This window comes from Silanimonas algicola (genome assembly GCF_054777375.1).
Map to the genome: position 1 here is coordinate 553,669 of NZ_BAAHAS010000002.1, position 112,617 is coordinate 666,285.

Here is a 112,617-nt window from a genome sequence, read left to right on the forward strand (position 1 = left end):
ATCGGCGAAGTCACGCTCGTGGCGGGCCTGCACGCCGGCGACGAAGGCTTCGGGCGTGGTGCCGGCCTTTTCGGCGGCCAGCATGATCGGCGTGCCGTGGGTGTCGTCGGCGCAGACGAAATGGGTGGTGCCGCCGGCCATGCGCCGGGCCCGCACCCAGACGTCGGCCTGGATGTAGCCGACCAGGTGGCCGAGGTGGATCTCGCCGTTGGCGTAGGGCAGGGCGGTGGTGACGAGGGCGGGCGCGGGGGCTGCGGAAATGGTCATCGGCGTCGCGGGGAAGGCAGGTGGTGATTATCGCAGATGGCGCCGGATTCCCGGATCGAGGGCGGCCCGGGAAAGACGAAGCCCGGCGTGAGGCCGGGCTTCGAGGGCTTGCGGGCGTACCGGGGCGTCAGTCCAGCGCGTAGGTGAACTGCACCGACACCTCCCGGCCGATGGGGCTGAACGCCCGCCAGAAGTACGGGTAGCTGTTGAAGCCGTCATCGCGGGGCGCGAACTTGTTGAACAGGTTGTTGACGTAGAAACCGACCGAGGCTTGCTCGGTAAGCCGCTTCGTCGCGTTCACGTTCCACAGGATGTACGGGGCGATGCGCCCGGTTTCCTGCCAGTTCGGGACGCTGCCGTAGCGCGTCACGAAGACGTTGGTCGTCCAGTCGTTCCGCGCCCACGCCACCGAGCCGCGCATTCGGCTGCGGAAGTCGAAGTTGCCGGGGTCATCGCGCCAGTCTTCCTGCACCGGATCGGTGGCGAAGCTCTGCAGCTCGAAGTTCAGTACGTGGGACCAGTCGAGGCTGAAGGCGAAGGTGCCCCAGCGGCCGGTCCCGAGTCGGTAACGCAGGGAGGCGTCGATGCCGTCGATGCGCTGGTAGGCCTGGTTCACTGGCCCGCTGCGGACGCCGGTGATGCGGTCCGTCGGTTCGCCGGGGGCCGGGGCGCGTTGCACGCGGCTGACGATCTCCTGGCAGAAGCCCGAGTTGATGTCGAAGGCGTAGGGTTGGCGGGTGCGCGTCAGGCCCGTGCGGCACCCGCCCTCGGCGTCGAGGATGTAGGTCGACGTGAGGTTGGTCACCGCGCCCTCGAGCTTGATGTCGTAGTAGTCGAGCGATGCCGAGAGGCTATCGGTGATGTCCCAGACGAAGCCGCCGGTGAAGGAGCGGCCGGTTTCCTCTTCGAGCGTCGGCTCGCCGCGGCTGGTGGCGAACACCGAGTAGGTGTACGTGGCCCCCGCGCAGGTCGAGGTGCCCGGCGTTCCCCCGGTCGAGAGGCAGCGGAACGTGTCGAGCGCGTTGCTGAAGCTGCCGCTGCCCTCGTTGTACACGTAGTGCATGTCCGGGGCCTTGAAGCTCGTCGACAGGTTGCCGCGGACCAGCAGCGAGTCGATCGGACGCCATTCCAGGCCGGTGGCCCACGTACGCGCGTCATCGACGTTGGTGATGTCGTCGTAGGTGTCGTAACGGGCCGCGATGGTGGCACGCAGCGATTCCAGCAGGGGCAGGCTGGTCTCGAGGCCGATGGCGTAGCGATCGCGGTCGCCGCCGCCATTGGTGCCGGTCAGGTTGTACGCGAGGCGGTTGGTCGGCAGGATCTGCGGCGGCGAATCGAGGTCATAGCCCTGCTGGGTGACTTCAAGCACCGTGGCGAAGCCGATCGGGCCCGCGGGCAGCGAGAAGAGCTCGCCGCTCAGGACCACGTTGCCCTGGTTGACGTAGGACTCGGACTCGTACTTCAGGTTGCTCGACAGCGACGCGTACTCGGCGGGCGTCAGTGGCCGGTAGAGGCGCTCGAGGTTGAGCAGGTGGCGCGGCGTGCCCGTGGTGTTCAGGCGAGGGCCGAAGAAGAAGTCGGTGACGGCCGAACCGTCGAGGCGCGGGCGCGTGCGCGTCGCCCGGTAGTCGGCCCGGCCGACGGTGGCCTCCCAGTCGAAGCGTTCGCCGAGCGTGCCGCGCAGGCCGAAGGCGAGGTCCAGCGAGGCTTCGCGGAAGCGCTGCAGCGTGCCGTCGATGCCGCCGTATTCCTGCGGCGTGAAGATGCGCTGGATCTGGACGTTGCCGTTGATCTCCGGGTTCGTCGCGAAGAAGGTGCTGGTGACGCCGACGCCATCCGTGTGGGGGCCGTTGATGAATTCGACGCCGCCGGTGAGCTTCGATCGTGACTGGAAGCCCATCACGCTGGCCCAGGCCTCCATGCCGTTGTCGAACTCGACGTTGCCGAAGAGGTAGCCGGACAGGTCGTTGTTGCCGTTGGCGATCGACTGGTAGCCGACGTCATCGAAATACCCGCAGGCGTTGCCTTGGGTGAAGGCCTGCCCCGTCGCGGCATTGACCGCGCGGTAGGTCCAATCGACGTATTCGCCGCCGAAGCGGGCGCAGGTGCCGGCCGGGGGGGCGATGAAGGACAGGGAGCCGGTGGGCAGGCCGATGCGGTTGATGCGCAGGCCCGCGGCCGGCTGGATGCCCACGACGGCCGGCGGCAGCGGGTTGTCGAGGCGCGAATCCATGAAATCGCGCTGGAACCCGTAGACCGGTTCGTCGGCGTAGTACTGCAGCGCATAGGTGAGGCTCCAGCCATCGCCGGTGCGTCCTCCCACCCACTGCAAGTCGGCGAAATCGCCGCCGCCCTCGGTCGAGGTGCCGGTGCGGAGCTTGGCCACGTCGCCGCGGAAGTCCTTGCGCAGCACGACGTTGATGACGCCGGCCACGGCATCCGACCCGTAGATCGCCGAGGCGCCGCCGCTGAGGATCTCGATGCGTTCGACCGCGGCCGTCGGGATGTTGTTGAAGTTCTGGAAGTTGCTCTGTCCGTTGTAGGGGAACGGGTAGTCGGCCGCGCGGCGCCCGTTGATCAGCAGCAGTGTCCGCCCGGTGCCGAGGCCACGGAGGTTCACCGGCGTCCCGTTCGGGGTGAAGCCGCCGGCCGAGTTGAGCTCGTTCTGCACGGAGCCGGCGTTCTGCGTGATCGTCTCCAGCGTTTCGGCCACGGTCACGAAGCCTTCCCGCTGCAGTTGGTCGTTGGTGATGATGGTGACGGGCGACGGCCCTTCGATCGTGGCGCGCTTGATGCGCGACCCGACCACCTGCACGGCCTCGAGCCGCTTGGCGCGTTCTTCCGATGCGGTCTCGTCGTCGCGTGTCTGCGCGAGTGCCGGCGTCACGCCGCCGAGGGCCAGGGCCGCGAGTGTGGCGATGAACAGCGGCGAGCGCGGCGGGTGTTTCCTGATCTGCATGATTCGAATCTCCCCAATTCGATGTGGTGGACAAGGCCCCGGCCGTTCCATGCGGCTCCCCGGACGGCGGGACTCGAGCCAACATTAACAGCAGGTTAATGGTCTGTGTAGGCCGTGTTACGGCCCGGAAACGACGAAGCCCGGCACGAGGCCGGGCTTCGAAGCGAACGATGACGAGGGGATCAGTTCGTCGACGCAGTGCTGGCGATCGCGGACGAGCCGCCTGGCGCCATCTTGCACTCGTTGGCGAGGAAGTCCTCGATGAGCGCGAGGCCGCGGGCGGCGTGGCGCGGATACCACGGGAAGCTGTGCGGCTGGTCGGGGATCAGCTCGAACTTGGCCGGCACCTTGTCCTTCACCGCGTTGTAGAAGTTCTCGGCGTGCCAGGCGGGCGTGCGGACGTCACGGTCGCCGACATACAGCAGGACCGGGATGTTGGCCTTCGCGGTGTTCTGCATCGGGTCCATGCCCGCGACGGTCACGCCCTGGACGATGCGCTGCAGGCGGTTCTCGCTCCAGTTGTTGCCGAGGCGGGCGAGGTCGGTCACCGGGGCGCCGGAGATGGCGCAGGCGTACGGACTGTTCTCGCGGACGACCGCCGCCGCCGCGGCGAAGCCGCCATACGAGTAGCCGAAGATCGCGATCCGCTCCGGGTCGGCGATGCCCTCCTGGACCAGCCAGGCGGCGCCATCGTCCTTGTCGTCCTGCATCTTCTGGCCCCACTCGGCATCGCCCGCGAGCCAGAGCCTGCGGCCCAGGCCCTGCGAGCCACGGTACTGCGGACGAAGCACCGCGTAGCCGCGCGAGGTCAGGAACGGCACCCAGCCCGAGGCGTCCCAGCCGCCGAAGTCACGCGACCAGGGGCCGCCGTGCGGGTGGATGATGGTCGGCAGCGGGCCCTGCTCCGGCGTCCATCCGGCCGGGAGGTCGAGGATGCCGGGGATCGTCATGCCATCGCGGGCCTTCCACGTCACCCAACGCTGTTCGCCGATGTCGTTCGGGTCGATGCCCGAGCGTTCCGCGCCCAGCGGCAGCACCTGCTTGCCGTCGACCAGCAGGTGGTAGCGCGTCGGGTGGCGGTGGCTCTCGGTGCTGAACATGATCTTCTTGCGGTCGTCCGTGTAGTTCAGGACGTTGACCAGCTGGCCCGGGAAGGCCTGCTTCAGGCCCTCGTGGATGGCCGCCAGCTGCGGGTCGACCCAGGTGGTCTCCATGTTCATGGCGGCCACGGTGTAACCGAGCACTTTGTTGAAGTCGCTCGGGCGGGTGCCGAGGATGATGTTGGCGATCGAGAACTCCGGATGGGCGACCAGCGGTTCGTCGTCGAACTGGCGCGTCTTCGGGTCGTACATGCGCGCCTGCACGAGGTCCGAGAACAGGTCTGTCAGCACGTAGAACTTGCCGGTGGCCTCGTCGCGACCGACGAAGTTGAACTGGAAGCGGTCGTTGATGCGCCGGGTGAGGTTGTCATGCACCTCGAACTCGCCGGTCTCGCTGTTCTTGATCAGCACGCGCTGCTCGAACGTGCCGTCCACCGGCTCGAGCTGCGTGCGGGTGAGCAGGTCGCCCGTGCGCGGGTCGAACAGGCCGGGCGAGGTGCGGCCACCGGCGCGGAAGAGGAGCTCGGTCTGCTTGGTCCGGAGGTTGTAGCGGTAGTAGCGGTCCTGGAAGGACGCCATGTCGGTCTGCGAGACGATGACGTTCTCGGGATCGAGCGGCAGGCCGTTCACCAGCTGCGCGCTGCCGGCGATCTCGAGGCAGCGCTGGGTGGCCTCGCCGATGCCCGTCGCGCGGACGTTGGCGGCGAACGCCTCCTCGAACTTCGACTGGTCGGCATTGGTCAGGTAGGCCTTGATGACGAAGGTCTTGGTCGATCCGATCGACTTGCCTTCACCGCATCCGGCCAGCGGCCCGGTGAACTCCTGGCGACCGACGACGAAGATGTGCTCGGCCTTCAGCGCGGATGCCGAAATGAATTTCATGCGGTCGCCAGAGGCGGTCACGGTCGGGCCGGCCTCGAGGTTCTCGAGATCCCACGCGGCGAGGGAGGTATCGAACTCCTCCGCGCCGGCCTTGCCGATCAGGGCCACGATGCGGCGGCCGTCACTGCTCATCGAGATCGATTGGATTTCCTGCATGCGCGAGAGCGCGTCCGCAGGAATGGGGTCGCGTGCAACGGCCGCGCCGCTGCTGGCCAGCGCCGCGAGGGCGAGGCCGGTGAGGAATGTCGAGCGCATAGGGGGGTTCCCGGTAAGGCTGAAGGATTGCTGAAGCGTTCCGCACGCGCGAGTTTGCCGCAGCGCCATGCGGAGGGAATGTGCAGAAAGGCAGGGGGGTGCCCCGGCCCGCACCAAAGAAAACGGCCGGGAAACCCGGCCGTTTTCCCTCACCTTGCGTACCGCTTAGAAGCGGTAGCTGAAGCGGGCGAACAGCGAGCGACCGAACCAGTCGTACTGCGTCGCGAACGCCGGGATGTTGCCGTAACGCGTCGACCCGGCACCGGCCGACATGGTCGGCGGCTCCTTGTCGAGCACGTTGTCGATGCCCAGCACCGCGTCCCAAGTGTCGGCCGAGTAACGGACCGACAGGCTGTGGTAGAGGCGGTCTTCCGCCACGATGTCGTACACCGCGTTCTGGTTGCCGCGGTACGCACCGATCGGGTTGACCGTGAAGTTCTCGGTCTCGTCGACGTAACGCATGCCCCAGGTGTAGGTCCAGTCGCCCTGGTTCAGCGAGGTGCGGATGCTGCCGACCAGCTGCGGGTAGGAGACGAGGCCATTGACGTCATCCGTCTCGAAGCCGCTCTCCTGCTCGCTGCTGAAGAGGAGGAAGAGCTGCTCGGTCGTGTACGTGATCTGGCTTTCCACCTCGATCTTGCCGAAGGTGAAGTCGCCGTCCCAGCGCACGTTCAGGTCGTAGCCGCGGGTGATCTGCTTGTTGATGTTGATGTACGAGTCGCGGACCGTGGTGATGTTGTACGCACCGGTCGCCAGGTTGCCCGGGTTGCGGTCGAACAGGCCGCAGAAGGCGTTCGGGAACACCGGCGAGCCGTAGCAGCCGCCGAGGATCGCGCCGGCGCCGAGCTGCGAGATCTGGTCGTTGACCTGGATCTCGAAGTAGTCGATCGAGGCGCTGATGTTCGCGAACTCCGGCGTGAACACGAGGCCCGTGGTGAACGACTTCGAGGTCTCCGGCCTGACCACGCCGATGCCGCCACCGGTGACGATGGTGGCCGAGGAGCCGGTGCCGTCGTAATCCTCCGGGATGCCCTGCGCGGCGCAGTTGGCGCGGACGTTCACGTTGATCGACTCGCCCCACTGCACGCAGGGGTCGATCTGGATCTGGCCGAGGAAGCCCGTCTGGTCACCGAGGAACAGCTCGTACAGGCCCGGGGCGCGGTACGAGGTGCCGTTGGTGGCGCGCACGCGGATCGACGGGATGATCTGCCAGCCCATGCCGACCTTCCACACGTAGTCCGAGTCCTCGACGGAGTCGTACTTGAACATGCGCGCGGAGCCGTTGAAGGTCAGCTGCTCGACCAGCGGCAGACCCGCGAGGACCGGGACTTCCACTTCGCCGAAGATCTCGGAGATGTAGTCCTTGCCCGCCGTGCCCGTCGCGGAGCTGAAGCCCCAGAGGCCACCGGTGCGCTCGATTTCGGCCGGCGTGTCGTTGATCGAGATGCGGCGGAACTCGGTGCCGAAGGCCGCGGCGGCCATGCCGGCCGGGGTTTCGAACAGATCGCCGTTGATCGTCGCGTTGGCGACCATCTGCGTGTACACCGTGTTGCCCGTGTAGCGGACGCCGACGGCGTCGCGCAGGGCGTCGATGCCCGTGCCGTTGAGCATTTCCGGCGTCAGGTAGTTGATCGGCGGCGGGCCGCCGTTACGGTCCGGGGTGGAGCCCAGATCGCCCGTGAGGTCACGGTCGATGCCGTCCGTCGTGTAGTCGCCGTTCGAGCGCGAATAGGTGGTGTCGACGCGCCAGCCCCAGCTGCTGTCCGGGCCGAAGCCGCCGCTGAAGCCCGAGGCGAGGTACCAGTAGTCGACGTCGACGTCCGAATCCAGGCGGTACGGGATGAGCGGACGCACGTTGCCGCGGAAGCCGGCGGCGCGGCCGTCGATGATCGGGAAGAACTGGCGGAAGCCGCGCGAGGACGACTCGCGGCCGGTGTACAGCAGCTGGCCGGTCCAGTTGATGTCGCCGAAGGTGAAGTCGGCCGACGAGAACAGGCTGGTGCGGTTGGACGCGCCGACGATGTGGCCTTCCAGCAGGAACGGCGCGGCGAACTGCTGTTCGCGGAACGCCGGGGTGCCGGCCGCCGGGTTGGCGGGAACGACGCGGCCCAGCACGTAGCCCGGGATCGGGCCGCCGGTGGCGCCGGTCGGCGACTGCACGTAGCGGCGGTTCGTGGCCGGGAGGCTCAGGTCGTCGACGGCGTTGAAGATGCCGAAGTTGAGGCAGCCCTCGAGCGCCGTGCCGCGGGTGATCGAGCGGTCCTCGTACGGAATGATGTTGCCGCTGGCATCGCGCACGAGGTCGTTGGTGCAGCGGAAGAAGTCGCGGTCGCCGAGCTGCAGCGGCTGCTGTTCCGAGTACTGGAAGGCGGCGACGACGCTGCCGTTGTCGAAGTTCCAGCCGGTCGCGCCGCTGATGTTGAAGCGCGAGCCGCCGTCTTCCATCGGCAGGTTGGTGTCGACCGTCAGGGTCGGGCGATCCACCGTCTTGCGGGTGATCAGGTTGGCCACGCCGGCGACGGCGTCGGAGCCGTAGACCGAGCCGCCGCCGTCCTTCAGCAGCTCGACGCGCTGGAGGATCGCCGACGGAATGACGTTCAGGTCGAACGCGCCGACCTGGCCGCGGGTGCCGGCGGGGCCCGGACGACGGCCGTCAAGGAGGACGAGCGTGCGGTTGGCGCCGAGGCCGCGGAGCGACAGCGTGGAGACGCCGTTGCCGCCTTCGATGACGAAGCCATTGAACTGGTTGTTGATCTGGGTCGAGCCGGAGGCGACGTTGGTCGTCTGCAGGATCGACGCGGTGTCGAGCTGGCCGAGGTTGGCGCTGGTGTCCGCGGTGATGATCTGGACCGGCGACACGCTGTCGAAACCGAGGCGGCTGATCAGCGAGCCGGTGACGGTGACTTTCTCGAGCTGACGGGGCTGCTCGCCGTCCTGCGTCGCTTCTTCGTTGGTGTCTTCGGACTGTTGCTGCTGCTGGGCGAGCAGGTACGGGCCGTACAGGCTGGTCATGACAGCCAGCGCGAGCGGGAGTCGCGCGAGGCTCTTGTGACGCGTCGTGGTCATTCGAGGAGTCTCCGATTGGGAATTCGGCATCTGTTCAGATGCCTGAGCGATTTATTAACACCGGCTCGCGATTAATGCAAATGAAACAAACGGCTGCGTACGCAAATCCTTCATTCACCCGCGACGACGGATGGCAAGATGCCGGCCGATTCCATCGAGGCGGCATTCTGTGATTCCCAACGATCTCCTTGCCGCGGCCTTGGCCGCCATCGCCGATCCGCATACCGGGCAACCCCTTCCGCCCTCGGTGATCCGCTCGATCGGTGAGGATGCCGGCCGCGTGATGGCGGTCCTGCAGTTGCCGTATGCCGCCGCGTCTTGGCACGACGAGCTGGCGGCCCGCGCGGAGGCCGCGCTGCGGGCGGTCCCCGGGGTGGTTTCGGCCCAGGTGGAAGTGGGCAGCCGCGTGCTGGCCCACAAGGTCCAGAAGGACCTCACCCCGCTGCCCGGCGTGAAGAACATCCTCGCCGTGGCCTCGGGAAAGGGAGGCGTGGGCAAGTCGACGACGGCGGTGAACCTGGCGCTCGGCCTGGCGGCCGAAGGGGCACGGGTTGGTGTGCTCGACGCCGACATCCACGGACCCTCCATCCCGATGATGCTCGGCCTGTCGGGCAAGCCGGAAAGTCCGGATGGCCAGCGGATCCTGCCCAAGCGGGCGCATGGCCTCCAGGCGATGTCGATCGGCTTCTTCCTCGACGAGGACCAGCCGGCGATCTGGCGTGGTCCGATGACCACGCAGTATCTCCAGCAGCTGTTGACCGGGACGGCGTGGGAGGACCTCGACTACCTCGTCATCGACCTGCCACCCGGCACGGGGGACATCCAGCTGACGCTCTCGCAGCGCATCCCCGTGTCGGGTGCGATCATCGTCACCACGCCGCAGGACATCGCCCTCCTCGATGCGAAGAAGGCCCTCAGGATGTTCGAGAAGGTCGAAGTGCCGGTGCTCGGCATCGTCGAGAACATGGCCATGCACTGCTGTTCGAAGTGCGGCCATGTCGAGCCCATCTTCGGGTCCGGTGGCGGCCGGGCGATGGCCGATCGCTACGGCGTGCCGCTGCTCGGGTCGCTGCCGCTCGACATCCGCATCCGCGAGCAGGCCGACGGCGGCGCGCCGACCGTGGTGGCCGAACCGGCGGGAGCCATCGCCGCGGCCTACCGCCTGATCGCCCGGCAGGCGGCGGCGCGGCTGTCCTTGCAGGCGAAGAACAAGCAGATCGGGTTCCCCAGCATCGTCATTCAGGACACTTGATATGGTGGCGAAAGGGCTGCTCGGCACCCTACTCCTCGGCGGGTGGCTGACGATCGTTCCGGGTTGGGCGCAGGCCTCGGCGCTGGTGGACGCGGCGAGAAGCCAGATCGGGGTGACCGTGGCTTACGACGCGTCATACGCGCGCCTTGCGTATCCCGGCGGGGATGTGCCCGTCGAGCGCGGTGTCTGCACCGACGTGGTGATCCGCGCGCTGCGTTCCGTGGGCGTCGACCTCCAGCGTGCGGTGCACGAGGACATGCGTGCGAACTTCGCGCGCTATCCACAGGGCTGGGGCCTTGCAGCGCCGGACCGAAACATCGACCACCGCCGCGTGCCGAACCTCGAGACCTATTTCCGTCGACACCGTTGGGTTGTTGCGGCCGGCGAGCCCGTGCGGCCGGGCGACGTGCTGAGCTGGCGCTTGCCCGATGGTCGGCCGCATATCGGCGTCGTGTCCGACCGGCGCGGGGCGAGCGGGGCGTGGACGGTCATCCACAATATCGGGCGCGGCGCCCGCGAGGAGGATGTCGCCGGCCTGTGGTGGCAGACGGGGCACTTCCGCAAGCCGCGGGAAGCCTCAGGAGAGGGCGTCGCGCCCGGGGCTTCACGCTAGACTTTCCGTCTTTGAGAACCTTCAGGCCGCGCATGAGCATCAAGAGCGACAAGTGGATCCGCCGGATGTCCGAGAAGCCGCAGGGCATGATCGAGCCCTTCGAGCCCGGGCAGGTCAAGCACGGCGCCGACGGCCACCGCATCGTCAGCTACGGCACATCGAGCTACGGCTACGACGTGCGCTGCGCCCGCGAGTTCAAGATCTTCACCAACATCAATTCGACGATCGTCGATCCGAAGGCCTTCGACCCGTCGAGCTTCGTCGATGTCGAGTCGGACGTCTGCATCATTCCGCCGAACAGCTTCGCGCTCGCCCGCACGGTCGAGTACTTCCGCATTCCGCGTGACGTCCTGGTGGTCTGTCTCGGCAAGAGCACCTACGCGCGCTGCGGCATCATCGTGAACGTCACGCCGCTGGAGCCGGAGTGGGAGGGCCACGTGACCCTCGAGTTCAGCAACACGACGCCGCTGCCGGCCAAGATCTACGCCGGCGAGGGCGTGGCGCAGATGCTGTTCTTCCAGTCGGACGAAGTCTGTGCCACGAGCTACCGCGATCGGGGGGGCAAGTACCAGGGCCAGACCGGCGTGACGCTGCCGAAGACCTGATCGGACGTCCTCGGCCGCACGTTCAGGTGGGGTGGGGCAGCCCGCTGCCCGGCAAATCGGCCAGTCCCGCCGCGAGCCGCGAGGCCAGATCGGGCGCATCGCCACCGTAGGATCGCCGCGTTCCGGCGCCCCACACCGGGCCGGGCCACGCGGCATCGCCTTCGCGACGACCGACGACGTGCACGTGCAGCTGGCGCACGATGTTGCCGAGCGCGCCGATGTTGAGCTTGTCGATCGGCGCGAAGTGCTGGCGGAGCAGCGTGCCGGCCTGGTTGATCTCGGCCAGCAGCAGGCGTTGCGAGGCGCCGTCGAGGTCGATCCACTCCGTCGCGCCGGGCATGCGCGGCACCAGCACCAGCCACGGGAAGCGGGCGTCGTCCATCAGCCGGAGCTGCGACAGGGGGCCGTCGGCGATGAACACCGAATCGGATTCGAGGCGGGGATCGAGGACGAAGCTCATCGCAGCGTGCGGGTGAAGAAGGCGAGGGTTCGCTGCAGGGCGGCCTGGGCCGACGGCTCATGGTAGTCGGCCCGCTGCTCGCAGTTGAAGCCGTGGCCGGCCGGCCAGACCTCGATGTGGGCGTGGGGCAGGTGCTCACGGTGCAGGGCCACGTGCTCCGGCGGGATCAGCGGGTCGCGCTCGCCGAAATGGCAGAGCAGCGGCGCCTGCGGGTGTTCCAGCCCGAGGTAGGGCACGCTGCGGCCGCCGTAGTAGTCGACGGCGGGGAGGCCCAGTCGGCAATTGGCGAGGAAGGCCGCCGTTCCGCCCCAACAGAAGCCCACCACGCCGACCTTGCCGCTCTCGGACGCACTTTCAACCTCGCGGGCCGCCGCCCCGATGCACGCCACCGCGCGGTCGAAGCCGACCAGCGCGGCCAGTTCGCGGCCCCGCGCCACCCCCGCCTCGTCGTAGGCGAGTTCGACGTGTGGCTCGACCAGGTCGAACAGGGCCGGCGCGATGGCCACCCAGCCATGCGCCGCAAAGCGCTCGACCACCGCACGGATGTGCGCGTTGACCCCGAAGATCTCCTGCACCACCACGAGGGCGCCGTGGGGCGGGATCGGTGGATCGGCGCGCCAGGCGCCGATGCGTCCGGAAGGGGTCAAAAGGGAAACCGGATGGCCCATCTGAACGCGTCCTCAGGGTCGGAGCAGGGTGGCCGGTATACTCGGCGCCCGTTCCCAGCCCGCGCAACCGGCCACCACGCCGGCGCCCCGCCATGTCCGCCAAGAACCCCAAGGTCGGTTTCGTCAGCCTCGGCTGCCCGAAGGCCCTCGTCGACTCCGAACGCATCCTCACGCAGTTGAAGGTCGAGGGCTACGACATCGTCGGCAGCTACGACAAGGCCGACGTCGTCGTGGTCAATACCTGCGGCTTCATCGAGTCGGCGGTCAACGAGTCGCTGGACGCCATCGGCGAGGCCATCGCCGAGAACGGCAAGGTCATCGTCACCGGCTGCCTCGGCAAGCGCCCGGAGGAGATCCGCGCCGCACACCCCGGCGTGCTGTCGATCAGCGGCCCGCAGGACTACACCAGCGTGATGAGCGCGGTGCACGCCGCGCTGCCGCCGAAGCACGACCCGTTCACCGATCTGCTGCCGGCGCCGCGCAAGCGCAAGAAGGACGACGGGTTGATCGAGGGCGTCGGCCTGAAGCTCACGCCCAAGCACTACGCGTACCTGAAGATTTCCGAAGGCTGCAACCACCGCTGCAGCTTCTGCATCATCCCCTCGATGCGCGGCGACCTCGTGTCGCGGCCGGTGGACGAGGTGCTGCGCGAGGCCGAGAAGCTCGCGATGGGGGGCGTCAGGGAGCTGCTGGTGATCTCGCAGGACACCAGTGCCTACGGCGTCGATGTGAAGTACGCCGCGAAGACCTGGCGTGACCGCGAGTACCAGACGCGCATGACCGACCTCGCCCGGGGCCTGGGCGAGCTCGGGCTGTGGACGCGCCTGCATTACGTCTACCCTTACCCGCACGTCGATGACGTGATCCCGCTGATGGCCGAAGGCAAGATCCTTCCCTACCTCGACGTGCCGCTGCAGCACGCCAGCCCACGCATCCTCAAGCTGATGAAGCGTCCGGCCGCGGCCGAGAAGCAGCTCGAGCGCATCCTGCGCTGGCGCGAGATCTGCCCGGAGCTGACGATCCGCAGCACGTTCATCGTCGGCTTCCCGGGCGAAACGGACGACGACTTCGAACAGCTGCTGGATTTCATCGACGCCGCGGAACTCGACCGCGTCGGCGCCTTCCCGTACTCGCCGGTGACCGGCGCCAAGGCCAATGAGCTGCCGGATGCCGTGCCGGAGGAGGTCAAGCAGGAGCGCCTCGCGCGCTTCATGGAGCTGCAGGCGCAGATCAGCGCCGAGAAGCTGGAGCGCAAGGTCGGCACGGTGCAGCAGGTGCTCATCGACGCCATCGACGGCGATCTCGCGATTGGGCGCTCGAAAGGCGATGCGCCCGAAATCGACGGCACGGTGCAGATCCAGGACGGCGCCGCCCATCGGCTGAAGCCGGGCCAGTTCGTCGACGTCCGCATCATGGGCGCAGACGAGCATGACCTGTTCGGCCTCGTGGCCGGCAAGGACTGATCGCCGGCGGGTGTGCGTGGCGGCGAACGACGCTGCGGTATCCTCGGCATCCCGCCCAGGAGCCGCCGTCATGACCGAGTCCACGAGCGCCGCGCCGCTGTTCCGCCAACCCGTCGTCACCGGCATCGTCGGTTTCTGCGCCGGCCTCGTCATCGCGTATGGCATCGGCCTTTGGCAGCGCAGCAGCGCGCTGTCGGCGCAGGCCGAGGCGAACGCCGCCGTTGTCGCCGCCAAGGATGCCGAGATGGCCGCGAACGCGGCGCGCCTCGTCGACGCCCAGCAGGCCACCATCGCCGCCGAGAGCCGCCATGCGATGAGCAAGGCCCGTCTGGCCATCTACCAAGCGCTGAACGATCTCGACCAGCGCAACTTCGGCGTGGCCGGCGACCGCCTGCGCGAGGCCGCGATGCAGTTCGATGCCGTCGATGCCGCCAGCCTCGGCTTGGACCCCGCCCTGCTCTCGACACTCAAGGCGGAGATCGCCGAGACGCAGGTCCTGGTCGCCGCCGATTTCGCGCAGCAGCGCCTGCAGCTCCTCGAACTGGCGGCCCGCATCGAAGCGCAGGCCGCCGCCGTCACGGCCACGCCCTGATCGATGTCGCGCGTCCTCGCCATCGCCGGGCGCGAGCATGACCTCGGCGGCGGTTTCGTCGTCCGTCGTCTCCTGCCCGACGCGAAGCAGCGGGCCGTCGGGCCCTTCGTTTTCCTCGACCACATGGGTCCGCACGTATTCCCGGCGGGGTCGGGCATCGATGTCCGGCCGCACCCCCACATCGGCCTGTGCACGCTGACATGGCTGTGGGAGGGCGCGCTGATGCATCGGGACAGCGTGGGCTCGGCGCAGGTGATCCGCCCGGGCGACGTCAACTGGATGACCGCCGGTCGCGGCATCGTGCATTCGGAGCGCACCCCCGAGGAGGAGCGCGCCTCGGGACATCGGATCGAAGGCCTGCAGACGTGGCTCGCGATGCCGGAGGTCGACGCCGAGTCGCCACCGTCCTTCCAGCACGTGCCCGCCGCGGATGTCCCCAGCTTCCATCGGGGCGGGGTCGATGTCGCGATCGTCGCCGGCCAGGCCTTCGGCGAGCGTTCGCCGGTGCGCACCGCCGTCGAGACCCTCTACGCCAGCCTGCGGTTCGAGGCCGGGGCGAAACTCGCTGTCGACGCCGCCCATGAGGAGCGGGCGGTCTATCCCCTCGACGCCGGCTTGCGGATCGGCGACGAGACCCTGGTCGCCCGCCAGCTCCACGTGCTGCAGGACCGGGAGCCGTTCACGCTGTCCGCCACGACTCCGGTGAGGGCCATGCTGCTGGGGGGCACGTCGGTCGGGCCACGGTTCCTGTGGTGGAACTTCGTCGCCATCACGCGGGAGCGCATCGAGCGCGCGAAGGCGGATTGGGCCGGCCAGCGGTTCGGCCACGTGGCCGGTGAGGCCGATGTCATCCCGCTTCCCGAGCGTTGAGCCGATGGCCGAGTGGTGGACGCAGGTGTCCGGCGTGGTGCCCTGGTGGGCCTGGTTGCTCGTGAGCGGCGCGGCGCTGGTCGGCTTCGCCCTGTCGTGGGCGTCGGCGTTGGCGGTGATCTCGGCTGCCGGTGCGAACCACGGCGTGCTGACGCCGCGCCAGCGGCGCATGGCGCGGTATGCCTCGATGGCGTCACTGGCATCGATACCGCTGACGGCAGCGGTCGGGCTGTTCGCCCTGCTTGCGGCGGCGTGGGCGCTTTTCACCTGAGATCGAGGTGAAAAGCAGTGACGCGGTGCACGGTTCCATTGACCGTTTGGGCCCTCTATGAAAGGCTGCGCGCAATTCGTTAGGCGGTGCGCGCGTTGCGCGCAGGGGCAGCGCGGTCATCCATGGCAAGGATCGGATGGGGTCTACTTTCAAAGCGTCGTCGCCCCTCGGGGCACGTGGCCCTGTCCCTGTCGATGGATCGCCTCGCGCTCGTCGTCCGCCCGTCGGACGGTCCAGTGCGCGCCTACGAGCGTGCGGCCGGTGCCGACGCGGGCGCCACCCTGCAATCCCTCGTGCGTGAAGCCGGTGCCGCCGGCATGGCCTGCGAGTGGGTGCTCGAGCCCGGGGCCTACAGCTTGCAACAGGTCGACAAGCCGTCCGTGCCGCCATCGGAGTGGGTGCAGGCACTGCGCTGGAAGGTCCGCGACCTGATCGGCTTCCCGATCGACGAGGCGGTGATGGACGCGTTCGAGGTGCCCGGCCTCGACAGCCGTGGCCGGCCGCCCACGCTGTACCTCGCCGTCGCGAGGAAGGATGAGCTGCGGCCGCGCATCGCCCAGATCGAGGCCTCGGGCCTGCAGCTCTCGAAGATCGGCATCAGCGACCTGGCTTGGGCCGACGCCGTGCGGACGCTGTCCCCGGGCGAGGACAGCCAGGCCGCCCTGGTCATCGATGCACGCGGCGGCACGATGCTCGCCATGCGCGAGAGCACGCTGTTCGTCGCCCGCCGCTTCGAGTTCGACGGCGACGACCAGCGCGTGCTGCGCGAGCCGGAGCCAGGGCGCATCGAACGCCTGTTCGAGCGCATCGCGCTCGAGCTGCAGCGCACCCTCGATTATTTCGATCGGACCCACCAGCGTCCGCCGCCTCGCCGCCTGCTGCTCCTGGCCGGCCTCGATGGAATGGACGGCCTCGCGGCGTCGATCCGCAGCAATCTCGGACTCGAGGTCCAGGAGGTCGCGCCCGAGTCGGCGTGGCCGGAGCTGATGGACCTTCCGGAATCGTCGCGCGTTCGCGTCGCGGCCTTGGCCGCCTGCGTGGCGGGGGCAGGTCGCGAATGAGCCTCCAGCGCATCGATCTCTATCGCGACGATCTGCGTCCTCGCGAGTCCAGCCACGAGCTGCCGCGGAACCTGGCCCTCGTCGGCATCGCGGTGCTCGCGATGCTCGGCTGGGGCGCGTTCGCGCAGTGGGAAGCGTCCGGGTCGGCCGGACGCCTTGCCGCGCTCACGACCGAGCAGGCGGCGCTGCAGGCGGAGATGGCCGTCGCTTCGGAACAGCTCGCCGCGCGCCGGCCTGACCCGGCGTTGACCGTGGCCCTCGTCGAGGCCCAGTTCGGCGTCGAGGGGCGCCGCTGGTTGATGGAACAATTGGCCGGGGCGGGCGACGAGGTCGTGCCGTTCAGCGCCGTGCTCGAGGGTCTCGGCCGCCAGCGCCCGGCGCCGCTGTGGTTGACGCGTATCGACGTGGCCGAGGCGGGGGGCGAGATCGGCCTCGGCGGTCGCACGCTCGACCCCGACGCGGTGCCGGCGTTCCTGCAGGCGCTGTCGTCCGAAGAAGGCCTCCGGGATCGCGAGTTCAGGCATTTCGCCATCGAGCGGCCGGAGACGCCCGGGGAGCCGCTGCGGTTCGAGATGGCCACCCACTGCGTGGCGCTGGCCGCCGGCTGCGAGGCGGAGCGGAACGCGGAGAGGCTGCCATGAGCCGCTATGCCGCCCTCGAGGCGCGTTTCGACGCGATGCAGCCCCGCGAGCGGACGCTTCTTAGCGTCACGGCCGGCGTGCTTCTCGTCCTCGGCATCTATGTCTTGTGGATCGAGCCGGCCAGCAAGGCGGCGGCGTCGAACACGGCACAGATCGAGGCGCTGGCACCGCAGGTCGACGGCGCCCGTACCGCCCTCGCTCGCGTCAAGGAGGAGCTCGCACGCGATCCGGAAGCGGCGCGGCGGCTGGCCCTGGAGCAGTTGCGGCAGGAAACCGGCGAGCTCGATGCCCGGCTCCGCGCCAACGAGGCTGCGGTGATTCCGCCCGGGCGGATGCCCGGGGTATTGCGTGAACTCCTTGGCCGCCATGCCGGCCTGAAGGTGCTCGGCGTCCGCGCGCTGCCCCCCGAGGTCCTGCGCTGGTCGCCCGCGCCTGCACCGGCGGCGTCGCCGGCGCCGACGCCGGCCGAGGTGGCGGCGGACGCGGGACCGGCGCCCTCCGTCGAGGGCCTCCCGGCGCTTTACCGGCACCGCGTCGTGCTGCGCTTCGACGGCGATTTCGCGTCGGCCCTCGCGTACGTGCGGTCGGTCGAAGCCTTGCCCTTCCGCGTGCGCCTGCAGGAGATCGAGATCAATGCCGAGCATTGGCCCACCCTCACGATCGCCTTGACCGTCGAAACCATGGGCCTCGAGGAGGGTTGGATCGGTGTCTGAGCCACGTCGTTCCCTGCTGCTGCTCGCCGCCCTTGGCGGACTGCTCGGCGCCGCGGCGCCGGTGCCCGACCCGACCCGGCCGGCCATCGCGCCCCTCGCGGCCGCCGGCGAGGCCACGCCCGCGGCGGCGCTCGTCCTGCAGTCCACACTGGTCTCCCCAAGCCAGCGCAGCGCCATCATCAATGGGCAGCGCTACCGCGTCGGCGATCCGGTGGGTGACGCCCGCCTGGAGGCCGTCGGGCCCGGCTGGGCGCGGCTGCGCGGTCCGACGGGCAGCACCGAACTGCGCCTCTCCTTCCCGAAATCCACCCGACCGGTGAACCGCTGATGCTCCGAATCCTGCCGATCCCGCTGGCCCTGCTCCTGGTCGCGCCGCTGGCCGCCCAGACGCCGCCGCCCGCCACGCCCGGGCAGGCCGCGATGCCGCCTCCTGCCGTGACCCGCGCGCTGGTCGCACCGCCACCGAGGCCGGCCGCTGCGCCGCGCTTCAACGTCGATGTCGACGAAGTCCCGGCGCGCGCCTTCTTCATGAGCCTCGTGCAGGACACCGCCATCAACATGGTCGTGCACCCCGACGTGGCCGGGAACATCAGCCTCAGCCTGAAGAGCGTCACGGTGCCGGAGGTGCTCGAGGTGGTCCGCGAGGTGTACGGCTACGAGTACGAGGCCCGCGGCAACGGCTACATCGTTCTGCCCGCCCGACTGCAGTCGCGTGTGTTCGAGGTCGACTATCTGCATCTGCAGCGCATTGGCGAGTCGCGCACGCGGGTGAACGCCGGGGACCTGACCAGCAGCGGCAACGGTGGCGGGACGGGGCAGGGCAACGCCGCTTCCAGCGGTGGCGATGATGGCGAGTCCGGTGCCTCCGGGGGCGGCAACAGCCGCAGCGAGGCCTTCACCAGCCGTGTCCGCACGCGCAGCGAATCCGACTACTGGGCGGAGCTGGATCGCGCCCTGCTCGCCATCGTCGGCGACGGCCCAGGCCGTTCGGTCATCGTCAGCCCACAGTCGAGCACCGTCGTCGTGCGCGCGCTGCCCTCGGAAATGCGTGACGTGCAGCGCTACCTCGATGCGGTGCAGGGCGCGGTGACGCGCCAGGTCATCCTCGAGGCGCGCATCATCGAGGTGACGCTCAACGACCAGTTCCAGGCCGGCATCAATTGGGCGCAGGTCGTCGATAGTGGGGCGGGCCTCATCGGCCAGACCGGTGGCGGCGCCGTCTTCGGCCCCGACGGTCGTTCCGAGATCGGCGGCAACACCGGCAGCCTCAATCCCAACAATCCCTCGCTGCCGGACGGCACGGCCACGTCCGCCTTCGGCGGGGTCTTCAGCATCGGCTGGCAGCGCGGCGACTTCAGTGCCTTCGTCGAGCTGTTGAAGCAGCAGGGCGACGTGCGCGTGATGTCCAGCCCCCGGGTTTCGGCCACCAACAACCAGAAGGCCGTCATCAAGGTCGGCAGCGACGAGTTCTTCGTGACGGGCGTTACCGGGGCGCAGAACCAGAGCGTCGGCAACCAGACCCAGCAGACCGATCCGTCCCTGGAGCTGACGCCGTTCTTCTCCGGCATCTCGCTCGACGTCACGCCGCAGATCTCCGAGGACGGCGAGGTGCTCCTGCACGTGCAGCCCACGATCTCGGAGGTGCAGGACCAGACCAAGCTCATCGTCGTCGGCGATCGCGACTACCGCTTGCCGCTCGCCGTCAGCGCGGTGCGCCAAAGTGATTCCATCGTCCGGGCCAGCAACGGCCAGCTGATCGTGATCGGCGGCCTGATGCAGGACAGCGCCACGAAGCAGAACGCGCGAACGCCCTTCCTCGGGGCGATCCCCGTGGTGGGGAACCTGTTCCGCCAGACGCGAAATTCCGGCCGGAAGACCGAGCTCGTGATCCTGCTCCGTCCGACCGTGGTCGAAGGCGCCGGGACCTGGAACCAGGCCGCGCAGCCGCGCCTCGACGAGACGCGTGCACTGCAGTCGGAAACCCCTTGACCGGTGGCCTGGCCGCGGCGATGTACGAAGACCACTTCGGCCTCCGCCAGGCGCCGTTCTCGCTGACGCCGGATACCGGCTTCTTCTTCCGCAACGACGCGCACGTCGAAGCCCTGCAGGTCCTGCGCATCGCGCTCGATGCCGGCGAAGGGTTCATCAAGGTCACCGGCGAGGTGGGCACCGGCAAGACGCTCTTGTGCCGGCTGCTGCTCAATGGCCTCGACGAGCAATGGGTGACCGCGTGGGTGCCGAACCCCTACCTCGACCCGGATGCGCTGCGGCGGGCGATCGCCGACGAGCTGCGCGTGGCGCTCGGCCCGACGCCACGCCAGCACACCCTCGTCAAGAAGCTGCAGGAGCGCCTGATCGAGCTGGCCTCGAGCGGCAAGCGAGTGGCCGTCGTGATCGACGAGGCGCAGGCGCTTTCGGACGAAAGCCTCGAGGCTCTGCGGCTCCTGTCCAACCTCGAAACCGAGACCCGAAAACTGCTCCACGTGGTCCTGTTCGGCCAACCCGAACTCGACGAGCGGCTGGCGCGGCCGCAACTCCGGCAGCTTCGGCAGCGCATCGGCTTCGGCTACCGCCTCCAGCCCTTGGATGCCGAGGGCGTCTCGCTCTACCTGAACCATCGATTGGCGGTGGCGGGCTACAACGGCCGGCCGCTGTTCGCACCGCGCGCCCTGCGTCGCCTCCATCGTGCCAGCGGCGGCGTGCCGCGCCTCGTCAACGTCCTCGCGCACAAGGCTTTGCTGCTCGCCTACGGTCGCGGCCTGCGGGAGGTGTCGGAGGCCGAGGTGGCACTCGCCGTGCGTGACACCGACGGCGCCGAGGTGCGTCCCACGTCCCGTCGGCGCGGTGCCGCGTGGATCGCCGCCTCCGGTCTGGCACTCGTCGGTGCGGCCTTGGCGTGGCGCGCCGTCGCGGGGGTGCCATGAGCGTCATCAACCAGATGCTTCGCGACCTCGATGCCCGAGGCCAGCGGGACGGCGCCGCGCGCCGCGCGGCGATGGCCTCCGTGGGACGGTCGCCTGCGACGCGTCGTGACGGGCGCCGAGGGCTTCTGCTGCGGTGGTGGGGCGTGGGGTTGTGCTTGGCGCTGGCGTCCGCAGCGCTGCTCGTGGCGGCCGACCGATGGCGGGCCGAGGCGTCCGTCGACGCGCTGATGCCGGACGCGGCGCTGGTGCCGAGGCCGGCGGTCCCAGGCCCCGTCACTCCGCCGCCCGCGCTGCCAACGCCTGCGGTTGCGGAGCCGCCGGCATCGCCCACGTCCACCCCGACGCCCCCGCCAACGCGCCCCATTCCTGCGGCCCCCCCGAACCCTTCGTCACCGATGGCGGACTCGGCGTCATCGATGCAGCGCGCCGCGGAGGCTGCGCCGTCCGCTCCTGATCCGGTCCCGCCCGCGAGGGCGAGCATCGAGCGTCTCGCCCCCGAGGGCGATCCGCTCGACGTGGTCCGCGACGCGTTGGCGGAGGGGCGCGCCGATGAAGCGCTGGCGGCCCTGGCGACCCTGCCCGGGCACGGCGCGGCGCGGGACGCGCTGGAGGCGGCCGCATTGCAGGCCCTTGGCCGCCATGCCGACGCCGAGCCCTTGTACCGGCGGGCCCTGCGGCAGGAGCCGGACGTCGCGGCATGGTGGGCTGGCCTCGGTATTTCGCTCGACGCTGCCGGTCGCGGCCCCGAGGCGCTCGAGGCCTTCCGCGAAGCGCAGCGCCGCGGTCCGCTCGACCCGGCTTTGACAGACTATCTTGGCGAGCGGGTCGAGGCCCTCTCCGCCGGCGAACCATCGAGGTGACCATGTCCACGCTACCCAGTGCCGCCGTGAAGAAAATCCGCATCGGCGACCTGCTGGTCGAGAACGGCCTCATCACCGCGGAACAGCTTCAGCATGCGCTGTCCGAGCAGCGCAAACTCGGTTCCAAGCTCGGCCGCACGCTGATCGACCTCGGCATGGTCAGCGAGAACGACATGCTGCAACTGCTGTCGAGGCAGTTGGCCATCCCATTGGTCGACCTGCGCAGCTACCGCTTCGACCCCGCGCTGGTGCGCCGGCTCCCCGAGACCCTGGCCCGGCGCTTCCGCAGCATCGTCCTGAAGGAGGAGCCGGGCGGGTACGTGGTTGGCATGGCCGATCCCACCGACCTGTTCGCCTACGACGAGCTGGCACGGGTGCTGGGAGGCAAGGAGATCCGCCTCGCGCTGGTGCGCGAAGACGAGGTGCTGCGGACCTTCGACACCGTTTACCGTCGCACCGAGGAAATCAGCTCGCTCGCGCAGGAGCTCTCCGAGGAGGTGAGCAACGACGCGGCGCTCGACGTGTCCCAGCTCGGCCTCGGCGAGGACACGGCCGACGCGCCGGTGGTCAAGCTGCTGCAGTCGCTGTTCGTCGATGCGGTGCAGGCCGGCGCTTCCGACATCCACATCGAGCCGGACACCGACTGCCTGCGCTTGCGCCAGCGCGTCGACGGTGTGCTCAACGAGCAGATCATCCGCGAGCGGCAGATCGCCTCGGCCCTGGTGCTGCGCCTGAAACTGATGGCCGGTTTGAATATTTCCGAGAAGCGCCTGCCCCAGGACGGGCGCTTCCAGATCAGCGTCCGCGGCAAGGCCATCGATGTCCGCGTTTCGACGATGCCGGTCCAGCATGGCGAGTCGGTGGTGATGCGACTGCTCGACCAGAGCGGCGCGATGCTCGACCTCGACCACCTCGGCATGCCGGCGCCGATGCTGGCGCGCTTCCGCAACGTCCTGCATTCGCCGAGCGGCATCATCCTCGTCACCGGCCCCACCGGCTCGGGCAAGACGACTTCGCTGTACGCGGCCTTGAACACCCTCAACCGGCCCGAGAAGAAAATCATCACCGTCGAAGATCCGGTGGAGTACCGGCTGCCGCGCATCAGCCAGGTGCAGGTGAACGCCAAGATCGGCCTCGATTTCGCCGCTGTGCTGCGTTCCGCGCTGCGCCAGGACCCGGACATCATCCTGGTCGGCGAGATGCGCGACCAGGAAACCGCCGAAATCGGCCTGCGCGCCGCGATGACCGGCCACCTCGTCCTGTCGACCCTGCACACCAACGACGCCGTCGGCACCGCCGACCGCCTGCTCGACATGGGGGCTCCGGGCTACCTGCTCGCCGCCTCGCTGCGGGTGATCATCGCGCAGCGCCTCGTCCGCCGCGTCTGCGACAGCTGCGGCGAACGCCACCTGCCGGATGCCAACGACCTGGCATGGCTCGCGGCCATCCGCCCGGGCGCCTCGACCCAAGGCTTGCGCCGTGGGCGTGGCTGCCAGCATTGCAATGGCTCGGGCTACCGGGGGCGTGTCGGCGTGTACGAGTACCTCGAGCCGACGCTCGAAATGCTCAACGCCCTGCGGCTCGGGCGCCAGCATGATTTCGTCGAAGCCGCGACGAAGGCGCCGCTGTACCGCCCGCTCGCCGATGCCGCGTTGGACTATGCGCTCGACGGCGTATCCACGCTCGAGGAAGCCAAACGCGTCGGCGGCGAGATCGCGCCCGACGGAGCGCACTGACGCATGCCCAGCTTCCAGTACAAGGCACGCGACGCCCAGGGCCGGGCCGTCAGCGGCTCGGTCGAGGGGCTTTCGAGCGAGGCCGTGGCCCGCCAACTCGGCAGCGCCGGCCTCGTGCCGCTGGAGATCGTCGAGGCCACCCAGCAGGCGGCGATCGGCGAGCAGTTCATGGCGTCGCTCGGATTCAACGCGCCGGGTCGCGTCGACCTGATCCTGTTCACGCGGCAGATGTACGCGCTGTCGCGCGCGGGCGTGCCCATCACCCAGGCCCTCCGTCGCCTGTCGACGACGTCGCGAAACGCGATGCTGGGAAAGACGCTGCTGGCGATGGTGGAGGAACTCGAGGCCGGCCGTGACATGGCGACCGCCATGTCGCGCCATCCGAAGGTGTTCGGCCCGCTGCTCACGGCGATCGTGCGGGTCGGCGAGGAAAGCGGCCGCATCGACGAGGCCTTCCTCAGGCTCAACCAGCACCTCGAACGCGAGCAGAAGGTGGTGGAGCAGGTGAAGACCGCCGTCCGCTACCCGGTGATCGTGCTGGTGTTCGTGGCGCTCGCGGTGTTCGTGATCATGAGCTTCGTGATCCCGGAGTTCGCGAAACTCTATGGCGCCTTCAACGTCGAGTTGCCGCTGCCCACCCGGATCATCATCGGCACGTCGAATTTCTTCGCCGCCTGGTGGTGGCTGGTGCTCGGCGGCATGCTCGGGAGCGCCTGGTGGCTCCGCCATTACGTCCAGACCGAGCAGGGCCGGTACCGCTGGCATGCGTTGCTCCTGAAGATGCCGATCATCGGCACCATCGTCCAGCGCGCCACGTTGGCCCGCTTCGCGCGCGCCTTCGCGATGGCGACGCGCTCCGGCGTGCCGGTGCTGCAAGCGCTAACTGTCGTGTCGCTGGCCGTGGAGAACGATGTCATCGGCCGGCAACTGCTGGGCATGCGCGGGGCCATCGAGCGCGGCGAGGGCCTGACCCGCGCGGCCTCGACGCAACAGTGCTTCACGCCCCTCGTCCTGCAGATGCTCACCGTGGGCGAGGAGACCGGACAGATCGACGAGATGCTGGTCGAAGTGGCGGATTTCTACGAGCGCGAGGTCGACTACGACGTGCGCAACCTCAACGACCTGCTCCAGCCGATCCTCACCGTGATCGTGGCCGGCATCGTCTTCATCCTCGCCCTGGGCGTGCTGCTGCCGATGTGGGACCTCGTGAAGCTGGCGCGCCAGTGAGGGGGGGGTCGTGACGCCCTCCCGACAGCCCGCCCTCGCCACCACCAACGCGGGCTGGCTGCGGCAGGTGAACCGCGCCGTGACCCTGCTGATCGTGGTGGTGCTCTCGACCCTGCTGTTTCGCGCCGGGCGCGACGTCCTCGCGGAGGGCGAGCGCATGGCCTTGGGTCTCGCGGAGCAGAACCTCGAGAACCTCGTCTGGCTGGAGGGGAAGCGGGTGGTGGTGGAGGAGGGGGTCGCGGGCCTCGAGCGTCGCGCCGGGAGCGACCCGCGCCGCTGGGCGCAGGACCGGCTGTCCGCCCTGCCCGCGGAGGCGGTTCCCGGGGGGGCCTTGCCGTCCTGGGCGGAAGAGCGCTGGACGTTCGATGCCGCGCGCGGCGAGCTGGTGTATCGGGTGACGTGGCTGGAGGGGGGCGACCGGCGGTGGCGCGTCGAACTGCTTCGGGATGGCGTCGATAGTTCGACGCCAGGCTTGGCCCGGGATTTGCTTCTGGTCCCCGTGCCGGGCCCAGCACCGCGCTCCTGAGCCCTTGGCAACGCGATCGGCCATTTACAGCAATTCACGGCGCGCGCGATTCTTCCATGCAAATCAAGGGCGTATACTGAATTTGTGACGAAGCGCCTAAGCCGAGTCCTCCCCCTCCACCACGACAGGTTTCCGTCCATGCGCCGTCAGTCCGGTTTCACCCTCCTCGAGCTCGTCATCGTCATCGTCGTCCTCGGCATCCTCGCCGCGCTGGCGATCCCGCGCTTCATTTCGCTGCAGCGCGAGGCCCGCATCGCCGTGGTCGACTCCCTGTTCAACTCGGTCCGCTCCGGCAGCAACGTGATCTACGCCAAGTCGGCGGCGATCGGCGAGTCGGACCTGCCGGCCGACTCGGTCGATGTCGATGGTCCGGGCCCGGGTGGTCTGGTCCAGACGCGTTTCGGCTACCCGCAGGCGACGAGCGGTGACATCACCCTGCTGTTCGACAACCTCTCGGCGCGCTACAACTTCACGGGCGGCGGTGTCCAGACCGGCGCCACGGGGACCTCGACGCTGACCATCACCTTGGACGGTATCCCGACCTGCGCCGTGACGTATGCTTCGGCCAACGCCGCGGGCACGGCACCGACGATCGCCCGCAACATCACCGGCTGCTGAGGATCGGAGTCAAGACATGAAGAACCAGAGCGGCTTCACCCTGATCGAACTCGTCATCGTCATCGTGCTGCTCGGCGTGCTGGCCGCCATCGCGGTGCCGCGCTTCGTCAACCTCGAGGACGACGCGCAGCGCTCGGCGCGCACGGCGACGGCCTCGGCGATCACGTCGGCGATGAACATCAACTACGCCGAGTGCGCGGTCAACAACCATTCGACGACCGCGGCCGGCTCGCAGTGCCGCCGGGTGGACGATTGCGACGACGCCGCCTCGGTGCTGTCGAACGGCGATGCGACCATCGGCGCCGCGCCGAGGCCCTACTCGGTGACCGCGGCCGCGGTGGGTGCCAACAATGGCGATACCGCGACCTGCACGCTCACCCAGCGGGCGACCAACGAGACGGTCAACTTCACCGCCGTCCGCGCGGGCACCTGACTGCGCTGCGCCCCCGGCTGATCGCGTCCGTGCACGGGGGCGGCAGGGTGACCTGCCGCCCCCTGTCGTTCCGGGGTCATTGAAGGAATGCCTCGCCACGTGCCCCACCTCCGCCGCCATCGTGGGTTCACCCTGCTCGAACTGGTCATCGTCGTCGTGATCCTCGGCGTCCTGGCCGTGGTGGTGCTTCCGCGCATCAGTGAGGGCAGCTTCCGCAGCGTGGCTTTCGCCGAACAGGTCGCCACGGCGCTGCGCTACGCGCAGCGCCTTGCGGTGGCGAGCGGGTGCGAGATCCAGGTCGAGGTGAGCAGCGCCACGCAGGGCTTCGCGGTCCGGCGCCGCGCCGACGGCACCGACACCCGGTGCGGCCGCAGCGGGGCATTCACGCTCGACGTGGCGAGCCCCGGCGGCAGCGGCCCATTCGCCGGCACGGCGACCGCGGGCGTCACGGTCAGCCAAGGGCTCGTCATCACCTTCGACGCGCAGGGCCTCCCGAGCCCGAACGGCGGCACCGCCATCGTCGGAGGCCGGAGCATCGTCGTCGAGGCGGACACCGGCCATGTGCGCTGAGCGCGAACGCGGGTTCACCCTGCTCGAACTGGTGGTCACGCTGGTCATCCTCGGCGTGGCGTTCGCGGCGATCGCGCGCCTGGTGGCGACCCTGGGCGGTGGCAGCGCCGCCCCGATCCTGCAAACGCAGGCCCTCTACATCGCGGAGGGCTACCTCGAGGAAGCGATGCTCAAGGCCTATGCCGATCCCGAGGGCGACCCGGTGAATTGCGCGGCCAGCCGCGACCTCTGGGACGACATCGGCGACTACGCCTGCCTCGACACGGCGGCCTCGCCCACCGATTCCGCCGGTGGCGCCATCGCCGGCCTGTCGCGCTACCGGGTGACCATGGCCATCGGCGACGCGGCGACCGTCGGCGGCGCCACGACCCGGCGCGTCGAGGTCAGCGTGACCCATCTCGACGGGGATTTCGACGTGCGCCTCGCGGCGCTGAAGGCGCAGTACTGACATGCCATCGCGCCATGCCACCGGGTTCAGCCTGATCGAACTGGTCGTCGTGATCGTGTTGGTCGCCATCCTCGCGACGGTTTCCGTGGCCCTGATCCGCCAGCCCATCGACGCCAGTGCCGACGTGCAGCGGCGTGCGCGCCTCGCCGACGCCGCCGACCAGGCGATGGTGAGGATCAGCCGCGACCTCCGCCTCGCCTTGCCGAACAGCATCCGCACCAGCGCGGACGGCCGGGCCATCGAGATGTTGATCGCCCCGATGGCGGGCCGGTATCGCGCGCGGCCGCGGGCCACCCCGACGTCCGAGGGGGCGGGCGACGTCCTTGATTTCACGACCGCCGACGCCTCCTTCGACCTGCTCGCCTCGCTGCCGGCCGTGCCGACGCCGGGGCAGTCGGTGGTGGTCTACAACCTCACCGCCGAGGGAACCCAGGCGAACGCCTGGGCCGGCGACAACCGCGCCGTGCTGGGTGCCGGCAGTACCGCCGACCGGATCGTCCTCTCGGCGCCGTTCCAGTTCCCCTTCCCATCGCCAGCGCAGCGCGTCTACCTGGTCGACGAGGCCGTGCAGTACCGCTGCACGGACGACGGCGAGCTGCGCCGCCATGCCGGTTTCGCGCCTGGGACCGCCATGGTCGTCGCACCGCCCGGCGCCTCCTCGCTGCTGGCGGAGGGCGTCAGCTTTTGCAACTTCCGCTTCGATGCCGGCAATGCCAGCCGCCAGGGGCTCGCCGCGCTCTCGCTGGCGCTCACTCGCGAGGGCGAGTCGGTGAGCCTGCTCAAGTCCGTGCATCTTCCGAACTTGCCATGATGTCGTCCAAGCACCAGCAGGGCTTCAGCCTGGTTGCCGCGGTGTTCGTCATCGCCATCGCATTGCTGGTGCTGCTCGCCGCGGTGCTCACGCTGAACGCGCGCAACCGAAGCACCGTGCAGGCCCTGGACGCCAGCCGCGCGTTGTTCGCGGCCCAGAGCGGGGTCGATGTGGCGGTTGCCCGCGCCTTGGCCGGGGGGTGCGACGCGGTGCCGGCCAGCATCGATTTCGAAGGCTTTGTCGTGACGCTCGCCTGCAGCCCCCAGACCGTCGACGAGGCGCCGGACACGTATCGCATCTACACGCTGACCGCGGTGGCGGAGCGTGGCCGTTTCGCGTCGAACACCTTCATCTCCCGGCGCGTGCGCGCCACGGTGGCCGAATGAACGCTTGCCTTCGTCTCCTCGTCCTGTTGCTCGCCCTGCTGGCCTTGCCGGGCCTTGCGCAGATCTCCACCCGTTCGACCGCCCAAGCCGGGGTGGCCTCGGGCAACCTGGTGATCCCGAAGCCCGCCGGCACCAACACCAATGACGTGCTGGTGGCCGGCATCACGGTGGTTCCGGGAACCCGCACGATCGCCACCCCGGCCGGCTGGACGCTGGTGTCGAGCGAGAACACCGGTTCCAACGCCCGGCTCGCCGTGTTCACGCGCGTCGTCCCCGCGGGTGATGCCACCGTCACCAACTACACGTTCACGTTCGGCGGCGGGGCGCACAGCGGTGCCGCGGGCGGCATCGTCGCCTTCATCGGCGTGGATACCGCCACGCCGGTCGACCGCTCCAACGCCGCGCTGACCCCGGCGTCGTTCGCCCACGCGGCGCCGTCGATCACGACGACGGTGCGCGGCACCGTGCTGGTCGGCGCCTTCGCGATGCCGGGCGCGACCGACGACTGGCAGCCGCCCGCCGGCATGATCGAGGCGATCGACGTCACGTCGACGTCGGTTCGTCCGGCGTCCGCCGGCGTCGCGTTGACCCTCACGGTGGAACCGCGTGGGGCCGCTGGCCCGACGGGAACGCGCACGGCCACCGCGGACGACACGGGCATCGTCGCGGCGGCCGGCCGCACGGTCGCACTGGCGCTGCGCCCGGCACTGGCGCCGGCGAACACCCACTACCGCCTCGATGGCGCGGCGGGCTCCCTGAATGGCACGGCCGGCGAAGTGTTCGACAGCGGTGGCACCGGCCTGCATGGCTTCCGGCGGACGATCGGTACGACGACGACGGCGAATTTCGTGCTGCCGGACCCCACGATCCACGGGCAGGAGCCTGCGGTCAGTGGCCAATTCTGCAACGCGGCGCAGTTCGACGGGCGCGCGGTGCTGCAGGTGCCGGCCAGCGCGCAGTTCGACTACACGCAGGAGTTCTCCGCATCGGCCTGGATCTATCCGACCGCGTTGCCCGCCGCCGGGCAACTGATGTCGGTGCTCTCGAACGACAGGAACTACGAGTTCCACCTGAACTCCGCCGGACGGCTCAACTGGTGGTGGGGCGGCGGGGTGCGCGAGCTAACGTCGAACGCGGTGATCCCGCTGAACCGGTGGACGCATGTCGCGATCACGTTCCGCTCGGTCGCGGGTTCGGCGCGCCAGCGCATCTACATCAACGGTGTTCTGGATACGGCGACCCGCGCGTGGGAGGGCACGCTGGATGCCAATGGCTGCGACTTCTACATCGGGGGCGACGTCGGCACCAGCGCCGCCTGCGCGCTGATCAGCGAGCGCGCGTTCCGCGGTCGCATCGACGAAGTGAAGCTCTACAACTACGAGCTGAACGCGACGCAGGTCAACAACGACCGGACGATCGGCCGCAACTGCGCCAGCGCCGTGTCGCGCTATCGCATCGAGCACGACGGCGAGGCGCACTCGTGCGCGGCCGAAACCATCACCATCCGCGCCTGCGCCAACGCGGACTGCTCGTCGCCATCGAATGCGGGCGCCACCGGCACGCTGTCGGCGGGCGGCAACAGCGTCGGCTTCAGCATCCCGGTGGGACAGACGAGCACGTCGGTGTCTCTGCTCCTGCCCACCACCACGGACGCGGGCGATCCGCAGTCGGTGGCCTTGGCGGTCAGCGCCGTTTCCCCGGTGCCGGCACTCGTCACCAGCTGCCGGAACGGACAGGGGACGATCAACACCACGACGGCCTGCCAGTCCGCGGTCTCGGACGTCGGTTTCGCCATCGATGTCCCGGACCATGTCGCCGACGTCGTGCAGGCCGTCAGCGTGCGGGCGCTTCGACGCTCGACGCCGGGTCCTCCCAATCCCCGCGACACGGCCTGCACGCCACTGTTCGCCAACGTGACCCGCAACGTCGGTTTCTGGGCCAACTACAACGATCCGGCCACCGGCACGCGATCGACGACCCTCGCCGGGGTGACGTTGGGCAGTGCTTCGCCGGGTAGCCCGGTGACCCTGGCCTTCGATGCCAATGGCCGGGCGACGACCACGCTCCGTTACCCCGACGCGGGCGCGGTGCGACTGAGCGCGCGTTACGCCGGTGCCGCCGCCACCGGCGATGCGGGCCTGGTCGTGACGGGGAGTGACCGCTTCGTCGCCAAGCCGGCGCGGTTCCAGCTCAGTATCGCTGGACACGATGCCAATCCGGCCCTCCCGGGCGACGCCACGCGCGGGGTCTTCGGCGTGGCCGGCGTGCCGTTCAACGTCTCCGTGCAGGCCTTGAATGCCTCGGGCGTGGCCACCCCCAATTTCGGTCGCGAGGCCTCGCCGGAGCGGTTGACGCTGCGGTCGACGCTACAGGCGCCACTGGGGGGCCGGAATCCGAGCCCCGTGTCCACGCTGGGCACGGGCTTCGGTGACTTCAGCAATGGGTCGGCCAGCGGGCAATGGCGGTGGGACGAAGTCGGCGTGATCACGCTGACGCCGGAGCTCCGGGATGGGGCGTACCTCGATTTCTCGCCAGCCAGCGCGGCCAACGTGGTGGGGACGGCTGTCGAACGCGTGGGGCGATTCCGGCCGGCGCGCCTGAGCGTGACGTCGAACGTGCCGGCCTTCGCCAACGCCTGCGCGGCGGGGAGCTTCGGTTACGTGGGGCAGGCCTTTGGCTTCGGCACCGACCCGGTGCTGACCGTTCGAGCGCTCAACGCGTTGGGCAACGTCACCGGGAACTACGTCGACGCCGGCGGTGCAGCCAATGCGTTCTGGCGATTCGGCGGGGCGCTGGCCAATCGCAGCTATGCGAGCACGGTGGGCGCAGGCGCCACTCTCGCGACGCTGTCGCGGACGACGGATGGTGGCAATGCCATCGTCAGCGGGCAGACGGCCTCCAGCCTCGCGCAGTTCGATGGCGAGGGCGCCGCCACGGTCAGTGGCGATCGCCTCACCTATGCCAAGCCGGCCGTGCCGGAGGACCCCTTCGAAGCCCGGGCCTCCTTGACCTTCAGTGCCGCCGACCTGACCGACAGCGACGGCGTGTGCTTCGATACCGCGGCGTTGGATGGTTGCGACCCGCTCACGGTGGATGGCATCACCGGCAGCGAGCAGCGCTGGGGCCGCATCGCGGTGACCAACGCGTTCGGCCCGGAGGTGATCGACCTGCGGGTGCCGATGCGCGCGGAGTTCTTCAATGGCACGACATTCGTCGCCAACATCGCCGATGCCTGCAGTGGCGTGAGCCTCGACCCCCTGCTGGATGCCAACGGCGGCGACAGCCTGCTCCCGTCGGAAACCTGCGTCCATGACAGTGGCAGCCCCGGGGCCAGCGGCCAGGGCTGCAGTGTCGCGGGCCCGGTCGACCGCCGCTACACGGTGACGCCGGTGGCTGGCGATTACAGGCTTTGGCTGCGGGCGCCCGGGGTGGGGAATGTCGGCGTCCTCGACCTCACGCCCACGGTGCCGTCGTGGCTGCAGTTCAACTGGCGCGGGTCGGGCGAGACCGCGCCCACGGCGCGCATCGGCTTTGGCGTCTTCCAAGGGGATCGCCGCGCCATCCACGAGCGCGAGGTGTATTGATCAGGGCGCGTAGCGCACGTCGACGACGATGAAGCGTGCGGGGCCCGCTGGCAGCGCGGCCTCGAACTCGTCGTCGATGCGCTTCTTGAGCGCGGCCCGTGCCAGCGGGGAATCGATGCTGATCCAGCCCTTGGCTGCATCGATCTCGTCCGGGCCGACGATGCGATAGGTGCTTTCCGCGCCCGTGTCCTCGCGCTCGACGGTGAGCCAGGCCCCGAAAAACACGGCCTGCGGATCGGCCGGGCGGCCTTCGACGACCTTCAGGACTTCGATCCGCTTCGACAGGTAGCGCACGCGGCGGTCGATCTCGCCGAGCTGCTTCTTGCGGTAGGTGTACTCGGCGTTCTCCGAGCGGTCGCCCTCCGCGGCGGCGGCGGCGAGGGCCTTGACCACCTCCGGCCGCCGGACCCGCCACAGCTCGTCGAGCTCGGCCTTCAGTCGTTCGAAACCCTCGCGCGTGATCAGCGCGGTCGAGGGCCCCTGCGGTGCGCGCCAGCGCGGCATCGGTCGATGCGTGGGGCGGGGCTCAGCCCGCCGGCGTGTAGGTGAGCGCGGCGCCCGGGCCCAGCGGCCAGCCCATGAAGATCCACAGCGCGAACAGGGCCGACCAGCCGATCAGGAAGGTGATCGAGTAGGGGATCATCGTCGCGACCACGGTGCCGATGCCGGCCTTGGGCTCGTAGCGCTGCAGGAAGGCGATGATCAGCGCGAAGTAGCTCATCATCGGCGAGATGATGTTGGTGACCGAATCGCCCACGCGGTAGGCCGTCTGCGTCACCTCGGGCGAGTAGCCGAGCAGCATGAACATCGGCACGAAGACCGGGGCCATCAGGGCCCACTTCGCCGAGGCCGAGCCCATGGCGAGGTTCACCGTGGCGGTGAGCAGGATGAAGCCGATCAGCAGCGGGATCTTCGGCAAGCCCAGTGCCTTGAGCAGCTCCGCGCCCTCGACCGCGAAGATCAGGCCCAGCTGGGTCCAATTGAACAGGGCGACGAACTGGGCGGCGAAGAACACCAGCACGAGGTAGCTCGCCAGCGTGCCCATCGAGGCCGACATGCCCTTGATGACGTCGGCGTCGCTCTTGATGGTGCCGGCGCCGACGCCGTAGGCGATGCCGATGAGGGCGCCGGCCACGAAGATCAGGGCGACGATGCCGTTGAGGAAGGGCGCGAGCGCCTTCAGCAGGTCGGGCTCCCCGGCGAGGCGCAGCGCGCCGTCGGCGGGTACGGTGGCCAGCGCCACGAGGCCGGCCAGAACGACGGTGGCCACGCCGGCATAGGCGAGTCCGCGCTTCTCGTCATCCGACAAGGGCTCGATCGTCTCGTCGCCTTTGCCGTACGCCCCATCGGGGAAGCGCCGCGCCACGATCTTCTCGGTGACGAACCAGCCGAGCAGGGTGATGATCGGCGTGGAGACGGCCATGAACCACCAGTTCGCCAGCACGGACACGTTGTAGTCGGGGTCGACGATGCGCGCGGCTTCCGTGGAGAGGCCGGACAGCAGGGGGTCGATGGTGCCCGGAAGAAGGTTCGCCGAGTACCCGCCGGAGACACCGGCGAAGGCCGCGGCGATGCCGAGGATCGGGTGGCGGCCGGCGGCGATGTAGAGGAGACCGGCGAGCGGCACCAGCAGCACGTAGCCGATCTCGCTGGCCATGTTCGACATCACGCCCGCGAGCACGACGATGGGCGTGAGAAGGAAACGAGGGGCGTTCAGCACCACGATGCGCAGGCAGGCGCCGATGAAGCCGCTGTGCTCGGCCACGCCGATGCCGATCAGGGCCACCAGTACGGTGCCCAAGGGGGCGAAGCCGGTGAAATTGGTGACCAGGCCGCCCATGATCCGCTGCAGGCCCTCGACGCTGAGGAGGTTGACGGGCAGCACCGCCTCGCCGGTCTTCGGATGCGCGACGCTCAGGTCGAACTGCGCGGCGATCGCACTGGCGATCACCACGAGGACGGTGAGCAGGAAGAACAGCGTGGCCGGATGCGGCAACAGGTTGCCGGCACGCTCGACGATGGCGAGGAAGCGGTCGACGGCGGTGCGCGGCGCCGCGGCGGGAAGGGCGTCGGAAGCGGACATCGGGGAAGGTTTCAGGAGGAAGGCCCCGATTGTGCCGGAGGGCGTGACGACTGTGCGCTGCGGGCGGCTTCCGCGAGGCGTTGGAGCCCGGCGCGTTCGGCCGCGTCGATGACGGGGGGCCAGTCGGCGGGGTCGAGCGGCGTGAAGGAGGGGTCAAGGTCCAGGCATTCCTGGACGAGCGAGAGCGCGCCACGGGCATCGCCTTCGACGACCTTCTGGTGCAGCCACTGCCTTCCATGCAGGACGAGCATTGGCGTGTCGCGAGCGTCGCGAAGCAGCTGCCGGTACTGGCGATGCAGCGGCGCCGACACCGCCCGCTCGCGGAGTTCCTCTTCGAGTGCCGTCCGCGCTTCGGCGGCCTGGCCTGCGGCGAGGAACGCGGTGACGCGATCCTCGAGGCGATGGTCGCGGCTGAATCGGAGCTTCTGCGGCTCCTCGGGGCCGGTGGCTGCGAAGCCCAAGGCGTCGCGATACTGGAAAACCAGCCGCCCGCACACGTGTGCGGCCATGAAAAGCACCCACAGGGCGATGGCGGTGGAGACCATGGCACCGAAGAACGGTGGCAGCACGCGGTCCAGCCAGCCGGCGCCGCGGAGGCCGACGCCCAGCCCGAGCCAGACCAGGGCGATGGCGCCGAGGTAGGGCAGGCCGATGCGGGCCAGCACTTCGCCCCAGAAGAGCGGGTTGATGGCGCGGCCGACGTGCTCGTCGATGGCGAGCGACATCGCGATCAGGGGCAGCACGGTCGCCATCAGCAGCCGCCACGCGGCCGGCCAAGCCCCGGGGGCGAAGATCGACAGGGCGAGATGCACCACGGCGAAGAGCAGCAGGAGCGCAAGGAAGGCGAACACGGCGCGGTCGCCGACATCGAGGCCGAACCGCGGCGGTTCGCGATGGCCATGGGCGGACTCCCGCAGCACCTCCATCGCGTGTTTCGGAATCGCGAGGAGCAGGAACAGCGTCGCGAACGCACCGATCACCGGCACGATCTGCACGCTGGCGATCATCGACAGGACGCCGATGACCATGCCGTTGCTGCCCAGCCAAGGGTAGCGGGCGACGTGGACGGCATCGCGCCAGTACGGCGGCTGGTCGGCGATGCCGCGGTCGTGCACCTGCCCGCGGGAGCGCCAGTCGGGGTTCATCGACGTCCGCCCAGGAAGCCCCCGAGCACGCCACGCAGCAGCGATCGCCCGAGCTGGCTGCCGACCGTGCGCGCCGCCGATTTGGCCATCGTTTCGACGGCGCCTTGGCGTCGCCCGGTGCCCCAAAGGAACTCGTTGAGACGGTTCGTTGGCTTCGCTTCGGGCGCTTCGCCGCGCGTGGGCGGCGTCGACGCGCCCGGTGGCGGACTCCCGCGGGGCGCCTCGGCCTGGGCGGCCCGCCGTTCGAGCATTTCCGCCGCCGAATCGCGATCCAGCGGGAGGTCGTATTTGCCGGCGAGGCCACTCTGCGTCCGCAGCGCCGCGCGTTCTTCCGCGCTGATCGCCCCGAGCCGGCAGCCGGGCGGCGCCATCACGGTGCGCTCGACCATCGAGGGCCGGCCGCCACCCTGCAGGGTCGAGACCAGCGCTTCGCCGACGCCCAGCTCGGAGATCGCACGGGCCGTGTCGAGGGCCGGATTGGGCACGAAAGTCTCGGCCGCGACGCGCACGGCTCTCTGGTCGCGCGGGGTGAAGGCGCGCAGCGCGTGCTGGATGCGATGGCCCAGCTGGGCCAACACCACGTCCGGGATGTCCGACGGGCTCTGCGTGCAGAAGTACACGCCCACGCCCTTCGAGCGGATCAGGCGCACGACTTGCTCGATGCGCTGCTGCAGCGAAGGCGGGCAGTCGGCGAACAGCAGGTGGGCTTCGTCGAACACGAACACGAGTTTTGGCTTGTCGAGGTCGCCGACCTCGGGGAGGGTTTCGAACAGCTCGGACAGCAGCCACAGCAGGAAGCTCGCGTACAGGCGCGGCTTCAAGACGAGCGTCTCGGCGGCGATCACGTTCACGGTGCCGCGGCCGTCGGGTGCCGTGCGCATCAGGTCGCCGAGCTGCAGGGCCGGCTCGCCGAGCAGGCTGCGCGCGCCTTCCTGCTCGAACTTGAGCAGCGCACGCTGCAGCGCGGCGAGGCTTTGCGACGAGACGAGGCCATAGGTCTTCGAGACGGCCTCGCGGTTCCCACCGATGAAACCGAGCAGGGCGCGAAGGTCGTCCATGTCGAGCAGCAGCAGGCCCTCGGCGTCGGCGAGCGCGAAGGCGATGTCGAGCACGCCGGACTGCGCATCGGAGAGCTGGAGGATCCTCGAGAGCAGGGTGGGCCCGATCTCGCTCACGGTCGTGCGCAGCGGGTGGCCGTTCACGCCGAACACGTCCCAGAAGGCGACGGGCAGCGCCGCGAAGCTGAAATCCGCGAGCTTCATGGCGTCCAGGCGGGCCTGCAGCTTCGGGTTCATCGCGCCGGCCATGCCGAGCCCCGCGACATCGCCCTTCACGTCCGCGATCACCACCGGCACGCCGGCCTTGCTGAAGCCTTCGACGAGGCGAAGCACCGAGACGGTCTTGCCTGTTCCCGTCGCGCCAGCGATGAGGCCGTGGCGATTGCCGAACTTCAGCGGCAAGGTGATGGGGCGGTCTTCGGCATGGCCGAGCAGGAGCGCGTCGGAGGTTGGCGTCGTCACGGGTTCGTTCCGCAGAGGGGCGGATCGAGTGTAGCCGGCGTCGCTCCGCGATCGGATTCCGGTTGAGCAGGGCACGGGGCGCCGGTAGGCTGGCGGCCTTGTTTTCATGCGTCCCAGCGAGTGTCCATGCGTCGTTTCCTGCGTTGTTTCCCGGGGCTTCCGTCCGCGTTGGCGGTGGTGGCCTTGGCCTGTGGCCCCGCCGCGATGGCGGCGCCGTCGTCGGCGGATCCCGGTACGGAGGGGGAGCAGGAGTCGCTTTACGCGGATTTCGAGTCGGCGGCGAAGGCCTATCGCGATGGCGTGGCGCAGGCCGCGGGCGGCGAGCGTCGCCCGGGCAAGCGCGCGGCGCAGCGCGCGATGGATCGCATGTTCGACCTGCTGGAGCGCTGCCGGCGCATCGAAGGCTGCGAGGCGGATCGACTCGTGTCGCGCTTCGATGCCCTGCTCGGCGCCGGCACGAGCGTGGCGGGCGAGGGGGGTGACGAGGCCGAACGGGCTCCGGCCGACGCGACGGCCGCGAATCCGTCCGAGAGCTCGCCGGTCATCGAGGCGTTCCCGAACGCCGCCGACACGCTGAACCAGCTCAACGGCCGCGACCTGCGCGAGCTGATCGTGCAGAACGAAGCCGTGCGCGCCGCGATGGCGGAATGGCTCACCGCGCTGCGCCCGCAGCTCATCAACGCCCACGAGCAGTACCAGTACCTGCGCTTCCTGATGTGGCCGGAGTACGAGCGCGCAGGCCTGCCGGAAGCGCTGCTGTTCGCGATCATGGCCCGCGAGTCCGGCGGCCGCGTGCATGCGATTTCCCCCGCGGGTGCGGCGGGGCTGATGCAGTTCATGCCGGCGACGGGGCGGCGTTTCGGGCTCGGTTGGCAGGACGGCTACGACACGCGCTTCGAGCCGCAACTCGCTTCGCGCGCCAGCACCCAGTACCTCAACGAGCGCTTCGCCGAGCTCGGGCACAACCTCGAGCTCGCGCTGGCGGCCTACAACGGCGGCGAGGGCCGCGTGGGCCGGCTGGCGCGGCAGAACCCGGGCAAGTCCTTCTGGGACCCGGCGGTCTACAACGCGCTGCCGAAGGAAACCCGCGACTACGTGCCCTACATCCTTTCGGCCGCCTGGCTGTTCCTGCACCCCGAGGAGTACGGCCTCGAATTCCCGTCGGTGAACGGCGCCGCGACCGTGCTCGCGCTGAAGCAGCCCGCGTCGATCAACCAGCTCACGATCTGCATCGGCAACGGCGAATCGCGCTACGGCTACTTCCGTGCGTTGCGCAACCTCAACCCGCGCTGGTTGCCTGAAACGGTGCTGCCCGCCGGCACCGAGCTGCGCGTACCCGTGGCGGTGATGACGCTCTACGACGCCGGCTGCGTGAGCGGCCCGCGGGCCGAACAGGCGCTGGCCCTCGTGAATGCGCGCAAGCCCGAGGTCGGGCCGGCGCCGCGCTCGTCCGTGACTGCTTCGGCCACGGGTTCGCGCTACACCGTGCGTCGCGGCGACACGTTGAGCGGCATCGCGCGCCGGCACGGCTGCAGCGCGCAGACCGTGGCCCGCGCGAATGGCCTGCGCTCACCCTACGCGCTGCGTCCCGGGCAGCGCCTCAGCCTGAACGGCTGTCGCGGCTGATGTCGTCGCGCCGCGTGCCGCTGCTCGTGCTGCTCGGCGCCGCGGCACTCTTGGCGGCGACGCCGGCCAACGCGCTGCGCTGCGGATCGCGGCTCGTCGATCGCGGCATGCTCGACGCGCAGGTGCTCTCGCGCTGCGGTGAGCCGTATTGGCGTGCGCCACGGGGTGAGTGGCTCATCCAAGGCGAGGGCGGGCCGATCGAGCGGCGCCTCGAACGTCGCATCGAAGACTGGTACTACAACTTCGGCCCCAGCCGGCTCGTGGTCCGGCTGCGGTTCGTCGATGGCATGCTGGAGGCCGAGGAGACGCTGGGCTACGGCCAGTCGCGCATCGGGGGGCGCTGCAATGCCGGCGCACTTCAACGCGGCCTCAGCGAGGGCGAGCTCGTACTGCGCTGTGGTGTGCCATTGCGCCGCCGCAGCACCTTCGCCGGGCAGATTCTCCGCGATGGCCTCGGGCAAGCCCGCGTGCAGCCGAGGCCGCGCGAGGAATGGTGGTTCGAGCGCGACGATTCGCGCTTGCTCGCCCGCGTGCTGCTCAGCGGAGGCTCCGTGGAATCCGTCGAATCGGTGCGTCCATGAGCGGGTGGCGCACGCTACTCCTCTTCGTCGGCGTCGCGGCTGGCCTATACGCGGCCTTGGTGGCGCTGATGTACGGCAAGCAGCGCAGCCTGCTGTTCTATCCCCAGCTGACGCGCAACCCGCCGTTGGCGCCGGAATTCGAGTTCGCGGTCGTCGGCGCGACGCTGCGAGGCTGGGTGGTGAACCCCGGCCAGTCGCGGGCCCTGCTGTATTTTGGTGGCAATGGCGAGGACATCTCGCTGAGTCGTGACGATGTTGCGACCTGGGCGCCGGGCCACACGGTCTATCTCGTTTCCTATCGCGGGTACGGCCACAGCACCGGCGAGCCCAGCGAAGCCGCGTTGGCCGCCGACGGCATCGCGTTGTTCGACCACGTGGCGCGCTCCCACGCGACCGTCGACGTCTTCGGCCGCAGCCTGGGGACGGGGGTCGCCGTGCACGTGGCCGCCGCACGCCCCGTGCGTCGCCTCGCCCTGGTGACCCCCTTCGACAGTGTGTTGCGCGTGGGTCAGGCGCACTACCCATGGCTGCCGCTCGCCTGGATGCTCAAGGACCCCTTCGAGAGCTGGCGCCGTGCGCCCGCGCTGTCGATGCCCACCCTGGTGGTCATCGCGGGCCAGGACGACGTCACACCACCGGCTCATGCGCGGGCCCTCGCCGCGGCGATGCCACGCCCGGCAGAAGTGCTCCACATCGAGCAGGCACAGCACAGCAACGTGCAGGTGTTCCCGGAGTACGACGCCGGCCTGCGTCGATTCCTCGCCGCGGACTGAGGCGATGCCCCCCGACGCTCGGGTGGCCAAGACCCTCGGGCGACCTCACCGTCGCCCGTGCCGAGAGGCTATGGTTCGACCGACCATGGACCCCATCGACATGCCATGCTGATCGCGCTCGCCGGATTGCCCGGTGCCGGAAAGTCCACGCTCGCGAAGCGCCTCCAGGCCCGCCTGCATGCCGAGATCGTGTCGCGCGACACGATTCGCATGGCCGAGTTCCCCGATTGGGGCGATCGCGCCGCGAAACGCGCGGCGTTCGAAATCGTCCGCCTCGACGTGGGCCTTCTGCTGCGCGCCGGCGCCACCGTGATCGTCGACGGGGCCACGCTCGCGACGCGCGCCGAGCGCGGCGAACTCCGCGAATTGGCGGCGGCGATGGCGGTACCGTTCATCGTGCTGTGGCTGGACCTGCCGCCCGAGGTGGCAGCGCGTCGCCTTGCCGGCGATCGCCACGAGTCGCCACCCGATCGCCAGCCCGCGCTGGTCCACGCCGTGGCGGCGCGTTTCGAGCCACCGAACGACGAGGCCGGCCTGATTCGTCTGGACGCACGCCTCGACCCGCCTTCGCTCCTGGAGGCGGCCCTGGCCGGCCTGGCCGCCAAGCCGCGCTGAGGCGCGGTTCAGCGTCGCCGTTTCCCGTCGTACATGCGCTCGTCGGCGTGGCGGAGCAGTTCGTCCGCGGTCCTGCCGTCGTCCGGGAAGCGCGCGATGCCGACGCTGACGCCGATCGACACGGTCTGGTCGTGGACGTGGAAGGGTTCCGCGAGGTGCCGGGCGACCCGATCACCCACGGTCGTCGCTAGCGCGGCCGCCGACGAGGGTGCCAGCAGGATGGCGAACTCATCGCCGCCGATCCGCGCAATGCAGTCCGCGTCGCGGGCGCCGCTGCGCAGCCGGCCCGCCACGGCCTTCAACAACGCGTCGCCGACGGCGTGGCCATAGCGATCGTTCACCGGCTTGAAACGGTCGAGGTCGAGGAACAGCAGGGCCACCGTGCCGCCTTGCCGCTGCGCTTGGGCGATCGCGAGTTCGATCCGGTGCACGAGATGCCGGCGGTTGTGGCATCCGGTCAGCCCATCGTGGACGGCCGCGTGGCGGAGCTGCGCTTCGGCCGCCGCGCGCGCCGTGATGTCCTCCACCAGCGAGAGGATGCCGCGGGTCATCCCTTGGCGGTCGACGAAGGCGGAGTGGAACCACTCGCAGTCGATCACCTGGCCCGACGCATGCAGGCTGCGGCAGCGCACCTGGTTGCGTGTCGAACGGCCCTCGCGCAGTGCGTCGAGGGCCTCGGTCATCGCGCCGGCCCAGTCCAGGTGGTCGAGGCCGATCTCTGCGGCGGTGCGGCCCATCACCGCCGTCGATCGACGACCGAACACCCTTTCGGCCTGTCCGGCCCAGCGGCGGATGCGTCCGTCGCGGTCCCATTCGATGACGGCCAGCGGCGAGTTCTCGAGGTAGATCGCTGTTTCCTGCAGGGAGAGGTCGAGTGCGTCGCGCGTTCGCCGCAGTTCATCCACCTCGATGGAACAGGCGAAGACGCCGAGGACATCGCCCTCCGGGCCGCGGTGGGGATGCAGCGAGATCGAGATCCAGCGCGGCGTGCTGCCGGGCTTCTCCAGCAGGCGCTCGTAGCGGATGTGCTCCCCGCCGAGTGCGGCCAGCAGGCGCGGCTTCGCCGCGGCAAAAGCCTGCGCGCCGTAGACATCGTGCAGCGTCCGGCCGACCAATGCCCCGGGTGCGACGCCGAACCACTCCGCGAAGCGTTCGTTCACCCATCCGATCCGCTGCATGCGGTCGAAGAACGCGATCATCACGCCGGTCGAGGTGGTCAACCCCAGCGCCAGCGCCGCGGCGTCAGCGAAGGTTCCTGCGATGGCGAGGGGCGGGGATTCGGCGTTCCTGTGCACGCCGGGAAGACTAGCGGCTTCCGACGGCGAAAACGACGAACCCCGCACGAGGCGGGGTTCGGGACGAGGCTTGGTGCCGGGCGTGGGACTCGAACCCACACGCTTTTGAGGGCGGCGGATTTTGAGTCCGCTGCGTCTACCGATTCCGCCAGCCCGGCAGGGCCACTCCAGTATAGCGGCTCAGGCCTCGAGAAACTCGCGCACCGCGGGGCCGAAGCGAGCGATGTCGACGAGGAAGGCGTCGTGGCCCTGCGGCGAGGGCAGGGGAAGGAAGCGGCTGTCGACGCCACCGGCCCGAAGGCCCTCGGCGATCTGCTCCTGCTGCTGCAGGGGGAAAAGGATGTCCGTATGCACGCCGATGGCCAACGCCTTCTCGAGGGACACGGTGGCGAGCGCCGCCAAGACCTTCGCGTCCTCGTCGACGCCGTCGCCGCGGGAGGCGCCCGGCGCGTAATCGGCGGCGTCGAACCAGTCCATCGAGCGCGACAGGTAGAGGTAGGCGTTCGGGTCGAACTGGCGCACGAAGCGGCGCGCGTGGCCTTCGAGGTAGCGCTCCACCTCGAATTCCGGCCCGAACGGGTCGTCCTCGCGACACTCGGCGTCGAACTTCACCCGGCCGAACCGGCCGTCCCATTCCATGGCAGAGCGGTAGGTGACCACGCCGAGCTTGCGCGCCATGCGCATGCCGCTTTCGGGGTAGCTCGTCTCGGAGTACCCGCCGTCCGCCCAGCGCGGGTCGAGGCGGATGGCCTCGCGCTGCAGCGAGCGGATCGCGATCGAGAAGGGCAGGGATCGCGCGCTGCCGCTGATGTTGATGTGGCGGCGGGCGATACCGGGATGGCGCAGCAGCAAGGCGAGAGCGCTCATGCCACCCATCGAGTTGCCGATGACGGTGTCCAGGCGATCGATGCCCAAGGCACGCACGAGGTGCGCAGCGGCATCGGCGCCGTCCTCGATGCTGAGGTCCGGGAAGCGCAGCCGGTAGGGCTCGCCATCGCCCGGGTGCGGCGACGCGGCACCGGTCGAGCCCTTGCAACTGCCCAAGGGGTTCACGCAGATCACGAACCAGCGATTCGTGTCGATGGCCTTTCCGGGCCCCAGCATGCCCTCCCACCAGCCTTCCGTGGCGTCGTCGACGCTGCTGGCGGCATGGGCGTTCGGCGAAAGGCCAGGCAGGATCAGGACGGCGTTATCGCGCGTGGCGCTGAGCGTCCCCCACGTCTCGAATGCGAGTCGGGCACCGACCAGCGCGCCGCCCCGCCTCATCGGAAACGGTGACGGAAGCGCGATGAAGCGCGTTCCGGGCGGAATGAATTCGGTCATTCGATTCGGAGGATGGATGACGGCCACCTCGCTCAGCGCGCGGGATTGGGTTCCGGCGCGGCGTCGCCAGGCGCTCCGGCGGTGGTCAGTGCCAGCGCGATCGGCGGTGCCCCGGCAAGCTCGACGACGACCGGTGCGGCGACAAGGTCGCCGGCCTCGGGTTGCACCGAACCGGAGCGGGCGAACCGGGCCGACACTTCGACGCGCGGCGTGGCTGAAAGCGTGGCGGTGGGCATCAGGCGGTCGGCGTCGCTGAGCGTGATGGTGAGCGGAAGTCGCGCGGCGGGTACGCGGCGGGCCGCCACCGGCGGGCCGGCGGAAGCGGCGTCACGGGCGAAGACGAACAGCACCGCTTCCGGCGGCAGCGCTGCCAGCGCATCGGCGTCGGCGCTGATCGTCACGGTGAGGGTGCCGGCCGTGCCGGGCACGGGCGCTTCCCCCCGTGGGGCGTTGGACGACGGGGCGATCGTCGCGGCGAGGGCGGGGTCCATCGGCGGCAGGCCGGCCGCGTCCCGCGCGCTCCGGATCTGCTCGACGAGGGCTTGCGCCGTCGCCGCATCGACCATCGGCAGCAGAGCCTCCCAGCGGGCCACCGCCCCCGTCGCGTCGCCCGCCTGCAGTGCCGCGATGCCGCGGAACCAGAGGGCGCGCTGGTGGTTCGGCGCGGTCGCGAGTACCTCGTCGAGCAGCGCCGTGCCCTCAGGGCCAAAGGCGCGCCCGACGTCGGCCAGGGAGATCGCCTCGGCGGTCTCGACGAGCAGGTCCGCCTCGTCTGGCGCCAGCGCGCGCGCCTTGCGGAAGGCCTCCGCCGCACGGGCGAAGTGCGCGAGGGCGGCGTCGGCGTCGCCCTCGGAGGCCGCCTCGTGGCCCTGGTTCTTGCGCGTGCGGCCGAGCAGCACCCAGCCCTCGAGGCTTTCCGGCTCGCGCGCGAGGCGTCGTTCAAGCTGGGCCACGGCTTCTTCGATCGACGCCGGCACGGTGCGATTCGCAGGGTCGAGGGCGTCGGGCGTGCCGAAGCCTGCATACAGGGCCGCCGCGCAGACCGGCAAGGAAACCAGGAGGACGACGGCGGTTCGACGAGCGCCGTTCCAGAGCGCCGGCAGCACGAAGACGAGGGCGAGGGCGACGAGCGCGATGGCGCCCAGGACGAAAGCGAGCATCAGCAGGTCACCATTCCTGGCGGTCTTCGGCCGGCGGTGCGGCCGGGGCATCGGTCTTCTGGCGGCGGACGATCGACACCACCACGCCGGCGCCGACCAGCAGCAGCAGCGCCGGGCCGAACCACAGCGCCCACGTCACCGGCGTCACTTCGGGGCGGTAGAGGATGAAGTCGCCGTATCGTGCCTTGAAGAACGCGGTGATCTCGGCATCGCTCCTGCCCTCGCGGATCAGGGCCAGGACTTGGCGGCGCATGTCGTCGGCCACGCCGGCGGGCGAATCGGCCAGCGACTGGTTCTGGCACATCACGCAGCGCAACTCCTTGGCCAGCGAGCGGTAACGTGCCTCTTCCTCGGGGCTCTGGAAGTCCTTCGGGTGAAGCGCGAGGGCGCCGCCGGCAAGCAGCAGCGCAAGGACGACCAAGGCGCGGCGCAAGGCGATCATCGTTCGGACTCCAGCGCGTCCAGCAGCGGCCAGAGCTGGGCCTCGACCACCTCGCGCGTCACCGGGCCGACGTGCTTCCAGCGCACGATGCCCCGGGCATCGACGAGGAAGGTCTCCGGCGCGCCGTAGATGCCCCAGTCGATGGCCGCGGCGCCCTCGCGGTCGACGACGATGCGATGGAACGGGTTGCCGAACTGCTGCAGCCAGCGTTCGGCGTCCTCGGGTGCGTCCTTGTAGTTGTAGCCGACGACGTGCAGCCGCCCGCCGCGGGCGATCTCGGTGATGACGGGGTGCTCGACGCGGCAGCTGGCGCACCAGCTGGCCCAGATGTTCACGAGGTAGGGTTTGCCGAGGAGGTCGGCCTTGCGGACGGTCGTCGCCGGGTCGGCGAAATCGGGCAGCGCGAACTCGGGCGCGGGCTGGCCGATCAGCGGCGACTCGATGTCGGTCTGCGTCTTCCCGGCGTTCATGACGACGCCCGCGCCAAGCAGGACGGCGAGGGCGAGGAAGATGCCAAGCGGCAGCCAGCGACCCATCACAGCGCCTCGGCCGGTGCCGATGGCGCGGCGGCGTTCACCGGCCTCCGGAACCGGCGGTCGAAGGCGACCACGAAGCCGCCGATCGCCATCATCAGCGCACCGAACCAGATCCAGCGGATGTAGGGCTTGACGTACAGCCGCACCGCCCATTCGGTCTTCTGCGCGTCGAGCGGATCGCCGAGGGCGACGTAGACGTCGCGGAACAGCCCGGCGTCGTAGTAGGCCTCTGTCATCATCTGGCCGGACACGGGGTAGAAGCGTTTCTCGGGATGCAGCGTGGCGACGAACTCGCCGTCCCGGAACAGTCGCACGGTGCCGACGTCGGCCTCGAAGTTCGGGCCTTCCTGCGCCGTGACACCATCGAAGACGAAGGTGTAGCCCCGCACCTCGAAGCTCATTCCCGGCTTGGCGGCGACGTCGCGTTCGATCATCGTGCTTTCCAGCACCAGCACGCCGATCACGAACACGCCGATGCCGGCGTGCGCGAGCACCATGCCGGCCATCTCGGCGGTCAGCTTCTGGCGCTGTGTCTTCAGGCGCCGCCACAGGAACACCGCCGTGCCGGCGATCACCCAGAGGCCGCCGCCGACGCCGGCCGCGGTCTTGAACGTGCCTTCAGGCCAGGTGAAGAACACGAGGAACAGGGCCACGAGCCCCAGCACCAGCCAGGGCGCCATCATCCGGCCCACCACGCCGGCATCCTCGCGACCCCAGCGCGTGACCGGGCCGAAGGGTACGAGCAGCACGACAGGGGCCATCAGCAGCGTGAACAGCAGGCCGAAGTAGGGCGGGCCCACCGAGATCTGGCCAAGCTGCAGCGCATCGACCAGCAAGGGGAACAGCGTGCCGAGCAGCACCATCGCCGCAGAGGCGGTGAGAAGCAGGTTGTTGGCGAGGAGGAGGGTTTCCCGCGAACTGCCGGCGAAGGGCTGCGCCGATTCCGCCTTCGGTGCTCGCTTCGCATACAGCGCCAAGGAGCCGCCGACGACCACCAGCAGGAAGCCGAGGATGTACAGGCCGCGCTGCGGGTCGCTGGCGAAGGCGTGCACCGAGGTCAGCACGCCGGAACGGACGAGGAAGGTGCCCAGCAGCGACAGCGAGAAGGCGGCGATGGCGAGCAACAACGTCCAGCCCTGGAAGCTGCCGCGCTTCTCCGAGACGGCCTGCGAGTGCAGCAGGGCCGTGCCCACCAGCCAGGGCATGAAGCTGGCGTTCTCGACCGGGTCCCAGAACCACCAGCCGCCCCAGCCCAGCTCGTAGTACGCCCAGTAGCTGCCGAGGCCGATGCCGAGCGTGAGGAACGCCCACGCCACGTTCGTCCACGGGCGCGACCAGCGCACCCACTGGGCGTCGACGCGGCCGTCGAGCAGGGCGGCGACGGCGAAGGCGAAAGCCACGGCGAAGCCCACGTAACCGGTGTAGAGCAGGGGCGGATGGAAGATGAGGCCGGGATCTTGCAGCAGGGGATTCAGGTCGCGCCCTTCGGTGGCCGCCGGGAGCAGGCGGTCGAACGGGTTCGAGGTGAAGGCGGTAAAGCTGAGGAAGCCCACGGCGATCAGGCCCATCACCGCGAGCACGCGGGCGACCACCGGCAGCGGCAGGGAGCGCGAGAAGCGGGCGACGGCGGCGATCCACAGGGCGAGGATCAACACCCAGAGCAGCAGGGAGCCTTCGTGCCCCCCCCACACGGCGCTGACCTGGTACATCATCGGCAGCTTGACGTGCGAGTTGTTGGCGACGTACGCCACCGACAGGTCATGGTCGATGAATGCCCACGTCAGGGCCGCATAGGACAGGGCGATGAGCACGACCTGCCCATAGGCGAGCGGCCGCGCGAGGCGCATCCAGGCGGCATTTCCCTTCTGCGCGCCGGCCAGCGGCAGGACGGCCAGGGCGACGGCGAGCAGCAGCGCCAGCAGCAGCGCCAGGTTTCCGAGTTCAGGCAGCATCAGTACGCGCCGCCCGGCGTGCTGGCGGGCTGGGGCGGCGGGGCGGATCCCGCCGCTGCGGCTTTCGCCTCCCCTTGCACCTTCGCCGCGGCGATCGCATCGGCGACCTCCGCCGGCATGTACTGCTCGTCGTGCTTGGCCAGCACCTCGTCCGCGACCAGCCGGCCATCACGGATGCGGCCCGTGGCGATCACGCTGGTGCCCTCGCGGAACATGTCGGGGAGGATGCCGTCGTAGACGACCGGGAAATTGTTGAAGCGGTCGGTCACTTCGAAGGCCACCACCAGCGAGCCCGGCTCGCGCTTGACGCTGCCCTCGAGCAGCACGCCGCCGAGTCGGAAGCGGGCGTCTTCCGGCACCTGGCCCTCGCGCACGGCGGTGGGGGAGTGCAGGAAAGTCACGTTGCGCTGCAGGGCCCAGACGATCAGGCTACCGCCAATGGCGGCGGCAATCAGGACCAGCAGGGCCATCCAGAGGCGGCGTTGGCGGGTGGGGTTCATGGCGATTCGGTCTTCGATGCGGAGGCACGGCGTTCGCGCAGCAGGATCCCGCGCAACAGCGATTGGAACTTGATCCGTGGCAAGACCGCGTCGGCGAGAAGGAGAAGGAGGCTGATCGCGTAGGCCGCAGCGACGAACCAGCCGTGCAGGTGCTCCATCAGCGGGCCTCCGCGGCGAGGGCCTTGGCCCAAGGCTGGGCGGACTCGTTCTCGAGGTTCAGCACGCGGGCGCGCTGCAGCAGCGAGCCTGCGAACCAGAACTTCGTGGCCAGCGTGGTGAGGATCAGCGGCCAGAGCATCGAAGCGTGCATTTGCGATTCGCCGCGGACGATGCTGATGGTGTCGCCCTGGTGCAGGCTGTTCCACCAGTCGACCGAGAAGTGGACGATCGGGACGTTGACCACGCCGATGAGGGCGAGGAAACAGGCGGCGCGCGCGGCGGCCCGGCGGTCCTCGATGGCGTTGTGCAAGGCGATCACGCCGATGTAGAGGAAGAACATCACCAGCATCGACGTCAGGCGCGGGTCCCATTCCCACCACGTGCCCCAGGTCGGGCGGCCCCAGATCGAGCCGGTGATCAGGGTGATCGCCGCGAAGGCCGCACCGACGGGTGCCGCGGCCACGGCGAGGGTCTCGCAAGCCTTGATGCGCCAGACCAGGGCGATGAACGCCTGCATCGCCATCGCGACGAAGATGAACATGGCCGACCACGCCGCCGGGACGTGGATGTAGAGGATGCGGAAGCTGTCGCCCTGCTTGTAGTCGGTGGGCACCGAGAACAGCGCGCCATAGAGGCCGGGCACGAGCAGGACGATCGCGGCGGCGAAACACCACGGGGTCCAGCGGGCGCAGAAACGGTCGAAGTTGGGCGGCGAGCCGGTGCGGTGGAACCAGAGGAGCAGGGCGTTCATGTGTGCGCAATCCGAAGGGCCGCCGCCGCGGCGAGCGGTGCGAGCACGAGTGCCAGCACCAGCGCCCCGGCCAACAGCAGCAGGGCCCCGGCGGCGTCGTAACCCTCGGCCGCGGCCGCCACGCTGCCTGCGCCGAAGACGAGCACCGGCACATACAGCGGCAGGGCGAGCAGGGGCAGCAGGATACCAGAGCGCTTCACCCCGACCGTGAGCGCCGCGACCACGGCGCCGATCAGGCTCAGGAGGGGGGTGCCAAGCACGAGCGAGACCATGAGCGTCGGCAGCAGTCCCAGAGGCAGCTGCAGCATCGAGGCCAGCAGCGGGGCCACCACCAGCAGGGGCAGCGCGGTTGTCAGCCAGTGCACGAGGACGCGCATGCCGATGAGCAGGGCGAGCGGGGCGGGCGACAGCAGCATCTGCTCGAGGCCGCCATCCTCCGTGTCGGAGCGGAACAGCGCGTCAAGCCCCAGCAGCCCGGACAGCAGCACGCAGACCCAGAGCACGCCCGCGGCGAGCGGCGCGAGCTTGCCCGGCTCGGCGCCGAGAGCGAGCGGAAACAGGCTGGCGGTCATCAGGGCGAACAACAGCGGTTGCAGCGCATCGCCGCGCCGGGCCCAGACCAGGGCGAGATCGCGATGCAGCTGCGCACGGGCGACGCGCCAGCCCACGCCAGATGCCGGGGGCGAGCCGACGTTCACGCGTGGCCGCCGTGCAGTTCGACCACCCGCACCCGCCCCGGCGGGGCCGCATAGGCCCCGTGGGTGGTAATGAAGGCCGCGCCGCCGATCGCCGTATGGGCGCCGACCATGCGGTCGACCAGGGCGATGCCGTCGAGGTCGAGGTTCGCGTACGGCTCGTCCATCAGCCAGAGCTTGCCCGGATGCAACGAAAGACGTGCGAGCGCCAGCCGTTTGTTCTGTCCGGCGCTCATCCGCCCCGCAGGGGTGTCTTCGTAACCGGCCAGGCCGACGGTGGCGAGTGCCGCTTCGAGCGCGTCGTCCGGCTGCGGCCGGCCCTGCAGCGCGGCGGCATAGCGAAGGTTGTCGAGGCAGCCGAGGTCCGCTTTGTGGCCGAGGCGATGCCCGAGGTAGGCGCAGTGGCGGGCGAGATGGTCGGTGTCGACGGGGGCACCCAGCAGGGTGGCCCTGCCGCCCGTCGCTTCCAGCAGGCCGGCCAGCACTTTCAGGAGCGTGGTCTTCCCGGCGCCGTTGCCGCCCCGCAGCAACACCGCTTCGCCTGCGTCGACGTGGAGGTCGAGCGGCCCGAAGATCGGGTCCTGGTTTCGGTGGTAGGTGAGGCCCTGTGCGACGAGCAGGGCCGCGGGCGCGGAATCCATCGGCGCGGATGCTAGCGGCCGCCGCCCTCGGGTGTCCACGAAGGCGGTCATCCGCGCGCGCGCTGCCGCGTTTCGCTCTGTGATCGGCTCGGCGTTCACGACCGGGCGCTCCGGTAATCATGGAATCCTGTCAAAGGGCCGATACACTCAGCGCGGCTTCAGCCTCCACTCTTCCGCAGGACCCCCCAATGCGATTGCTCCTCCTTGCCGCCGCGATCACGCTGGCGCTGCCCGCCGCCACGCCCGTCGACGCGCGTGGCGACCGTCCCTCGGCCTCGCCAGCCACCGCGGCCGCCACGATCCGCGGGTCCTATATCGTCAGTTTCGATGAGCCGGCGGCGCCGCTTTTCCGCGGCTTCGACGTGACCGATGCGCGCCGCCCGCCGCTGGCGCCGGTGGCCATCGCCCTCACGGGACAGGTTCAATACGACCCCGATCGCCCGGAGGCGGAGGCCTACCTCGCCTACCTTGGATCGCTGCGCGAGCAGCGCCTCGACGCGGCGTCCGCCGCCCTTGGTCGCGAGCTCGTGCCGAAGTTCGTCTACGAGCACGCCCTCAACGGCGTGGCGATCGACCTGACGCCGGCCGAGGCCGAGGCGCTCGCGGCGATGCCGGGCGTGCGCGCCGTCACGCCCGACTTCGAGCGCTTCGCGATGACCGATCGCGGCCCGACGTGGATCAAGGCGCCCTCGATCTGGTCGGGGGGCGCTGGCGTGGCGAGCCGCGGCGAGGGGGTGGTCGTCGGCGTCATCGACTCGGGCGTGAATCCCGGCCACGTGTCCTTCGCGGCGACGGCGGGAGGATTCACCCACAGCAATCCCAAGGGTGCGCTGCTGGGCTGGTGCGCCACGCCGGCCAACGCCGGCACCTGCAACAACAAGCTGATCGGCGTCTACGACTTCCTCGCCGGCGGGTCGAGCGGTACGGCCGCCTTCACGCCCGACCCGGACGGCCATGGTTCGCATGTCGCCGCCACGGCGGTGGGCAATCCCGTCACCAGTACGATCAACGGCTCGGTGGTCGAGCTCAGCGGCGTCGCCCCACGCGCCAACCTGATCGCCTACCGCGCCTGCGGTTCCACCCCGGAGAGCCGCTCCTGCGGAACGAACTCCGGCAGCGCCCTGATTGCCGCCATCAATCGCGCGATCGCCGACCAGGTCGACGTCATCAACTACTCCATCGGAGGCGATGCGGTGAACCCGTGGGCCACCGTCGGCGGGACCGTCAACTCGGACGAGGAAGCGTTCCTCGCGGCCCGCGAGGCGGGCATCGTCGTCGCCGCGTCGGCAGGAAACGACGGTCCTGACCCCGGGCGCCTCAAATCGCCTGCCAACGCGCCGTGGGTGGTCGCCGTCGCCGCCGTCACCCATGACCGCTCTGGCGCGGGCGACCGTCTCGCGGAGTTCAGCAGCCGCGGGCCGGTGACGCCGCTCGGCGTGTTGAAGCCGGATGTCGCGGCCCCGGGCGTGGCGATCCGTGCCGCCGGCCGCACGGGCAACAGCCTGATCGAGCTGAGCGGCACGTCCATGGCCTCGCCCCACGTGGCCGGCGCCGCGGCGCTCCTCGCCGCCGCCCGACCCAGCTGGAATGCCGACCAGATCATCTCGGCGCTGACCCTCACCGCACGATCCTCGGGCATCGTCGAGCGCGGCGGCGGTGCCGCCACCACGCCCCACGACCGCGGCGCCGGCACGGTGGATCTTTCGTTGGCCGCCAACGCCTCGCTGGCCCTCACGGTGCCCGCCGGGGCCTTCCGCAATGCCAGCCAATCCAGCGCGTCCGCGCTGAACCTCCCGACACTCGCCGACGCCAACTGCGTCGAGAGCTGCACCTTGACCCGCACGGTCTCGGTGATGCCCGGTGCCACCGGCGGCCAGTACCAGGTCATCGCGAGCCTGCCGGCCAGCCTGTCGATGACCGCCACGCCCAGTACGTTCACGGTGGCCGCCGGGGGATCGCAGGCGCTGTCCTTCCGCTTCAGTGCGAACGCGCAGAGCGCCTTGAACACGTGGGCCTACGGTGCGGTCACCTTGCGCCGCGTCGGTGGCGGCACGCCCGACCTCACCCTGCCGGTCGCGATCTACCTGTCCTCCGGCGTGGTGCCCAGCCTGCAGGTCCGCACCGTCGGCGGCGATCGGGGCTTCGTCGACTTCAACCTCGATGACCTCGTCAGCCTCGGCAACGCGCGCTTCAGCGTCACGGACCTCGTGGCCCCCGTGACCCAGCAGCAGGGCCTGTTGCAGGACAGTACCAACACCGACCCGTACGACAACCTTTCCGACGGCGTGTTCTTCACCACGCTCCCGGTCAATTTCAACGACGGCCAGACCCGTACCGTGCAGGTGAACGCATCGCTGGCGCCGGCGTCGTCGCCGGCCGCGCAGGATTTCGATCTGTACATCGGCGTCGACCGCGACGGCGATGGCCAGCCCGAGAGCAGCGAAGAGCGCTGTGCCGGGCGGTCGTCGGCCCCGTCGGAAACGTGTTCGTTCACGATCACCCACACGGGCAACAACGTCCCGATCACGGTCTGGGGCCTCGTCCAGAACTGGGCCGCCAGCGCTCCTGGCGCCCGCGATGCGGCCCTGCTCGAGATGGTGGCGATCGACAGCCGGCCGTCGGCGCGCCAGAAGGCCACCGGTCCGGGCCGCGTCCCCGCCAACACCGCGTTCACGGCGCGGGTCGTCTACGACGATCCGACGTTCTTGAACGGGCAGTCGCGATTCGGGCAACTGCTCGTGGACCGCGGGCCCGGTGTCAACGCGCTCCGCCTGCCGTTCAAGCTGACGCGGACTTCCGCGGTCGCGTCGCCCTACGCGCTTTCCGCGGGCGTCGACCGCAGCATCGTGCTCCCGGCGGGTGCGGCACACGAGACCGCCTTCATCGATGTGCCCGCCGGGGCAACGCAGCTGGTCGTCACGACCGTGAGCAGCGCCAACGTCGACCTTTACCTTGCGCACGTCGCGCCGCTGGCGCCGGCTGCCGCCATCCCCTCGATCGCCGCGGCCCCTGCGCGTGGCAGCGCCACCGCCCGCGCCACGACGTCGAGCGGCAACGAGACGATCACGGTGGCGAACCCCGCGGCGGGTCGCTGGTACCTCACCCCGGTCAACGCCTCCGGCGCGACGGCGGCACTCGCCCTCCGGGCCACGATCAGCGGCACCGCCCCCAGCGTCCGTCCGGGCGGCTACTTCAATCCCGAGCGCAGCGGCCACGGGCTCTTCCTTTACCCCGCCGGCAGCGAACTCGCCGGTCTCTGGTACACCTACCTCGCCGACGGCACGCCGACGTGGTACTACCTGCAGGGCGCGGCGCCCGGGGCGAATGGCTTCTGGACGGGGCAGCTGTTCCGCAGCGCGTGGAACGGCAGCGCCAACGTCCTCGTCGAGGTCGGGACCGCCACGGTGAGCCCCACGGCCACCAACGAGTTCGTGTTCTCGTACAACCTCGACGGCGAGACCGGCTCCGAAGCGATGCGCGACTTCGGTGGTGGCTGCCCGACGCTGGGCGGAAGCCGGCTGAACGTCAGCTCGCACTGGTTCAACCCGGCCACGTCGGGTACCGGCCTGAGCGTGCAGATGTTCCCGAACTACGAGTTCTACACCCTGTTCGTCTACGACGGCCTCGGCATCCCGCGCTACCTCGTCGTCGAGCGCCCGGCCTTCGGTGGCGCCACGGCGTCGGCGAACCTGGAGCAGAACAATGGCTTCTGCCCGCTCTGCCCCCGGAACTCGGCGCCCACCCGCGCGGTGATCGGTTCGTTCTCGCGCAGCTTCGCCGGCGGCACGTTCTCGAACATCACCTTGAGCGGCACGTTCATCAACGGGGTCCAGGGCACGTGGTCGGCGAACGAGTCCGTGATCCCGCTCGGGAGCCTGCAGGGCTGCGCGCCCTGACCGGCACGCCGCGCCGCGTTGACGGGCCGCGAACCGCGCTTCGGTAGGATCCGGGTGTCGATACGGAGGCTCCCGCATGCCCGCACGCCGTTCACTGCTCGCGCTCTCCTTGGCACTGGCGGTCGCCTCCGCCGCCGGGGCCGTTGAGACGGTTTCCGCAGGTGAAGCCCCGGCAGGGCGCTCGACCTGGATCGTCCGTTTCGCCGAGCCGGCCCTGGCGTCGTATACCGGCGAGGTGGTCGCGCCGGGTGACGCGTCCCTCGCGGCGACCTCGCCGGTCGCGACCGGTGCCTCGCGTCTCGACATGGCGTCCCCCGCCGTGCAGGCCTACCGGCAAGCCTTGGCGGATCGTCGCGAGGCCCGGCTCGACGTCGCATCGGCCCGATTGGGGCGTCCGCTGGAACCCCTTTTCGTCTACGACGCGGTGCTGAATGGCGTCGCGCTGTCGCTCAGCGCCGACGAAGCCGCCGTGGTCGCGGCCGTTCCCGGCGTCGCCGGCGTGGAGCGCGAGCGCATCGACCGGTTGCAGGACGATGTCTCGACGGCGCTGGTGAATGCACCGGACGTGTGGTCGGGCGCCACCGGCGTGGCGTCCCGCGGCGAGGGCGTGGTCGTCGGCATCATCGACTCCGGCATCAACCCGTCGCATCCCTCGTTCGCCGCGGTGTCGCCCGTGGATGGGTACGTGCATACCAACCCGAAAGGCCGCTTCCTCGGCTTGTGCGCCACGGGCGTGGCGACCTGCAATGCGAAGCTGATCGGGGTCTGGGACATGAGCACCGGATCCGGCGACAGCGAGGCGAACAACGGCGTGGACCGCAATGGCCACGGCACGCACGTGGCCGGTATCGCGGTGGGCAACCCCGTCAACGTCGTCCGCCCGCTTGCCGGCGGCGGCCAGCTGGCTTACGCGATCCGCGGCGTCGCGCCGCGCGCCAACGTCATCAGCTACAAGGCCTGCGAGGGGGAGGACGTGGGTTGTCCCGGCTCGTGGACGCTCGCGGCATTGAACCAGGCCGTCATCGACGGCGTGGATGTCATCAATTATTCGATCGGCGGCAGCAACGCCAGCCCGTGGTCGCGCAGCGATTCGCTCGCCATGCTCGACGCCCGCAACGCGGGCATCGTCGTCGCCGTGTCTGCCGGAAACAGCGGGCCCGACGGTGCCACGGTGCGCAGTCCGAGCGACGCGCCGTGGGTGTTGTCGGTGGCGAACACGACCCACGGTCGCCGCTACGCCAACCGCCTTCGCCTGAGCGGCGGCGGCACGGCTGCTCCGAATGGCGGCGTGATGGTCGGGCAGGGCCTGACCGGCGGCGTCGGACCGGCGCCGCTCGTGCGCGATCCCCAGCACCCGCTGTGCAGCCAAGGCACGGGCGACGTCTCGCTGCCGGTCACCGGGGCGAGCAATCCTTGGCCCGCAGGGCGCTGGAGCGGCCAGGTGGTGGTGTGCGACCGCGGCGTGCAGGCGCGTGTGGCGAAGAGCAACAACGTGCGACTGGCTGGAGGCGCCGGCACCGTCCTCCTGAACAGGGCGGCCGAGGGCGAATCCACGGTGGGCGACGAGCACAGCTTGCCGACCACCCACCTCGGTTGGGCCGATGCGCAGGCCTTGCTCCGGTGGCTCGGCACCGGCAGTGGCCACACCGCGCGGATCGAGGGCATCGCGGTGGAGACGGAGCCTGCGAATGCCGACATCCTCAGCGCCAGCAGCGCACGGGGGCCGTCCATCGTCCTGCCCGGGGTCATCAAGCCGGACCTCGCGGCGCCGGGGAGCAGCATCCTCTCGGCCTCGCACGAGGGCAGCGGCGATGCCGTCCTGTCCGGCACCTCCATGGCATCGCCGCATGTGGCTGGCGCCGCGGCGCTGCTCCGCGGCGCGAAGCCGGCATGGCGCGCCGACCAGATCATCTCCGCGCTGATGGGCACGGCGCGCACGACGGTGACGCGCCGCGCCGGTGGCGAGCCGGTGAGCGGCCACGAGCAAGGCGCGGGGCGCATCGACGTGGCGCGTGCGAGCCGCGCACCGCTGGGGCTTGTGGTGCCCCCGGGGCAGTTCGCGGCCGCCAGTGCTTCACCGTCGAGCCTCAACCTGCCATCCCTGGTGTTCGACGGCTGCGCCCCGGCTTGCCCCTCCCTGACGCGGACGGTCACCGACCTCGTCGGCGGTGGTCGCTACGCGGTCAGCGTCTCCGGCCTCGAGGGCGTCACGCTGACACCGTCGGAGACGACCTTTTCCATCGGTGCCGGCGCCAGCAAGGCGCTGCAGTTCAATGCGCGCGTCGACGACCCCGGTCTCTACGGCCGCTGGTTGTACGGCAGCCTCCGGCTGCTCCGCGAGGGCGCCGGCGCGGACGAGGCATTGACCTGGCCGGTCGCCCTCCGGGCGCCCGTCCCGGGTTTGCCCGGCGCGCAGGTGCGCAGTGTCGACAGTGACCGGGGGGTCTTCGAGCTCTCGCTGCCCGGCCTCGGTCTGGCGTCGCCGGACGCGCGCTTCGCGGGAACGCGCCTGGTCGGATTGACGACCACCCGATACACGCTCGGTGCCGACCCGACGCCCGCCAACCGGTATGACAACCTCGCCACGGGCGTTGGCTGGCACGCGATCAGCGTTCCGGCGCCCGCCGACGGCAGGCCGGCCCGCCATCGCATCGAGGTCGAACTCCAGGCACCCGGGGGGACCCAGGCCGCGCTGATCGTCGGCAACGGCGGTTTCCCGGGGGCGCGCAACCAGATCTGCGAATCGGCGAACCGCTGCGTGCTGGACATCGAGCACAGCGGCGATCCGGCACCCCAGGTCTATTGGGCGATGGTGTGGAACCGGTCGGGGAGCGGAGATTTCACGGTGCGCCACAGCGTCCTGCCGCTGGTACCGGCCGCATCCGGCGAGGTTGCGCGACTGACCGCGACTGGTCCGGGCAATGCCGCGGCCGGACAGGGGTCGATCGTGCGCGTCGCATGGAGCGACCCGACGTGGGCGGTGGGCGAGGTGCGTCGCGGGGCGGTGCTCGTTTACGCGGCGCCCGGCCAGCAACCGATGGGCGCGATACCCTACGCGCTGACGCGGGTCGCCGGTCCGCGCGCGCCGGTGGCGCTGGCGTCGGGACGGGCGGAGACGCTCGGTCTCGCGGCCGGCGAAGCGCACGAGGTGATGTTCATCGACGTCCCCGCCGGGGCCAGCCGGCTCGTGGTCACGACGGCCAGCGATGCCAACGTCGACATCTATCTCGCGCGGCGCCCGGGCCATGGCGGCCCGGGCGTACCCGCGATCCCGCCGGCACCCGCCCGCGCGGAGGCCTCGCACGTGGGCCTCGGCGCGAACGGCAACGAGTCGGTGACGGTGACGGCGCCGGCCGCGGGCCGCTGGTATGTCACGCCATTGAACGCGTCGGCGTCACCCGCGCTGGCCATCGTCACGGCCGTCGTGGACGGCGTGGCGCCGATCGTCCGCCCCGGGGGGTACTTCAACCCGGAACGGTCCGGCCACGGTGTCTTCGTGTATCCGGCAGGAGCCGACTGGGCGGCGCTCTGGTACACCTATCTCGACGACGGGAGCAGCACCTGGTACTACCTCCAGGGGCCGCGCCCGGGCGCGAGCGGCGTGTGGCGCGCCACGATGTTCCGGAGTGCCTGGAACGGGCGCAGCAACACCCTCACGCCGGTCGGCGAGGCGTCGGCCACGCCGACCGGCGCCGATGCCTTCACCTGGACCTGGACCCTCGATGGTCAGACCGGCTCCGAGCCCTTCGTCAGCTTCGGACGCGGTTGCCCGACCCTTGGCGGACTGCAGGTCGACGCCAGCGCGCATTGGTTCGATCCGGCCAGGGCCGGCACCGGGTACAGCGTGCAGCTGTTCCCCGACTACGAGTTCTACGCCGTGTTCGGCTACGACGCACGCGGCGTGCCGCGCTACCTCGTCGCCGAGCGCGGCGGCATCGGCCCGAACAGCGACACGCTTCCGCTTGAGCAGAATGCCGGCTTCTGCCCGCTGTGCGCGCGTTCCGCCCCCCCCGTACGCACCCGCGTGGGAACGCTCGAGCGGCGCTACGTCAACGGGGCCCTGAGCGGCTTCACGATCGACGCCCGCTATGCCGGGGGCGTGCCGGGGACGTGGACGGCGAACGACACGGTGGTCGCCCTCGGCGAGCGGCAGGGGTGCGCGGCGAACTGACGACGAAGGCCCGCTCGCGAAACGCCGGTTCAGTCGTCCTTCGCGGCCTCGAGCACCCACGGCAGCATCGCCGTGGCGACCTCGCCCAGCGCCGCTTCGAAAGCGACGACGACCGACGGCAGTTTCTCGCGTTCCGTGGTCCGTTCGGCGCGGAAGCGACGGCTGTCGATGACGCGGTGCGCGCGCTGGTCCACGAGGGTGGCTTGCAGTTCGACCACGACGGTGGGTGTCTTTGCGTCGTCGACATAGACGGCTTCGAAGTGCCGCAGGTCGAGGCGAAGCAGCAGGTCGGCGCCGAGGCCGTCGGTCGGCCGCACGACGGCGCGGAGGCGGCTCTGGTCGGCGAAAGACCCCACCAGCGCCGACTGCACCAGGTCCGGCGCGCTGTCGGCCCAGATCGCGCCGCTGTAGACCTGCAACGTCGCCGGCCCGGGCCGCACCGCGATGCGGTCGCTGTCGAGCAGGGCGCTCGCTTCCGGTTTGCCGATGGCGAGCGTGCGATCGAGCGTCGGCCAGGCGTCGTGCGCGTTCACCGACACCCGGGGGGCGTAGACGACGAGCTCGGCCCTGTCGCCGAGAGAGAGGCAGCCCGCGAGGAAGACGGCGAGGACGAGGGGCAGGGCGGTTCGGCGCAGGCTCACGGCGTGAACTCCTCGGGTGTGGCGCTGCCCAGCACGAGGCTGGACGGGCGTTCTTCGATCTTGGCGGCGGCGCGGTTCAGCTGGCGGAGGACGCTGCGCAGTTCAGCGAGCGTCGGGCCGATCTGGGTGAGGCCGTCGCGGCTGAACTGCTGCACGGCACCGCGGTTTTCGGCGATCAGGGCATTCGCGTTGCCCGACAGCGCTTCGACCTCGCCCAGCGTCCGATCGAGCGTGGCGAGGATCCGAGGCAGGTCCTTGTCCAGCGCGGCCACGCTGCGGTCGAGCCCGCCCATCGTGGACTCCGCCGTGGCGAGCACGCGGTCGAGCCGTTCCGCCGATGAGCGCGCATCTCGCAGCAGCTGGGCGATCTCGCCACGCTCCGCGGCCAGCGTGCCGGTGACCTGCTCGAGGTTCGCCATCGTCTTCGAGACGTTCTCCACGGTTTCGTCGTTCAACATCCGGTTGATGCGGATGAGCACGTCGCTGGCCGTGGTGGTGATGTCCTCGGAGGAACTCAGAAGCTTGGCGAACGCGGATTCCTGCGCGCTGATCCGCGGCAGGCCTTCCCCCCCGGTGGCCTCCTTCAGCATCGGGCTCTGCGGGCTGCCGCCGCTGAGCTGGATCTGCACCAGGCCGGTCAGGCCGACGAAGGCCAGCTTCGCCGTGGTGTCGGTCTTCACCGGGGTGCCAGCGCCGACGCGGATGCGGGCGACCACCTTGCTCGGGTCGGTGGCGTCGAGCCTGAGCTCGGTGACGTCGCCGACGGCGATGCCGTTGTACTGCACGACACCGCCGCGGGTCAGGCCCGTGACGGCCTCGGTGAAGACGACCTCGTACTCGTCCCATTGGCGGTCGGAGACGGTCTTGGCGGCCCAGAGGGCGAACAGCATCGCCAGCACCGCCACCGCGAGGGTGAAGGCGCCGACCAGCACGTGGTGGGCTTTCGTTTCCATGGTTCAGGCCTCGCGTCGCGCGGCGCGGCCGCGCGGTCCGTGGAAGTACTCCTGCACCCAGGGGTGCTCGAAGCGTTCGATCTCGGCGATCGGGGCGCAGGCGACGACCTTGCGGTCGGCAAGCACCGCCACGCGGTCGCAGATGGCGTAGAGCGTGTCGAGATCGTGGGTGATGAGGAACACCGTCAAGCCCAGCGAGCGCTTGAGGTTGAGGATGAGATCGTCGAAGGCGGCGGCGCCGATGGGGTCGAGGCCCGCCGTGGGCTCGTCGAGGAAGAGCAGCGGCGGGTCCAGGGCCAAGGCGCGCGCGAGTCCGGCACGCTTCTTCATGCCGCCGGAAAGCTGCGCGGGCAGCTTTTCGGCCGCCGTCGACGGCAGGCCGGCCAGGCGCATCTTCATCCAGCACAGCGCGTGCATCAGGTCGTCCGAGAGCGCGTGGTGCTCTTTCAGCGGCACCATGATGTTCTCGAGCACGCTGAGCGAGGAGAACAGGGCGCCGCCTTGGAACAGCACGCCGGTTTGGGTCTCGATGGCGAGGCGGCTGGCTTCGTCGTCGGCCAGCGCGTCGATGCCGAACACCCGCACGCTGCCCGCCTGCGGGCGGCGCAAGCCGAGGATGGCGCGCATCAGCACGGACTTGCCCGAGCCCGAGCCGCCCACCACGCCGACGATCTCGCCGCGGTTCACCGTGAGGTCGACGCCGTCGTGGACCACCTGGCTGCCGAAGGCATTGACCAGCCCGCGCACCTCGATCGCCGGCGTCGAGAAGTCGCAGGGGCGGGGCTTCACCGGGACTTTCGCGGCGCTCACCAACCCATCTCCATGAACCACAGCGCCGCGAAGGCGTCGATGATGATCACCAGCGAGATCGTCTGAACGACGCTGGACGTGGTGCGCTCGCCGACCGATTGCGCGGTGCCTTGCCCCTGCATGCCCTCGAGGCAGCCGATCAGGCCGATCACCAGCGCGAACACCGGAGCCTTGGCCATGCCGGTGAGGAAATGCCGGACCTCCATGGTCTCGTGGAGGCGGGCGATGAACATCTCCGGCGAAATGCCGAGCATCGTCGCGCCGATGGTGATGCCGCCGGCGATGCCGGCCATCATCGCGAGGAAGGTGAGCAGGGGCAGCATGATCAACAGCGCCGCGAGCCGGGGCAGCACCAGCAATTCCATCGGGTCGAGCCCGAGCGTGCGGATGGCGTCGATCTCCTCGCCGGACTGCATGGCGCCGATCTGGGCGGTGAAGGCGCTGGCGGTGCGGCCAGCCAGAAGCACCGCGGTGAGCAGGACGCCGAACTCGCGCAGGAAGCTGATGCCGATCAGTTCGACGACGTAGATCTCGGCACCAAACTCGGCGAGCACCTCGGCGCCGAGGAAAGCCACGACGGCGCCGACCATGAAGCTCAGCAGCAGGACGAGTGGGACGGCGTCGAGGCCGACCGATTCCATGTGGGCGATCGTCGAGGTGATCCGCCAGCGCCGGGGGTTCCAGCCGATGCGCAGGGCTGTCAGCAGCGCCTCGCCGCTGAAGGCGACCAGGGCGATGACCTCCCGCGCATAGTCTTCCACCGTCCATCCAATGCGCGACAGAAGGGCGCGGACGCCGTAATCCTTGACGACGGCGCGCGGCGGGTTGAGGCAAATGCCCTCCACGGCAGCGAAGAGGGGCGCATGCTCGTCCCTTAGTCGAAGCCCTCCGCCCTGATCGAGGCCAGCGTCGCGGACGATCCGCCACAGCAGCATGGCGCCGCTGGCGTCCATCTGGCCGATGTCGCGGGCATCGATCACGGTGCCGCTTCCGACGTCGCGCAGGCCGGGGATTCCCTCGAGGCGCGCCGCGTGGGCCAGCGTCCAATCGCCACCGGCCCGCCAGCAGCCGGGCTGCTCGGGATCGGGGCGCAGGTGCGGCGTCTCGGCCATTCGGCTCCTTCAGGCGGGCAGCAGCATGCAGCTCACGCCGGCGACCGTGAGCGCCACGCCGGCAAGGGCGCGACGGCTCAAGGGCTCCTTCAGCCAGATCCAGGCCAAGAGCAGGATGAAGACCGACGCGCTTTCATTGAGGATAGCGGCCACCGAGGCCGAGGTGAACTTGTAGCCGCCGAGCCAGAACACCATCGACAGGAACTGCCCGACGAAGGCCGCGACCAGCAGCTTCTTCCAAGGCACGCCGGCCAGCGGCGGGAGGGCCGGGCCAAGCCTTCGGCGGAACACGAGGGCCAGCAGCCACAGGCCGAGCACGGCGCCGGTCATGCGCACCGCCGTCACCCACATCAGCGGCTGGGCTTCGAGCGTGCGCTTCACGATGACGATGGCGACGGCCATCAGGAGGATGGCGCAGAAGCCGATCGCCAGCCCCGTCAACAGCGCGCGGCCGCCCCCGGCGTCGTCCGGGCGGCGCTCGGCGACAAGATAGACACCCAGGCTCACGAGGCCGAAGCCGATCATCTGTACGAGGCTGAGGCGCTCGTCCAGGAAGACCACGCTGAGCAGGATCACCGCGGGGCTGTAGAAGTTGCCCAGCACGCCCATGCGCCCGGCGCCGAGCTGGTTGAGCGCCCGGAAGTAGAGGGTGTCGGCGACGGCGATGCCGATGAAGCCACTGAGCAGCGCGAGGCCGATCTGCGAGGCGCTGAAGCTTGGAACAGCGAGGCCGTGGAGCAGCGGGAGGCTGGCGAGGACCATGCCGAACACCAGGCTGTTCTTCAGCAGGTTCAGCTGCAGCGGCGGCAGGGTCGCCCCCAGTTGGCGGTACAGGATCACGCCCACGGCCCAGACGGCCGCGGACAACAACGAGAACAGTTCACCGAGGCCCATGCGCGCATTGTCGTTGATGGGCGTGGCTTTCTGCCATGCTTGCGCGCCATGAGTGCCGCCACCACCCCGTTCCGCCAGCGTTGCAATTTCATCATCGACTTCGCGCGACGCCTGCATGCCTGCGGGATGTCGACCGATCGCCTCGAGGGCGCGGTGCTGACGGTGTCGCGGCGCCTCGGCGTGCGCACCGAGATCTGGTGCAACCCCACCGGCATCATCCTCTCGTTCTCGAGCCCGCAGAAAAGCGATGGCGCCGAGATCACCCGCGTGTTGCGCCTCGCGCCGGGCGACATCAACCTCAAGGCGTTGGCCATGGTCGATGACGTCGCCGAGCGCGTCACCGACGGGCGGATGGAAGTCGACGCAGGGCTCGAGGCCCTCACCGCCCTCGACCGGCCCATCGCGCGCGAGAAGCTGGCGATCACCGTGCTGGCTTTCGGGCTGGCGTCGGGGTCGGTGGCGGCGCTGCTCCGCACGAGTTGGGTGGACGTGGTGGCGTCGGCCCTGATCGGCCTGATGATCGGGCTGCTCAGCGTGGCCTCGGCGAGCCGGCCGCGCCTGCACGAGGCCTCCGATGCCATCGCCGCGCTGCTGGCCACCCTGACGGCTTCGGCCATCGCCGCCTTCATGACGCCGCTGTCGCTGCAGACCGTCGTCATCGCTTCCCTGATCGTCCTGATGCCGGGCCTGATGCTCACGACCGCGGTGGCCGAACTCAGCAGCCAGAACTGGGCTTCCGGCACCGCGCGCTTCGCCGGGGCGACGGTGGCGCTGCTCAAGCTCACGTTCGGCACCGTCGTCGCCACCCAAGCGGCACACGCTCTGGGCTGGCAGCCGCAGTTGATCAGTGCGCCGCAGCTCCCGGCCTGGGCCGAGTGGGCGGGTTTGCTGGTCGGCTCCGCGGCGTTCGCCGTGCTGTTCGGCGCGGCACGTCGCGACTTCCTCATCGTGATGTCCGGTGCGTGGATCGGCTATGGGCTGACGCGGCTCGCCGGACAGATCCCGGGCCTTTCCTCGGAGGCGTTCGCCGGCGGCGTGTTCCTTGCCGGCCTCGGCGTGGCCGTGGTGTCGAATGCGTTCGGTCGCATCTTCCGACGCCCCGGGGCGCTCCTGCGGGTGTCCGGCATCATCCTGCTCGTGCCCGGCAGCGTCGGGTTCCGCAGCCTGAGCTTCGTGCTCGAGCGCGATGTCGTGCTCGGCCTCGACACCGCCGTGGCCGTGTTGAGCGCCCTCATCGCCATCGTCGCCGGCCTGCTCTTCGGCAACCTGCTGGTGCCGCCGCGCCGCTACCTCTGAGAACGACGACGCCGGCCTCGGGCCGGCGTCGCGGGGACGGCGCGGGAGACGCCGCGCCTAGATCGCGAAATCCTCGCGCGTGCGGCCCTTGGCGATCTCCTCGCTCATCCACTTCGGCAGGATGCCGCGGCCCGACCAGGTCTGACCCGTTTCCGGATGCCGGTACTTCGGAGCCACCTTCGTTCCCTTGGTGGTCGACTTGCGCGCCTTCGCCGGGCGCACGGCCCGGGTGGCCTTGACCGCTCCCGCTCCCGCCAGCACTTCATCGAGGGTCCAGCCGTGCTTCTTCGCGACCGCGGCGAGTGCCTTGCGGACCTCGGCGATGGGCGAGCGCTTCGCCAGGGTCTGCTTTCGCTGCTTCGCCCGGGTGATCAGTGCGTCCAGTTCTTTCGGCGACAGCCCTTGCAGGTCGACGGCCATTCGGTGTCCTCGCGGTTAAACGGATTGGGCGGGCCGGAAATCAGCGGCGCCTCGGGATACTAGTCACCCCCGACGCAAATGGGAACGTCGCGACCTGCCGGGTCCAAGGCGGCGAGCGGCCGGGCAAGGACGGCGCGGCGGACGTCGATACTGTGCGGAGCGTCACGAATGACAGCGTTATCATCCGCCATAGTCGCGCCCATCGTGCGGCGCCCGCGTCCCGTCCCCCCGGTCCCGGGGACACGGCCCCCGACACGAACGTGATCCAGCCTTTGCATCGATCGGCGTCCCCCCTTCCGGTGGATCCGGTCGATGCATCGACTCATGGTCCCCCGACGCGGCCTCCTCGCCGTGACGGATTCCCCCCGCAGTGAGCATCGATCAGGAGCACCACGCCCCATGCGTACCGAGGTATTCGACGTCCGTCCACTTGCGAGCCTTCTTGTGCTCGTTCCGCTGCTTGTGCCCTCCGAAGCGGGCGCCCATGGGCTGATGGAGGAGCCAGCATCGCGAAACTGGTTCTGTGGCGCCGTCACCAAGCCCGACCAGGTGGCCAATGGCACCGCCGCCTATCCGGTCTGCCGCGGCGCGTTCGCGTCCGACCCCAATGGCGGCTACTCGTTCATGAGCGTGTTGACCCACGCCCGTGGCCGCGCGGTCGTGAACCCCCTGCCGCGGCACGTTTGCGGCTTCGGCAGCGAGACGTGGCAAGGCGGCGCCACCCCGTGGGACCAGCCCATCGATTGGCCGACCAATGCCATGCAGAGCGGCCGCAACAAGATCACCTGGAACATTTCCTGGGGGCCGCATTTCGATGACACCGAGGAGTTCCGCTACTGGATCACCAAGCCGGATTTCGTCTTCCGGGTTGGAACCCCGCTGAGCTGGAGCGATTTCGAAGCTGCGCCCTTCTGCAGCCTGCAGTACCGCGACAACAATCCCAGCGCGTCGCCTGACGTCGTGGCCCGAAAGGCGGAGCAGCGATTCGACACGTATTGCACCGTGCCCGCGCGCCAGGGGCGCCACGTGATCTACGGCGAGTGGGGCCGCAACCAGTACACCTTCGAGCGATTCCACGGCTGCATCGATGCCGTGTTCAGCGGCGGTGGCAGCGTGCCGGTCGCCCCGGTGGCGCGGATCGGGCGCACGCCGGATTCCGCGGAGGTGCGCGGCAGCGCCACGCTCGCCCTTGACGCCGGGGCCTCGAGCGGCACGAATCTCAGCTACCGCTGGACGGTCTCGCCGAGCAACGCGCTCTATACCCTCGAGAATCCGACCAGCCCGCGGGCGACCCTGCGCCTCGGCGCACCGTCGGCCGCGACGACGGTCACCATCGGCCTGGCGGTGACCGGCGCGGCGGGGACGGACGCCACTACGGCGACCTTCACGCACGTCCCGGTCGCCGGCGTCGTGTGGCAGGACATCGGGGCTTTGGCCGCCACGCCCCGCGAGTTGGCGGCAGGCGATGCGGTGCGGCTCCGCGTCGTGAATCGCGCCGGCGCCGATCTCCATCTTCCGCGCACCCCGATCACGCTGAACGCCGGCACGGCGGCCGGATCGATTTGGCCGGCAACGCTGGCGCAGGCGGTCAACGCCGCTTCGAGTGACCTCCGCGTGGGCGTGCTTCGCAACGGCGAGGTGACGCCCGTGCAGGACGCGACGAGCAACCGCGTCTACGCCCTCGGCGATTCCGGGCTCGTCAGCGCCTTCGTTGAAGTGGTGAGTGCGCCGGTGCCGCCCCCGGGCCAGTGTTCGGTCACCGTGCGTCCCGGACGTGGCCCGTACTGGGCCGGTTTCGACCTTGCGACCGCCAACGCCGAGGTGACGCTGGATTTCACCGGCACCTCGCTCGACCTCGGCCAGGTCAGGCTTGATCCGGGCGTGTTCCAGGCCACCGTTACCGGCCAGCGCATCGTCATGCGCAAGCCCGCCTGGGTGAACGCGAGCACGCCGGGCTATTTCGGCATGAATGCCAACAACTACGCGCCGTTGGCCACGTTCACCGCACCGACCTGCCGCTGAAGCCGCGCCCGCGCACGAGTGACTCGTGCGCGGGCTCGCCGAGGCATGCCTCGGGCCTCAGAGCCCGAGCCGCTCGAACACCTGCTCGCGGCTGAGGTTTTCCGATTCCGCCGCCGCGCGGGCCCGGTACTCGAAGGTGCCGGCGGCGAGGCCGCGCTCGGACACCACCACGCGGTGCGGCAGGCCGATCAGTTCGATGTCCGCGAACATCTGGCCCGGGCGCAGGCCGCGGTCGTCGAGCACCACCTCGACGCCGCGGGCGGCGAGGTCGTTGTACAGCGCCTCCGCGGCGGCGGTGACCGTCGCATCGCCCTTCGGGTTGATCATGCAGACCGCGACGCGCCACGGCGCCATTGCTTCCGGCCAGCGGATGCCGTTGGCGTCGAAGTTCTGCTCGATCCCGGCGGCGACGATGCGCGACACGCCGATGCCGTAGCAGCCCATGTACATGACCTGGGCCTTGCCTTCGGCGTTGAGCACGGTGGCCTTCATGGCCTCGGCATACTTCTGGCCGAGCTGGAACACATGGCCGACCTCGATGCCGCGGGCCAGCTTGATCGTGCCGTGGCCGTCCGGCGACGGGTCGCCCTCGACCACGTTGCGGAGGTCGGCGACGAGCGTCGGCTCCGGCAGGTCGCGGCCGAAGTTGACGTCGGCGAGGTGGAAGCCGTCCTCGTTGGCGCCGACGACGAAGTCCGCCATCGCCGCGACCGTGCGGTCGGCGACGACGGTGATCGGCTGCTTCGGCGCGACCGGGCCCAGGAAGCCCGGCGAGGCCCCGAGATGGGCGCGGATCTCGTCTTCGGTGGCCAGGCGGTAGTCGGCGAGGCCGGCGATCTTCGAGAGCTTGATCTCGTTGACGGCATGGTCACCGCGCACGAGGGCCAGCACGAAGCCGGTACCACCCAGCACCTTGGCGTCGCCGACCACGGCCACCGACTTCACGGTGCGGGTCAGCGGCAGGCCCAGCAGTTCGGCCACGGCCTCGCAGGTCTTCTGCGTCGGCGTCGCGACCTTGCGCATCGCGGCCGTCGCGGCAGGGCGCGGCGCGGCCGGGGCGAGGGCTTCAGCCAGCTCGACGTTGGCGGCGTAGGGCGAGGTGTCGGAGAAGGCGATCGCGTCTTCGCCCGATTCGGCGAGCACGTGGAACTCGTGCGACGCCGAGCCGCCGATGGCGCCGGTGTCGGCGTTCACCGCGCGGAACTTCAGCCCCAGGCGCGTGAAGATACGCGTGTAGGCGTCGTACATGGTCTGGTACTCGCGGGCCATGCACTCGGGGGTGACATGGAACGAGTACGCGTCCTTCATCAGGAACTCGCGGGCGCGCATCACGCCGAAGCGTGGGCGGATCTCGTCGCGGAACTTGGTCTGGATCTGGAAGAAGTTCTTCGGCAGCTGCTTGTAGCTGGCCAGCTCCTGGCGCGCGAAGTCGGTGATGACTTCCTCGTGCGTCGGGCCGAAGCAGTACTCCTGCTGCTTGCGGTCGGTGATCTTCAGCAGCTGGCCGCCGAACTTCGCCCAGCGGCCGGTTTCCTCCCACAGCTCCTTCGGCTGCACGGCCGGCATCAGCACTTCGATGGCGCCGGCGCGCTCCATTTCCTCGCGCACGACGGCCTCGACCTTGCGCAGGGCGCGGAGGCCGAGCGGGGTCCAAGTGTAGAGGCCGGCGCCGAGCTTCTTGATCATCCCGGCCCGCAGCATCAGCTGGTGGCTGATGACTTCGGCGTCGGCGGGGGTTTCCTTGGTGGTGCTGAGGTGGAACTGCGAAAGGCGCATGCGGGTTCGGTCGGAAGACGCAAAGCCGGCATTCTAGCGGGCCGCCAAGGCCCGCGCGCTTCCCGCGCCCACGCGTTGGTGCGGTCAGCCCCCGTTGGCGCAGTACGCGCGCACAGCCTGTTCGGCGAGGCGCTTCTGCTCGGCGCGCTGGGCCGCATCCACCGGCTCCGGGGTTCCATCGCCATCGCGGTCCATCTCGAGCGGGACGTCGGAGTTCAACTGGTCGAGCGCAAGACGCGCGCGCTCGCAGGCCACGCGGTCGTCGGGACGCTGCGGGGCGGCCGGCTCCGGCGCCTTCGTCGCCTCGCTGCCGACGGCCTGGTCGCGGATGCCTCGGGTTTCGTACTTCACGCCCTCGGGCGGCGTCTGGGCGTAGTGCCGGACACCGTTGGCATCGACCCACGTGTAGACCGGATCCTGCGCGTGCAGGGCGGGGGTGGCGGCGAACAGGGCGACAGTGATCAGGCCGGCAAGCAAACGCATGGGGACCGCTCCAACGGGACTCGCTGCATGGTAGCGCCATCCGGGCCCAGCGGGCAGGGCAGACGGTCCTGCGGCTACACTCCGCCCATGGATCCCATCCCCGACGACCTGCCGCAAACCGCCGCGACGCGACCCCGCAGCCGCCACATCTACCTGTTGCCCAACCTGCTGACGACGGCGAACATGTTCGCCGGCTTCTACGCGATCCTGGCCGCCGCGAACGGGAGGTTCGAGGCCGCATGCTTCGCCGTCATCGTCGCCGGCGTGTTCGACGGGCTGGACGGTCGCGTGGCCCGCATGACCGGCACCACCAGCGAGTTCGGCGTCCAGTACGACTCGCTGTCCGACTTGCTGAGTTTTGGCATGGCGCCCGCGCTGGTGATGTACCACTGGGCGCTGGCCCAGCTCGCCCTTGATGGGGACGCCTGGGGCAAGGTCGGTTGGGCTGCGGCCTTCCTCTATGTTGCGTGCGCGGCACTGCGCCTCGCCCGCTTCAACGTGTCGGCCGGCAGTGCTGACAAGCGGTGGTTCATCGGCCTCGCCAGCCCGGCCTCGGCGGGGGCGATGATCAGCGTCGTCTGGTGCTTCACCGAACTCGGCTGGACGGGCGACGCCATGCGTTGGGTGGCCCTGGCCGTCACCACCATTTGCGCCCTCCTGATGGTCAGCCGGATCCGCTTCTTCAGCTTCAAGGGCTGGCCGGGCGATCGCGTGCCGTTCTGGTTCATGGTGCTGGTGGTCGCGGTTCTGGTGGCCCTCCTCATCGACGCGCCGAAGGTCATCTTCGCCGTCGCCCTCGTCTACCTCCTGAGCGGCCCGATCGGCTGGCTGCTGCAGCGCCGCCGCCCGGGAACGGCGTCGACGTGAACTGGTCGCCGCTGCAGCGCCGCGCCCTGGAGGCACTGGGCCACGCGCCGGTCCAGCGGAGGACGGTGCCGGTGCCCGGGATGGCTACGCCGCTGGCCGGCCTCGTCTTGCCGCCGAAACTGCGTGGTGGGCTGGAACGCTGGGTCGGCGCGCTGTGGGGTGAGTGGCCGGCGCCAGCGGGGCGCCCGGCGGACGCCGCCTTCAAACGGGCCCTGTGGCGTCGCGTGCGCGATTGGCGGCGCGGAGGCTGAGGCGTGGCGGCGCAGCTGGCGCAGGCGGTCCAGTTCCGGCCGATGCGGCAGGCCGACGTTCCCGCGGTCGCGGCGATGGAGCAGCGTGCTTACGCCTTCCCTTGGACGCCAGGCATCTTCCGCGATTGCCTAGGGGCCGGCTACGCCTGCTGGGTCGCCGAGTCGGCGGAGGGCCTGATGGGCTACGGCGTGCTCAGCGTCGGTGCCGACGAGGCGCATCTTCTGAATCTTTGCGTCGATCCCGCGTGGCAAGGCAATGGCCTCGGTCGACGCCTGCTCAAGCGCATGGTCGATCTGGCGCGCTGGCATATGGCCGACCGGGTGTTCCTCGAAGTCAGGCCTTCCAACCCGAACGCCATCGCGCTCTATGCCAGCGAGGGGTTCCTGCGGATCGGCCAGCGGCCGCGCTACTACCCGGCGAAGGACGGGCGCGAGGATGCCATCGTCATGGCCCTCGAACTGGTGGCCCCGGGTTCGGCACCGCCAGCCTGAATCAGGCCCAGACCTGGGTGGCGACCGCGGCGAAGTGGAGCGCGCTGCCCGCGAGCACGAAGCCGTGCCAGATCGTGTGCGTGTAGCGGATGCGCCGGCTCATATAGAACAGCGTCCCCAGGGTGTAGGCCACGCCGCCGGAAAAGATCCAGAGCAGCGCCCACGTGCTGAGCTGTTCGGTCATCGGCTTGATCGCCACGACCGCCAACCAACCCATGGCCACGTAGATCAGCGTCGAGAGCAGCTTGAAGCGGCCACGGGTGAGGAGCTTGAACACCACGCCGCCGACCGCCAGCGTCCAGATGGCACCGAACAGCCACCAGCCGCCATGCTCGCGAAGCCCGACGAGGGAAATCGGGGTGTAGGTGCCGGCGATCAGCAGGTAGATCGCACAGTGGTCGAGCACCTTCAGGCGCGCTTTCAGCGCCGTCTTGAAGGGGGCCGCGTGGTAAACGGCGGAGGCGGTGTACAGCAGCACGAGCGTGACGCTGAAGACGATGGCGCTGGCAAGTTGCCAGCCGTCGCCCCAGAGCGCGGCAAGGGTGATGAGCACGGCGCTGCCGATGGCACCCAGCACCGCGCCGGCGCCGTGCGTGATCGCGCTCCAGCGCTCGTCGCGCAGGGCGTGGGCCAGGCCGTGGAGGCTGAGGTCGGTCATGCGCGGCACCCTGCCTGAAACGGATGGAGCCTGCCAGTGCGACTCGAAATCCGCAGGCGCCGGCGTTCAGGCCGGTGCCCGCCGGTCTTCACAGCCGCCCGCGGTTGGCCTTCAGGCCGTCCAGCATCGTCGACCACTCGGCGAGGCGCTTGCGCTCCTGCTCGACGACGGCGGCCGGGGCGTTGGCGACGAAGGTTTCCGAACCCAGCTTGCCGTGGCACTTCGCGATCTCGCCTTCGACGCGCTTGATCTCCTTGTCGAGGCGCACGCGCTCGGCGTCCAGATCCACGAGGCCGGCCAGCGGCACCAGCAGAGTGAGTTCGCCGAGCACCGCGGCCGCGGCGGCCGGCGGTTCGCCCTGCACCCAGTCGATCGACTCCAGCTTGGCGAGGAACGTCAGGCCGCCGGCATGGCGTTCGATTTGTGCCGCATCACCCTTGCCCGCGAGCAGCAGGGGCACGGCCTTGCCCGGCGGCACGCCGAGCTGGCTGCGCACCGAACGCAGGGCGGTGATGGCGGCCTTGAGCCACTCGATGTCGGCGGCGGCGCGGGCGTCGGTGAGTGCGACATCGAAAGCGGGGTAGGCCTGCACGCTGATCGAGCCGCCGGCCAGCCCTAGCTTCGGCGCGACGTGCGACCAGATCTCCTCGGTGACGAAGGGGATCAGCGGGTGCAGCACGCGCAGGCTCTGCTCGATCACGTACAGCAGCGTGTGGCGGGTCGAGGCGATGGCGGCCGCGTCGCCGCCCTGCAGGGCCGGCTTGGACAGCTCGAGGAACCAGTCGCAGACCTCGTTCCAGACGAACTCGTACATCGCCTGCGAGGCGAGGTCGAAGCGGTAGGCCGCGAACTGCGCTTCGACGTCCTTCAGCAACTGCTGCAGGCGGTCGAGGATCCAGCGCTCGGCGTCGGTCGTCGGCGTGGGTACGCCCGAGGCGCTGAACCCTTCCGTGTTCATCAGCACGAAACGCGCCGCGTTCCAGAGCTTGTTGCAGAAGTTCTTGTAGCCCTCGCAGCGGGCGAGGTCGAACTTGATGTCGCGGCCGTGGGTGGCCAGCGAGGCGAAGGTGAAGCGGAGGGCGTCGGCGCCGAAGGCCGGGATGCCTTCCGGGAATTCCTTGCGCGTGGCCTTCTCGATCTTCGGCGCGTCGGTCGGCTTCATCAGGCCGCTGGTGCGCTTGGCGACCAGCGCCTCGATGCTGATGCCATCGATGAGATCGATGGGGTCGAGCACGTTGCCCTTCGACTTCGACATCTTCTGGCCGTCTTTGTCGCGGACGAGGCCGGTGATGTAGACGTCCTTGAACGGCACCTCGCCGGTGAAGTGCTCGGTCATCATGATCATCCGGGCGACCCAGAAGAAGATGATGTCGAAGCCGGTGACCAGCACCGACGACGGCAGGTAGCGGTCGAAGCCGCGCTCGGCCATGGCCTCGGCATTGGGCCAGCCCATCGTCGAATGCGGCCAGATCGCCGAGCTGAACCAGGTCTCCAGCACGTCGCTGTCCTGGCGCAGGGCGACGTCGGCCCCGAGGCCGTGCGTGGCGCGCACTTCCGCCTCGTCGCGGCCCACGTAGAGCTTGCCGGCCTCGTCGTACCACGCCGGGATGCGGTGGCCCCACCAGAGTTGGCGGCTGATGCACCAGTCCTGGATGTTCTCCAGCCAGTGCCGGTAGGTGTTGATCCAGTTCTCCGGCACGAAGCGCACGCGGCCGCTTTCGACGGCATCGAGGCCCTTGCGCGCGAACTCGTCCATCTTCACGAACCACTGGTCCGTGAGGTAGGGCTCGATCACCTGCCCGGTGCGGTCGCCGCGCGGCACCATCAGCTTGTGCGGCTTGGCTTCGACCAGCAGGCCGAGACCGTCGAGCTCCGCCAGCACCTGCTTGCGCGCCTCGAAACGGTCGAGGCCGCGGAAGCGTTCGGGCGCGGCATCGTTCAGGTGCGCCGTGTCGGTGAACAGGTTGATCATCGGCAGGCCGTGGCGCTGGCCGACCGCGTAGTCGTTGAAGTCGTGCGCCGGCGTGACCTTCACCACGCCGGTGCCGAAGGCGCGGTCGACGTAGTCGTCGGCGATCACCGGGATCGTCCGGTCGCAAAGCGGCAGGCGCACCTGCTTGCCGACGAGGTGGGCGTAGCGCGCGTCCTCCGGGTGCACCATCACGGCGACGTCGCCGAGCAGGGTCTCGGGGCGGGTGGTGGCGACCACGAGGTAGTCGCGCGTCTCGCGCAGCGTCTCGACGCCGTCGGCATCGGTTTCCACGTGTTCGTAGGTCGCGTCGACGAGCGGGTAGCGGATCGACCACAGGTGGCCGTTCTCCTCCTCGCTGACCACCTCGAGGTCGGAGATCGCGGTTTTCAGCACCGGGTCCCAGTTGACCAGCTTCTGGCCACGGTAGATGAGCCCTTGCTCGTGCAGCTTGACGAAGGTCTCGACGACGGCCGTGCTCGGCATCGGGTCCATGGTGAACACGCTGCGCGACCAGTCGCCCGAGCTGCCCATGCGGCGCATCTGCCGCTCGATGGTGTCGCCGGACTCCTTCTTCCACTCCCAGACCTTGCCGACGAAAGCCTCGCGGCCGAGGCCGTCGCGGGTTTCGCCTTTCCCGGCCAGGTGCAGGTTGCGCGACACCACCATCTCGGTGGCGATGCCGGCGTGGTCGGTGCCGAGCTGCCAGAGCGTGTCGAAGCCGCGCATGCGGTGGTAGCGCACCAGCGTGTCCATCAGCGTGTGCTGGAACGCGTGGCCCATGTGCAGGGTGCCGGTGACATTCGGCGGCGGCAGCAGGATGCTGTAGGCCGGCTTGGACGCATCGCCCGAGGGCTTGAACAGGCCGGTGCCCTCCCAGTGGGCGTACCAGCGGGATTCGAAGGTGCTCGGCTCGAAGCTCTTGTCCATGCGGCGCGCGACCGGCGTTTCGGGCCGGCCAAAAGGTCGAAAAAGGGCGCCAAGCCTAGCATTCCGGGCCGGGGGGCCGGCAGAGACGGCCGCCCTGCCGTCGCGGCGGCGTCAGGCGATCACCGCCTCACGGACGTACGTGGAAGCGGCCACGCGCGCCGCACGCTCCAGACCGTCCGCGACATCCGCGCGCAAGTCGCGCACGTGCTCGATGCCGACCGAGAGCCGCAGCAGGCCGTCGCGGATGCCGGCGGCGGCGCGGGCCTCGGCGCTCATCGCGGCATGGGTCATGGTCGGCGGGTGGGCCACAAGGCTTTCCACGCCGCCGAGCGATTCGGCGAGGGTGAAGCAGCCGAGGCCGTCGCAGAAGGCGCGAGCGGCCGCTTCGCCGCCGCGGAGTTCGAAGCTCAGCATCGCGCCGAAGCCCTTCTGCTGGCGCGCGGCCAGCGCGTGGCCCGTGTGCGACGCCAGCCCCGGGTAGTGCACCACCGCGACGGCCTCGTGGCCCACCATCAGATCCAGAAGCGCATGGGCGTTCTCTTCATGCACGCGCAGTCGGGCATCCAGCGTGCGCAAGCCGCGCAGGGTCAGGAAGGCGTCGAAGGGCGAGCCGGTGAGGCCCAGCGCGTTCGCCCACCACGTGAGGCGCTCGTGCAGCTCCGGCGTCTTCGCCACCACGGCGCCGCCCACCACGTCGCTGTGGCCGTTGATGTACTTCGTCGTGGAGTGCACGACGAGGTCGGCGCCGAAGTCGATGGGCGTCTGCAGGGCCGGGGAGAGGAAGGTGTTGTCGACCACGACGAGCGCACCGACGCGCTTCGCCGCCTCGGCGACGAAGCGCAGGTCGGTGATGCGCAGCAGCGGGTTCGACGGCGTTTCGATCCAGACGATGGCCGGTGCCGGGTCGAGGGCGGCGGCGAGGGCGCGCGGACACGTGAAGTCGATGGTGACGAGTTCGAAGGCGCCCTTCTTCGCCAGCGCGTTGAACAGGCGCCAGCTGCCGCCGTAGGCGTCGTGCGGGACGACGAGGCGCTGGCCGGGTTCCAGGAGGCTCAGCACCAGGGTGATCGCGGCCATGCCGGTGGCGGTGACCACGCCGCCGGCGCCCCCTTCCAGTTCGGCCAGCGCGTCGCCGAGCAGATCGCGCGTCGGGTTGCCGCTGCGCGTGTAGTCGTAGCGACGCTTCTTGCCGAAGCCTTCGAAGCTGAAGTTCGACGACAGCACGATCGGCGGGACCACCGCGCCGTAGGCGGTGTCGCGGTCGATGCCGGCGCGGACGGCGCGGGTGGCGGATTCGAAGGGGTTCATGCGTGGGCCTGCGGCGAGGAAAAGAGGGACGAAGAAGGAGGAACGCGTTCCGACGAAACCGGCGGGCTCGGCGAAACGAGCGCGAGCGCCAGCAGGCGGCCGATCTGCTCGGGCTCCTTGAGGAAGGCGTCGTGGCCGTAGATCGAGCGGATCACGTCGAGACGCGCCGGGCCGGCGAGCTGGCACGACAGGCGCCGCAGGTCGTCGAGCGGGACGAGACGGTCCTGCTCGACGGCGATCACGGTGGTCGCCGTGGTGATGCGCGACGGGTCCACGCGGTGCTGGTCGATCGACTCGGACAGGCGTCGGAAGGCAATCGGGCTGAACACCGCGGCGAAGCGGGAGCCGGCGGCGTCGAGGTAGTCCTGCGCGGCGCAGCGCAGGCGGTCGCCCTCCCAGGTCGGCTCGGCGTCGAAGCGCGCCGCGAATTCCTCCGGTGTGCGGTAGCTGAGCATCGCGAACTGGCGGGCGAGGGCGACGGCCTCCGGCCCGTCGCGGCCGAGCTCCAGCACGCGACGCTGCAGGGCGCGCCAGGCCGCCGCATACGGGTCGGCGCGGTCGGCGCCGCTGATGATCACGAGGCGCTCGACGAGGCCCGGGTAGCGCTCGGCGAAGGCGAGGCCGACCATGGCGCCGTAGCTGCTGCCGACGATCGATGCGAGGCGGGCGATGCCGAGGTGGTCGAGCAGCACCGCCAGCGCATCGGCCTGGTCGGCGCTGCTGATGGGGGCGTCGAGCGTGCCGTCGCGGCCCACCCAGTCAAAGCTCAGCACCCGGCATCGGGCCAGGTCGAAGGGGCGGCCGGAGCCCACCTGCACCTGCCACCAGCCTTCAGGTTCGTCCTGGCGCACTGCGGCGACGTGGCGCGTGGCCGAGATGCCGCCGAGCACGGCATGCACCGGCGTGCCTTCGGCACCGACGAGGCGCCAGCGCAGGTTCACGCGCTGCAGCCCGGCGTGGCGCAGCGACAGGGCGCTGGCGAGGACGCCGTCGGTGGCGGAGGGAGTGGCCGCGCGACAGACCGGTTCGTCGTGGGCGGCTTCGGCAAGGGTGATGGCGGACATGGCGGGCTCCGGTGCCCATCCCCCCGCGGCGGCCGGCGACGGCCATCGGGAGTGCCTGCCTGCAGGCTCCCTGACGACCCATCGACCGGCATTGGCCCAAAGGCCTCGCCGCAGGCGTTGGCAGCGCGCCGCCGCGGGATGCGGTCGGTGCTTGCCCCGGCGTCGTCGGGCCTGTCCCTCAGCCGGTCTGGATGGTGTGTGTCGCCATCTTGGACCGGCTTGCTGGAGTTGTCATCCCTTTATCGCGATGAAGAGATATGAATTTTCGGCATCACGCCGGATAACGGGGCCAGTGCTCAGGCGGCCTTGCCGGAAGGCACGGTCGGCGAGGCCGCATCCAGCGACGCCAACCACTCGTCGTCGGAACCGTCGTTGACGCCTTCGAAGAGGATCGTGCTGAGGTAGCGCTCGCCGGTGTCCGGCAGCATGGCGAGGATGACCGAGCCGGCCGGCGCCTCGTTGGCGACCTGCAGGGCCGCGGCGAGCGTGGCACCGGCGGACAAGCCGACGAAGACGCCTTCCTCGGCCGCGAGGCGGCGCGCGGTATCGCGGGCCACGAGGTCCTCGATCGGCTTGATGTCGTCGACCACGCTGCGGTCGAGCACGGCCGGCACGAAGTCCGGCGTCCAGCCCTGGATCTTGTGCGGCTGCCATTCCTTGCCCCCCAGCAGCTGCGCGCCCGCGGGCTCGGTGCTGACGATCTTGACGTCCGGACGCGCCAGCTTGAGCGTCTGGCCGACGCCGGTCAGCGTGCCGCCCGTGCCCCAGCCGCTCACGAAGTAGTCGAGCCGCTTGCCGACGAAGTCCTGAAGGATTTCCGGGCCCGTGGTGTTGCGGTGCCACGCGGGATTCGCCTCGTTCTCGAACTGGCGGGCGAGGAACCAGCCGTGCTTCTCCGCGAGTTCCTTTGCCTTGCGCACCATGCCGCTGCCGCGTTCGGCGGCGGGGGTCAGGATCACCTTCGCGCCGTAGGCGCGCATCAGCTTGCGACGCTCGACCGAGAAGGTTTCCGTCATGACGGCGACGAACTTGTAGCCGCGTGCGGCGGCCACCATCGCCAGCGCGACGCCGGTGTTGCCCGAGGTGGCTTCCACGATGGTGTCCCCCGGCTTGAGCAGGCCCTTCTTCTCCGCGTCGAGGACGATGGCAAGGGCAAGGCGGTCCTTGACCGAACCGCCGGGGTTGAACGCTTCCACCTTCACGTACAGCTCGACGTGTTTCGGTGCGATGCGCGGCAGGCGGACGATGGGCGTGCGCCCGATGGTGTCGAGGATCGAGTCGTAGAGGGCCATGGCGGTCTCCGTAGGGGCTAGGCCGCGCGGGTGATCGGCGCGGTGTCGGGAAAGGCGAAGGGCGGCGGCAAGTCCTTCGGAACGTCATCGGCCGCGGGGATGTCGGCCGGCGCGGGGCCGAACCAGTGCAGCGAGCGGGCAAGGGCGGCGACTTCGCCGAGGATCAGCAGCGCGGGCGAGCGAACGCGTTGGTCGGCGGCGCGTTCCGGCAGATCGGCGAGCCTGCCGAGCACGACACGCTGGTTCGCGCGGCTGCCGTTCTCGATCAAGGCGAACGGGGTCGTCGGTGCGCGTCCATGGGCGATCAGGCGGTCGCGGATGGTGTCGAGGCCGTGCACGCCCATGTAGACGGCCAGCGTCTGCCGCTCCTGCGCGAGGGCGGCCCAATCGAGCGTGTCGATCGAGTTCCGGCAGTGTGCGGTGACCAGCCGCACCGACTGCGCGTGGTCGCGATGCGTGAGGGGAATGCCCGCATAGGCGCCACAGGCGACGGCCGCGGTGATGCCGGGCACGACCTCGAAGGGGATGCGTGCGGCGCGCAAGGCTTCCAGCTCCTCGCCGCCGCGCCCGAACACGAAGGGATCGCCTCCCTTCAGGCGCACGACCGTTCGCCCGGCTTTGGCGTGCTCGATCAGGAGTTCGTGGATCCGTTCCTGCGTGGTGTGATGGGTGCCAGCCTCCTTGGCCACCTCGATGCGTTCGGCGTCACGGCGCGACAGCGCCAGCACCTCGGCACTGACCAGACGGTCGTGGAGCACCACGTCGGCCTGGTTCAGAGCCCGCAGCCCGCGGAGGGTCAGCAGCCCGGGGTCGCCGGGGCCAGCGCCGACGAGGATCACGCGGCCGCGCGGCGTGGCGTCCTCGGCCAAGGCCTCCTCGAAAGCGCGCTCGGCGGCAACGGCGTCGCCGTGGCGCAGGGCGTCGGCGGCCGGGCCGCGGATCAGCGATTCGATGACCTGCCTGCGGCGTGCCGTCTCGGGAAACCGCCGGCGCAGCGCGTCGCGCTTGCCGCCAAGCCAGTTCGCCAGAAGGCCCAGCGCGGGGTCGAGTTCCGCTTCCAGTGTTTCGCGGAGCCAGCGGGCGAGCATGGGGGCTTCGCCGCGGCTGCTGATGGCGATCTGGATCGGCCCGCGTTCGACGCGCGCGGGGACTTGGAAGCTGCAACGGGGTGCGTCATCAACGACGTTGACCCACAGTCGACGCGCCTCGGCCTCGCGGGCGACGGCGGCATTGACGTCCGCATCGTCGGTGGCGGCGATCACCAGCCAGACGTCGTCGAGCCATTCGGGGTGGAACAGACCCTCGCGATGGGCGAGGCGTCCCTCGGCCACCGCGCGGGCCAAATCCGGCAGCAAGGCGGGGGCGCCGACCACCACATCGGCGCCGGCCTCCAGCAGGGCCTCGGCCTTCCGCCGTGCCACCACGCCCCCGCCAACCAGCAGCACGTGGCGGCCGGCAAGGTCGAGAAAGGCGGGAAACAGCGGGGCAGGCATGAGCGTGCAGGCAGGGGAAGTCCGGACGAGCCACGCTAGGGCGGGCTCCGGGGTGGCGGGAAATGCCGAGCGGACCGGTTCATATAACGTGCGGTTATCAGGATTCGCTGGACGGCTCGAATAATTTATCGTTTCATCGCGATGAACGGATGGACTTCCGGCGCGACGACGTCGCCGGCCCCGGACCCCGTTTTTTTGCCCCATGACCCTGACCCAGCTTCGCTACCTCATTGCCATCGTCGACGCCGGCCTGAACATCACCACGGCCGCCGACAAGGTCCACGCCACCCAGCCCGGCATCTCCAAGCAGCTCAAGCAGCTGGAGGACGAGCTCGGGTTCCTGTTGTTCCAGCGCAAGGGCCGCAGCCTCGAATCGATCACCGAGGCCGGGCAGGTGGTCCTCGCGCATGCCCGCCGCGCCGTCGCGGAGGCCGCGAACATCCGCGCTTTTGCCGCGAACCAGCGCGGCGAGGCGGTCGGCACGCTGCACATCGCCACCACGCACACGCAGGCGCGCTTCGTATTGCCCGCCGCCATCGGCGCGCTGAACCGGGAGTACCCGCAGGTCGGCGTGCAGCTGCAGTCCCTGGCGGACAACGACGTGTTGCCGCATCTCGCCAAAGGCAACGCCGACATCGCCATCGTCAGCAGCGTCGGCAGCGTGCCCGCCGGTGGCCATGCGATTCCGCTGTACCGCTGGCGTCGCATCGTCGTGGTGCCGAAGGGGCATGCGCTGGCGCAACTCGGCCGTGCGCCGACGCTGGAGGACCTCGCCGCGCATCCGCTCGTGAGCTACCACAGCACCAGCCAGCCCGAGAGCTCGCTGCGCCGTGCCTTCAGCGATGTCGGCCTGAGCCCGACGGTGGCGATGACCGCGCACGACGCCGACCTGATCAAGACCTACGTGCGGGCCGGGCTGGGCGTCGGCATCCTTGCGGAGATGGCCGTGAGTTCGGTGTTCGACAGCGACCTCGCGGTGCTGGACGCGCCCGAGGTGTTGCCGGAGTGCACTGCCTGGGCCGTCGTGCCGAAGGAGCGGGTGCTGCGCCGTTATGCGTTCGACCTGTTCCGCCACGTCGCGCCACAGCTCGACCGCCATGACCTGCAGCGCGTGCTCGGTGGCCACCAGGAGTCGGTGTGGCCGACCCCCCCGAGCTGGGTGGAGCTCAGCCAAGCGATCACGAACTGAGCGCCCGCCCGGCGTTTATCATCCGGGGCCGGCATTGCGCCGGCCTTTTCTTTTTCCCGAGTCTCGCGATGCCCATCGACACCAAGCTGCCGAAGGTCGGCACCACCATCTTCACCGTCATGAGCGTGCTCGCCGCCGAGCACGGGGCGGTCAACCTCGGGCAGGGCTTCCCCGATTTCGAGGTGCCGGTGCCGCTGCGCGATGCGCTGGCCCGCGCGATGGCCGACGGCAAGAACCAGTACGCCCACATGGCCGGTGTGCCGCCCCTGCGGAAGGCCATCGCCGACAAGACGCTGCGCTGCTACGGCCATCGCCCGGACCCGGAGACGGAGATCACGGTGACCTCGGGCGCCAGCGAGGCGATCTTCGATGCCATCGCCGCGGTGGTCCGGCCGGGCGAGGAGGTGATCGTGCTCGACCCCTGCTACGACTGCTACGAGCCGGCCATCGACCTCGCCGGCGGTCGCGCCGTGCACGTGCCGTTGGATCCCGCCACATTCGCGGTCGACTGGGCCGCCGTTCGCGCTGCCGTGACGCCGAAGACGCGGCTGTTCATGTTCAACACGCCGCACAACCCGTCGGGCGCGATGTTCGACGCCAACGAGATCGCCGAGCTGAAGCGCTTCGTCGCCGATTTCCCGCACGTGCTGCTGCTGTCGGACGAGGTCTACGAGCACATCGTGTTCGACGGCCGCATCCACGAGAGCGTGCTGCGCTACCCGGAGCTCGCGGCCCGCGCGTTCGTGATCAGCAGCTTCGGCAAGACCTACCACTGCACCGGCTGGAAGGTCGGCTACTGCGTGGCGCCGGCGGCGTTGACCGCCGAGTTCCGCAAGGTGCACCAGTACAACACCTTCTGCACCTTCGCCCCGGCGCAGTGGGCGTTCGCCGAGATGATCGAGGCGCACCCCGAGCACTACGAGGAACTCGGCGCCTTCTACCAGGCCAAGCGCGACCGCTTCGCGGCGCAGCTGGCCGGCACGAAGCTGAAGGCCCTGCCCGTGCCGGGCGGCTACTTCCAGCTGGTGGATTACTCGGCGGTGAGCGATCTCGACGACCTCGCCTTCTGCCGCTGGCTCACCATCGAGAAGGGCGTGACCGCGATCCCGCTCTCGCCGTTCTACGAAACGCCGCCGAAGGGTCAACGCCTCGCCCGCCTGTGCTTCGCCAAGAACGAGGCCACGCTGGATGCCGCCATCGAGCGGCTGGCCAAGCTCTGAGGCCGCATCGATGAGCGATGCCGCGTCCTCGAACGGCCCCGACCGCGACCTCCGCGTCGCCCTCGTGCAGGGCGACACCCGCTGGCATGACCCGGCGGGCAACCGCGCCTACTACGGCGGGCTGATCGCCCCGCTGGCCGGCCGCACCGACATCGTCGTGCTGCCGGAGACCTTCACCTCCGGCTTCAGCAACGAAGCGCTCGCCAGCGCCGAGGACATGCACGGCCCCACGGTCGCCTGGATCGTCGAGCAGGCGAAGGCGCTCGACGCCGCCGTGTGTGGCAGCGTGCAGCTGCGCGTCGACGGCGCGCAGGCCGAATCGGAAGGCATCGCGCCGGGCGTCTACAACCGCCTGCTGTTCGCCACGCCGGACGGTGCGCTGGTGCACTACGACAAGCGCCATCTGTTCCGCATGGCCAAGGAGCACGAGCGCTATGCCGCGGGCGGCCAGCGCGTGTTCGTCGAGTGGCGCGGCTGGCGGATCTTCCTGCAGGTCTGCTACGACCTGCGCTTCCCGGTGTACATCCGCAACCGCTTCGACGTGACGCGTCCCGGCGCCTTCGACTACGACCTTGCGCTGTTCGTCGCCAACTGGCCAGCGGCCCGCGCCTACCCGTGGAAGACGCTGCTCCGCGCCCGTGCCATCGAGAACCTCGCCTGCGTGATCGGCGTGAATCGCGTCGGGACGGACGGCAACGGCATCGCCTACAGCGGCGATTCCGCGGCGCTGGATCCGCTGGGCCAGCCGCTCGTCGAGGGCGATGCCGAAGTCCGCGTGCTGGAAGCGACCTTCAGCGCCGAGCAGCTCCGCGGGCATCGCGAGCGATTCCCGGCGCAGCTGGATGCGGATGCCTTCGACCTGGGGCCATAGGACGGCCCTTGCCGTAGCGGCATGTCAACGCCATTTGCCCCGGCGCGTTTCTCTTGGATTGCCATCGCTTTCCGGAGCCCTGTGATGCGACCCTTCCTTGCGATCGTGGTGATGTTCGCCCTGACCGCTGGGCTTCTCCTTCCCGAGTCCGGTCGGGCCCAAGTCCGCCCGGCTTGGGTGACGCCGCCGGTCGCCTCGCCCCTGGTGGAGTACCGGCAATTCGACAGCGCCGTGGCCAGCGGTCCGATCAGCTACCACGTCTACTTACCCGCGGCGTACGCGGCGCAACCGTGGCGCCGTTTCCCGGTGGTGTACTGGCTGCATGGGAGCGGGACGCCGACGGAGGGCATCGCCACCGTGGCGTCGCGTTTCCACGAGGCCATCGCCGGGGGACGGATTCCCCCCCTCATCGTGGTGTTTCCGAACGGCTTGCCCTACGGGATGTGGTGCGACGCGCGGAGTGGGCTCCAACCCGTGGAATCGGCGCTGGTCCACGAGCTGGTTCCCGTGGTGGACGGCACCTTCCGGACGCTTCCCGAGCGTCGTGGGCGCCTGCTCGACGGTTTCAGCATGGGCGGTTACGGCGCCGCTCGCTTGGGTCTCCGCTTTCAAGGCGTTTTCGCCGGCTTCTCGATGCTGGGTGCGGGGCCGCTCCAGCGCGATCTGCTCGAGGACCGGCCCGGCTTGCAACCGATCGAACTGCGCCGGCGCATCCTCGAAGAGGTGTATGGCGGCGATCCCGCGTACTTCGAGGCGCAGAGCCCGTCTACGCTCGCCGCGGCCAGCGTGGCGTCACTGGAGCGGCATCCACCACGCATCCGGCAAGTGATCGGGACCCAGGATTTCACGCTGCAGGGCAACCGGGACTTCCACGCGCGCCTCACCCAGCTCGATATCGCCCACGAGTACATCGAAGTGCCCGGGGTCGGGCATGTGGTGCCAGGCTTGATGGAGGCGCTGGGCGATCGCTTCTGGGCTTACTACCGGGACGCCTTCCAGTCGCTCGATCCCCAAGGGTTCGCCAGCCACGACTACAGCGGCAACTGGTACGTGCCAGCGAACAGCGGCTGGGGGTTGGCCATCCAATCCTACGGGGGGCAGGTGCTGGTGCTCGGCTTCATCTTCGTGGACGGGCAGCCGACCTGGTTCTTCCTGCAGGAGCGTTGGTCGTCCCCGGACGTGCTGCAAGGCGCCGTCTGGCGCCGGACGAACCCGGGCGCGTGGGGCACGCCGCAATTCGTGCCGGAGGAGCAGCGTGATGCCACGATCGGCACTTTGCGGCTCGAATTCACGGCCCGCGACACGATGGAACTGTCGGCGACCGTCGCTGGGCGGCTGGTGCGGGCGAGCCTCGTCCGCCTGGAGTGACGCTAACCCGGCGCGCGTTGCGCCGCGCTACACCCACGCCGCCAACACCACCCGCTTGCCGTACTTCAGCTGCTCGTAGCCGTTCTCCGGCACGGGCAGCAGTTCGACCTTCGAAAAGCCCACCTTGCGCAGGATGAAGTGCAGCGCCTCGAGGCTGGGGATCAGGCTGATGCCCAGGGTCGACGCTTCCGGGCCGTGCGTTTCGTCGGTCTCGTCGACGATAACGAAGCTGCCTTCGATCGGCTTCACGAAGCGGTAGCTGCCGTAGTCGACGACACCGGTCTGGCCGGGGGCCACCTGCGTCTCGATCAGGCACAGACGCTTGCAAAGCGCCCGGGCCACGCGCAGGGCGCCGACCGGATTTTCGAGGTGGTAGAGCAGGCCGAAGCAGAGCACGAGGTCGTGCGTGCCGACGATCGCCGCGGAGAGCCCGTGGACGTCGCCGCGCGAGAACGCGACGTGTTCGGTGCCGGTGGCCGAGGCGATCAAGCGCGCGTCTTCGACGTGCTGCTGCCGCGCGTCGATGCCGTGCACGCTGCCGAAGCCGAACTCGCGGAGCTTCAGCGAGAACCAGCCCTGGTGGCAGGCGAGGTCGATCGCACTGGCCCGCGAGGCGCCCTCGGGGAAAGTGGTCCGCAGGGCTTCCTCCGCCATCGACCAGCGCGTGTCGTGGATGGCGAGGATGTCGGGCGCGTGGGCGCTCCCCGTCACCGCGCCGGAGGGCAGGGTGAAGCGGTAGAACCAGTCACGCGCGAGGACGTCGGCCTCGAGGCCGCGGGGGTCGGGGGCCGTCGTCATGGATCAATCGATGTCGGGAGCGCCTTCGGGAATCCGCGGGCCGTGGCCGCCACGGCCGGGCTTGCGCTGGCCGCCGCGCGGTGCACCGCCACCCGGACCGCCGGGACCCCGCGGGCCACCGCCGCCCGGACCGCGGGCGCCCTGTCCGCCGCCACCGGGGCCGCGCGGGCCTCGGCCGGGACCGCCCTCGCCACGCGGGCCGCGGCCGGGGGCGCCGCCTTCCGGACGGGGGCCGCGGGCGAAGCCGCCATCGCCGGCGGGCTTGCCGAACGGGCGATCACCGCGAGGCTTGCGCGGCGGCGCCACCTTCGACCCGGTTTCCACGCCTTCCGGCACGTACCAGCTGCGGAACGCGCCCGAGGCGCTGTCCACGCCGCCCGCCACGGCTTTCGGGCCGCGCGGCTTGCCGGCGTAGGGCTTGCTCTGGCTCGGCTTGGCCGGGCGGTCGCCCCAGGGCTTGCCGGCGCCGGCGGCGCGTTCGCCGAAGGGCTTGGCGCCCGGAGCGCCGTCAGGCTTCTTGCCGAACGGCTTCTTGCCGAAGGGCTTGCCGGCACCGCGCGGGCCGCGGCTCTCGGCCGGCGCGTCGCTGCCCATCGGGCCGACGAAGGCCTTGGCGCCCCTCTTGCCGTAGACCTTGCCGCCGGGCTTGCCGCGGCCGCGTGCCGGGCGCTCCTCGCGGATGTGGTCGAAGCGGCGCAGCTCGCGTTCTTCCTGGTCCAGCGCACCGTTGACGTACGACGGGCCACGCTGGTCGCGACGGACTTCGATGGCCTGCTTGCTGGCGCGGCGCTGGCCGATCACCGGCTGCAGCGTCAGCACCGGCGCCTGGTCGGCGAGCTTGAACTCGCGACGCAGCGCTTCGACCTGATCGGCCGGCATCTCGACGCTCTGCCCGCGCAGCAGCTCGCGCGGCAGGACGACGTTGCCGTAGCGCACGCGCTTCAGGCGGGACACCTGGAAGCCCTGGCTGTCCCAGAGGCGGCGTACCTCGCGGTTGCGCCCTTCCTTGATGACGACGCGGAACCAGGCGTGCGAATCGCTGCTGCCGATGGCTTCGATCTCGTCGAATTTCGCCGGGCCGTCGTCCAGCTGCACGCCGCGCTTCAGGCGCTCGACGACCGCTTCCGGCACTTCGCCGTGGATGCGGCAGACGTATTCGCGCTCGACCTCGCTCGACGGGTGCATCAACGCATTGGCCAGCTCCCCGTCGGTGGTGAGCAGCAGCAGGCCGGTGGTGTTGATGTCGAGGCGGCCGACGGCGATCCAGCGCGCGCCCTTCAGGCGCGGCAGCGCTTCGAAGATCGTCGGGCGACCCTCGGGGTCTTCGCGCGTCGTGACCTGGCCTTCGGGCTTGTTGTAGAGCAGCACCGCCGCAGGCTCGGTGAGCGCGGTGGCCATGAAGGTCTTGCCGTCGAGTTCGATGCGGTCGCCGCCCTTGACGATGCGGCCGAGCTCGGCGACTTCGCCGTTGACGCGGACTTCGCCGCGGGAAATGCGCTCTTCGAGCGAGCGGCGCGAGCCGAGACCGGCCTGGGCGAGCACCTTGTGCAGGCGTTCTTCGATGGCGGGGGCGGCAGCGGCCGCGGTGGACTCGCGCTTCAGCGAGAGGGTCTTGCGTTGGGTGTCTTTGCTCATCGGGCTCAAGGCGTGCGGTCGGAAGCCGCGTCGTCGCTCTCGTCAGGGGTGGGGTCGGACGTCGTCACGACGTCATCAGTGGCGCCCGCGTCATCGGCGACGGGGGCGGAGTCATCGGCCGCGGCGGCGTCGGTGGCCACCGTGGCTTCGGATGCGGCGGCCGCGAGGGCCTGCACGGGCAGGGGTTCCTCGAGGGGCAGCTGCGGTTCGAGTTCGCCGAGGTCGCGGATCTCCGACAGCGGCGGCAGTTCATCCAGCGACTTCAGGTTGAAGTAGTCGAGGAACAGCTTGGTCGTGCCGAACAGGGCGGGCCGGCCCGGCACGTCGCGGTGCCCGACGACGCGGATCCACTCGCGTTCCTCGAGCATCTTGATGATGTTGGCGTTCACCGCCACGCCGCGGATCGCTTCGATTTCACCGCGGGTGATCGGTTGCCGGTAGGCGATCAGGGCGAGGGTTTCCAGCGTCGCGCGCGTGTAGCGCTGCGGCCGCTCGGCGAACATCCGCGCCACCCAGGGCTGCACGTCGCGCTGCACCTGGAAGCGGAAGCCCGAGGCCACCTCGACCAGCATCACGCCGCGGGACGCGCAGGCGGCCTGCAGGGCCTCGATGGCCTGCTCGATGCTGCCGCGCGGCGCCGGCTGGTCTTCGGGGAACAGCGCGTAGAGCTGGGCGACCGTCATCGGGTGCGTCGAGGCCAGCACGGCGGCCTCGACGATGCGCTCGACGAGGCGGTTGTCCGACAGTGGCGCCTCCTTGGGCGGCGACTGCAGTTCGAATTCGACCGGGGTGTCTTCGGTGCTCATCGGGTTCGGCAAAAGGGAGGGATCAGGCCGGCTCGAGGCCGCTGTCGCCGTCGGTGGGCAGCGCGGAGGGCGCTTCCGCGCCCGCGTCACCGCGGGGGTCGTTGTCGTCCGGGCGGCTGTCGTCGCCGTTGGCCGGGCCGCCGTCCTTGTCCAGGCGCTCGGACAGGGCGCGCACGTAGATCGGGGCGAGCGGGCTTTCCTGCACGATCTCGATCAGGCGCTCCTTGGCCAGTTCGAGGATGGCGAGGAAGTTCACCACCACGCCCAACCGGCCTTCCGCGGCGACGAACAGGGTGCTGAACTCCGTGAACGTGGTGGCCGAAAGCCGGCCCAGCACCTCGCCCATCCGCTGGCGGACGCTGAGCGCCTCGCGCTTGATGGCGTGGTGGCTGAAGAGCTCGGCGCGCTTCATGACGTCGCGCAGGGCGAGCAGCATCTCGCGGAGGTCGACGGCCGGCGGCTCGACGCGGGTCTGCTTCTCGCCGGGGTCGGCGTGCACCACGACGGTGTCGCGCTCGAGGCGGGGCAGCGTGTCGATGTCCTCGGCGGCCTTCTTGAAGCGCTCGTACTCCTGAAGGCGGCGGACCAGCTCGGCGCGCGGGTCGGCTTCGACCCCCTCTTCGCTGGGCGGGCGGGGCAGCAGCATCCGCGACTTGATCTCGGCCAGGATCGCGGCCATCACCAGATACTCGGCGGCGAGCTCGAAGCGCAGCTCCTGCATCACGTCGATGTAGCCGATGTACTGGCGGGTGATCTCGGCGACCGGGATGTCGAGGATGTCGAGGTTCTGCCGGCGGATCAGGTAGAGCAGCAGGTCGAGCGGCCCTTCGAACGCCTCGAGGATGACCTCGAGGGCATCCGGCGGGATGTAGAGGTCCTGCGGCATCTGCAGGATCGGCTGGCCGTGGACGAGCGCCAGCGGCATCTCCTGCTGCTGCGGCGGCGGCGGGAACGCGCCGGCTGCGACGGTCGTCGCGTCGGCCAGCAGGTCTGCGCTGTGGCCCGGTGCCGGCGTGCCGGTCACGGGGTATGTCCTGCGGTGTGGACCACGGAGTCTCCGGGGTGCGGGAACGGCATCCGGTGCGACGTGGCCTCAGGCCAGGTCCACCGGTTGGAAGCCCTGGCGCACCACGTCGGGAGCGGGCAGGGTGCAGTCGATGATGCTCGTGGGGCCGGGAGCGCAATGGCCTGCATCCAGCATCACGTCGACCGCGTGCAGCCAGAGGTCGGCCACCTCGTCGGCCTCGTGGCCGAGGAAGGGCGCCTCGTCGGCGTCCATGTCGGGCGACCGCAGCGTGGTCGACAGCAGCACGTCGCCACAGGCGACCAGCAGCGCTTGCGCCACCGGGTGCTCGGGGATACGAATGCCGATATCGCGCCGCTTGCTTCGGGCGCCCTGCTTCAAACGGTTCGGGAGCTGCCCGGAGGCCGGCAGGATGAACGTGACGGGTCCGGGGCTCAGGCGACGCAACAGGCGGAAAGCCGGGTCATCGAGCCGGGCAAAGCGGCTGGCGTCGCTGATCGATCGGCAGAATAGGGTGAAGGGGTGCCCGCTGTCCAGCTGGCGCAGGCGCCTCACCCGCTCTTCGGCGCCGGTTCCGTTCAGGCTCCAGACCAGGGCGTAACCCGCGTCCGTGGGGCAGAGGGCCAGGCCATCGCGCTGGATCCGTTGAGCTGCTCGTTCGACCAGTCGGGCCTGCGGATGGGTCGGATGGACGTCCAAGCGCAGGGCGTCGCCCGGGGTCAAGGCGTGGCCCCCGCCATGGCGCGCGTCACGCGGCGTGTCGCGATGGGCCGGCCTGGCGCCTCAGCGCCGCGCCGCCCTCGGCTTCGTCGCGAGTTCGTCCACCATCGGCCCGAACTCGATGGGCTGCGGCGGTGCGAGCGACTTCACGCGGTCCCGTGCCTCCAGACGGGCGCCACCCTGGACCGTCGCGATGCTGAAGCGCTCCTGCACGCTCGCGACCTGCACCTCGCCGATCGGGGTCTCGGTCGAGCCGAGCGAAATGCCGGTCTCGGGGTCGATCAGCGCCTCGCCGGGACGCACGACGGACAGGCGTTCGCCGGCAGTCACCGAGCCGGCGCCCAGGTTGATGTAGGCCTGCGAACCCTCGACCTTGATGACGGAGCCCGTCGCCGGCTGGGCGCCGACCTGCTTCGCGAGTTCGAAGACCGCCTCGTTGATGGACGCGATCACGGCCTGGCCAATCGGCGTGCGGGAATACGCGCCGACGAAGCCGCCCATTGCTCCACTGCCGCCGAATGCGGCGCCGCCGAATCCGATGCCCGACTCCTTGATCTCGCGTTCGATCTGCTTGGTGAACACGACTTCGCTGGTGGTCGCGTCGATCAGGCGGATGTTCATGCCGAGCGACGAGGACGAGGAGTTCACGCTGAGGCCTCCGGCAAGGGCGCCAAGGCCACCGAGGCGGCTGCCGCCGAGCGCATTCGCGATCCCCCCCACGTTCGTCGACTTGGCATTGGTGCCCGGGTCGTATGACGTGATGACCGCTTCGACGAGGTATTCCGCGCCGAGGATCTGGCCCATGCCCGCCGCCGACGGCGACGCGACTCGGCCGCTGGCGCCGAAATCCTGCTCCTGCATCACGTTGCCGATCGCCTGGCGTTCGACGAGGCGGAAACGGCCGCTCTGGTTCAAGGCATCGGTGATCATCGCCTCGATGCCGTTCACCGGAACGGTCTGGAACGCCCACTCGATGTTGCTGGTGCCGTACTGGTCGTTCGCGGTGTAACTGGAGACGCTCGACGTGTTGTCGATCTTGCTGACCGCCACGCGGGCCTTGCGTCCAGCGTACGGCGACCAGCGCACCTGCACGAGGCGCAGCGTGTTCACCGGCGTGAGGTTCTGCGGGAGCGCGATCTCCCCACCTTCGGCCACGGAATAGGCGAGCGGCTCGGCGGCGGCCGGGAGGGTTCCTGCGGCGGCAACGAGAAGGGCGGCGGCGAGGGTGCGCAACGACAGCATGGCTACTCCTTGGAAGCGAATCGGGGGGTCCATCACGTCCGACCGAGCCGGAGCCGTGGCGGGAGCAAGTCTAGCCCAAGGCCCGGAGCGCTACACTTCGGCCATGCCCGATTCGAACCTTTCCCAACGTTGGTACCTCATCCTTGGCCGGGACGCCGAGGGCGCCGGCCCGGCGCGCGCGATGGCTCGCCCCGCCCACCTCGCGAGGCTCCAGGCGCTGGCCGAGGCTGGTCGGTTGAAGGTGGCCGGCCCGCTGCCCCGAAAAGACGGCGTACCGCCCGCGGAAGGCGGGGTGTCGGGAAGCCTGATCGTCGCGGCGTTCGACGACCTCGCCGCCGCGCAGGCGTGGGCGGCCGACGATCCTTACGTGGCCGCTCGGGTCTATGCGCACGTCGACGTGCAGCCGTTCCTACCGGTGCTGCCGTGAGCGCCCCCGTGATTGAGGGTGGCCTCCCCCGGGAGGCCCGTGGCGCCGAGATCGAGGCTCGCCTGAGGACGGCCCTCCAGCCGCAGTCCCTGGAGGTGATCGACGACAGCCACAAGCATCGCGGCCATGCGGGGGCCGCGGATGGCCGCAGCCACTTTTCGGTCCGCATCGTGGCCGACGCTTTCGCCGGCCTGCGCCCGATCGCCCGCCATCGGCTCGTGTACGAGGCCCTCGGATCGCTGATGGCGACCGATATCCACGCCTTGGCGATCGAGGCCCGGGCCCCGGGCGAGGCCGGCCCGTAGCGGCTACACTGATCGGCCGCTCGGCGCGCACTCTCCGGAGAATCAAGGGCTTGCATCGCCGGGATCCCTGAATTCAACGCTTCCGGGGCTGGTCTCCTCCGGCCGCCCCGAGCCACCGGATCGCCCCGCGCATGCGTCTGTCCACCATCAAGCTCGCCGGCTTCAAGAGCTTCGTCGACCCGACCACCCTGCACCTGCCCACCAACATGACCGGCGTCGTCGGTCCGAACGGTTGCGGCAAATCGAACATCATCGACGCGGTGCGCTGGGTGATGGGCGAGAGCTCGGCAAGCCGACTGCGCGGTGATTCCTTCACCGACGTGATCTTCTCCGGCTCCAGCTCGCGCAAGCCGGTCTCGCAGGCCACCGTCGAGCTGGTCTTCGACAACAGCGACCAGGCCATCGGCGGCGAGTTCGCGAAGTACAACGAGATCTCGGTGAAGCGCCTCGTCTCGCGCGACGGCCAGAGCAGCTACTTCCTCAACGGCGCGCGCTGCCGCCGCCGCGACATCACCGACCTGTTCCTCGGCACCGGCCTCGGCCCGCGCAGCTACTCGATCATCGAGCAGGGCATGATCTCGCAGGTGATCGAGGCCAAGCCCGAGGAACTGCGCCTGTTCCTCGAGGAGGCGGCCGGCATCTCCAAGTACAAGGAGCGCCGCAAGGAGACCGAGAGCCGCATCAAGGGCACGCGCGACAACCTCGACCGCTTGAACGACCTGCGCGAGGAGATCGACAAGCAGCTCGAGCACCTGAAGCGCCAGGCCCGCGCCGCAGAGCAGTACCAGGCCTTGCAGGCCGAGCACCGCGAGAAGGACGCGCAGCTGAAGGCGCTCGAGTACCGCCGCCTGCAGGCGCAGTCCGAAGCGCTGAACGCCGCGCTGCTCGAGGACGAGACCAGGCTGCAGGAACTGCTCGCCGAGCAGCGCGCCGCCGAAGAGCAGGGTGAGCTGACGCGCGACCAGCACGCCGAGGCCAGCCAGCACCTCGGCCGCGCCCAGGCCGAGAGCTACCGCATCGGCGGCGAGATCGCCCGCATCGAGCAGCAGATCCAGCACCAGCGTGAACTGAAGCGGCGCATCGAGACGGCCCGTGCCGAAGCCGACGAAGCGTTGGCCGAGGTGATGCACCACATCGAGGCCGACGCCGCCCAGCTGATGCAGCTGGAAGAGCAGGTGGCGGAGGCCGAGCCGCGCCTCGAGACCCTGCGCGGCGGCGACGAGGACCGCCAGGACGCCCTGCGCGAGGCCGAGACCAAGCTGGCCGACTGGCAGCGCCGCTGGGACGAGTACGCCCGGTCCTACGCCGAGTCCTCCCGTGCCGCGGAAGTCGAACGCACCAAGATCGAATTCCTCGAACGGCAGTCGATGGAGGCGAACCGCCGCCGCGAGACGCTGGCCACCGAACGCGCGGGCCTCGACCTCACCACGCTCAGCGAGGCGATGGAGACGCTGGCGCTGGAGCACGAGACGAAGCGCGCCGGCCTCGATGCGCTGGCCGAGATCCTCGATGCCAAGAAGGCCGCGCTTCTCGAGATCCAGGAGCAGCAGCGCCAGCAGCAGACGGAACTCGCCGAAACCCGCAAGGCCACGCAGGCCGCCAAGGGCCGCATGGCCTCGCTGGAGGCTTTGCAGCACGCTGCGCTCGGCCAGGAGAAGAGCGGCGCCCTCGACTGGCTCAAGGCCCAGGGCCTCGCCGACCTGCCGCGACTCGGCGAAGTGCTGACGGTCGAACCGGGCTGGGAAACGGCGGTCGAGACGGTCCTCGGGCACCTGCTGGAAGCGGTCGTTCACGACGATGCCGGCAGCGTCCGTGCGGCCGTTGCGCAGCTGGCGCAGGGTCGTGTGGCCCTCGTCGACGGCGCCACCGGTGGTATCGACGCGCCCGCCGGCAGCCTCGCGGCCAAGATCGAGGGGCCGCGCGCGATCCGCGCCTTGCTCGCCCCCATCCACGCCGTCGACGCGCTGGCCTCCGCCGAGGCCGGGGCGATTCGCGCCGGCCTGCGCACCGGCGAAGCCCTGATCGATCGCACCGGCGTTTGGGAAGGCCCGGGCTGGCTGCGTTTCAACAAGAGCGGGGAGGCCCAGCAGGGCGCGCTGGCCCGCGAGCGCGAGATCAATGAACTCAAGCAGCAGATCGCGACGCTGGCGGCCCGCGAGCAGGCCCTGCTCGACGGCCAGCACGCCCACCGCGATGCGCTGCTGGTGGCCGAGCAGGCCCGCGAAGACGCGCAGCGCACGCTGTACCTCGCGCACCGCAGCGTCTCCGAGATGGGCGGCCAGCTGCAGAGCCAGAAGGGCCGGTTGGAAACCGCGCAGGCCCGCATGGCCACGCTGGACCGCGAACTCGCCCAGCTGGCCGCGTCGATGGAGTCGGCGCAGGTGGAAGTGCGCGAGGCGCGGGGCCGGTTGGAAATCGCCACCGAGCGCATGGGCGACCTCGAAGCCCAGCGCATGACGCTGGAGAACGAGCGGCGCATCTTCACCGAGCAGCGCGAGACGGCCCGCATGTCGGCCCGCGAGGCCCGTGAATCGGCGCACCAGCTCGCACTGGCGCTCGAAGCCCAGCGCACCCGCGTCAATGCCCTCAACCAATCGCTTTCGCGACTGCGCGGCCAGCAGGCGCAGCTGGCCAGCCGCCGCGATGAGCTCGCCGCCCAGCTGCAGGACGGCGACAGCCCGATCCACACGCTGGATGGCGAACGCCAGCTGCTGCTCGAACAGCGCGTGATCGCCGAGAAGGACCTGGCCACCGCCCGCGCCAACCTCGACGGCATCGAGCAGGAGCTGCGCGGCTACGAGCACAAGCGCCAGCAGCGCGACCAGGCGGCCCTCGCCCAGCGCGAGCGCATCGCCCAGCGTCGGATGGAAGCGCAGGCGCTGGAGATCAAGGCGCAGCAGCAGGTCGAGGCGATCGCCACCGCCGGGCTGGAACTCGACGCCGTCGTGGCCGGCCTGCCGGAGCAGGCCGATGCCGCGACCTGGGCGCGGAGCATCGGCGAGCTGGAAGGCAAGATGCGCCGCCTCGAGCCGGTCAACCTCGCGGCCATCCAGGAATACGCCGAGCAGAGTGAGCGCAAGGCCTACCTCGACACGCAGAACGCCGACCTCGTCGCCGCGTTGGAGCAGCTCGAGGACGCCATCCGCAAGATCGACCGCGAGACCCGCGGCCGGTTCAAGGAGACGTTCGACCGCGTCAATGCGGGCGTGCAGGAGCTGTTCCCGCGGCTGTTCGGCGGCGGCCACGCCTACCTTGAACTGACCGGCGAGGACCTGCTCGACACCGGCGTGGCCATCATGGCCCGCCCGCCCGGCAAGCGGGTCTCCAACATCACGCTGCTGTCGGGTGGCGAGAAGGCGCTGACCGCCGTGTCGCTGGTGTTCGCGATCTTCCGCCTGAACCCGGCGCCGTTCTGCCTGCTCGACGAGGTGGACGCGCCGCTCGACGAGGCCAACGTCGGCCGCTTCTGCACCATGGTCAGCGAGATGAGCGAGAAGGTGCAGTTCCTCTTCGTCAGCCACAACAAGGCGACGATGGAGGCGGCCAAGCAGCTTGCGGGCGTCACCATGCGCGAGCCTGGCGTGTCGCGCCTCGTTTCGGTCGATCTCGCCGAGGCCACGCGCCTCGCGGGTGCGGCATAATCGCGCGGTCGAAACCACGCCAAGACCGCGTCTGGAGCCCGTTGGATGGAATTGTCCGGCCTGAGTGAAGCCAACGTCCTGCGAATCGCCATCGGCGCCGCGGTGCTCGTGCTGATGGTGGTGATCTGGCTGACCGGTCGGAAGAAGCCCGAACAGGGCGTGCGTCGAGACAGCGCCGATACCGACCGTCTCGCGGCGGCCTTCCCGGGCGCCGGCAGCGGCGTGCGACGGGAACCCACCTTGGGCGATGCGGTCGCCGAAGCCGACGGCGAGGGCCCGGAGCTCGAGGCGGAGCGCGGCATCGCCGCCGACGACGCGGCGCCCGTGTCGCCCACGCGGTCGCAGCTCGGCGCCCGCCCGGATGCCAGCTTCGACCGCATCGTCACCCTGTACCTCGCGGCCCGCGCCGGCGAGGTGCTGCACGGCCCCGACATCGTCGTGGCCTGCGAGAAGGCCGGCCTGGCCTACGGCCACATGGGCATCTTCCACCGTCTCGACGACAACCACCCGGAGCGCGGCCCGATCTTCAGCCTCGCCAACCTGGTGAAGCCTGGCTCGTTCGACATGGCCCGGCTGGGCGAGATCCGCACGCCGGGCGTCAGCCTGTTCATGACCCTGCCGGGCCCGCTGAACGCGCTCGACGCCTGGGAAACCCTGCTGCCCGCCGCCCAGCGCATGGCCGAGCTGCTCGACGCGGTGCTGCTCGACGAGGAGCGCAACGCGCTCGGCCGCCAGCGCATCGCGCACCTGCGCGAGGAAATGCGCGCCTACGACCGCAAGCGCGACGCGCAGAACGTGCGCTTCTGAGGCCTCCGGCCGGCGTCGATCGCCGGCCGCGGCGCGACACCGACGCGAGGCCTGCATGAGCGCTCCCGATCGCATCGACGAACTCCGGCGCCTGATCGCCGACGCCGACCACGCCTACTACCAGCTCGACGCGCCGAGCGTCCCCGACGCCGAGTACGACCGCTGGATGCGCGAGTTGCGCGAGCGCGAAGCCGAGCATCCGGAACGCGTCACCGCCGATTCGCCGACGCAGCGCGTGGCCGGTCGGCCCTCGTCGGCTTTTGCCGAAGTGCGGCATGCCGTGCCGATGCTGAGCCTCAACAACGCCTTCGCCGACGAAGAGGTTGCCGATTTCGTGCGGCGCATCGTCGAAGCCACGGGTGAGATCGAGCCCGCGTTCTCCGTGGAACCGAAGATCGACGGCCTCGCGATCACGCTGCGCTACGAGCAAGGCGTACTGGTGCAGGGCGCCACGCGCGGCGACGGCACCACCGGCGAGGACGTGATCGCCAACCTGCGGACGATCCGCGCGATCCCGCTGTCTTTGCGCCTGCCATCGGGGCAGGCGGCGCCCGCCTTGCTGGAGGTGCGTGGCGAGGTCTATATGCCGAAGGCCGCGTTCGAGCGCTTCAACGAGCAGGCTCTTGCCCACGGCGAGAAGCCGCTGGCCAATCCGCGCAACGGCGCGGCCGGTTCGCTGCGCCAGCTCGACCCGCGCATCACCGCGAAGCGGCCGCTGGCGTTCTTCGCCTACGGCATCGGCGAGGTCGACGGCTTCGAATTGCCGGCAACGCACTCCGTACTGCTTCGGCGCCTCGGTGAGTTCGGGCTGCCGCTGGCGCCGGAGATCGACGTGGCCGAAGGCCTCGACGGCGTGCTGGCCTATTACCGCCGCATCGGCGCGGCTCGCGATGGTCTGCCGTACGACATCGACGGCGTCGTCTACAAGCTCGACCGCCGCGACCTTCAGGAACGCCTGGGGTTCGTGGCGCGCGCGCCGCGCTGGGCCATCGCCCACAAGTTCCCGGCGCAGGAAGAACTGACGGTGCTGGAGGGCATCGACGTGCAGGTGGGCCGCACCGGGGCGATCACCCCGGTGGCGCGCCTGAAGCCGGTGCGCGTGGCCGGCGTGGTGGTCACCAACGCGACCCTGCACAACGCCGACCAGATCGTCCGGCTCGACGTCCGCCTCGGCGACACCGTGGTCGTCCGCCGCGCCGGCGACGTGATCCCCGAGGTGGCGCGCATCGTGCCCGAGCGTCGGCCGCTCGCCGCCGACGGTTCGCCGCGGCATCCGGCCTTCGTGATGCCCACGGCCTGCCCCGAGTGCGGCTCGGCGGTGGAGCGCGCGGAGGGCGAGGCGGTGATGCGCTGCACCGGCGGCCTGTTCTGCCCCGCACAGCGCAAGCAGGCGCTGATCCACTTCGCCTCGCGGCGGGCGATGGACATCGAGGGCCTCGGCGAGCGCTTCGTCGAGGACCTCGTCGATTTCGGCTACGTGCAGACGGTGGCCGACCTCTACCGGCTGACGCTCGACGACCTGCTGGCCATGAAGCGTCGTGCCGACGCGCGGGATGGCGTGACGCCGGAGACGGTGAAGCAGGGCAAGATCGCCACGCGTTGGGCCGAGAACCTGCTCGGCGGCATCGACCAGAGCCGCCAGACCGCGCTGGAGCGCCTGCTGTTCGCGCTCGGCATCCGCGACGTCGGTGAGGCGACGGCCAAGCAGCTCGCCCGCTGGTTCGGCGGCCTCGACGCCCTGATGGCCGCCAGCACCGAGGATCTGCTGGCCGTGCCGGACGTCGGCCCCGTGGTCTCCGCGCGCATCCATGGCTTCTTCGCCGAGGCGCACAATCGCGAGGTGATCGCGGCGCTGCGCGAGCGCGGCGTGCAATGGCCGGAAGGGCCGCCGCAGCGCACGGCGGAAGGCCCGCTCGCCGGGAAGACCGTCGTGCTCACCGGTGGCCTGGCCGCCTTCAGCCGCGACGAAGCCGGGGCGCATCTCGAAGCCCTGGGCGCCAAGGTCGCCGGCAGTGTGTCGAAGAAGACCTCGCTCGTGGTCGCTGGCGAAGCCGCGGGGTCGAAGCTCGACAAGGCACGCGAGCTCGGCATCGAGGTCTGGGACGAGGCGGCCCTGCTCGACTTCCTGCGTGCGCAAGGCCGCATCGCGTGAACCGGCGCCACGCCGCGCTGCACCTCCGCGCCCGGTCGAACGCGCTGTTCCGGGAGTTCTTCGCGGCCCGCGGGGTGGTGGAAGTCGAGACGCCCGTGCTCAGTCGCGCGGGCAACACCGATCCAAACATCCGCAGCTTCACGCTCGACTTCACCGGCCCCTCGAGCGGCGGCCCCCGACAGCGCTGGCTGCGCACGTCGCCCGAATTCCCATTGAAGCGGTTGCTCGCTGAAGGTTTCGGTGATTGCTATGAACTGGGCCGCGTCTTCCGCGACGGTGAAGCGGGTGGCCGACACAATCCCGAATTCACCATGCTCGAGTGGTACCGCGTCGGCTGGGACCACCGCCGGCTCGCGGACGAGACCGTAGACCTCGTCACCGCGGCGATGGCCCTGGTGGGGCGCGCGCCAACGCAGGTGCGTTCGTTGGATTTCGCCACCCTCTACCGCGACGCCTTCGGGCTCGACCCGCACACCGCCCCGATCGATGCGCTGAGGGCGGCGCTGGGCGACGTCCAGATCAATCCCGAGGGCCTCGGTCGCGATGACTGGCTCGACCTGCTGATGACGCATCGCCTGCAGCCCGCGTTCGCCGATGACGCGATCACGGTCGTCCACGATTGGCCGGCGACGCAGGCGGCCTTGGCGCGCGTCCGGCCCGGTGTCGACGGTAGGCCGGCGGTGGCCGAGCGGTTCGAGCTCTACCTCGGCCCGCTCGAAGTGGCCAACGGCTACCACGAGCTGACCGATGCCACGGAGCAGCGGTCCCGGTTCGAGCGCGACCATGCCGTGCGCGCCTCGCGTGGCGACGTCGCGCCGCCCATCGACGAGGCGCTGATCGCGGCATTGCCATCGATGCCGGCTTGCGCGGGCGTGGCGCTGGGCGTGGATCGGCTGCTGATGGGCTTGCTGGGCACGTCGCGGATCGCCGACGTCCTCGCCTACGACTTCGCGAACGCCTGAACGGCAGACATCGACGACGAATGCCGCGTGCGTCGGGTCGGCTGGATTTCCCGGCCGTTCATCGATCGCCGATGATTCTCGCTCTCGCGTCCCAGGCCGAGGCCACCCATGTCCATCCGTCCTTTCCTGTTCGTCTTCAGCGCCGCGCTCGGCGCCGTCTTCCACGCGATCCCGGCCGAAGCCCAGTACGGATACGGGCCGCCACAGCGCTTCCGCTGCGAGAGCATCGACGGCCGGACCGGCCATTGTCGCGTCGATACGCGCGGCGGCGTTGTGCTGGTCGAGCAACTGTCGCGCAGTGCCTGCGTCGAAGGCCGCAGCTGGGGTTGGGATCGACGCGGCGTGTGGGTTGCCCAAGGCTGTCGAGGCGAGTTCGAGGTCGGCGGTCGCTACGGTGCGGCCCCGGGCGGTGGCTGGGGCGGTGCTTGGGGTGGTGGCCACGGTGGATCCTCCATGGTCCGCTGCGAGAGTCACGGTGGCCGGCAGACCGTTTGCGGCATGAAGACGCGTGGCGGCGTCGTCCTCGTGCGCCAGCTGTCGCGAGGGGCCTGCATCGAGGGCCGCACCTGGGGCTGGGACCGTCGAGGCGTCTGGGTGACCGAAGGCTGCCGAGGCGAATTCGCCAGCGCTGGCGGTGACTGGGGCGGTGGCGACTGGGGCGGTGGCGACTGGGGCGGTGGCGACTGGGGCGGTGGCGACTGGGGCGGTGGGCCGGGATACCGCCATGGCGTTGGGAGCACGATCCGCTGCGAGTCGCACGGCGGCCGAACGCAGTACTGCGACATCGGACGGGTGCGGGATGTGCGATTGGAACGCCAGCTGTCGCGGGGCGAGTGCACGGAAGGCTACACCTGGGGTGTCGACCGACGCGGTCTTTGGGTCACCCAGGGCTGTCGCGGCGAATTCTCGATCTGGTGACCGGGTTGGACGCCCGTTTCGCGGTGGCTTTCGCCGCGCGCGGCGCGGCGTGCGCGGGGCCCGCCGGTTGGGGTGACGGCGCGCGTGCGGCGCGACCGGCGGCCTTGGCGATACGCCCGGAGGCGCGCAGCACCTGCCCACCCCACGCCGCTGCCAGCTTGAGCGGCGGCAGGGCCATCGTCAGGGCCTCGGCGCTGAAATCACGCAGCTTGGCGGGGGCGATCTCCAGCGCCTCGCCAAGCGGCGCCGGCAGCCAGTCCATGCCGGCCTTGCGCACCCGGCACACCGCATCGGCGTAGCGTCCGGCGGCCCAGGTGGTGGCCACGGCACGGGTCGTCTCCGCCACCAGCGGTTCGACCGGCGTGAAGCGCAGCAGGGGTTGGATGAGTGGCGCCGGCAGCCACTCGCCGAGCAGATCACGCAGGCCGTGCTTGCGGGTGAGCGGACTCAGCTTGGCCTGGGTCTCTGCCACGGCGAGCACGCTCTCGATCTCCCAGCGCGCCGGCTTGAGGCCGTGGCGTGAGTAGATGGTCTTGACGAGTTCGCGTCGTACCGTCGCGGGCTTCAGCCGTTCCGCGGCGTCGAGCATCCGCTTCGGGATGAACGGCCGCAGCAGCGGCAGCGTGTGCAGCGCCACGTCGATGGCGGCACCGGCACCCGCCTGCACCGACGCGGCGTGCAGGCGGGCTTCGGTGCCGGCAACGCTCGCCGGACGCTTCGGGCTCGTAGGCATGCCGGGTAGCATAGCGGCATGAGCATCGACTACGACCGCTACGACCGCATCCGCCCCATCCAGTGGATGGGCGACCATCTCTTGCTGCTTGACCAGCGCCGACTGCCATTCGAGACGGTGAACCTCCGCTGCGACAGCGCGGCCGAGGTGGCCGTCGCCATCCGCGACCTTGCGGTCCGCGGTGCGCCGGCGATCGGCATTTCCGCCGCCTGGGGCGTGGTGCTGGCCGGGCAGGGCACGCGGGCGGCCGATGGCGTCGAGGCCGAGCGCCGGATGGCCTCGCAGCTCGATGCGCTCAATGCCTCGCGCCCCACGGCCGTGAATTTGATGTGGGCCATCCGCCGCATGCGCACGGCGCTCCGCGCCGCCGGCGGGGACTGGCTGGCGGTGATCACCGCCGAGGCCGAGGCGATCGCCCGCGAGGACCTCGCGGCGAACCGCCTGATGGGCCGGCTCGGCGCGGCACTCATCGCGCCCGGCAGCGGCGTGCTGACCCATTGCAATACCGGCTCGCTGGCGACGGCGGGTTTCGGCACGGCCCTGGGCGTGATCCGCGCCGGCGTGGCCGAGGGCCGCATCGCGAAGGTCCATGCCGGCGAGACGCGGCCATGGGGGCAGGGCGCCCGCCTGACCGCGTGGGAGCTGCAGCAGGACGGCATTCCGCCGACCCTGATCGCCGACTCGGCCGCGGCGCACCTGATGAAGACCGGCGCCGTGCAGTGGCTCATCGTCGGCGCCGACCGCATCTGCGCCAATGGCGACACCGCCAACAAGATCGGCACCTATGCCCATGCGATTTCGGCAAAGCACCATGGTGTCAAGGTGATGGTGGTCGCGCCTTCGTCGACGGTGGACATGGCAACAAAGCACGGCGACGACATCGAGATCGAGCTTCGTGACGCGCGGGAACTGCTGTTCGCCGCTGGCCAGCGCGTGGTGGCCGAGGGCGTGGCCGCCTGGAACCCGGTGTTCGACGTGACGCCGGGTTCGCTGATCGATGTGATCGTGACCGAGAAGGGGGTGATCGAACGCCCCGACGAGGCCCGGATGCGGTCGGTGTTCGGCGCCGACTGAGCCGGGTTTCCGGGCGGCGGCCGGCGCGTCCGGAGAACGCCTAGAAATCGCGCGTAAGTTGTTGATTTTCCGAAAAGATCGGGTGCCTAGAACGGCGTGGCTCTGGTACACTCGGGGCTTCCGAATCGCTGTTGAGTCCGATGTCCGATCTCGCCAAGGAAATCATCCCGGTCAACCTCGAAGACGAGATGCGCAAGAGCTACCTCGATTACGCCATGAGCGTGATCGTGGGCCGCGCACTCCCCGACGTCCGGGACGGCCTCAAGCCGGTCCATCGCCGCGTGCTCTTCGCCATGGACGAGCTCGGCGCGCACAGCAACAAGCCCTACTACAAGTCGGCGCGCATCGTCGGCGACGTCATCGGCAAGTACCACCCGCACGGCGATACCGCGGTGTACGACACGCTGGTGCGCATGGCGCAGCCGTTCTCGCTGCGCTACATGCTGGTCGACGGCCAGGGCAACTTCGGTTCGGTGGACGGTGACGCCCCGGCCGCCATGCGCTACACCGAGGCGCGCATGTCGCGCATCGCGCACCAGATGATGGCCGACATCGACAAGGACACGGTCGATTTCCAGCCCAACTACGACGAGAAGGAACTCGAGCCGACGGTGATGCCGACGCGCTTCCCGAACCTGCTGGTCAACGGTTCGGCCGGCATCGCGGTGGGCATGGCGACCAACATCCCGCCGCACAACCTCGGCGAAGTGATCGACGCGACCATCGCCCTGATCAACGATCCGGAAGCGACCATCAGCGACCTGATGCAGCACATCCCGGGGCCCGATTTCCCCACCGGCGGCATCATCAACGGCGCGGTGGGCATCCATGCGGCCTACCACACCGGCCGCGGCCGGGCGCGCGTCCGTGCACGTGCCGAAATCGAAGTGGCGGCGAACGACCGCGAGGCCATCGTCGTCTCCGAATTGCCGTACCAGGTCAACAAGGCGCGGTTGATCGAGAAGATCGCCGAGCTGGTGAAGGAGAAGAAGCTCGAGGGCATCTCCGAGCTGCGCGACGAGTCCGACAAGGACGGCATGCGCATCTACATCGAGGTCAAGCGCGGCGAGTCCGCCGAGGTCGTGCTGAACAACCTCTACGCGCAGACGCAGATGGAGACGGTGTTCGGCATCAACATGGTGGCGCTGGTCGACGGCCGTCCGCAGATCCTGAACCTGAAGCAGTTCCTCGAAGCCTTCGTCCGCCACCGCCGCGAAGTGGTGACGCGTCGGACGATCTTCGAACTGCGCAAGGCGCGCGACCGCGCGCACATCCTCGAAGGCTTGACGGTCGCGCTCGCCAACATCGACGAGATGATCGAGCTCATCAAGACCTCGGAAAGCCCGGCGGTCGCGAAGGAGCGCATGCTCGGCCGCACCTGGCAGCCGGGCCTCGTCAGCGCGTTGCTGTCCGCGGCGGGTGCCGACGCGTCGCGCCCCGAGGACCTGCTGCCGGGCTATGGCCTGGTCGACGGCGGCTACCGCCTGTCGGAAGCGCAGGCCAAGGAAATCCTCGAGATGCGCCTCTCGAAGCTCACCGGCCTCGAGCACGAGAAGCTCACCGACGAGTACAAGGCGCTGCTCGACACGATCCGCGGCCTGATCGAGATCCTCGAGAACCCGGAAGTGCTGCTGCAGGTCATCCGCGACGAACTGCTCGCGGTGAAGGACGAATTCAACGACGCGCGCCGCACCGAGATCCGCGCCAGCGAGGAGGACCTCGACGTCCTCGACCTGATCACGCCGGAAGACGTGGTGGTCACGCTGTCGCACACCGGTTACATCAAGCGCCAGCCGGTCTCGGCGTACCGCGCCCAGAAGCGCGGCGGCAAGGGCCGCTCGGCCACGGCGGTGAAGGACGAGGATTTCATCGAACGCCTGTGGGTCGTCAACACGCACGACACCCTGCTGACCTTCACCAGCGCCGGCCGCGTGTTCTGGCTCTCCGTCTACCAGCTGCCGGAAGCGGGGCCGAACGCCCGCGGCCGCCCGATCATCAACTGGATCGCGCTGGAAGAGGGCGAGAAGGTGCAGGCGGTGCTGCCGGTGCACGAGTACAGCGAGGACCGCTTCGCCTTCTTCGCCACGCGCCAGGGCACGGTCAAGAAGACGCCGCTCTCCGAGTTCGCGTTCCGCCTCGCGCGCGGCAAGATCGCCATCAACCTGGACGAAGGCGATGCGCTGGTTGACGTGCAGATCACCGACGGCGCCCGCGACGTGATGATGTTCGCCAGCGGCGGCAAGGCCGTGCGCTTCGCAGAGGACGAGGTGCGCGCCATGGGCCGCACCGCCACGGGCGTGCGCGGCATGAAGCTGGCCGACGGCGAGCACGTGGTCAGCCTCGTCGTCGTCGACGGCGATGGGGACATCCTCACGGCATCGGCGAACGGCTTCGGGAAGCGCACCGGCGTCGATCAGTACCCGCGCAAGGGCCGAGGCACCATGGGCGTCATCGCCTTGCAGACCAGCGAGCGCAACGGCGCGCTGGTCGGTGCGCTGCAGCTTTCCGAGCACCACGACCTGATGCTGATCTCCGACCAGGGCACGATGGTGCGCACGCGCGCCGCCGAGATCGCCCAGGTGGGCCGCAATACGCAGGGCGTGACCCTGATGAAGGTCGCTGCCGGCGAACGGCTGATCGCCTTGGAGGCCATCGAGGTCGTCGAGGGCGAGACGGGCAGCGACGAGGCCTTTCCCGAGGCCGTCGACGAGTCGCCCGCCCCCAGCGCACCCCACTGACGCCCAAGGCGTCGAACAGGAAGTCCCGATGCCGAACCCTCTCCGCAGCCTCCTGCTCGCCGCCATCGTCGCGGCGGGTACCGCCCTCGCGCCGTCCCCGGCGGCGTTCGCCTCGGCGCCGTCGGTCGAAGCCCTGGCCCGGGCGCGCGAAGCGGTCATGCCGCACGTGGTCAGCATCCTCGTGGTCCGCGAGGATTTCGAGGCCGGCGAACCCAAGCTCAGCGTCGGCAGTGGCAGTGGCACGGTGATCAGTGCCGAGGGCCATGTCGCGACCAACGCCCACGTCACCGACAAGGGGCGCAGCTTCCGCGTGGTCTTCGGCGATGGCCGCGAGCGCGAAGCGACCCTGGTCGGGCAGGACACCGCCGCCGATCTCGCCGTGTTGAAGGTGCAGGGCATCGCGACGCCGATGCCCTTCGCGCGGTTCGCCGACAGCGGCGGCCTGCGGCCTGGCGAAACGGTGCTGGCGATGGGCGCTCCCTGGGGCCTTTCGAATTCGCTGAGTGCCGGGGTCGTCAACAATCCGCGCCGCCTCCTGGTGTCGCTGTTCGAGGACGAAGCCGACTACGAGGACAGCCTGGATGCCGATGCGCCGACGGGTCGCTACTACGCATGGATCCAGCATGACGCGTCGATCGCGCCGGGCAATTCCGGCGGCCCGCTGGTCGACCTTCAAGGCCGGATCGTCGGCGTGAACACCCGTGGGATGCTGTTCGGCGGCGACCTTGCGTTCGCCATCCCGGCCGAGGACGTCCAGTCGGTCGTCGCCGAGCTGATCGCGACGGGACGGGTGCAGCGCAGCAGCCTTGGCGTGCGCCTGCGCTCGCTGCGTGGAAGTGGCGAGACGACTGGCGTGATGGTGACGGCGGTTGAACGCGGCGGCGCGGGGGCGAAGGCCGGATTGCAGCCCGGCGATCGGCTGCTGTCGCTCGGGGACGTGCCACTGGATGCGCCTCGGGCGGTCGACGTCCCCGCCATCCAGCGCCGCCTTGCCGAGCTGCCCGTCGGAGAGCCGGTCTCCATGCGCGTGGCCCGCGGTGAGGGCGAGCGTACGATTCGCCTCGTCCCGGAGGACGCCGGGGAGGCGCGCGGCGAGTCGGCCTCGTTCGCACCTTTCGGCATCGCCGTCCAGGCGCTCACCCCGGCGATGAGCACGCGTCGTCGCCTCGACGTGGATCGGGGCCTGCTGGTGTCCAGCGTCCGTGCCGGCGGCCCGGCCGCGACGGCACGCCCGCCGCTGCCTGCCGGGGCAGTGGTGGTGATGGTCGACGGCCAGCCGGTGGCGTCCGTCGCCGAGCTGGCGCCCTGGGCGACCGCGCGGCGTCCCGCGAAGCCCGTGGTGGTCGAATTCATCGCCGACGGCCAGCGGCGCGTGTCGGCGCTCACGCCCGAGTGGGGCGACCGTTCGCGCCAACCCTTGCCGGAGCTCCCCAAGGCTTGGGCCGGCGTCGAGGTTCAGCCGATCCCCACCTCGCTGGCGCAGGCCCTTGGCCTGCCCGCAGCGGGCTTCCGCATCACCCGGATCTACCCGGGCAGCCCCCTCGCCGCGGCCGGTGCCGAGCTGGGCGACCTCGTGACCACGCTCGAGGGCGTCCCCCTCGAAGCCGTCAACGACTCACGCGCCGAGCTGTTCGCGCAACGCGTCCGCGAGTTCGAGATCGGCGATCGCGTCGTCTTCGAGGGCCTGCGTGGGGCGGAAAGGAGGCGTTGGTCGACGACCCTCGTGGCCTCGCCCGTGCCGGTGTCGGGGCTGCGGACGATGGAAGTGTCGATGCTGCGGGCGCAGTTCCGGGAACTCGGGTTCCATGATCGGGTCGAGCGTGGCCTGCCCCTCGACCAGCAGGGCGTCATCCTGCAGGTGGTCGAAGGCGGCGGTGCCGCGGGCCTCGCCCACCTGAAGCCCGGCGACGTGCTGGTCCGGCTCGGTGAACACGCCATCGACGGATTGGACGACCTCCGACCGGCGCTGCGCACCGCGCTCTCCGGTGCCGAGGAGCGTTTCACCGTCGACATCCTCAGGCAGGGCGAGGCGCGTATCGTGCATGTCGAACGTCGTTGGATTCCGGAGAACCCCTGATGCCCTTGCGTCTCCTGCCGAGCGTCCTGTCGCGGACCGGGCTGCTGCTGTTCGCTTTCGTGCTTGCGCTGCCGATGCCGGCCCTGTCCGCCGACGAGGACTACACCGACGCCTATCGCCGACTCGTCGAACAGCGCTCGCCGAGCGTCGTGCCGGTCAAGTACGTCATCACCGTTGCCGCCGGTGGCCAGGAACAGCGGAACGAGGACCGGACCCAGGGCGTCCTGGTCGCGGCCGATGGCTTGGTGCTCGTGTCGGCCCGAGCGGTCAGTTTCGACCTGGCGAGCCTCAACCGGCAGACGCCGACGGCCGCGGCTGCGATGGTCGCGAACTCCAGCGATTTCCGGGTGCGCCTGCCCGGATCGGACGAATGGCGCCCGGCCGACCTCGTCACCCGCGACACCGAACTCGGGCTCGCCTGGCTCCGCGTGCGTGACGCCCGGGGCCAGCCATACGTGGACTTCGAGCGGCTGTCGCAGCCCGAGCCCGGGCGCGTGTTCTACACCCTGCTGCGCACCTCCGACGAGTGGGGCGCGGTGCCCTTGGTGCGCCCGGGGATGATCCTCGGAGAAACCCGCGTGCCGCGCCGTTCGCTGCTCGTGGACGGCATGCCGGGTCTGGCGTTCGATGCGGACGGCCGCCCCATGGGCTACGTCGACCTCGATCTCGCGGCGATGAGCCGCTCCCAGGGGCGGGGGCTCGGACTCGACATGGCCGACATGGTGATGCACATGCTGCCCGCCCGTCGCGTGGCGGCGGCCACGCGCCTTGCCTCGGCGCTTCCCGCGGTGCGCCTCGACGACGCGGCGGAGTGAGCGGCCGGGCACCCGCGCTGGACGCGGTGCCCGGCCTCGATTACTTCGGAAGGTGTTCGAGGACGTATTCGGCGGCCGAGACCTTGAACTCCCCCGGCGCCTCGACGTGCAGCTGCTTCACCACGCCATCCTCGGCGTACAGGGCGAAGCGCTTGCTGCGCAAGCCCATGCCGAAAGCCGTCGCATCGAGTTCGAGGCCGAGCGCCTTGGTCAGGTTGCCGTTGCCGTCGGCGAGCATCTGCAGGCCTTCCGGAACGCCCTGGTGCTTGGCCCAGGCCTCCATCACGAAGGCGTCATTGACCGCCACGCAGGCCACGTCGACACCGCGGGCCTTGAAAGCCTCCAGGTGTTCCACGTAGCCGGGCAGATGCTTGGCCGAGCAGGTCGGGGTGAACGCGCCAGGCACGGCGAAGAGCACGAGCTTGCGGCCGGCGAAGACGTCCTTGGTGTCGACCGCCTGCACGCCGTCCTTGAGCGCGTTGAACGTGGTCTGCGGGATGGTGTCGCCGATCGCGATGGTCATGCAGCGTCTCCGTGGGGGAAACCGCGAGTGTAGCGGCGCCCCGTGACGGCTGCGTCCGGGGCCGGCGTGCTGCGCGCCGCCGGCGGCTTGCAGTAAGGTGCCGCGATGGAATTCAAGGACTACTACGCGGTACTGGGCGTCGACCCCGGTTCCGGAGAAAGTGAGATCAAGCAGGCCTTCCGCCGGCTGGCCCGCAAGTACCATCCCGACGTCAGCAAGGAGAAGGGCGCCGAGGATCGCTTCAAGGCGGTCAACGAGGCCTACGAAGTGCTGCGTGACAAGGAGAAGCGCGCGGAGTACGACGCTCTGCGTGCCAGGGGCTATCGGCCGGGGCAGGATTTCCATCCGCCGCCGGGCTACTCGGGCGCTGGCGGCTTCGGCGACGGCTTTGGCAGTGGCCCGGGCGGGGCGTTCAGCGACTTCTTCGAGGCCTTCTTCGGCGCCAAGGCCAGGCAACGATCAGCCAACACCGGCCCGCGCGCCGGCGCCGGGCCGCGCCCACCGCGCGGCGACCGGCGTGTCGCTTTCGTTATCCCGCTGGAGACGGCGCATGCCGGCGGCAGCGCTCGCGTCGATGTCGACGGGCGGGAGTTCGAGGTCAAGGTGCCCGCGGGGATCCGGGTGGGGCAGGTGATCCGATTGGCCGGCAAGGCGCCGGGCGGCGGCGACCTGTTGCTGGAGGTCGACTTCGCGCCTCACCCGCAGTTCGAAGTGGACGGACGGAACGTGCTGTTCGTGTTGCCGTTGGCGCCATGGGACGCCGTGCTGGGGACGGTCGCGACCGTGCCGACGCTCGGTGGCGCGGTGGAGCTGAAGATCCCGAAGGACTCCGATGCAGGTCTGAAACTGCGATTGAAGGGGCGGGGCCTGCCGGGCACGCCGCCGGGCGACCAGATCGTCGAGATCGAGATCACCGCGCCGAAGCCCGAGACCGAGGCGCAACGTTCGTTGTATCGGCAGATGGCGTTGGCGTTTGGCGACAACGTCGGGCCATGAGATCCATGGCTTCGTTCCTTCGCCGGGTGGGGTTCGCCCTTGTGGCGATGGGACTCGGCGGCTGCGTTTCTGATCCGGAGTCCATGCCCCGTCGGGCCGACGATGGCTTTGTCCTTTCCGGTCGGTCGGCGGCGCAACCGTTCGATCTCGGCGCGGCGCTGGACGTCGACCGCGTGGTGCTGGCGAGCTTCGTGCGCTTGGCCATGCATGCCGCTCGCGCGTGGCGGTTCGAGCCCGCCGTCCGTTGCGTGTTCGCGAACGCTGAAGCGAAGACCGCGGCGACGAACACCGGCTGTGCCGGTGCCACGGAGATTCCCCAGGCGGTCAGCCTCCACTATCGCTTCGTCTTCGAGCAGGACGAAGGCCGGGGCGCTGTGCGCCTGGCGAGGTGAAGCGTTGGCGTCATCTCCTGAACGACGAAGCCCCGCAGTGCGGGGCTTCGTTATCTCGGGGAGCGCTCGCGCACAGCGTGGAGGCGGCTCGGCTTGGAATCAGCCGCCCAGCGCGCCCTGGATCGCTTCGGTCAGCTGGGTGTCGGTGAACGGCTTGGTGATGTAGGCCTTCGCCCCCTGTCGCATGCCCCACACCTTGTCGGTCTCCTGGTCCTTGGTGGTGACCAGGATAATCGGGATGTGGCCGGTGTCCGGGTCCTTCGAGATGGCGCGCGTGGCCTGGAAGCCGTTGAGGTTCGGCATGACCACGTCCATCAGGATGAGGTCGGGGCGCTGGGCCTTCGCCACTTCGACGCCGCTGGCGCCGTCCTCGGCGGTGATCGCTTCGTGGCCGAGCTTCTCGACGATGCGCTTCATGCTGACGAGCTGCGACGGCGAGTCGTCGACGATCAGGATACGTGCCATGGAAATCTCCGGTAAGACCCGCGGATTGTAAGCGCGGTTCGGTTCACGTGGGCAAGACCGGGGTCACGCTGTGGGGACGCCACCGGGATGCCCGATTCGAGCGCCTCGGGCAGGCTCAAAGCCTTACGACCGTCCGGCCACGGGAGCCGCCGGCGAGCATCTCGGCGAAGACACCCGGCAAGCCGTCGAGCCCGACCTCGCGGGTGGCGATCCCGGCCAGACAGGCGGGCTTCCAGTCCGACGAAAGGCGGCGCCAGACCTCGTCGCGGAGGTCCCGCGCGGTGCCGGCCGAGGCCACGCCGATCAGCGACACGCCGCGGATGATGAAGGGCATAACGGTCGTGGCGAGATCGTGCGTTGCCGCAAGGCCCGCCGTCGCGACGTTGCCGTAAGGGGCGGTGTGGGCGAGCAGGGCGTGCAGCATCGGTCCGCCCACGTTGTCCAAGCCGCCGCCGAAGCGCGCGGTGTCCATGGGGCGATGGGTCGAGAGCGCTTCCCGACCCAGCACCTCGGCGGCGCCCAGCGAGCGCAGCCAATCGGCCTGGTCGGCCTTGCCGCTGATCGCGTGGACGGCATAGCCGGCCTTGGCGAAGATCGCGATGGCGAGGCTGCCCACGCCGCCGGTGGCGCCGGTGACGGCGAGCGGTCCGAGGTCGGGCGTCTGGCGGTTGTCCTGCATCCGCAGCAGGGCCAGGCCGGCCGTGAAGCCCGCGGTGCCGAGGACCATCGATTCGTGCAGGTCGAGGCCGGCAGGCAGCGGGATGGCCCATCGCGACTCGAGGCGAGCATAGGTCGAGTACCCGCCATCGCGGGTCTCCGAGAGCCCGCAGCCGGTGCACAGCAACGCGTCGCCTTCCTTGAAGGCCGGATCGCGGCTCTGCACCACGTGGCCAGCGACGTCGATGCCGCCGACCAGCGGAAACTGGCGCAGGATCTTGCCTTGGCCGGTGCCCGCCAGCGCGTCCTTGTAGTTGACCGACGAGTAGGCGGTCTGGATGACGATCTCGCCGGGCGAGAGGGCGTCGATGGCAACCTGCTCGATGCCGGCGCGATAGCCGGCGGCGTCGCTGTGGATGCGGAAGGCGGGGAAGGTGGTGGGGATCGTCATGCGCGGACTCTGGAGGCGTGGAAACGACGAGGGCGCCCGCAGGCGCCCTCGAAGTATCGCCGATCCCGATGCCGGGCTTGGCGGACGGTCAGTTGACCTTGTGGATCGCGCGCTTGTGCACGGCCATGGCGGCGTCGTGCACGGCCTCGCTCATCGAGGGATGGGCGTGGCAGATGCGCGCGAGGTCGTCGGCGCTGCCCTTGAACTCCATGGTCAGAACGCCTTCGTGGACGAGCTCGGACACGTTGGCACCGACGAGGTGCATGCCGAGCACCGTGTCGGTCTCCTCGTGCGCGATCACCTTCACGAAGCCCGCCGGCTCGGCCATGGCCACCGCACGGCCCACGGCCGCGAACGGGAAGGTGCCGACCTTGTACGGCGTGCCCTCGGCCTTGAGCTGCTCCTCGGTCTTGCCGACCCAGGCGATCTCCGGCTCGGTGTAGATGACCCACGGAATGGTGTCGAAGTTGACGTGGCCCGGCAGGCCGGCGATGAGCTCGGCCACGGCGATGCCTTCCTCGAAGCCCTTGTGCGCCAGCATGGGGCCGCGCACGCAGTCGCCGATCGCCCAGACGCCCTCGACGCCGGTGTGGCAGTGGTCGTCCACGACGATGCGGCCGCGTTCATCGAGCTGCACGCCCGTGCCCTCGGCCAGCAGGCCCTTGCTCGCGGCCTTGCGGCCCACGGCGACCAGCAGCTTGTCGAACACCAGCGTCTGCTCGCCGTTGGCGTCGGTGTAGGTCAGGTGCACCTCGCCCTTCTTCACTTCCGTCCTGGTGCACTTGGCGCCGAGGCGGATGTCGAGGCCCTGCTTGGTGAATTCCTTGTGCGCGACCTTGGCCACGTCGCGGTCGACCACGGCGAGGAAGTCCGGCAGGCCTTCGAGCACGGTGACCTTGGCGCCGAGGCGGCTCCACACGCTGCCGAGCTCGAGGCCGATGACACCGGCGCCGATCACGCCGAGGCGCTTCGGCACCTCGGTGAAATCGAGCGCGCCGACGTTGTCGACGATGTGGGTGCCGTCGAACTTCGCAAACGGCAACTCGATCGAGTCCGAACCGGCGGCGAGGATGACGTGCTTGCCCTCCAGCGTGACTTCACTGCCGTCGTGCTGCTTGACCAGCACCTTCTTGCCCGCCTGCAGCTGGCCGAAGCCGTAGAAGGCCGTGACCTTGTTGGCCTTGAACAGCGCGGCGATGCCGCCGGTGAACTGCTTCACGATCTTGTCCTTGCGACCGATCATGGTCGGGATGTCGATCGCGGCGTTCGGCGCGCTGATGCCGTGCTCGCCGAAGATGTGGCCCATGTTCCACCACTGGCGCGAGCTGTCGAGCAGCGCCTTCGACGGAATGCAGCCCACGCGCAAGCAGGTGCCGCCGAGGGCGGGCTTGCCGTCCTTGCCGAGCGCGGCGTCGATGCAGGCGGTCTTGAGGCCGAGCTGCGCGGCACGGATGGCCGCGTGATAGCCGGCCGGGCCGGCGCCCACCACGACGACGTCGAACTGTTGGATCTCGCTCATGTCGGGCTCCTTACAGGCCGAGCAGCATGCGGTGCGGGTTTTCCAGCTGGTTCTTGATGTCGACCAGGAACTGCACCGCGTCCTTGCCGTCGATGATGCGGTGGTCGTAGCTGAGCGCGATGTACATCATCGGCGCGATGACGACCTGGCCGTTCTCGGCGATCGGGCGCTCCTTGATGGCGTGCATGCCGAGGATGGCGCTCTGCGGCGGGTTGACGATCGGCGTGCTCATCAGCGAGCCGAAGGTGCCGCCGTTGGTGATGGTGAAGGTGCCGCCCTGGAGATCCTCCAGGCCGAGCTTGCCGTCGCGCGCCTTCTTGGCGTAGCCGGCGATGGCGCCTTCCACATCGGCGAAAGACATGCGCTCGACGTTGCGCAGCACCGGCGTCACCAGGCCCTTCTCCGTGGCCACGGCGATCGAGATGTCGGCGTAGCCGTGGTAGATCACGTCATCGCCGTCGACCGAGGCGTTGATGATCGGGAAGCGCTGCAGCGCGTTGGCCGCGGCCTTGGCGAAGAAGCTCATGAAGCCGAGCTTGATGCCGTTGGCCTTCTCGAAGGCCTCGCCCTGCGCCTTGCGCATGGCCATGACCTCGCGCAGGTTCACCTCGTTGAACGAGGTCAGCATGGCGATCGAGTTCTTCGATTCCATCATGCGCTCGGCGATGCGCTTGCGCATGCGCGTCATCGGCACGCGCTCTTCCGGACGCGCGCCGCCGCCCTTGGCGAAGTTGACCAGGTCTTCCTTGGTCACCGCGCCGCGGCGGCCGGTGCCGGCGACCTCGGCCGGATTGATGCCGTTCTGCGCGGCGTAGAACGCGGCGCCCGGGGGCAGGCCGGCGTCGGTCTTGGCGGCGGGCGCCGGAGCGGCGGCCTTCGCCGGTGCAGCGGCCGGGGCAGGGGCGGCCGGAGCGGCGGCAGGTGCCGCGGCCGGCGCGGGCGCCGCGGCGACGGCGCCGGCCTCGACGATGATCAGCAGCTGGTCCGAGGTGACGGTGTCGCCGACCTTGACCTTGAGTTCCTTGATCACGCCGTCGACGGTCGACGGCACTTCGAGCACGACCTTGTCGGTTTCGAGGTCGACCAGGTTCTCGTCGCGGCGCACCGCGTCACCCACCTTCTTGTGCAGGGCGGCGATGACGGCATCGGAGACGGATTCGGGCAGCGGCGGAACCTTGATTTCAGTGGCCATGGCGGGCGTTCTCGGTCGGGAGTCGATATCGGGAGGAACGTGGGGCAGGGGCGCGCCCCTGCGGCATTCGTGGAAAGGGCGCGTCGCTTACTCGGCGACGGCGAGCACCTGAGGGCCGACCAGCGCGGCCTCGAGCAGGGCGGCCTGCTCGACGTTGTGCTGGCTGAGGTGGCCGCAGGCCGGCGCCGCGGAGCGGCCGCGACCGGCGTAGCTGAGGGTCTGGCCCTTGGCGAGGCAGGCCTCGATGTGGTGGCGGATCTGGTACCACGCGCCCTGGTTTTGCGGCTCTTCCTGGCACCAGATGACTTCCGCGGCCTTGCCGAAGCGCTTCAGCTCGGCGGTCAGCTCGGCGCGCGGGAACGGGTACAGCTGCTCGACGCGCACGATGGCCACGTCGGTGAGGCCGCGCTTCTCGGCGTCCTCGACGAGGTCGTAGTAGACCTT

General features: G+C 69.9%; 99 protein-coding genes, 1 tRNA gene, 1 pseudogene and 1 riboswitch (2 of these 102 cut by a window edge). Of the genes and pseudogenes, 52 read left to right on the forward strand and 49 right to left on the reverse strand.

From position 1 onward, the window contains the following. From metG to ACYVAK_RS07795, 4 genes are all read right to left on the reverse strand, one after another. Positions 1-267, reverse strand: the start of a protein-coding gene (gene metG / locus ACYVAK_RS07780) for a methionine--tRNA ligase (protein WP_461059611.1). Its footprint begins 1,851 nt before the window's first position; 267 of the gene's 2,118 nt are visible here — the first part of the coding sequence; it begins with the start codon at positions 265-267; the stop codon falls past the left edge of the window. Between the two features lie 127 nt (positions 268-394). Further along, positions 395-3,226, reverse strand: a complete 2,832-nt coding sequence (locus tag ACYVAK_RS07785; protein ID WP_461059613.1) for a TonB-dependent receptor plug domain-containing protein — start codon at positions 3,224-3,226, stop codon at positions 395-397. 182 nt (positions 3,227-3,408) lie between these two features. Further along, entirely contained in the window at positions 3,409-5,463 is a 2,055-nt protein-coding gene (locus ACYVAK_RS07790) for an alpha/beta hydrolase family protein (RefSeq protein WP_461059615.1), read from the reverse strand. A 165-nt stretch (positions 5,464-5,628) separates the two neighbouring features. After that, positions 5,629-8,529, reverse strand: coding sequence for a TonB-dependent receptor plug domain-containing protein (locus tag ACYVAK_RS07795; RefSeq protein WP_461059617.1), 2,901 nt, complete (start codon positions 8,527-8,529; stop codon positions 5,629-5,631). Between the two features lie 169 nt (positions 8,530-8,698). Here ACYVAK_RS07795 and apbC point away from each other — a divergent pair, with 169 nt between their 5' ends. The 3 genes from apbC to dcd are packed head-to-tail and all read left to right on the forward strand — an operon-like array spanning position 8,699 to position 10,999. Further along, complete coding sequence (gene apbC / locus ACYVAK_RS07800) at positions 8,699-9,781, forward strand: iron-sulfur cluster carrier protein ApbC (RefSeq protein WP_461059619.1); 1,083 nt, start codon at positions 8,699-8,701, stop codon at positions 9,779-9,781. A gap of 1 nt (position 9,782) precedes the next feature. Then, complete coding sequence (locus tag ACYVAK_RS07805) at positions 9,783-10,394, forward strand: DUF1287 domain-containing protein (RefSeq protein ID WP_461059621.1); 612 nt, start codon at positions 9,783-9,785, stop codon at positions 10,392-10,394. Positions 10,395-10,426: 32 nt separating this feature from the next. After that, positions 10,427-10,999, forward strand: a complete 573-nt coding sequence (dcd, locus tag ACYVAK_RS07810; RefSeq protein ID WP_461059623.1) for a dCTP deaminase — start codon at positions 10,427-10,429, stop codon at positions 10,997-10,999. Positions 11,000-11,021: 22 nt separating this feature from the next. Here dcd and ACYVAK_RS07815 read toward each other — a convergent pair whose 3' ends face one another. Together ACYVAK_RS07815 and ACYVAK_RS07820 are read right to left on the reverse strand one after the other, a co-directional pair. Then, positions 11,022-11,459 (reverse strand): HIT domain-containing protein, encoded by a 438-nt coding sequence (locus ACYVAK_RS07815; protein ID WP_461059625.1) that lies wholly within the window; start codon positions 11,457-11,459, stop codon positions 11,022-11,024. Then, positions 11,456-12,127, reverse strand: a complete 672-nt coding sequence (locus ACYVAK_RS07820; RefSeq protein ID WP_461059627.1) for a dienelactone hydrolase family protein — start codon at positions 12,125-12,127, stop codon at positions 11,456-11,458. Before ACYVAK_RS07820 ends, ACYVAK_RS07815 begins: the two co-directional genes overlap by 4 nt. A 92-nt stretch (positions 12,128-12,219) precedes the next feature. Between ACYVAK_RS07820 and rimO the strand changes: the two genes are divergently transcribed. From rimO to ACYVAK_RS07925, 21 genes are all read left to right on the forward strand, one after another. Further along, positions 12,220-13,590 carry a 30S ribosomal protein S12 methylthiotransferase RimO gene (gene rimO, locus ACYVAK_RS07825; RefSeq protein ID WP_461059629.1) on the forward strand — a complete coding sequence of 457 codons (1,371 nt, stop codon included), beginning with the start codon at positions 12,220-12,222 and terminating at the stop codon, positions 13,588-13,590. A 70-nt stretch (positions 13,591-13,660) separates the two neighbouring features. Further along, a complete protein-coding gene (locus ACYVAK_RS07830) occupies positions 13,661-14,182 on the forward strand; it encodes a hypothetical protein (RefSeq protein WP_461059631.1) in 522 nt (173 codons plus the stop codon). A 3-nt stretch (positions 14,183-14,185) separates the two neighbouring features. Beyond that, positions 14,186-15,052: a pirin family protein gene (locus ACYVAK_RS07835; protein WP_461059633.1), complete on the forward strand. Its 867-nt coding sequence runs from the start codon at positions 14,186-14,188 to the stop codon at positions 15,050-15,052. A 4-nt stretch (positions 15,053-15,056) separates the two neighbouring features. Then, a complete protein-coding gene (locus ACYVAK_RS07840; RefSeq protein ID WP_461059636.1) occupies positions 15,057-15,323 on the forward strand; it encodes a hypothetical protein in 267 nt (88 codons plus the stop codon). A 176-nt stretch (positions 15,324-15,499) separates the two neighbouring features. Beyond that, entirely contained in the window at positions 15,500-16,384 is an 885-nt protein-coding gene (locus ACYVAK_RS07845) for a hypothetical protein (RefSeq protein ID WP_461059638.1), read from the forward strand. Further along, positions 16,381-17,025 (forward strand): PilN domain-containing protein, encoded by a 645-nt coding sequence (locus tag ACYVAK_RS07850; RefSeq protein WP_461059640.1) that lies wholly within the window; start codon positions 16,381-16,383, stop codon positions 17,023-17,025. Before ACYVAK_RS07845 ends, ACYVAK_RS07850 begins: the two co-directional genes overlap by 4 nt. Continuing rightward, entirely contained in the window at positions 17,022-17,738 is a 717-nt protein-coding gene (gspM, locus tag ACYVAK_RS07855) for a type II secretion system protein GspM (RefSeq protein WP_461059642.1), read from the forward strand. The genes ACYVAK_RS07850 and gspM overlap by 4 nt, the downstream gene beginning before the upstream one ends. Continuing rightward, positions 17,731-18,066 carry a hypothetical protein gene (locus tag ACYVAK_RS07860; protein WP_461059644.1) on the forward strand — a complete coding sequence of 112 codons (336 nt, stop codon included), beginning with the start codon at positions 17,731-17,733 and terminating at the stop codon, positions 18,064-18,066. The genes gspM and ACYVAK_RS07860 overlap by 8 nt, the downstream gene beginning before the upstream one ends. Then, positions 18,066-19,727 (forward strand): pilus (MSHA type) biogenesis protein MshL, encoded by a 1,662-nt coding sequence (gene mshL / locus ACYVAK_RS07865; RefSeq protein ID WP_461059646.1) that lies wholly within the window; start codon positions 18,066-18,068, stop codon positions 19,725-19,727. Before ACYVAK_RS07860 ends, mshL begins: the two co-directional genes overlap by 1 nt. Further along, positions 19,724-20,662 carry an ExeA family protein gene (locus tag ACYVAK_RS07870; RefSeq protein ID WP_461059647.1) on the forward strand — a complete coding sequence of 313 codons (939 nt, stop codon included), beginning with the start codon at positions 19,724-19,726 and terminating at the stop codon, positions 20,660-20,662. Before mshL ends, ACYVAK_RS07870 begins: the two co-directional genes overlap by 4 nt. 416 nt (positions 20,663-21,078) lie before the next feature. Further along, positions 21,079-21,522: a tetratricopeptide repeat protein gene (locus tag ACYVAK_RS07875; protein WP_461059649.1), complete on the forward strand. Its 444-nt coding sequence runs from the start codon at positions 21,079-21,081 to the stop codon at positions 21,520-21,522. A gap of 2 nt (positions 21,523-21,524) precedes the next feature. Beyond that, entirely contained in the window at positions 21,525-23,258 is a 1,734-nt protein-coding gene (locus ACYVAK_RS07880; protein WP_461059651.1) for a GspE/PulE family protein, read from the forward strand. Between the two features lie 3 nt (positions 23,259-23,261). Then, positions 23,262-24,485: a type II secretion system F family protein gene (locus tag ACYVAK_RS07885; protein WP_461059653.1), complete on the forward strand. Its 1,224-nt coding sequence runs from the start codon at positions 23,262-23,264 to the stop codon at positions 24,483-24,485. 10 nt (positions 24,486-24,495) lie between these two features. Next, a complete protein-coding gene (locus ACYVAK_RS07890) occupies positions 24,496-25,011 on the forward strand; it encodes a hypothetical protein (RefSeq protein WP_461059655.1) in 516 nt (171 codons plus the stop codon). 138 nt (positions 25,012-25,149) lie between these two features. After that, positions 25,150-25,629, forward strand: a complete 480-nt coding sequence (locus ACYVAK_RS07895) for a prepilin-type N-terminal cleavage/methylation domain-containing protein (protein ID WP_461059657.1) — start codon at positions 25,150-25,152, stop codon at positions 25,627-25,629. Positions 25,630-25,645: 16 nt separating this feature from the next. Next, entirely contained in the window at positions 25,646-26,062 is a 417-nt protein-coding gene (locus tag ACYVAK_RS07900) for a prepilin-type N-terminal cleavage/methylation domain-containing protein (RefSeq protein WP_461059659.1), read from the forward strand. Positions 26,063-26,161: 99 nt separating this feature from the next. Beyond that, positions 26,162-26,632 (forward strand): GspH/FimT family pseudopilin, encoded by a 471-nt coding sequence (locus ACYVAK_RS07905; RefSeq protein ID WP_461059661.1) that lies wholly within the window; start codon positions 26,162-26,164, stop codon positions 26,630-26,632. Next, entirely contained in the window at positions 26,622-27,080 is a 459-nt protein-coding gene (locus ACYVAK_RS07910; RefSeq protein WP_461059663.1) for a type IV pilus modification PilV family protein, read from the forward strand. The genes ACYVAK_RS07905 and ACYVAK_RS07910 overlap by 11 nt, the downstream gene beginning before the upstream one ends. A gap of 1 nt (position 27,081) precedes the next feature. After that, on the forward strand, positions 27,082-27,891 hold the full coding sequence (locus ACYVAK_RS07915) for a prepilin-type N-terminal cleavage/methylation domain-containing protein (RefSeq protein WP_461059665.1): 810 nt from the start codon (positions 27,082-27,084) through the stop codon (positions 27,889-27,891). Next, positions 27,888-28,277, forward strand: coding sequence for a hypothetical protein (locus ACYVAK_RS07920; RefSeq protein WP_461059667.1), 390 nt, complete (start codon positions 27,888-27,890; stop codon positions 28,275-28,277). The genes ACYVAK_RS07915 and ACYVAK_RS07920 overlap by 4 nt, the downstream gene beginning before the upstream one ends. Then, positions 28,274-31,861, forward strand: a complete 3,588-nt coding sequence (locus tag ACYVAK_RS07925; protein ID WP_461059669.1) for a DUF6701 domain-containing protein — start codon at positions 28,274-28,276, stop codon at positions 31,859-31,861. The genes ACYVAK_RS07920 and ACYVAK_RS07925 overlap by 4 nt, the downstream gene beginning before the upstream one ends. On the opposite strand, the gene greB is transcribed toward ACYVAK_RS07925, so the two are convergent. From greB to ACYVAK_RS07945, 4 genes are read right to left on the reverse strand one after another with little or no spacing between them, the layout of a single operon-like run. Beyond that, complete coding sequence (gene greB, locus ACYVAK_RS07930; protein WP_461059671.1) at positions 31,862-32,365, reverse strand: transcription elongation factor GreB; 504 nt, start codon at positions 32,363-32,365, stop codon at positions 31,862-31,864. It lies immediately after the preceding gene. 22 nt (positions 32,366-32,387) lie between these two features. After that, entirely contained in the window at positions 32,388-33,944 is a 1,557-nt protein-coding gene (locus ACYVAK_RS07935) for an AbgT family transporter (RefSeq protein WP_461059673.1), read from the reverse strand. Between the two features lie 11 nt (positions 33,945-33,955). After that, positions 33,956-35,089: a hypothetical protein gene (locus tag ACYVAK_RS07940; RefSeq protein ID WP_461059675.1), complete on the reverse strand. Its 1,134-nt coding sequence runs from the start codon at positions 35,087-35,089 to the stop codon at positions 33,956-33,958. After that, positions 35,086-36,609: a helicase HerA-like domain-containing protein gene (locus tag ACYVAK_RS07945; RefSeq protein ID WP_461059677.1), complete on the reverse strand. Its 1,524-nt coding sequence runs from the start codon at positions 36,607-36,609 to the stop codon at positions 35,086-35,088. The genes ACYVAK_RS07940 and ACYVAK_RS07945 overlap by 4 nt, the downstream gene beginning before the upstream one ends. 126 nt (positions 36,610-36,735) lie before the next feature. Between ACYVAK_RS07945 and ACYVAK_RS07950 the strand changes: the two genes are divergently transcribed. The 4 genes from ACYVAK_RS07950 to ACYVAK_RS07965 all read left to right on the forward strand — a co-directional run bounded on the left by ACYVAK_RS07950 (position 36,736) and on the right by ACYVAK_RS07965 (position 40,204). After that, a complete protein-coding gene (locus ACYVAK_RS07950) occupies positions 36,736-38,235 on the forward strand; it encodes a transglycosylase SLT domain-containing protein (protein ID WP_461059679.1) in 1,500 nt (499 codons plus the stop codon). Beyond that, positions 38,235-38,816 (forward strand): DUF2845 domain-containing protein, encoded by a 582-nt coding sequence (locus tag ACYVAK_RS07955; protein ID WP_461059681.1) that lies wholly within the window; start codon positions 38,235-38,237, stop codon positions 38,814-38,816. Before ACYVAK_RS07950 ends, ACYVAK_RS07955 begins: the two co-directional genes overlap by 1 nt. Next, complete coding sequence (locus ACYVAK_RS07960; protein ID WP_461059683.1) at positions 38,813-39,589, forward strand: alpha/beta hydrolase; 777 nt, start codon at positions 38,813-38,815, stop codon at positions 39,587-39,589. Before ACYVAK_RS07955 ends, ACYVAK_RS07960 begins: the two co-directional genes overlap by 4 nt. Before the next feature lie 105 nt (positions 39,590-39,694). Continuing rightward, complete coding sequence (locus ACYVAK_RS07965; RefSeq protein ID WP_461059685.1) at positions 39,695-40,204, forward strand: AAA family ATPase; 510 nt, start codon at positions 39,695-39,697, stop codon at positions 40,202-40,204. Between the two features lie 8 nt (positions 40,205-40,212). On the opposite strand, the gene ACYVAK_RS07970 is transcribed toward ACYVAK_RS07965, so the two are convergent. The 12 genes from ACYVAK_RS07970 to ccmA all read right to left on the reverse strand — a co-directional run bounded on the left by ACYVAK_RS07970 (position 40,213) and on the right by ccmA (position 49,658). After that, positions 40,213-41,499: a diguanylate cyclase domain-containing protein gene (locus ACYVAK_RS07970; RefSeq protein WP_461059687.1), complete on the reverse strand. Its 1,287-nt coding sequence runs from the start codon at positions 41,497-41,499 to the stop codon at positions 40,213-40,215. Positions 41,500-41,570: 71 nt separating this feature from the next. Continuing rightward, a tRNA-Leu gene (locus tag ACYVAK_RS07975) sits at positions 41,571-41,657 on the reverse strand. 22 nt (positions 41,658-41,679) lie between these two features. Further along, positions 41,680-42,822, reverse strand: coding sequence for a homoserine O-acetyltransferase MetX (metX, locus tag ACYVAK_RS07980; RefSeq protein ID WP_461059689.1), 1,143 nt, complete (start codon positions 42,820-42,822; stop codon positions 41,680-41,682). Between the two features lie 32 nt (positions 42,823-42,854). Further along, a complete protein-coding gene (locus ACYVAK_RS07985) occupies positions 42,855-43,982 on the reverse strand; it encodes a tetratricopeptide repeat protein (RefSeq protein WP_461059691.1) in 1,128 nt (375 codons plus the stop codon). 7 nt (positions 43,983-43,989) lie between these two features. Continuing rightward, complete coding sequence (locus ACYVAK_RS07990; RefSeq protein WP_461060514.1) at positions 43,990-44,415, reverse strand: cytochrome c-type biogenesis protein; 426 nt, start codon at positions 44,413-44,415, stop codon at positions 43,990-43,992. 5 nt (positions 44,416-44,420) lie between these two features. Next, complete coding sequence (locus ACYVAK_RS07995; RefSeq protein ID WP_461059693.1) at positions 44,421-44,960, reverse strand: DsbE family thiol:disulfide interchange protein; 540 nt, start codon at positions 44,958-44,960, stop codon at positions 44,421-44,423. Continuing rightward, positions 44,960-46,912, reverse strand: coding sequence for a heme lyase CcmF/NrfE family subunit (locus tag ACYVAK_RS08000; protein WP_461059695.1), 1,953 nt, complete (start codon positions 46,910-46,912; stop codon positions 44,960-44,962). Before ACYVAK_RS08000 ends, ACYVAK_RS07995 begins: the two co-directional genes overlap by 1 nt. Further along, entirely contained in the window at positions 46,912-47,412 is a 501-nt protein-coding gene (locus ACYVAK_RS08005) for a cytochrome c maturation protein CcmE (RefSeq protein WP_461059697.1), read from the reverse strand. The genes ACYVAK_RS08000 and ACYVAK_RS08005 overlap by 1 nt, the downstream gene beginning before the upstream one ends. After that, entirely contained in the window at positions 47,409-47,570 is a 162-nt protein-coding gene (gene ccmD / locus ACYVAK_RS08010) for a heme exporter protein CcmD (protein WP_461059699.1), read from the reverse strand. The genes ACYVAK_RS08005 and ccmD overlap by 4 nt, the downstream gene beginning before the upstream one ends. Continuing rightward, positions 47,570-48,322 carry a heme ABC transporter permease CcmC gene (ccmC, locus tag ACYVAK_RS08015; RefSeq protein WP_461059701.1) on the reverse strand — a complete coding sequence of 251 codons (753 nt, stop codon included), beginning with the start codon at positions 48,320-48,322 and terminating at the stop codon, positions 47,570-47,572. The genes ccmD and ccmC overlap by 1 nt, the downstream gene beginning before the upstream one ends. Beyond that, the gene (ccmB, locus tag ACYVAK_RS08020) at positions 48,319-48,990 is read right to left on the reverse strand and encodes a heme exporter protein CcmB (protein WP_461059703.1); all 672 of its coding nucleotides are present in this window, start codon (positions 48,988-48,990) and stop codon (positions 48,319-48,321) included. Before ccmB ends, ccmC begins: the two co-directional genes overlap by 4 nt. Positions 48,991-49,016: 26 nt before the next feature. Continuing rightward, entirely contained in the window at positions 49,017-49,658 is a 642-nt protein-coding gene (gene ccmA / locus ACYVAK_RS08025) for a heme ABC exporter ATP-binding protein CcmA (protein WP_461059705.1), read from the reverse strand. A 188-nt stretch (positions 49,659-49,846) separates the two neighbouring features. On the opposite strand from ccmA, the gene ACYVAK_RS08030 reads away from it, so the two are divergent. Next, entirely contained in the window at positions 49,847-53,554 is a 3,708-nt protein-coding gene (locus ACYVAK_RS08030; RefSeq protein ID WP_461059707.1) for a S8 family serine peptidase, read from the forward strand. Between the two features lie 76 nt (positions 53,555-53,630). Beyond that, a complete protein-coding gene (locus ACYVAK_RS08035) occupies positions 53,631-57,725 on the forward strand; it encodes a S8 family serine peptidase (protein WP_461059709.1) in 4,095 nt (1,364 codons plus the stop codon). A gap of 29 nt (positions 57,726-57,754) precedes the next feature. On the opposite strand, the gene ACYVAK_RS08040 is transcribed toward ACYVAK_RS08035, so the two are convergent. From ACYVAK_RS08040 to ACYVAK_RS08060, 5 genes are read right to left on the reverse strand one after another with little or no spacing between them, the layout of a single operon-like run. Continuing rightward, complete coding sequence (locus tag ACYVAK_RS08040) at positions 57,755-58,366, reverse strand: ABC-type transport auxiliary lipoprotein family protein (RefSeq protein WP_461059711.1); 612 nt, start codon at positions 58,364-58,366, stop codon at positions 57,755-57,757. Next, positions 58,363-59,319, reverse strand: a complete 957-nt coding sequence (locus ACYVAK_RS08045; RefSeq protein ID WP_461059713.1) for an MlaD family protein — start codon at positions 59,317-59,319, stop codon at positions 58,363-58,365. Before ACYVAK_RS08045 ends, ACYVAK_RS08040 begins: the two co-directional genes overlap by 4 nt. Before the next feature lie 3 nt (positions 59,320-59,322). Beyond that, on the reverse strand, positions 59,323-60,129 hold the full coding sequence (locus ACYVAK_RS08050) for an ABC transporter ATP-binding protein (RefSeq protein WP_461059716.1): 807 nt from the start codon (positions 60,127-60,129) through the stop codon (positions 59,323-59,325). After that, positions 60,126-61,241, reverse strand: a complete 1,116-nt coding sequence (locus tag ACYVAK_RS08055; RefSeq protein WP_461059718.1) for an MlaE family ABC transporter permease — start codon at positions 61,239-61,241, stop codon at positions 60,126-60,128. The genes ACYVAK_RS08050 and ACYVAK_RS08055 overlap by 4 nt, the downstream gene beginning before the upstream one ends. Before the next feature lie 9 nt (positions 61,242-61,250). Then, a complete protein-coding gene (locus tag ACYVAK_RS08060) occupies positions 61,251-62,135 on the reverse strand; it encodes a DMT family transporter (protein ID WP_461059720.1) in 885 nt (294 codons plus the stop codon). A 48-nt stretch (positions 62,136-62,183) separates the two neighbouring features. On the opposite strand from ACYVAK_RS08060, the gene ACYVAK_RS08065 reads away from it, so the two are divergent. Beyond that, positions 62,184-63,431, forward strand: a complete 1,248-nt coding sequence (locus tag ACYVAK_RS08065; RefSeq protein WP_461059722.1) for a threonine/serine exporter family protein — start codon at positions 62,184-62,186, stop codon at positions 63,429-63,431. Between the two features lie 57 nt (positions 63,432-63,488). Here ACYVAK_RS08065 and ACYVAK_RS08070 read toward each other — a convergent pair whose 3' ends face one another. Further along, positions 63,489-63,851 carry an H-NS histone family protein gene (locus ACYVAK_RS08070; RefSeq protein WP_461059724.1) on the reverse strand — a complete coding sequence of 121 codons (363 nt, stop codon included), beginning with the start codon at positions 63,849-63,851 and terminating at the stop codon, positions 63,489-63,491. Positions 63,852-64,250: 399 nt separating this feature from the next. Between ACYVAK_RS08070 and ACYVAK_RS08075 the strand changes: the two genes are divergently transcribed. Continuing rightward, positions 64,251-65,873, forward strand: a complete 1,623-nt coding sequence (locus tag ACYVAK_RS08075) for a lytic polysaccharide monooxygenase (protein WP_461059726.1) — start codon at positions 64,251-64,253, stop codon at positions 65,871-65,873. A gap of 57 nt (positions 65,874-65,930) precedes the next feature. On the opposite strand, the gene ACYVAK_RS08080 is transcribed toward ACYVAK_RS08075, so the two are convergent. Together ACYVAK_RS08080 and ACYVAK_RS08085 are read right to left on the reverse strand one after the other, a co-directional pair. After that, on the reverse strand, positions 65,931-67,649 hold the full coding sequence (locus ACYVAK_RS08080) for a proline--tRNA ligase (protein WP_461059729.1): 1,719 nt from the start codon (positions 67,647-67,649) through the stop codon (positions 65,931-65,933). Between the two features lie 84 nt (positions 67,650-67,733). Next, positions 67,734-68,132 (reverse strand): DUF4124 domain-containing protein, encoded by a 399-nt coding sequence (locus tag ACYVAK_RS08085; RefSeq protein WP_461059731.1) that lies wholly within the window; start codon positions 68,130-68,132, stop codon positions 67,734-67,736. Between the two features lie 87 nt (positions 68,133-68,219). Here ACYVAK_RS08085 and pssA point away from each other — a divergent pair, with 87 nt between their 5' ends. The 3 genes from pssA to rimI are packed head-to-tail and all read left to right on the forward strand — an operon-like array spanning position 68,220 to position 69,742. Next, positions 68,220-68,999 carry a CDP-diacylglycerol--serine O-phosphatidyltransferase gene (gene pssA, locus ACYVAK_RS08090; protein WP_461059733.1) on the forward strand — a complete coding sequence of 260 codons (780 nt, stop codon included), beginning with the start codon at positions 68,220-68,222 and terminating at the stop codon, positions 68,997-68,999. After that, entirely contained in the window at positions 68,996-69,250 is a 255-nt protein-coding gene (locus tag ACYVAK_RS08095; protein ID WP_461059735.1) for a hypothetical protein, read from the forward strand. The genes pssA and ACYVAK_RS08095 overlap by 4 nt, the downstream gene beginning before the upstream one ends. A 42-nt stretch (positions 69,251-69,292) precedes the next feature. After that, complete coding sequence (gene rimI / locus ACYVAK_RS08100; protein ID WP_461060516.1) at positions 69,293-69,742, forward strand: ribosomal protein S18-alanine N-acetyltransferase; 450 nt, start codon at positions 69,293-69,295, stop codon at positions 69,740-69,742. Position 69,743: 1 nt separating this feature from the next. On the opposite strand, the gene trhA is transcribed toward rimI, so the two are convergent. The 6 genes from trhA to cysG all read right to left on the reverse strand — a co-directional run bounded on the left by trhA (position 69,744) and on the right by cysG (position 78,456). Beyond that, positions 69,744-70,400 (reverse strand): PAQR family membrane homeostasis protein TrhA, encoded by a 657-nt coding sequence (trhA, locus tag ACYVAK_RS08105; protein WP_461059737.1) that lies wholly within the window; start codon positions 70,398-70,400, stop codon positions 69,744-69,746. A gap of 88 nt (positions 70,401-70,488) precedes the next feature. After that, positions 70,489-73,299, reverse strand: coding sequence for a valine--tRNA ligase (locus ACYVAK_RS08110; RefSeq protein WP_461059739.1), 2,811 nt, complete (start codon positions 73,297-73,299; stop codon positions 70,489-70,491). 111 nt (positions 73,300-73,410) lie between these two features. Then, positions 73,411-74,607 carry a cystathionine gamma-synthase gene (gene metB / locus ACYVAK_RS08115; RefSeq protein WP_461059741.1) on the reverse strand — a complete coding sequence of 399 codons (1,197 nt, stop codon included), beginning with the start codon at positions 74,605-74,607 and terminating at the stop codon, positions 73,411-73,413. After that, positions 74,604-75,671 carry a homoserine O-succinyltransferase MetX gene (gene metX, locus ACYVAK_RS08120; RefSeq protein WP_461059743.1) on the reverse strand — a complete coding sequence of 356 codons (1,068 nt, stop codon included), beginning with the start codon at positions 75,669-75,671 and terminating at the stop codon, positions 74,604-74,606. The genes metB and metX (ACYVAK_RS08120) overlap by 4 nt, the downstream gene beginning before the upstream one ends. 76 nt (positions 75,672-75,747) lie before the next feature. Further along, a riboswitch (SAM riboswitch) is annotated at positions 75,748-75,869 on the reverse strand. Positions 75,870-75,967: 98 nt separating this feature from the next. Beyond that, complete coding sequence (gene cysK / locus ACYVAK_RS08125; protein ID WP_461059745.1) at positions 75,968-76,963, reverse strand: cysteine synthase A; 996 nt, start codon at positions 76,961-76,963, stop codon at positions 75,968-75,970. A gap of 17 nt (positions 76,964-76,980) precedes the next feature. Next, positions 76,981-78,456: a siroheme synthase CysG gene (gene cysG / locus ACYVAK_RS08130; RefSeq protein WP_461059748.1), complete on the reverse strand. Its 1,476-nt coding sequence runs from the start codon at positions 78,454-78,456 to the stop codon at positions 76,981-76,983. A 202-nt stretch (positions 78,457-78,658) separates the two neighbouring features. On the opposite strand from cysG, the gene ACYVAK_RS08135 reads away from it, so the two are divergent. The 4 genes from ACYVAK_RS08135 to ACYVAK_RS08150 all read left to right on the forward strand — a co-directional run bounded on the left by ACYVAK_RS08135 (position 78,659) and on the right by ACYVAK_RS08150 (position 83,104). Next, the gene (locus ACYVAK_RS08135) at positions 78,659-79,645 is read left to right on the forward strand and encodes a LysR substrate-binding domain-containing protein (protein WP_461059750.1); all 987 of its coding nucleotides are present in this window, start codon (positions 78,659-78,661) and stop codon (positions 79,643-79,645) included. 68 nt (positions 79,646-79,713) lie between these two features. Beyond that, positions 79,714-80,865, forward strand: coding sequence for a pyridoxal phosphate-dependent aminotransferase (locus ACYVAK_RS08140; RefSeq protein ID WP_461059752.1), 1,152 nt, complete (start codon positions 79,714-79,716; stop codon positions 80,863-80,865). Positions 80,866-80,875: 10 nt separating this feature from the next. After that, positions 80,876-81,736 carry an amidohydrolase gene (locus tag ACYVAK_RS08145; protein WP_461059754.1) on the forward strand — a complete coding sequence of 287 codons (861 nt, stop codon included), beginning with the start codon at positions 80,876-80,878 and terminating at the stop codon, positions 81,734-81,736. 84 nt (positions 81,737-81,820) lie between these two features. Further along, entirely contained in the window at positions 81,821-83,104 is a 1,284-nt protein-coding gene (locus ACYVAK_RS08150; protein WP_461059756.1) for an alpha/beta hydrolase, read from the forward strand. A gap of 27 nt (positions 83,105-83,131) precedes the next feature. Here the strand turns inward: ACYVAK_RS08150 and ACYVAK_RS08155 are convergent, their stop codons facing one another. The 6 genes and pseudogenes from ACYVAK_RS08155 to ACYVAK_RS08180 form a co-directional block, all read right to left on the reverse strand. Further along, complete coding sequence (locus ACYVAK_RS08155; protein WP_461059758.1) at positions 83,132-83,902, reverse strand: class I SAM-dependent methyltransferase; 771 nt, start codon at positions 83,900-83,902, stop codon at positions 83,132-83,134. 3 nt (positions 83,903-83,905) lie between these two features. Continuing rightward, complete coding sequence (rluB, locus tag ACYVAK_RS08160; RefSeq protein WP_461059760.1) at positions 83,906-85,537, reverse strand: 23S rRNA pseudouridine(2605) synthase RluB; 1,632 nt, start codon at positions 85,535-85,537, stop codon at positions 83,906-83,908. 35 nt (positions 85,538-85,572) lie between these two features. After that, positions 85,573-86,220: pseudogene (gene scpB, locus ACYVAK_RS08165) on the reverse strand (SMC-Scp complex subunit ScpB); the annotation flags it as partial. Positions 86,221-86,365: 145 nt separating this feature from the next. Further along, on the reverse strand, positions 86,366-87,268 hold the full coding sequence (locus ACYVAK_RS08170; RefSeq protein WP_461060518.1) for a segregation and condensation protein A: 903 nt from the start codon (positions 87,266-87,268) through the stop codon (positions 86,366-86,368). Positions 87,269-87,436: 168 nt separating this feature from the next. Beyond that, on the reverse strand, positions 87,437-88,066 hold the full coding sequence (locus ACYVAK_RS08175; RefSeq protein ID WP_461059762.1) for an L-threonylcarbamoyladenylate synthase: 630 nt from the start codon (positions 88,064-88,066) through the stop codon (positions 87,437-87,439). An 84-nt stretch (positions 88,067-88,150) separates the two neighbouring features. Beyond that, positions 88,151-89,329 (reverse strand): CsgG/HfaB family protein, encoded by a 1,179-nt coding sequence (locus ACYVAK_RS08180; protein WP_461059764.1) that lies wholly within the window; start codon positions 89,327-89,329, stop codon positions 88,151-88,153. Positions 89,330-89,432: 103 nt separating this feature from the next. Between ACYVAK_RS08180 and ACYVAK_RS08185 the strand changes: the two genes are divergently transcribed. The 7 genes from ACYVAK_RS08185 (at position 89,433) to ACYVAK_RS08215 (ending at position 98,541) form a co-directional block, all read left to right on the forward strand. Further along, complete coding sequence (locus tag ACYVAK_RS08185; protein ID WP_461059766.1) at positions 89,433-89,756, forward strand: YciI family protein; 324 nt, start codon at positions 89,433-89,435, stop codon at positions 89,754-89,756. Next, positions 89,753-90,061: a BolA family protein gene (locus ACYVAK_RS08190; protein ID WP_461059768.1), complete on the forward strand. Its 309-nt coding sequence runs from the start codon at positions 89,753-89,755 to the stop codon at positions 90,059-90,061. Before ACYVAK_RS08185 ends, ACYVAK_RS08190 begins: the two co-directional genes overlap by 4 nt. Before the next feature lie 131 nt (positions 90,062-90,192). Further along, positions 90,193-93,702 (forward strand): chromosome segregation protein SMC, encoded by a 3,510-nt coding sequence (smc, locus tag ACYVAK_RS08195; RefSeq protein ID WP_461059770.1) that lies wholly within the window; start codon positions 90,193-90,195, stop codon positions 93,700-93,702. A gap of 60 nt (positions 93,703-93,762) precedes the next feature. Further along, a complete protein-coding gene (gene zipA, locus ACYVAK_RS08200; protein WP_461060520.1) occupies positions 93,763-94,509 on the forward strand; it encodes a cell division protein ZipA in 747 nt (248 codons plus the stop codon). Between the two features lie 55 nt (positions 94,510-94,564). Further along, positions 94,565-96,661 (forward strand): NAD-dependent DNA ligase LigA, encoded by a 2,097-nt coding sequence (gene ligA, locus ACYVAK_RS08205; protein ID WP_461059772.1) that lies wholly within the window; start codon positions 94,565-94,567, stop codon positions 96,659-96,661. Further along, positions 96,658-97,623, forward strand: a complete 966-nt coding sequence (gene epmA, locus ACYVAK_RS08210) for an EF-P lysine aminoacylase EpmA (protein ID WP_461059774.1) — start codon at positions 96,658-96,660, stop codon at positions 97,621-97,623. Before ligA ends, epmA begins: the two co-directional genes overlap by 4 nt. Positions 97,624-97,731: 108 nt before the next feature. Then, positions 97,732-98,541 carry a DUF3011 domain-containing protein gene (locus tag ACYVAK_RS08215; protein ID WP_461059776.1) on the forward strand — a complete coding sequence of 270 codons (810 nt, stop codon included), beginning with the start codon at positions 97,732-97,734 and terminating at the stop codon, positions 98,539-98,541. Here ACYVAK_RS08215 and ACYVAK_RS08220 read toward each other — a convergent pair. Then, complete coding sequence (locus tag ACYVAK_RS08220; protein WP_461059778.1) at positions 98,504-99,274, reverse strand: hypothetical protein; 771 nt, start codon at positions 99,272-99,274, stop codon at positions 98,504-98,506. The two genes, ACYVAK_RS08215 and ACYVAK_RS08220, sit on opposite strands and share 38 nt — an antisense overlap. Positions 99,275-99,292: 18 nt before the next feature. On the opposite strand from ACYVAK_RS08220, the gene mtnA reads away from it, so the two are divergent. The 4 genes from mtnA to ACYVAK_RS08240 all read left to right on the forward strand — a co-directional run bounded on the left by mtnA (position 99,293) and on the right by ACYVAK_RS08240 (position 105,978). Further along, complete coding sequence (mtnA, locus tag ACYVAK_RS08225) at positions 99,293-100,348, forward strand: S-methyl-5-thioribose-1-phosphate isomerase (RefSeq protein ID WP_461059780.1); 1,056 nt, start codon at positions 99,293-99,295, stop codon at positions 100,346-100,348. Positions 100,349-100,488: 140 nt separating this feature from the next. Next, complete coding sequence (gene gyrA / locus ACYVAK_RS08230; protein ID WP_461060522.1) at positions 100,489-103,086, forward strand: DNA gyrase subunit A; 2,598 nt, start codon at positions 100,489-100,491, stop codon at positions 103,084-103,086. 28 nt (positions 103,087-103,114) lie between these two features. Continuing rightward, entirely contained in the window at positions 103,115-105,163 is a 2,049-nt protein-coding gene (locus ACYVAK_RS08235) for a trypsin-like peptidase domain-containing protein (protein ID WP_461059782.1), read from the forward strand. Further along, entirely contained in the window at positions 105,163-105,978 is an 816-nt protein-coding gene (locus ACYVAK_RS08240) for a hypothetical protein (RefSeq protein WP_461059784.1), read from the forward strand. Before ACYVAK_RS08235 ends, ACYVAK_RS08240 begins: the two co-directional genes overlap by 1 nt. A gap of 40 nt (positions 105,979-106,018) precedes the next feature. On the opposite strand, the gene ACYVAK_RS08245 is transcribed toward ACYVAK_RS08240, so the two are convergent. After that, positions 106,019-106,501 carry a redoxin family protein gene (locus ACYVAK_RS08245; protein WP_461059786.1) on the reverse strand — a complete coding sequence of 161 codons (483 nt, stop codon included), beginning with the start codon at positions 106,499-106,501 and terminating at the stop codon, positions 106,019-106,021. A 105-nt stretch (positions 106,502-106,606) separates the two neighbouring features. On the opposite strand from ACYVAK_RS08245, the gene ACYVAK_RS08250 reads away from it, so the two are divergent. Further along, the gene (locus ACYVAK_RS08250; RefSeq protein ID WP_461059788.1) at positions 106,607-107,497 is read left to right on the forward strand and encodes a DnaJ C-terminal domain-containing protein; all 891 of its coding nucleotides are present in this window, start codon (positions 106,607-106,609) and stop codon (positions 107,495-107,497) included. Positions 107,498-107,544: 47 nt separating this feature from the next. Further along, complete coding sequence (locus ACYVAK_RS08255) at positions 107,545-107,889, forward strand: hypothetical protein (protein WP_461059790.1); 345 nt, start codon at positions 107,545-107,547, stop codon at positions 107,887-107,889. A 99-nt stretch (positions 107,890-107,988) separates the two neighbouring features. On the opposite strand, the gene pilH is transcribed toward ACYVAK_RS08255, so the two are convergent. The 5 genes from pilH to ACYVAK_RS08280 all read right to left on the reverse strand — a co-directional run. Continuing rightward, entirely contained in the window at positions 107,989-108,354 is a 366-nt protein-coding gene (gene pilH, locus ACYVAK_RS08260) for a twitching motility response regulator PilH (RefSeq protein ID WP_461059792.1), read from the reverse strand. 115 nt (positions 108,355-108,469) lie between these two features. After that, positions 108,470-109,462 (reverse strand): YhdH/YhfP family quinone oxidoreductase, encoded by a 993-nt coding sequence (locus ACYVAK_RS08265; protein ID WP_461059794.1) that lies wholly within the window; start codon positions 109,460-109,462, stop codon positions 108,470-108,472. An 88-nt stretch (positions 109,463-109,550) separates the two neighbouring features. Then, complete coding sequence (gene lpdA / locus ACYVAK_RS08270; protein ID WP_461059796.1) at positions 109,551-110,981, reverse strand: dihydrolipoyl dehydrogenase; 1,431 nt, start codon at positions 110,979-110,981, stop codon at positions 109,551-109,553. 10 nt (positions 110,982-110,991) lie between these two features. Further along, positions 110,992-112,173 (reverse strand): dihydrolipoyllysine-residue succinyltransferase, encoded by a 1,182-nt coding sequence (gene sucB, locus ACYVAK_RS08275; protein WP_461059798.1) that lies wholly within the window; start codon positions 112,171-112,173, stop codon positions 110,992-110,994. An 87-nt stretch (positions 112,174-112,260) separates the two neighbouring features. Further along, positions 112,261-112,617 carry the 3' portion of a 2-oxoglutarate dehydrogenase E1 component gene (locus ACYVAK_RS08280; protein WP_461059800.1) on the reverse strand. It continues 2,469 nt past the right edge of the window, so the window shows 357 of its 2,826 coding nt (coding positions 2,470-2,826); its start codon lies beyond the right edge, outside the window — the gene reads right to left on this strand; its stop codon occupies positions 112,261-112,263.

What these genes read in the sequence shown, in the direction of transcription:
- ACYVAK_RS07785 (WP_461059613.1), bottom strand. Translation starts at nt 3,226, where the DNA reads ATGCAGATCAGGAAACACCCGCCGCGCTCGCCGCTGTTCATCGCCACA.
- ACYVAK_RS07790 (WP_461059615.1), bottom strand. Translation starts at nt 5,463, where the DNA reads ATGCGCTCGACATTCCTCACCGGCCTCGCCCTCGCGGCGCTGGCCAGC.
- ACYVAK_RS07795 (WP_461059617.1), bottom strand. Translation starts at nt 8,529, where the DNA reads ATGACCACGACGCGTCACAAGAGCCTCGCGCGACTCCCGCTCGCGCTG.
- ACYVAK_RS07805 (WP_461059621.1), top strand. Translation starts at nt 9,783, where the DNA reads ATGGTGGCGAAAGGGCTGCTCGGCACCCTACTCCTCGGCGGGTGGCTG.
- dcd (WP_461059623.1), top strand. Translation starts at nt 10,427, where the DNA reads ATGAGCATCAAGAGCGACAAGTGGATCCGCCGGATGTCCGAGAAGCCG.
- ACYVAK_RS07815 (WP_461059625.1), bottom strand. Translation starts at nt 11,459, where the DNA reads ATGAGCTTCGTCCTCGATCCCCGCCTCGAATCCGATTCGGTGTTCATC.
- ACYVAK_RS07820 (WP_461059627.1), bottom strand. Translation starts at nt 12,127, where the DNA reads ATGGGCCATCCGGTTTCCCTTTTGACCCCTTCCGGACGCATCGGCGCC.
- rimO (WP_461059629.1), top strand. Translation starts at nt 12,220, where the DNA reads ATGTCCGCCAAGAACCCCAAGGTCGGTTTCGTCAGCCTCGGCTGCCCG.
- ACYVAK_RS07830 (WP_461059631.1), top strand. Translation starts at nt 13,661, where the DNA reads ATGACCGAGTCCACGAGCGCCGCGCCGCTGTTCCGCCAACCCGTCGTC.
- ACYVAK_RS07835 (WP_461059633.1), top strand. Translation starts at nt 14,186, where the DNA reads ATGTCGCGCGTCCTCGCCATCGCCGGGCGCGAGCATGACCTCGGCGGC.
- ACYVAK_RS07840 (WP_461059636.1), top strand. Translation starts at nt 15,057, where the DNA reads ATGGCCGAGTGGTGGACGCAGGTGTCCGGCGTGGTGCCCTGGTGGGCC.
- ACYVAK_RS07850 (WP_461059640.1), top strand. Translation starts at nt 16,381, where the DNA reads ATGAGCCTCCAGCGCATCGATCTCTATCGCGACGATCTGCGTCCTCGC.
- gspM (WP_461059642.1), top strand. Translation starts at nt 17,022, where the DNA reads ATGAGCCGCTATGCCGCCCTCGAGGCGCGTTTCGACGCGATGCAGCCC.
- mshL (WP_461059646.1), top strand. Translation starts at nt 18,066, where the DNA reads ATGCTCCGAATCCTGCCGATCCCGCTGGCCCTGCTCCTGGTCGCGCCG.
- ACYVAK_RS07875 (WP_461059649.1), top strand. Translation starts at nt 21,079, where the DNA reads ATGCAGCGCGCCGCGGAGGCTGCGCCGTCCGCTCCTGATCCGGTCCCG.
- ACYVAK_RS07880 (WP_461059651.1), top strand. Translation starts at nt 21,525, where the DNA reads ATGTCCACGCTACCCAGTGCCGCCGTGAAGAAAATCCGCATCGGCGAC.
- ACYVAK_RS07885 (WP_461059653.1), top strand. Translation starts at nt 23,262, where the DNA reads ATGCCCAGCTTCCAGTACAAGGCACGCGACGCCCAGGGCCGGGCCGTC.
- ACYVAK_RS07895 (WP_461059657.1), top strand. Translation starts at nt 25,150, where the DNA reads ATGCGCCGTCAGTCCGGTTTCACCCTCCTCGAGCTCGTCATCGTCATC.
- ACYVAK_RS07900 (WP_461059659.1), top strand. Translation starts at nt 25,646, where the DNA reads ATGAAGAACCAGAGCGGCTTCACCCTGATCGAACTCGTCATCGTCATC.
- ACYVAK_RS07910 (WP_461059663.1), top strand. Translation starts at nt 26,622, where the DNA reads ATGTGCGCTGAGCGCGAACGCGGGTTCACCCTGCTCGAACTGGTGGTC.
- ACYVAK_RS07915 (WP_461059665.1), top strand. Translation starts at nt 27,082, where the DNA reads ATGCCATCGCGCCATGCCACCGGGTTCAGCCTGATCGAACTGGTCGTC.
- ACYVAK_RS07920 (WP_461059667.1), top strand. Translation starts at nt 27,888, where the DNA reads ATGATGTCGTCCAAGCACCAGCAGGGCTTCAGCCTGGTTGCCGCGGTG.
- ACYVAK_RS07925 (WP_461059669.1), top strand. Translation starts at nt 28,274, where the DNA reads ATGAACGCTTGCCTTCGTCTCCTCGTCCTGTTGCTCGCCCTGCTGGCC.
- greB (WP_461059671.1), bottom strand. Translation starts at nt 32,365, where the DNA reads ATGCCGCGCTGGCGCGCACCGCAGGGGCCCTCGACCGCGCTGATCACG.
- ACYVAK_RS07935 (WP_461059673.1), bottom strand. Translation starts at nt 33,944, where the DNA reads ATGTCCGCTTCCGACGCCCTTCCCGCCGCGGCGCCGCGCACCGCCGTC.
- ACYVAK_RS07940 (WP_461059675.1), bottom strand. Translation starts at nt 35,089, where the DNA reads ATGAACCCCGACTGGCGCTCCCGCGGGCAGGTGCACGACCGCGGCATC.
- ACYVAK_RS07950 (WP_461059679.1), top strand. Translation starts at nt 36,736, where the DNA reads ATGCGTCGTTTCCTGCGTTGTTTCCCGGGGCTTCCGTCCGCGTTGGCG.
- ACYVAK_RS07955 (WP_461059681.1), top strand. Translation starts at nt 38,235, where the DNA reads ATGTCGTCGCGCCGCGTGCCGCTGCTCGTGCTGCTCGGCGCCGCGGCA.
- ACYVAK_RS07960 (WP_461059683.1), top strand. Translation starts at nt 38,813, where the DNA reads ATGAGCGGGTGGCGCACGCTACTCCTCTTCGTCGGCGTCGCGGCTGGC.
- ACYVAK_RS07965 (WP_461059685.1), top strand. Translation starts at nt 39,695, where the DNA reads ATGCTGATCGCGCTCGCCGGATTGCCCGGTGCCGGAAAGTCCACGCTC.
- metX (WP_461059689.1), bottom strand. Translation starts at nt 42,822, where the DNA reads ATGACCGAATTCATTCCGCCCGGAACGCGCTTCATCGCGCTTCCGTCA.
- ACYVAK_RS07985 (WP_461059691.1), bottom strand. Translation starts at nt 43,982, where the DNA reads ATGCTCGCTTTCGTCCTGGGCGCCATCGCGCTCGTCGCCCTCGCCCTC.
- ACYVAK_RS07995 (WP_461059693.1), bottom strand. Translation starts at nt 44,960, where the DNA reads ATGGGTCGCTGGCTGCCGCTTGGCATCTTCCTCGCCCTCGCCGTCCTG.
- ACYVAK_RS08000 (WP_461059695.1), bottom strand. Translation starts at nt 46,912, where the DNA reads ATGCTGCCTGAACTCGGAAACCTGGCGCTGCTGCTGGCGCTGCTGCTC.
- ACYVAK_RS08005 (WP_461059697.1), bottom strand. Translation starts at nt 47,412, where the DNA reads ATGAACCCCACCCGCCAACGCCGCCTCTGGATGGCCCTGCTGGTCCTG.
- ccmD (WP_461059699.1), bottom strand. Translation starts at nt 47,570, where the DNA reads ATGGAGCACCTGCACGGCTGGTTCGTCGCTGCGGCCTACGCGATCAGC.
- ccmC (WP_461059701.1), bottom strand. Translation starts at nt 48,322, where the DNA reads ATGAACGCCCTGCTCCTCTGGTTCCACCGCACCGGCTCGCCGCCCAAC.
- ccmA (WP_461059705.1), bottom strand. Translation starts at nt 49,658, where the DNA reads ATGGATTCCGCGCCCGCGGCCCTGCTCGTCGCACAGGGCCTCACCTAC.
- ACYVAK_RS08030 (WP_461059707.1), top strand. Translation starts at nt 49,847, where the DNA reads ATGCGATTGCTCCTCCTTGCCGCCGCGATCACGCTGGCGCTGCCCGCC.
- ACYVAK_RS08035 (WP_461059709.1), top strand. Translation starts at nt 53,631, where the DNA reads ATGCCCGCACGCCGTTCACTGCTCGCGCTCTCCTTGGCACTGGCGGTC.
- ACYVAK_RS08045 (WP_461059713.1), bottom strand. Translation starts at nt 59,319, where the DNA reads ATGGAAACGAAAGCCCACCACGTGCTGGTCGGCGCCTTCACCCTCGCG.
- ACYVAK_RS08055 (WP_461059718.1), bottom strand. Translation starts at nt 61,241, where the DNA reads ATGGCCGAGACGCCGCACCTGCGCCCCGATCCCGAGCAGCCCGGCTGC.
- ACYVAK_RS08060 (WP_461059720.1), bottom strand. Translation starts at nt 62,135, where the DNA reads ATGGGCCTCGGTGAACTGTTCTCGTTGTTGTCCGCGGCCGTCTGGGCC.
- ACYVAK_RS08065 (WP_461059722.1), top strand. Translation starts at nt 62,184, where the DNA reads ATGAGTGCCGCCACCACCCCGTTCCGCCAGCGTTGCAATTTCATCATC.
- ACYVAK_RS08070 (WP_461059724.1), bottom strand. Translation starts at nt 63,851, where the DNA reads ATGGCCGTCGACCTGCAAGGGCTGTCGCCGAAAGAACTGGACGCACTG.
- ACYVAK_RS08075 (WP_461059726.1), top strand. Translation starts at nt 64,251, where the DNA reads ATGCGTACCGAGGTATTCGACGTCCGTCCACTTGCGAGCCTTCTTGTG.
- ACYVAK_RS08080 (WP_461059729.1), bottom strand. Translation starts at nt 67,649, where the DNA reads ATGCGCCTTTCGCAGTTCCACCTCAGCACCACCAAGGAAACCCCCGCC.
- ACYVAK_RS08085 (WP_461059731.1), bottom strand. Translation starts at nt 68,132, where the DNA reads ATGCGTTTGCTTGCCGGCCTGATCACTGTCGCCCTGTTCGCCGCCACC.
- pssA (WP_461059733.1), top strand. Translation starts at nt 68,220, where the DNA reads ATGGATCCCATCCCCGACGACCTGCCGCAAACCGCCGCGACGCGACCC.
- rimI (WP_461060516.1), top strand. Translation starts at nt 69,293, where the DNA reads ATGCGGCAGGCCGACGTTCCCGCGGTCGCGGCGATGGAGCAGCGTGCT.
- trhA (WP_461059737.1), bottom strand. Translation starts at nt 70,400, where the DNA reads ATGACCGACCTCAGCCTCCACGGCCTGGCCCACGCCCTGCGCGACGAG.
- ACYVAK_RS08110 (WP_461059739.1), bottom strand. Translation starts at nt 73,299, where the DNA reads ATGGACAAGAGCTTCGAGCCGAGCACCTTCGAATCCCGCTGGTACGCC.
- metB (WP_461059741.1), bottom strand. Translation starts at nt 74,607, where the DNA reads ATGAACCCCTTCGAATCCGCCACCCGCGCCGTCCGCGCCGGCATCGAC.
- metX (WP_461059743.1), bottom strand. Translation starts at nt 75,671, where the DNA reads ATGTCCGCCATCACCCTTGCCGAAGCCGCCCACGACGAACCGGTCTGT.
- cysK (WP_461059745.1), bottom strand. Translation starts at nt 76,963, where the DNA reads ATGGCCCTCTACGACTCGATCCTCGACACCATCGGGCGCACGCCCATC.
- cysG (WP_461059748.1), bottom strand. Translation starts at nt 78,456, where the DNA reads ATGCCTGCCCCGCTGTTTCCCGCCTTTCTCGACCTTGCCGGCCGCCAC.
- ACYVAK_RS08135 (WP_461059750.1), top strand. Translation starts at nt 78,659, where the DNA reads ATGACCCTGACCCAGCTTCGCTACCTCATTGCCATCGTCGACGCCGGC.
- ACYVAK_RS08140 (WP_461059752.1), top strand. Translation starts at nt 79,714, where the DNA reads ATGCCCATCGACACCAAGCTGCCGAAGGTCGGCACCACCATCTTCACC.
- ACYVAK_RS08145 (WP_461059754.1), top strand. Translation starts at nt 80,876, where the DNA reads ATGAGCGATGCCGCGTCCTCGAACGGCCCCGACCGCGACCTCCGCGTC.
- ACYVAK_RS08150 (WP_461059756.1), top strand. Translation starts at nt 81,821, where the DNA reads ATGCGACCCTTCCTTGCGATCGTGGTGATGTTCGCCCTGACCGCTGGG.
- ACYVAK_RS08155 (WP_461059758.1), bottom strand. Translation starts at nt 83,902, where the DNA reads ATGACGACGGCCCCCGACCCCCGCGGCCTCGAGGCCGACGTCCTCGCG.
- rluB (WP_461059760.1), bottom strand. Translation starts at nt 85,537, where the DNA reads ATGAGCAAAGACACCCAACGCAAGACCCTCTCGCTGAAGCGCGAGTCC.
- ACYVAK_RS08170 (WP_461060518.1), bottom strand. Translation starts at nt 87,268, where the DNA reads ATGCCGCTGGCGCTCGTCCACGGCCAGCCGATCCTGCAGATGCCGCAG.
- ACYVAK_RS08180 (WP_461059764.1), bottom strand. Translation starts at nt 89,329, where the DNA reads ATGCTGTCGTTGCGCACCCTCGCCGCCGCCCTTCTCGTTGCCGCCGCA.
- ACYVAK_RS08185 (WP_461059766.1), top strand. Translation starts at nt 89,433, where the DNA reads ATGCCCGATTCGAACCTTTCCCAACGTTGGTACCTCATCCTTGGCCGG.
- smc (WP_461059770.1), top strand. Translation starts at nt 90,193, where the DNA reads ATGCGTCTGTCCACCATCAAGCTCGCCGGCTTCAAGAGCTTCGTCGAC.
- ligA (WP_461059772.1), top strand. Translation starts at nt 94,565, where the DNA reads ATGAGCGCTCCCGATCGCATCGACGAACTCCGGCGCCTGATCGCCGAC.
- ACYVAK_RS08215 (WP_461059776.1), top strand. Translation starts at nt 97,732, where the DNA reads ATGTCCATCCGTCCTTTCCTGTTCGTCTTCAGCGCCGCGCTCGGCGCC.
- ACYVAK_RS08220 (WP_461059778.1), bottom strand. Translation starts at nt 99,274, where the DNA reads ATGCCTACGAGCCCGAAGCGTCCGGCGAGCGTTGCCGGCACCGAAGCC.
- mtnA (WP_461059780.1), top strand. Translation starts at nt 99,293, where the DNA reads ATGAGCATCGACTACGACCGCTACGACCGCATCCGCCCCATCCAGTGG.
- gyrA (WP_461060522.1), top strand. Translation starts at nt 100,489, where the DNA reads ATGTCCGATCTCGCCAAGGAAATCATCCCGGTCAACCTCGAAGACGAG.
- ACYVAK_RS08235 (WP_461059782.1), top strand. Translation starts at nt 103,115, where the DNA reads ATGCCGAACCCTCTCCGCAGCCTCCTGCTCGCCGCCATCGTCGCGGCG.
- ACYVAK_RS08240 (WP_461059784.1), top strand. Translation starts at nt 105,163, where the DNA reads ATGCCCTTGCGTCTCCTGCCGAGCGTCCTGTCGCGGACCGGGCTGCTG.
- ACYVAK_RS08245 (WP_461059786.1), bottom strand. Translation starts at nt 106,501, where the DNA reads ATGACCATCGCGATCGGCGACACCATCCCGCAGACCACGTTCAACGCG.
- ACYVAK_RS08250 (WP_461059788.1), top strand. Translation starts at nt 106,607, where the DNA reads ATGGAATTCAAGGACTACTACGCGGTACTGGGCGTCGACCCCGGTTCC.
- ACYVAK_RS08255 (WP_461059790.1), top strand. Translation starts at nt 107,545, where the DNA reads ATGGGACTCGGCGGCTGCGTTTCTGATCCGGAGTCCATGCCCCGTCGG.
- pilH (WP_461059792.1), bottom strand. Translation starts at nt 108,354, where the DNA reads ATGGCACGTATCCTGATCGTCGACGACTCGCCGTCGCAGCTCGTCAGC.
- ACYVAK_RS08265 (WP_461059794.1), bottom strand. Translation starts at nt 109,462, where the DNA reads ATGACGATCCCCACCACCTTCCCCGCCTTCCGCATCCACAGCGACGCC.
- lpdA (WP_461059796.1), bottom strand. Translation starts at nt 110,981, where the DNA reads ATGAGCGAGATCCAACAGTTCGACGTCGTCGTGGTGGGCGCCGGCCCG.
- sucB (WP_461059798.1), bottom strand. Translation starts at nt 112,173, where the DNA reads ATGGCCACTGAAATCAAGGTTCCGCCGCTGCCCGAATCCGTCTCCGAT.